At 58.6% G+C, this 115,343-nt stretch carries 107 protein-coding genes (2 of these 107 cut by a window edge); 35 read left to right on the top strand and 72 right to left on the bottom strand.

The features are described 5' to 3' along the window. A protein-coding gene (locus tag KZO34_RS14505; protein WP_219477563.1) for a crotonase/enoyl-CoA hydratase family protein crosses the window boundary here: on the bottom strand, window positions 1–120 show its start. Its footprint begins 735 nt before the window's first position; the window shows 120 of its 855 coding nt (coding positions 1–120); its start codon is at window positions 118–120; its stop codon lies off the left edge, out of view. A 204-nt stretch (window positions 121–324) separates the two neighbouring features. Between KZO34_RS14505 and KZO34_RS14500 the strand changes: the two genes are divergently transcribed. After that, complete coding sequence (locus KZO34_RS14500) at window positions 325–1,197, top strand: pirin family protein (protein WP_219477562.1); 873 nt, start codon at window positions 325–327, stop codon at window positions 1,195–1,197. On the opposite strand, the gene KZO34_RS14495 is transcribed toward KZO34_RS14500, so the two are convergent. From KZO34_RS14495 to KZO34_RS14485, 3 genes are all read right to left on the bottom strand, one after another. Next, window positions 1,180–2,262, bottom strand: a complete 1,083-nt coding sequence (locus KZO34_RS14495; RefSeq protein WP_219477561.1) for a mechanosensitive ion channel family protein — start codon at window positions 2,260–2,262, stop codon at window positions 1,180–1,182. The genes KZO34_RS14500 and KZO34_RS14495 overlap by 18 nt on opposite strands. A 110-nt stretch (window positions 2,263–2,372) precedes the next feature. Then, window positions 2,373–3,911 (bottom strand): hypothetical protein, encoded by a 1,539-nt coding sequence (locus KZO34_RS14490; RefSeq protein WP_219477560.1) that lies wholly within the window; start codon window positions 3,909–3,911, stop codon window positions 2,373–2,375. A 144-nt stretch (window positions 3,912–4,055) separates the two neighbouring features. Then, on the bottom strand, window positions 4,056–4,379 hold the full coding sequence (locus KZO34_RS14485) for an antibiotic biosynthesis monooxygenase family protein (RefSeq protein ID WP_219477559.1): 324 nt from the start codon (window positions 4,377–4,379) through the stop codon (window positions 4,056–4,058). A gap of 276 nt (window positions 4,380–4,655) precedes the next feature. Between KZO34_RS14485 and KZO34_RS14480 the strand changes: the two genes are divergently transcribed. Further along, complete coding sequence (locus tag KZO34_RS14480; protein WP_036130097.1) at window positions 4,656–4,862, top strand: cold-shock protein; 207 nt, start codon at window positions 4,656–4,658, stop codon at window positions 4,860–4,862. A gap of 73 nt (window positions 4,863–4,935) precedes the next feature. Here KZO34_RS14480 and KZO34_RS14475 read toward each other — a convergent pair whose 3' ends face one another. Further along, window positions 4,936–5,415 carry an Lrp/AsnC family transcriptional regulator gene (locus tag KZO34_RS14475; protein WP_219477558.1) on the bottom strand — a complete coding sequence of 160 codons (480 nt, stop codon included), beginning with the start codon at window positions 5,413–5,415 and terminating at the stop codon, window positions 4,936–4,938. A 157-nt stretch (window positions 5,416–5,572) separates the two neighbouring features. Between KZO34_RS14475 and KZO34_RS14470 the strand changes: the two genes are divergently transcribed. From KZO34_RS14470 to KZO34_RS14455, 4 genes are all read left to right on the top strand, one after another. Then, window positions 5,573–9,094 carry an indolepyruvate ferredoxin oxidoreductase family protein gene (locus tag KZO34_RS14470; protein ID WP_219477557.1) on the top strand — a complete coding sequence of 1,174 codons (3,522 nt, stop codon included), beginning with the start codon at window positions 5,573–5,575 and terminating at the stop codon, window positions 9,092–9,094. Then, the gene (locus KZO34_RS14465) at window positions 9,087–10,268 is read left to right on the top strand and encodes an amino acid aminotransferase (protein ID WP_219477556.1); all 1,182 of its coding nucleotides are present in this window, start codon (window positions 9,087–9,089) and stop codon (window positions 10,266–10,268) included. The genes KZO34_RS14470 and KZO34_RS14465 overlap by 8 nt, the downstream gene beginning before the upstream one ends. 71 nt (window positions 10,269–10,339) lie before the next feature. Continuing rightward, window positions 10,340–11,722 carry a sodium-dependent transporter gene (locus KZO34_RS14460; protein ID WP_219477555.1) on the top strand — a complete coding sequence of 461 codons (1,383 nt, stop codon included), beginning with the start codon at window positions 10,340–10,342 and terminating at the stop codon, window positions 11,720–11,722. Window positions 11,723–11,839: 117 nt separating this feature from the next. After that, the gene (locus KZO34_RS14455) at window positions 11,840–12,259 is read left to right on the top strand and encodes a universal stress protein (protein ID WP_219477554.1); all 420 of its coding nucleotides are present in this window, start codon (window positions 11,840–11,842) and stop codon (window positions 12,257–12,259) included. A 54-nt stretch (window positions 12,260–12,313) separates the two neighbouring features. Here KZO34_RS14455 and KZO34_RS14450 read toward each other — a convergent pair whose 3' ends face one another. Beyond that, entirely contained in the window at window positions 12,314–13,153 is an 840-nt protein-coding gene (locus KZO34_RS14450; RefSeq protein ID WP_219477553.1) for a DUF4381 domain-containing protein, read from the bottom strand. 106 nt (window positions 13,154–13,259) lie between these two features. Here KZO34_RS14450 and KZO34_RS14445 point away from each other — a divergent pair, with 106 nt between their 5' ends. Beyond that, window positions 13,260–14,114, top strand: coding sequence for a PA4780 family RIO1-like protein kinase (locus KZO34_RS14445; protein ID WP_219477552.1), 855 nt, complete (start codon window positions 13,260–13,262; stop codon window positions 14,112–14,114). Window positions 14,115–14,126: 12 nt separating this feature from the next. Here the strand turns inward: KZO34_RS14445 and KZO34_RS14440 are convergent, their stop codons facing one another. The 4 genes from KZO34_RS14440 to KZO34_RS14425 form a co-directional block, all read right to left on the bottom strand. Further along, window positions 14,127–14,801, bottom strand: a complete 675-nt coding sequence (locus tag KZO34_RS14440) for a spermidine synthase (RefSeq protein WP_219477551.1) — start codon at window positions 14,799–14,801, stop codon at window positions 14,127–14,129. A gap of 21 nt (window positions 14,802–14,822) precedes the next feature. Next, window positions 14,823–15,275 carry a MaoC/PaaZ C-terminal domain-containing protein gene (locus tag KZO34_RS14435; protein ID WP_219477550.1) on the bottom strand — a complete coding sequence of 151 codons (453 nt, stop codon included), beginning with the start codon at window positions 15,273–15,275 and terminating at the stop codon, window positions 14,823–14,825. A gap of 36 nt (window positions 15,276–15,311) precedes the next feature. Further along, complete coding sequence (locus KZO34_RS14430; RefSeq protein ID WP_219477549.1) at window positions 15,312–15,767, bottom strand: CopD family protein; 456 nt, start codon at window positions 15,765–15,767, stop codon at window positions 15,312–15,314. Between the two features lie 101 nt (window positions 15,768–15,868). After that, window positions 15,869–16,540: an SDR family oxidoreductase gene (locus tag KZO34_RS14425; protein WP_219477548.1), complete on the bottom strand. Its 672-nt coding sequence runs from the start codon at window positions 16,538–16,540 to the stop codon at window positions 15,869–15,871. 66 nt (window positions 16,541–16,606) lie between these two features. On the opposite strand from KZO34_RS14425, the gene KZO34_RS14420 reads away from it, so the two are divergent. Together KZO34_RS14420 and KZO34_RS14415 are read left to right on the top strand one after the other, a co-directional pair. Next, on the top strand, window positions 16,607–17,428 hold the full coding sequence (locus KZO34_RS14420; RefSeq protein ID WP_219477547.1) for a M90 family metallopeptidase: 822 nt from the start codon (window positions 16,607–16,609) through the stop codon (window positions 17,426–17,428). A gap of 75 nt (window positions 17,429–17,503) precedes the next feature. After that, window positions 17,504–19,264, top strand: a complete 1,761-nt coding sequence (locus tag KZO34_RS14415) for a diguanylate cyclase (protein WP_308318825.1) — start codon at window positions 17,504–17,506, stop codon at window positions 19,262–19,264. 13 nt (window positions 19,265–19,277) lie between these two features. Here the strand turns inward: KZO34_RS14415 and KZO34_RS14410 are convergent, their stop codons facing one another. The 8 genes from KZO34_RS14410 to KZO34_RS14375 form a co-directional block, all read right to left on the bottom strand. Then, on the bottom strand, window positions 19,278–19,670 hold the full coding sequence (locus tag KZO34_RS14410) for a DUF2784 domain-containing protein (protein WP_219477546.1): 393 nt from the start codon (window positions 19,668–19,670) through the stop codon (window positions 19,278–19,280). Between the two features lie 42 nt (window positions 19,671–19,712). Beyond that, window positions 19,713–20,015, bottom strand: a complete 303-nt coding sequence (locus KZO34_RS14405) for a hypothetical protein (RefSeq protein WP_219477545.1) — start codon at window positions 20,013–20,015, stop codon at window positions 19,713–19,715. 143 nt (window positions 20,016–20,158) lie between these two features. Beyond that, the gene (locus tag KZO34_RS14400; protein ID WP_219477544.1) at window positions 20,159–20,527 is read right to left on the bottom strand and encodes a SpoIIAA family protein; all 369 of its coding nucleotides are present in this window, start codon (window positions 20,525–20,527) and stop codon (window positions 20,159–20,161) included. 223 nt (window positions 20,528–20,750) lie between these two features. After that, entirely contained in the window at window positions 20,751–21,110 is a 360-nt protein-coding gene (locus KZO34_RS14395; protein ID WP_219477543.1) for a nuclear transport factor 2 family protein, read from the bottom strand. 194 nt (window positions 21,111–21,304) lie between these two features. Continuing rightward, the gene (locus KZO34_RS14390; RefSeq protein ID WP_219477542.1) at window positions 21,305–21,631 is read right to left on the bottom strand and encodes a DUF2834 domain-containing protein; all 327 of its coding nucleotides are present in this window, start codon (window positions 21,629–21,631) and stop codon (window positions 21,305–21,307) included. Window positions 21,632–21,735: 104 nt separating this feature from the next. Next, on the bottom strand, window positions 21,736–22,281 hold the full coding sequence (locus KZO34_RS14385) for a hypothetical protein (RefSeq protein WP_219477541.1): 546 nt from the start codon (window positions 22,279–22,281) through the stop codon (window positions 21,736–21,738). 303 nt (window positions 22,282–22,584) lie between these two features. Further along, window positions 22,585–23,079 (bottom strand): copper chaperone PCu(A)C, encoded by a 495-nt coding sequence (locus KZO34_RS14380; RefSeq protein WP_219477540.1) that lies wholly within the window; start codon window positions 23,077–23,079, stop codon window positions 22,585–22,587. A 97-nt stretch (window positions 23,080–23,176) separates the two neighbouring features. Further along, complete coding sequence (locus KZO34_RS14375) at window positions 23,177–25,444, bottom strand: putative bifunctional diguanylate cyclase/phosphodiesterase (RefSeq protein ID WP_219477539.1); 2,268 nt, start codon at window positions 25,442–25,444, stop codon at window positions 23,177–23,179. A gap of 204 nt (window positions 25,445–25,648) precedes the next feature. On the opposite strand from KZO34_RS14375, the gene KZO34_RS14370 reads away from it, so the two are divergent. Further along, window positions 25,649–26,416: a tellurite resistance TerB family protein gene (locus tag KZO34_RS14370; protein WP_257900433.1), complete on the top strand. Its 768-nt coding sequence runs from the start codon at window positions 25,649–25,651 to the stop codon at window positions 26,414–26,416. A 28-nt stretch (window positions 26,417–26,444) separates the two neighbouring features. On the opposite strand, the gene KZO34_RS14365 is transcribed toward KZO34_RS14370, so the two are convergent. The 3 genes from KZO34_RS14365 to KZO34_RS14355 form a co-directional block, all read right to left on the bottom strand. Then, the gene (locus KZO34_RS14365) at window positions 26,445–26,963 is read right to left on the bottom strand and encodes a phosphate-starvation-inducible PsiE family protein (RefSeq protein ID WP_219477538.1); all 519 of its coding nucleotides are present in this window, start codon (window positions 26,961–26,963) and stop codon (window positions 26,445–26,447) included. A 37-nt stretch (window positions 26,964–27,000) separates the two neighbouring features. Then, on the bottom strand, window positions 27,001–27,339 hold the full coding sequence (locus KZO34_RS14360; protein WP_219477537.1) for a zinc ribbon domain-containing protein YjdM: 339 nt from the start codon (window positions 27,337–27,339) through the stop codon (window positions 27,001–27,003). A gap of 69 nt (window positions 27,340–27,408) precedes the next feature. After that, window positions 27,409–27,981, bottom strand: coding sequence for a histidine phosphatase family protein (locus KZO34_RS14355; RefSeq protein WP_219477536.1), 573 nt, complete (start codon window positions 27,979–27,981; stop codon window positions 27,409–27,411). Between the two features lie 122 nt (window positions 27,982–28,103). Here KZO34_RS14355 and KZO34_RS14350 point away from each other — a divergent pair, with 122 nt between their 5' ends. The 6 genes from KZO34_RS14350 (at window position 28,104) to KZO34_RS14325 (ending at window position 35,050) form a co-directional block, all read left to right on the top strand. Next, complete coding sequence (locus tag KZO34_RS14350) at window positions 28,104–28,556, top strand: YaiI/YqxD family protein (RefSeq protein ID WP_219477535.1); 453 nt, start codon at window positions 28,104–28,106, stop codon at window positions 28,554–28,556. A 109-nt stretch (window positions 28,557–28,665) separates the two neighbouring features. After that, window positions 28,666–30,456, top strand: coding sequence for an ABC transporter ATP-binding protein (locus KZO34_RS14345; RefSeq protein WP_219477534.1), 1,791 nt, complete (start codon window positions 28,666–28,668; stop codon window positions 30,454–30,456). An 85-nt stretch (window positions 30,457–30,541) separates the two neighbouring features. After that, complete coding sequence (locus tag KZO34_RS14340) at window positions 30,542–31,315, top strand: ABC transporter ATP-binding protein (RefSeq protein WP_219477533.1); 774 nt, start codon at window positions 30,542–30,544, stop codon at window positions 31,313–31,315. After that, the gene (locus tag KZO34_RS14335; protein ID WP_219477532.1) at window positions 31,305–32,234 is read left to right on the top strand and encodes an ABC transporter substrate-binding protein; all 930 of its coding nucleotides are present in this window, start codon (window positions 31,305–31,307) and stop codon (window positions 32,232–32,234) included. Before KZO34_RS14340 ends, KZO34_RS14335 begins: the two co-directional genes overlap by 11 nt. Further along, the gene (gene fhuB, locus KZO34_RS14330; protein ID WP_219477531.1) at window positions 32,224–34,251 is read left to right on the top strand and encodes a Fe(3+)-hydroxamate ABC transporter permease FhuB; all 2,028 of its coding nucleotides are present in this window, start codon (window positions 32,224–32,226) and stop codon (window positions 34,249–34,251) included. The genes KZO34_RS14335 and fhuB overlap by 11 nt, the downstream gene beginning before the upstream one ends. After that, window positions 34,238–35,050, top strand: coding sequence for a (2Fe-2S)-binding protein (locus KZO34_RS14325; RefSeq protein ID WP_219477530.1), 813 nt, complete (start codon window positions 34,238–34,240; stop codon window positions 35,048–35,050). The genes fhuB and KZO34_RS14325 overlap by 14 nt, the downstream gene beginning before the upstream one ends. Before the next feature lie 130 nt (window positions 35,051–35,180). Here the strand turns inward: KZO34_RS14325 and KZO34_RS14320 are convergent, their stop codons facing one another. Beyond that, window positions 35,181–37,358, bottom strand: coding sequence for a TonB-dependent siderophore receptor (locus KZO34_RS14320; protein ID WP_219477529.1), 2,178 nt, complete (start codon window positions 37,356–37,358; stop codon window positions 35,181–35,183). Window positions 37,359–37,568: 210 nt separating this feature from the next. On the opposite strand from KZO34_RS14320, the gene KZO34_RS14315 reads away from it, so the two are divergent. Beyond that, entirely contained in the window at window positions 37,569–38,690 is a 1,122-nt protein-coding gene (locus KZO34_RS14315; protein ID WP_219477528.1) for a PQQ-dependent sugar dehydrogenase, read from the top strand. On the opposite strand, the gene KZO34_RS14310 is transcribed toward KZO34_RS14315, so the two are convergent. Then, entirely contained in the window at window positions 38,684–39,097 is a 414-nt protein-coding gene (locus KZO34_RS14310) for a GFA family protein (RefSeq protein ID WP_219477527.1), read from the bottom strand. The two genes, KZO34_RS14315 and KZO34_RS14310, sit on opposite strands and share 7 nt — an antisense overlap. 120 nt (window positions 39,098–39,217) lie before the next feature. Here KZO34_RS14310 and dkgB point away from each other — a divergent pair, with 120 nt between their 5' ends. After that, entirely contained in the window at window positions 39,218–40,027 is an 810-nt protein-coding gene (dkgB, locus tag KZO34_RS14305) for a 2,5-didehydrogluconate reductase DkgB (protein ID WP_219477526.1), read from the top strand. On the opposite strand, the gene KZO34_RS14300 is transcribed toward dkgB, so the two are convergent. The 3 genes from KZO34_RS14300 to KZO34_RS14290 all read right to left on the bottom strand — a co-directional run bounded on the left by KZO34_RS14300 (window position 39,963) and on the right by KZO34_RS14290 (window position 42,445). Beyond that, on the bottom strand, window positions 39,963–40,631 hold the full coding sequence (locus KZO34_RS14300) for a DUF6064 family protein (RefSeq protein WP_219477525.1): 669 nt from the start codon (window positions 40,629–40,631) through the stop codon (window positions 39,963–39,965). The two genes, dkgB and KZO34_RS14300, sit on opposite strands and share 65 nt — an antisense overlap. Window positions 40,632–40,672: 41 nt before the next feature. Continuing rightward, the gene (locus tag KZO34_RS14295) at window positions 40,673–41,608 is read right to left on the bottom strand and encodes an aldo/keto reductase (RefSeq protein WP_219477524.1); all 936 of its coding nucleotides are present in this window, start codon (window positions 41,606–41,608) and stop codon (window positions 40,673–40,675) included. A 66-nt stretch (window positions 41,609–41,674) separates the two neighbouring features. Next, window positions 41,675–42,445 (bottom strand): glutathione S-transferase N-terminal domain-containing protein, encoded by a 771-nt coding sequence (locus tag KZO34_RS14290; RefSeq protein WP_219477523.1) that lies wholly within the window; start codon window positions 42,443–42,445, stop codon window positions 41,675–41,677. A gap of 488 nt (window positions 42,446–42,933) precedes the next feature. Here KZO34_RS14290 and dacB point away from each other — a divergent pair, with 488 nt between their 5' ends. After that, a complete protein-coding gene (gene dacB, locus KZO34_RS14285; protein ID WP_374706535.1) occupies window positions 42,934–44,439 on the top strand; it encodes a D-alanyl-D-alanine carboxypeptidase/D-alanyl-D-alanine endopeptidase in 1,506 nt (501 codons plus the stop codon). Between the two features lie 59 nt (window positions 44,440–44,498). On the opposite strand, the gene KZO34_RS14280 is transcribed toward dacB, so the two are convergent. Together KZO34_RS14280 and KZO34_RS14275 are read right to left on the bottom strand one after the other, a co-directional pair. Continuing rightward, the gene (locus KZO34_RS14280) at window positions 44,499–45,899 is read right to left on the bottom strand and encodes a DUF4397 domain-containing protein (protein WP_219477522.1); all 1,401 of its coding nucleotides are present in this window, start codon (window positions 45,897–45,899) and stop codon (window positions 44,499–44,501) included. 159 nt (window positions 45,900–46,058) lie between these two features. Continuing rightward, entirely contained in the window at window positions 46,059–46,301 is a 243-nt protein-coding gene (locus KZO34_RS14275) for a DUF2798 domain-containing protein (RefSeq protein WP_219477521.1), read from the bottom strand. A gap of 142 nt (window positions 46,302–46,443) precedes the next feature. On the opposite strand from KZO34_RS14275, the gene KZO34_RS14270 reads away from it, so the two are divergent. Further along, window positions 46,444–47,340, top strand: coding sequence for a DUF6279 family lipoprotein (locus tag KZO34_RS14270; RefSeq protein ID WP_219477520.1), 897 nt, complete (start codon window positions 46,444–46,446; stop codon window positions 47,338–47,340). A gap of 5 nt (window positions 47,341–47,345) precedes the next feature. Here KZO34_RS14270 and KZO34_RS14265 read toward each other — a convergent pair whose 3' ends face one another. The 5 genes from KZO34_RS14265 to KZO34_RS14245 all read right to left on the bottom strand — a co-directional run bounded on the left by KZO34_RS14265 (window position 47,346) and on the right by KZO34_RS14245 (window position 52,133). Then, on the bottom strand, window positions 47,346–48,116 hold the full coding sequence (locus KZO34_RS14265; RefSeq protein WP_219477519.1) for an SDR family oxidoreductase: 771 nt from the start codon (window positions 48,114–48,116) through the stop codon (window positions 47,346–47,348). A 16-nt stretch (window positions 48,117–48,132) separates the two neighbouring features. Next, window positions 48,133–48,822, bottom strand: a complete 690-nt coding sequence (locus KZO34_RS14260; RefSeq protein ID WP_219477518.1) for a histidine phosphatase family protein — start codon at window positions 48,820–48,822, stop codon at window positions 48,133–48,135. Then, entirely contained in the window at window positions 48,822–49,886 is a 1,065-nt protein-coding gene (locus tag KZO34_RS14255; RefSeq protein ID WP_219477517.1) for a phosphotransferase family protein, read from the bottom strand. Before KZO34_RS14255 ends, KZO34_RS14260 begins: the two co-directional genes overlap by 1 nt. 14 nt (window positions 49,887–49,900) lie before the next feature. After that, on the bottom strand, window positions 49,901–50,737 hold the full coding sequence (locus tag KZO34_RS14250; RefSeq protein ID WP_219477516.1) for an SDR family oxidoreductase: 837 nt from the start codon (window positions 50,735–50,737) through the stop codon (window positions 49,901–49,903). Between the two features lie 175 nt (window positions 50,738–50,912). Further along, complete coding sequence (locus KZO34_RS14245) at window positions 50,913–52,133, bottom strand: acyl-CoA dehydrogenase family protein (protein WP_219477515.1); 1,221 nt, start codon at window positions 52,131–52,133, stop codon at window positions 50,913–50,915. 146 nt (window positions 52,134–52,279) lie between these two features. On the opposite strand from KZO34_RS14245, the gene KZO34_RS14240 reads away from it, so the two are divergent. Next, window positions 52,280–53,173 carry a LysR family transcriptional regulator gene (locus tag KZO34_RS14240; protein ID WP_219477514.1) on the top strand — a complete coding sequence of 298 codons (894 nt, stop codon included), beginning with the start codon at window positions 52,280–52,282 and terminating at the stop codon, window positions 53,171–53,173. A gap of 9 nt (window positions 53,174–53,182) precedes the next feature. Here KZO34_RS14240 and KZO34_RS14235 read toward each other — a convergent pair whose 3' ends face one another. Then, window positions 53,183–53,539, bottom strand: coding sequence for a hypothetical protein (locus KZO34_RS14235; protein ID WP_219477513.1), 357 nt, complete (start codon window positions 53,537–53,539; stop codon window positions 53,183–53,185). 28 nt (window positions 53,540–53,567) lie between these two features. Beyond that, on the bottom strand, window positions 53,568–54,332 hold the full coding sequence (locus KZO34_RS14230; protein WP_219477512.1) for an EAL domain-containing protein: 765 nt from the start codon (window positions 54,330–54,332) through the stop codon (window positions 53,568–53,570). Between the two features lie 195 nt (window positions 54,333–54,527). Here KZO34_RS14230 and KZO34_RS14225 point away from each other — a divergent pair, with 195 nt between their 5' ends. Next, window positions 54,528–55,682, top strand: coding sequence for an isocitrate/isopropylmalate dehydrogenase family protein (locus KZO34_RS14225; protein WP_219477511.1), 1,155 nt, complete (start codon window positions 54,528–54,530; stop codon window positions 55,680–55,682). Between the two features lie 73 nt (window positions 55,683–55,755). Here KZO34_RS14225 and KZO34_RS14220 read toward each other — a convergent pair whose 3' ends face one another. The 3 genes from KZO34_RS14220 to KZO34_RS14210 form a co-directional block, all read right to left on the bottom strand. Beyond that, window positions 55,756–56,328, bottom strand: a complete 573-nt coding sequence (locus KZO34_RS14220; protein ID WP_219477510.1) for a DUF1439 domain-containing protein — start codon at window positions 56,326–56,328, stop codon at window positions 55,756–55,758. Window positions 56,329–56,425: 97 nt separating this feature from the next. Beyond that, complete coding sequence (locus KZO34_RS14215; protein ID WP_219477509.1) at window positions 56,426–56,617, bottom strand: CPXCG motif-containing cysteine-rich protein; 192 nt, start codon at window positions 56,615–56,617, stop codon at window positions 56,426–56,428. A 9-nt stretch (window positions 56,618–56,626) separates the two neighbouring features. After that, a complete protein-coding gene (locus tag KZO34_RS14210; protein ID WP_219477508.1) occupies window positions 56,627–57,853 on the bottom strand; it encodes a pyridoxal phosphate-dependent aminotransferase in 1,227 nt (408 codons plus the stop codon). Between the two features lie 227 nt (window positions 57,854–58,080). On the opposite strand from KZO34_RS14210, the gene KZO34_RS14205 reads away from it, so the two are divergent. Continuing rightward, window positions 58,081–59,064: a D-2-hydroxyacid dehydrogenase gene (locus KZO34_RS14205; protein WP_219477507.1), complete on the top strand. Its 984-nt coding sequence runs from the start codon at window positions 58,081–58,083 to the stop codon at window positions 59,062–59,064. Window positions 59,065–59,145: 81 nt separating this feature from the next. Here the strand turns inward: KZO34_RS14205 and KZO34_RS14200 are convergent, their stop codons facing one another. The 4 genes from KZO34_RS14200 to KZO34_RS14185 all read right to left on the bottom strand — a co-directional run bounded on the left by KZO34_RS14200 (window position 59,146) and on the right by KZO34_RS14185 (window position 65,200). Continuing rightward, complete coding sequence (locus tag KZO34_RS14200) at window positions 59,146–59,811, bottom strand: response regulator transcription factor (RefSeq protein WP_219477506.1); 666 nt, start codon at window positions 59,809–59,811, stop codon at window positions 59,146–59,148. 40 nt (window positions 59,812–59,851) lie between these two features. Beyond that, complete coding sequence (acs, locus tag KZO34_RS14195) at window positions 59,852–61,801, bottom strand: acetate--CoA ligase (protein WP_219477505.1); 1,950 nt, start codon at window positions 61,799–61,801, stop codon at window positions 59,852–59,854. 320 nt (window positions 61,802–62,121) lie between these two features. Beyond that, window positions 62,122–63,660, bottom strand: a complete 1,539-nt coding sequence (locus KZO34_RS14190; RefSeq protein ID WP_219477504.1) for a fatty acyl-CoA reductase — start codon at window positions 63,658–63,660, stop codon at window positions 62,122–62,124. Between the two features lie 238 nt (window positions 63,661–63,898). Continuing rightward, the gene (locus tag KZO34_RS14185) at window positions 63,899–65,200 is read right to left on the bottom strand and encodes an AAA family ATPase (protein ID WP_219477503.1); all 1,302 of its coding nucleotides are present in this window, start codon (window positions 65,198–65,200) and stop codon (window positions 63,899–63,901) included. Window positions 65,201–65,423: 223 nt separating this feature from the next. Between KZO34_RS14185 and KZO34_RS14180 the strand changes: the two genes are divergently transcribed. The 4 genes from KZO34_RS14180 to KZO34_RS14165 all read left to right on the top strand — a co-directional run bounded on the left by KZO34_RS14180 (window position 65,424) and on the right by KZO34_RS14165 (window position 71,545). Further along, window positions 65,424–67,406, top strand: coding sequence for an HDOD domain-containing protein (locus tag KZO34_RS14180; protein ID WP_219477502.1), 1,983 nt, complete (start codon window positions 65,424–65,426; stop codon window positions 67,404–67,406). 24 nt (window positions 67,407–67,430) lie between these two features. Next, window positions 67,431–69,608, top strand: coding sequence for a putative bifunctional diguanylate cyclase/phosphodiesterase (locus KZO34_RS14175; protein WP_219477501.1), 2,178 nt, complete (start codon window positions 67,431–67,433; stop codon window positions 69,606–69,608). Between the two features lie 232 nt (window positions 69,609–69,840). Then, the gene (locus KZO34_RS14170) at window positions 69,841–70,494 is read left to right on the top strand and encodes a class I SAM-dependent methyltransferase (RefSeq protein ID WP_219477500.1); all 654 of its coding nucleotides are present in this window, start codon (window positions 69,841–69,843) and stop codon (window positions 70,492–70,494) included. A 43-nt stretch (window positions 70,495–70,537) separates the two neighbouring features. Next, window positions 70,538–71,545 carry a DUF2156 domain-containing protein gene (locus KZO34_RS14165; RefSeq protein WP_219477499.1) on the top strand — a complete coding sequence of 336 codons (1,008 nt, stop codon included), beginning with the start codon at window positions 70,538–70,540 and terminating at the stop codon, window positions 71,543–71,545. On the opposite strand, the gene murI is transcribed toward KZO34_RS14165, so the two are convergent. Continuing rightward, window positions 71,523–72,383 carry a glutamate racemase gene (murI, locus tag KZO34_RS14160; RefSeq protein WP_219477498.1) on the bottom strand — a complete coding sequence of 287 codons (861 nt, stop codon included), beginning with the start codon at window positions 72,381–72,383 and terminating at the stop codon, window positions 71,523–71,525. The genes KZO34_RS14165 and murI overlap by 23 nt on opposite strands. Then, window positions 72,380–73,207 carry an NAD(+) diphosphatase gene (gene nudC / locus KZO34_RS14155; RefSeq protein WP_219477497.1) on the bottom strand — a complete coding sequence of 276 codons (828 nt, stop codon included), beginning with the start codon at window positions 73,205–73,207 and terminating at the stop codon, window positions 72,380–72,382. Before nudC ends, murI begins: the two co-directional genes overlap by 4 nt. Window positions 73,208–73,348: 141 nt before the next feature. Here nudC and plsB point away from each other — a divergent pair, with 141 nt between their 5' ends. After that, window positions 73,349–75,817: a glycerol-3-phosphate 1-O-acyltransferase PlsB gene (plsB, locus tag KZO34_RS14150; protein WP_219477496.1), complete on the top strand. Its 2,469-nt coding sequence runs from the start codon at window positions 73,349–73,351 to the stop codon at window positions 75,815–75,817. 6 nt (window positions 75,818–75,823) lie between these two features. On the opposite strand, the gene KZO34_RS14145 is transcribed toward plsB, so the two are convergent. The 6 genes from KZO34_RS14145 to ppc all read right to left on the bottom strand — a co-directional run bounded on the left by KZO34_RS14145 (window position 75,824) and on the right by ppc (window position 82,765). Next, entirely contained in the window at window positions 75,824–76,657 is an 834-nt protein-coding gene (locus KZO34_RS14145; RefSeq protein WP_219477495.1) for a class I SAM-dependent methyltransferase, read from the bottom strand. Next, window positions 76,657–77,019, bottom strand: a complete 363-nt coding sequence (locus KZO34_RS14140; protein WP_219477494.1) for a UDP pyrophosphate phosphatase — start codon at window positions 77,017–77,019, stop codon at window positions 76,657–76,659. The genes KZO34_RS14145 and KZO34_RS14140 overlap by 1 nt, the downstream gene beginning before the upstream one ends. A gap of 79 nt (window positions 77,020–77,098) precedes the next feature. Then, complete coding sequence (gene tsaB / locus KZO34_RS14135) at window positions 77,099–77,797, bottom strand: tRNA (adenosine(37)-N6)-threonylcarbamoyltransferase complex dimerization subunit type 1 TsaB (protein WP_219477493.1); 699 nt, start codon at window positions 77,795–77,797, stop codon at window positions 77,099–77,101. Window positions 77,798–77,832: 35 nt separating this feature from the next. After that, window positions 77,833–78,486, bottom strand: coding sequence for an adenylate kinase (gene adk, locus KZO34_RS14130; RefSeq protein ID WP_219477492.1), 654 nt, complete (start codon window positions 78,484–78,486; stop codon window positions 77,833–77,835). Window positions 78,487–78,686: 200 nt separating this feature from the next. Further along, window positions 78,687–80,057, bottom strand: coding sequence for an HDOD domain-containing protein (locus KZO34_RS14125; protein ID WP_219477491.1), 1,371 nt, complete (start codon window positions 80,055–80,057; stop codon window positions 78,687–78,689). A gap of 62 nt (window positions 80,058–80,119) precedes the next feature. Next, entirely contained in the window at window positions 80,120–82,765 is a 2,646-nt protein-coding gene (gene ppc, locus KZO34_RS14120) for a phosphoenolpyruvate carboxylase (protein WP_219477490.1), read from the bottom strand. 104 nt (window positions 82,766–82,869) lie between these two features. Between ppc and KZO34_RS14115 the strand changes: the two genes are divergently transcribed. Further along, window positions 82,870–83,103 carry a hypothetical protein gene (locus KZO34_RS14115; RefSeq protein ID WP_219477489.1) on the top strand — a complete coding sequence of 78 codons (234 nt, stop codon included), beginning with the start codon at window positions 82,870–82,872 and terminating at the stop codon, window positions 83,101–83,103. A gap of 110 nt (window positions 83,104–83,213) precedes the next feature. Here KZO34_RS14115 and KZO34_RS14110 read toward each other — a convergent pair whose 3' ends face one another. From KZO34_RS14110 to cysM, 5 genes are all read right to left on the bottom strand, one after another. Further along, window positions 83,214–83,558 carry a pilin assembly protein gene (locus KZO34_RS14110; RefSeq protein WP_219477488.1) on the bottom strand — a complete coding sequence of 115 codons (345 nt, stop codon included), beginning with the start codon at window positions 83,556–83,558 and terminating at the stop codon, window positions 83,214–83,216. Window positions 83,559–83,694: 136 nt separating this feature from the next. Continuing rightward, window positions 83,695–84,546, bottom strand: a complete 852-nt coding sequence (gene mazG / locus KZO34_RS14105; protein ID WP_219477487.1) for a nucleoside triphosphate pyrophosphohydrolase — start codon at window positions 84,544–84,546, stop codon at window positions 83,695–83,697. After that, a complete protein-coding gene (gene relA, locus KZO34_RS14100) occupies window positions 84,543–86,780 on the bottom strand; it encodes a GTP diphosphokinase (RefSeq protein ID WP_219477486.1) in 2,238 nt (745 codons plus the stop codon). Before relA ends, mazG begins: the two co-directional genes overlap by 4 nt. Window positions 86,781–86,837: 57 nt before the next feature. Then, complete coding sequence (gene rlmD, locus KZO34_RS14095) at window positions 86,838–88,187, bottom strand: 23S rRNA (uracil(1939)-C(5))-methyltransferase RlmD (RefSeq protein ID WP_219477485.1); 1,350 nt, start codon at window positions 88,185–88,187, stop codon at window positions 86,838–86,840. A 29-nt stretch (window positions 88,188–88,216) separates the two neighbouring features. Continuing rightward, window positions 88,217–89,110 (bottom strand): cysteine synthase CysM, encoded by an 894-nt coding sequence (gene cysM / locus KZO34_RS14090; RefSeq protein WP_219477484.1) that lies wholly within the window; start codon window positions 89,108–89,110, stop codon window positions 88,217–88,219. Between the two features lie 225 nt (window positions 89,111–89,335). Here cysM and KZO34_RS14085 point away from each other — a divergent pair, with 225 nt between their 5' ends. After that, the gene (locus KZO34_RS14085) at window positions 89,336–92,212 is read left to right on the top strand and encodes an ATP-binding protein (RefSeq protein WP_219477483.1); all 2,877 of its coding nucleotides are present in this window, start codon (window positions 89,336–89,338) and stop codon (window positions 92,210–92,212) included. A 23-nt stretch (window positions 92,213–92,235) separates the two neighbouring features. Here the strand turns inward: KZO34_RS14085 and pdxJ are convergent, their stop codons facing one another. The 13 genes from pdxJ to rpoE form a co-directional block, all read right to left on the bottom strand. Further along, window positions 92,236–92,976 (bottom strand): pyridoxine 5'-phosphate synthase, encoded by a 741-nt coding sequence (gene pdxJ / locus KZO34_RS14080; protein ID WP_219477482.1) that lies wholly within the window; start codon window positions 92,974–92,976, stop codon window positions 92,236–92,238. Beyond that, window positions 92,966–93,694: a DNA repair protein RecO gene (recO, locus tag KZO34_RS14075; RefSeq protein WP_219477481.1), complete on the bottom strand. Its 729-nt coding sequence runs from the start codon at window positions 93,692–93,694 to the stop codon at window positions 92,966–92,968. The genes pdxJ and recO overlap by 11 nt, the downstream gene beginning before the upstream one ends. Window positions 93,695–93,701: 7 nt before the next feature. Beyond that, a complete protein-coding gene (gene era / locus KZO34_RS14070; protein ID WP_219477480.1) occupies window positions 93,702–94,619 on the bottom strand; it encodes a GTPase Era in 918 nt (305 codons plus the stop codon). Continuing rightward, complete coding sequence (gene rnc / locus KZO34_RS14065) at window positions 94,619–95,308, bottom strand: ribonuclease III (protein ID WP_219477479.1); 690 nt, start codon at window positions 95,306–95,308, stop codon at window positions 94,619–94,621. Before rnc ends, era begins: the two co-directional genes overlap by 1 nt. Then, window positions 95,305–95,694, bottom strand: a complete 390-nt coding sequence (locus KZO34_RS14060; RefSeq protein WP_219477478.1) for a DUF4845 domain-containing protein — start codon at window positions 95,692–95,694, stop codon at window positions 95,305–95,307. Before KZO34_RS14060 ends, rnc begins: the two co-directional genes overlap by 4 nt. A 27-nt stretch (window positions 95,695–95,721) precedes the next feature. Next, window positions 95,722–96,528 carry a signal peptidase I gene (gene lepB / locus KZO34_RS14055; RefSeq protein ID WP_219477477.1) on the bottom strand — a complete coding sequence of 269 codons (807 nt, stop codon included), beginning with the start codon at window positions 96,526–96,528 and terminating at the stop codon, window positions 95,722–95,724. 11 nt (window positions 96,529–96,539) lie between these two features. Next, window positions 96,540–98,342 carry a translation elongation factor 4 gene (lepA, locus tag KZO34_RS14050; protein WP_219477476.1) on the bottom strand — a complete coding sequence of 601 codons (1,803 nt, stop codon included), beginning with the start codon at window positions 98,340–98,342 and terminating at the stop codon, window positions 96,540–96,542. A gap of 104 nt (window positions 98,343–98,446) precedes the next feature. After that, window positions 98,447–101,173 (bottom strand): bifunctional diguanylate cyclase/phosphodiesterase, encoded by a 2,727-nt coding sequence (locus tag KZO34_RS14045; RefSeq protein ID WP_219477475.1) that lies wholly within the window; start codon window positions 101,171–101,173, stop codon window positions 98,447–98,449. Window positions 101,174–101,303: 130 nt separating this feature from the next. Further along, window positions 101,304–102,779: a DegQ family serine endoprotease gene (locus KZO34_RS14040; protein WP_219477474.1), complete on the bottom strand. Its 1,476-nt coding sequence runs from the start codon at window positions 102,777–102,779 to the stop codon at window positions 101,304–101,306. Between the two features lie 90 nt (window positions 102,780–102,869). Beyond that, entirely contained in the window at window positions 102,870–103,319 is a 450-nt protein-coding gene (locus KZO34_RS14035) for a SoxR reducing system RseC family protein (RefSeq protein ID WP_219477473.1), read from the bottom strand. Continuing rightward, entirely contained in the window at window positions 103,316–104,356 is a 1,041-nt protein-coding gene (locus KZO34_RS14030) for a MucB/RseB C-terminal domain-containing protein (RefSeq protein WP_219477472.1), read from the bottom strand. Before KZO34_RS14030 ends, KZO34_RS14035 begins: the two co-directional genes overlap by 4 nt. Window positions 104,357–104,358: 2 nt before the next feature. Continuing rightward, window positions 104,359–104,916 carry a sigma-E factor negative regulatory protein gene (locus KZO34_RS14025; protein ID WP_219477471.1) on the bottom strand — a complete coding sequence of 186 codons (558 nt, stop codon included), beginning with the start codon at window positions 104,914–104,916 and terminating at the stop codon, window positions 104,359–104,361. Window positions 104,917–104,931: 15 nt separating this feature from the next. Further along, window positions 104,932–105,618: an RNA polymerase sigma factor RpoE gene (rpoE, locus tag KZO34_RS14020; protein WP_308318824.1), complete on the bottom strand. Its 687-nt coding sequence runs from the start codon at window positions 105,616–105,618 to the stop codon at window positions 104,932–104,934. A 134-nt stretch (window positions 105,619–105,752) separates the two neighbouring features. Here rpoE and nadB point away from each other — a divergent pair, with 134 nt between their 5' ends. From nadB to KZO34_RS13995, 5 genes are all read left to right on the top strand, one after another. Next, window positions 105,753–107,357, top strand: coding sequence for an L-aspartate oxidase (gene nadB, locus KZO34_RS14015; protein ID WP_219477470.1), 1,605 nt, complete (start codon window positions 105,753–105,755; stop codon window positions 107,355–107,357). Between the two features lie 50 nt (window positions 107,358–107,407). Next, entirely contained in the window at window positions 107,408–107,680 is a 273-nt protein-coding gene (locus KZO34_RS14010; protein ID WP_219477469.1) for an FAD assembly factor SdhE, read from the top strand. Then, window positions 107,664–108,146 carry a hypothetical protein gene (locus KZO34_RS14005; RefSeq protein WP_219477468.1) on the top strand — a complete coding sequence of 161 codons (483 nt, stop codon included), beginning with the start codon at window positions 107,664–107,666 and terminating at the stop codon, window positions 108,144–108,146. The genes KZO34_RS14010 and KZO34_RS14005 overlap by 17 nt, the downstream gene beginning before the upstream one ends. Before the next feature lie 3 nt (window positions 108,147–108,149). After that, complete coding sequence (ygfZ, locus tag KZO34_RS14000; RefSeq protein WP_219477467.1) at window positions 108,150–109,163, top strand: CAF17-like 4Fe-4S cluster assembly/insertion protein YgfZ; 1,014 nt, start codon at window positions 108,150–108,152, stop codon at window positions 109,161–109,163. 117 nt (window positions 109,164–109,280) lie between these two features. Further along, window positions 109,281–110,114: an HDOD domain-containing protein gene (locus KZO34_RS13995; RefSeq protein WP_219477466.1), complete on the top strand. Its 834-nt coding sequence runs from the start codon at window positions 109,281–109,283 to the stop codon at window positions 110,112–110,114. A gap of 3 nt (window positions 110,115–110,117) precedes the next feature. Here the strand turns inward: KZO34_RS13995 and ung are convergent, their stop codons facing one another. From ung to recJ, 4 genes are all read right to left on the bottom strand, one after another. Beyond that, window positions 110,118–110,849, bottom strand: a complete 732-nt coding sequence (gene ung, locus KZO34_RS13990) for a uracil-DNA glycosylase (protein ID WP_219477465.1) — start codon at window positions 110,847–110,849, stop codon at window positions 110,118–110,120. Between the two features lie 3 nt (window positions 110,850–110,852). Next, a complete protein-coding gene (gene lysS / locus KZO34_RS13985) occupies window positions 110,853–112,394 on the bottom strand; it encodes a lysine--tRNA ligase (protein ID WP_219477464.1) in 1,542 nt (513 codons plus the stop codon). 52 nt (window positions 112,395–112,446) lie between these two features. Further along, window positions 112,447–113,542 (bottom strand): peptide chain release factor 2 gene (gene prfB, locus KZO34_RS13980; RefSeq protein ID WP_219477463.1). Its coding sequence is split into 2 segments (ribosomal slippage): window positions 112,447–113,469 and window positions 113,471–113,542, totalling 1,095 coding nucleotides; the frame shifts between segments, so codons are not numbered across the junction. Window positions 113,543–113,708: 166 nt separating this feature from the next. After that, window positions 113,709–115,343, bottom strand: the 3' portion of a protein-coding gene (recJ, locus tag KZO34_RS13975) for a single-stranded-DNA-specific exonuclease RecJ (RefSeq protein ID WP_219477462.1). The gene runs 99 nt beyond the window's last position; only the last 1,635 of its 1,734 coding nucleotides appear in the window; its start codon lies off the right edge, out of view — the gene reads right to left on this strand; its stop codon occupies window positions 113,709–113,711.

The raw sequence follows: 115,343 nt of genomic DNA, 5'->3' as shown, positions 1-115,343 counted from the left end.
CAGCTCCAGCCAGAAAGCCTTGTTCATCGTGTTCAGCACGTCCGGGCGGCTGAACTGAACGTGGGCAATGTAATCCTTCACTTCGACATTGAAGCTTTCGTAGTTGGCAAGATCAGACAAGACAGGACTCCTTTATACACATTGTTTGTAAGACCAGGGCATTCCAGCCTGGTTGGCAACACCGCATAATTACCCAGCTAACCATATGCCGACAACCCGGGCCATAAAATTTCTGATACGTTCAGCCCGATTGCCTCTGATACAGAACTTGCCGTTTTATTCGGTCAAGACCATGCTGAAGACTCACTGTCAGAGGCGGTAAACATGACACAGCGCTTTCAGCCACGAACCGGAGAAGTGGGTGGCATCCCCGTCGCCCGTAATCTTCCCACCCGCGGCCGTCGCCAAATCGGCGCCTGGTGTTTCCTCGATCACATCGGGCCGGTCACGTTTGATGACACGAATCACGGCCTGCGTGTCGGTCCACACCCTCATATCGGGCTGCAAACGTTTACCTGGATGATCCAGGGCGAACTTCTGCACCGGGATAGCCTGGGAACCGCGCAGCCGATACGGCCGGGCGAGGTCAACCTGATGACCGCCGGCCACGGGATCAGCCACACCGAGGAATCGCTGTTCGGCGACCGGACGCTGCACGCCACGCAGCTCTGGATTGCCCTTCCCGAGGCCGATCGCAACCTACCACCACGCTTTGATCACTATTCCTCTCTGCCCTGCTGGCAGAATCAGGGGGCAACCTGGACACTGCTGACTGGACAGTACGAGAACCGAAAGGCGGATACCCTTCAGTACTCACCGCTGGTTGGCCTCGATATCGACTGCGAGTTGTCCCAGACCCTGGAACTGAATCTGAATTCGGCGTTTGAATACGGCATCCTGCCCCTGACCGGGGCCTTTGACATTAACGGCGAGCGTTTTGAGGCCGATGAGCTTGCCTACCTGGAAGCAGGCCAGACGACTCTGACTCTAACCTGTGATCCCGCAACCCGACTGCTCCTCATTGGCGGAAAACCGCTGGATAAGGAGGTTGTCATATGGTGGAACTACGTGGGCTATCACAAGGAGGAGATTGTCGAGGCCGAGCAGGATTGGGACGCCCAAAGCCTGCGTTTCGGCAATATTCCCGAATGGCCGGGTGAACGGCTGGAAGGGCCGCCCTCACCGTGGCGACGGTGAGAGTTCCTCTAGCTCTTCACCATCCACCAGGCGGGCACGGATACGCGGCAAATACTCCGGGTAATTCTCTTGGAGGAAGGTAATCAGGCCTTCCCGCAGGGCACACCGTAAATCCCAGGCCTGACTGGAATCCGGGGCACTCATCAGAAACCGGACCTGAATGGTGCGATCATCGGAATCGGTTACCTGAACCGTCTCCACCTTGCCGTCCCATTGCGGTGCCTGTCGCAACAGTCGGGCAAACTCTTCCCGCAGGGGAGAAATCGGCATACCGTAATCGAGCCGTATGAACACGGTACCCAAGAGATCGGCGTTATTTCTGGACCAGTTCTGGAACGGATGCTCGATGAACCATTGCAGGGGCACGATCAGGCGCCTCAGGTCCCAGACCCTTAGCACAACGTAGGTGGCCGTCACCTCTTCCACCCAGCACCACTCGCCCTGAACGTACAACACGTCATCAATCCGGAAGGGCTGAGTCAGCGCGATCTGCACTCCGGCCAACAGATTGCCCAATACCGGCCTGGCGGCAAAGCCCAGAATAATGCCACCGACACCGGCCGACGCCAGCAGGCTCCCCCCAACATGACGAACGGAATCGAAGGTCATCAGGGCAGCGCCAAGACCCAGAATGACAATCAGGATATTGAGACCGCGAACCAGGAAGCGGGTCTGGGTCTCCACTTTCCGCGCCCGTTTCCACTCACCTTCGAGGACCGGGTTCAGCGTAACGATGACGTCACCGATGGCGGAGGTGCATCGCACCAGCGTCCAGGTTCCGGCGAGGATCAGCAGCAGCGTCCCGATGTGCTGAAATTCGGCCAGAAACCACAACTCGGAAGGAGCCGCCTCAAGGACGCCATTGAGCGCCAGCAGGCAGACAAAGACACCCAAGGCCCTGGCCGATGCATCAAGGAAGAGCCGCAGCACCGCCTTGCGGCGCGTAAGACGACGGATGATGCCGAGAACCAGCCGGAACACGGCATAGGTCAGAATAACGGACACGAGGGCCGTCAGGCCCGGATACAACCACGAGCTCGTGCCCGCCTCAAGAGATTCCAACATTCCCTGCTCCGACTGCGCTAAATCACTGTGTCTAAAGATAGCAGGCAAATGAGGTTAAAGGCGCTAACCTTATGAAATAACACGAACGCTTCAAACGAAGGAGCCGGCTTTTACTCCTCGACCGTTCTGGTCAATGGTGTTTTCAGTTCGAAGACTTCAAACGCTGCCAAGTCGCCGCTATCCGGAGACAACACTTCAGACAGGACATGCCCATCGGGGTCTTCGGACTCGGAAGGCAGAATCGCCGTCAGCTTTCCGAACATCCCCGTATCGTCTCGATAAAACTCGAACCCCGCGCCCTCGACATCCCCCGTGGGCGCACCTTTCCGGATCGACCCCTGCACATCGAACGAACCGAGTGACGAGTGGGTGACCTTGGCACGCCCCTCCAAAATTGTGGTGCGGCCATAGTCAGCTCCCCTTCCTTCCAGATTTTCGTCGTATTTCAGGGGTTCCTCGGCTATCAGTCTTACAGCCCGGTCGGCGAACATTTCCCGAATGGTGGCATCCATGGTCCATCGACGGTAAACCGTGTAAGGATTCTCGACGGTCTGGACAATGCTCTGCCAGCCATGAAGGCCAATCGATCCGTCATTGCCCGACGCCCGGAAATTATAAAAATACAGCCCAAATTCGAAGGTTTCTATATTCACCGACGCCATGTCCGTTGAGTTTTCCGGAAGGTACTGAAGCTCGTGACCTTCACCCGGGAGGATTTCGGTTACGACAGAGCCGTTATACACCCGACCCTCGTGGTTATAGTCATCAAATGACACCACCAGACTCGCTGATTTAAAGATTGTCTCTTCGTCATCTTCGTATTCAATGCCACCGACCACTCGGATGCCAGGCGGCTGGGCCTGCCCTCCCTCAGAGCGTATGAATACATCCAGCAACATCTGGGGATCAAACAAACGAACGAGCCAGTAGAGGTCCGGGCCGGGCCTCGCGGGGTCGGCCCAGAAGACCTGGGCGGCCTTGCGAAGATTGTCCGGCGTGGCCGTCATTGGAGTCTGGCGACCAGAATAGTTGGGGCCTGTATCGAGCAAGGCAATGATATCCGCTTCCGAGGGTTCATCAGGCAATTGCTCGGCAACGGAATTCAGATGGTCTCGAGCGTAGGCAGCACTAACCAGGCCGACCCGGCCCGCATTTGCCAATGCTTCCTGCATCACGCTGGAATCGGTGAGTTGGGAGGGTGATTGTGATAGGTCAAACCCGAGGTCTGCAAAGGCCCCGTGGGCCCTGTCATCAATGACAATGCCATTGAGTGGATTCTGGTCTGCGTCCAGAGTAATCAACAACCGCGCTATGTTAATGGCCCGGGGGCCGTCCCAACGCCCGGTTTCATCGAGACTACCCGGCGTCATGAAGCCAGCGGCGCTGTTGGCTCCCAGATCCGTAGCACCAATACTGAATGTGATTGTTTCGCCAGGTTGGTAGCTAAACCGGCCCAACGCGTCTGTCGTCCCCTCCAGGGTCTCGGTGCGGTAAGCGAGGCCTTTGACCGGCGCATCGACGAAATAACCGGTGCTTGCCTGAACACTCTCACTTTTTGCTGCATCCGCATCCGAGGTGCTGCTCTCCGTGGGATTGCCCCAACTACTTCCATCACCCCCACAGCCGGCAAGTACCAAAGTGAACAGCAAACCGCTCATAACTCCCTTTAAAGCCACACCACAGCCCCCACTTGTTATTTTGAGGGCCCAGTGTAACGGGATGTAACCGTTATTTTCGTGACACACCGCCAGCTATAAACAGGTCGTTAAACCAAACGCCTGCCCAAAATATGCTTATTGATCAGTGGCTCCACGCGGCGTTACCACCCACTCCGGGTCCTCGAACTCTCCCAGCGGTGTAATCTCCACGAACGGCGCGGCGCTGCGGATGATCTCAGCCACCCTTGGATTGTGCTTCGATTCCATGGCGTCCCTGGCCTCCTTGCTGTCCCAGCTGGCGATGGCGATCAGGGTATCGGGGTCGCCAATCTTGCGATGCAGCTCCGTGCCACGGGCGCCGGGTGCCTGTTGAATCAGTTCGCTTGCCCGCACCCAGGCGTCGGCATACTCTTCGGCGGTGTGCCCCTCTTTCACTCGAACTTCGAAGATAAACTTCATTGGTTCTTCCTCCGTTGCCATGACAACCGACAGTCTCTGATGTTTGCACGGGTTTATGCCTATGAAAAATCCCTTTGCATCTGCAAACTTGTGGGGTACAGTGGTTGCCGTTGGAAAGATTTAGCAAAGCATTTCATCAATAAGACGCATTTAAGCTGTAACGGTTGTACGTCCTGTTTTTGATCCCGCCAGTTTTTTGTTTCCCGCACAACGTCGATCAGATATCACGATGATAGTCTGGCGGCACATTAAAGATTGAATTCAGGAAAGTTATCTATGTCTACTGTTACCGGCAACGTTAAGTTCTTCAACGAAGCAAAAGGTTTTGGTTTTATCACTCGTGAAGGCGGCCCGGACGTATTCGTTCACTACAGCGCCATTCAGGGCGGTGGTTTCAAGACTCTGGCCGAAGGCCAAGAAGTCGAGTTCACCGTGACTCAGGGCCAGAAAGGTCCTCAGGCGGAGAACGTTGTTGCTCTGTAATCCTTGATGGATTAAGCAATGACCGCAAAAAGGCAGCTTCGGCTGCCTTTTTTTTGTTTCTGCCCCCTCTGGCCTACGGCTGCACGTCCACCGGAATCGTTTCCGTGTTCTTTATTTCCCGCAACGCAAAGTTCGAGTTAACCTGGGCAATGCCTTTCAAGGTGAAGATCTTTTCGTTCAGGAAGCGGTCGTAGCTGGCCATATCCGGCACAATGACTCGCAATACGAAATCTGCATTCCCGGTCACCGCGAAACACTGCAACACCTCGGGATAGCTGCTCACCTGTTGCTCGATTTCCCCTGTGCTATCAATGTTGTGCCTCTGTAGAGAAAGATTGACCAGAACACACAACCCCTGCCCTATCCGCTCCGGGTCCACCCGCGCACTGTACCCCTGAATCACGCCGGATTCCTCAAGGGTCCGTACCCGCCGCCAACAGGCCGCCGGAGATAATCCGACCTGCTCAGCCAGCAACTGGTTACTGATTCGCCCATCGTGTTGCAGAACCGAGAGTATGCGTCGGTCCAATTTATCCAGCTCAACCTGTTTCATTCAGTAACACCCGTTTTTTACAAAATATTCTTCGTTATTATTGTCATTTATCAAAGATTCTTTCGCAACTCCCCGTGCGGCACATCCAATAAGCAAGCACCTTTTGCCAACTTCCTTCTAAACTTTTGTCTATAAAATCGACAAAAAGGAGGGCGCCATGTCCGCCGATACCCCCGAACTCGACAATTACAAACTTGAAGACCGCTACCTGCGGGAATCTGGCCGGGTATTTCTGACCGGAACGCAGGCACTGGTCCGCATTCCCCTGATGCAGGCCGCCCTGGATCGCAAACAGGGTCTGAACACCGCCGGCATGGTCAGCGGCTACAGGGGCTCACCGCTCGGCGCCTACGACCAGGCTCTATGGCAGGCCAAGACGCTGCTGGACGACAACAGCATCGACTTCGTACCGGCGATAAACGAAGACCTGGCGGCAACCATCATGCTGGGCACCCAGCAAGTGGAAACCGATGACGACAAGCAAGTGGATGGCGTGTTCGGCCTCTGGTATGGCAAAGGCCCCGGCGTAGACCGTGCCGGTGATGCCCTGAAGCACGGCACCACTTATGGCAGCTCCCCTCATGGCGGGGTCCTCGTCGTCGCCGGCGATGACCACGGGTGCGTGTCCTCCTCCATGCCGCACCAGTCCGATGTGGCGTTCATGAGCTTTTTCATGCCCACGATTAATCCGGCCAACATCGCGGAGTACCTCGAGTTTGGCCTCTGGGGCTATGCCCTGTCCCGCTACAGCGGTTGCTGGGTTGGCTTCAAAGCCATATCCGAGACGGTGGAAAGCGCCGCGTCGGTTGATCTCCCGCCGCTGCCGGAGTACTCAACCCCGGACGATTTCACGGCGCCGGAGGGCGGCCTTCATTACCGCTGGCCGGATCTGCCCGGCCCCCAGTTGGAAACCCGTATAGAGCACAAGCTGGCGGCCGTCCAGGCGTTTGCCCGAGCCAACCCCATCGACCGCTGCCTGTACAACAACTCACAGGCGCGTTTCGGAATTGTCACCACGGGCAAGGGTCATCTGGACTTACTGGAAGCCCTGGACCTTCTGGGTATCAGCGAAGACGGTGCCCGGGAAATGGGCCTGGATATCTACAAGATCGGCATGGTGTGGCCATTGGAGCGGCGCGGCATTCTGAACTTCGTTCACGGCAAGGAAGAGGTGCTGGTGATCGAAGAGAAACGCGGCATCATCGAAAGCCAGATCAAGGAATACATGTCTGAACCGGACCGGCCCGGTGAGGTTCTGATTACCGGCAAGCAGGACGAATTGGGCCGGCCGCTGATTCCGTATGTGGGCGAGCTCAGCCCCAAGCTGGTTGCAGGCTTCCTGGCCGCGCGTCTGGGCAGGTTCTTCGGTACTGACTTCAGTGCGCAGCTGGAAACCATCAATACCATGACCAACGCGCAGGATCCGGGCGGCGTCAGACGCCTGCCCTATTTCTGTTCCGGCTGCCCCCACAACACCTCCACCAAAGTGCCGGAAGGCAGCAAGGCACTGGCCGGCATCGGCTGCCACTTCATGGCATCCTGGATGGGGCGCAACACCGAATCCTTGATCCAGATGGGTGGTGAAGGGGTCAACTGGATTGGCAAGAGTCGCTACACCGGCAACCCTCACGTATTCCAGAACCTGGGCGAAGGGACCTATTTCCACTCAGGCTCCATGGCCATCCGCCAGGCCGTGGCCGCCGGTATCAACATCACCTACAAGATTCTGTTCAACGACGCGGTCGCCATGACCGGTGGCCAGCCTGTGGACGGCCAGATCACTGTGCCCATGATCGCCCAGCAAGTTGCCTCCGAAGGCGTCCGCCGGGTCGTGGTGCTAAGCGACGAGCCAGAGAAGTACGAGGGACACGAGGACCAATTCCCGACCGGTGTCACCTTCCACGACCGCACTGAGCTGGATTCTGTCCAGAGGGAGTTGCGGGAGATCCCCGGCTGCACCGTCCTGATTTACGATCAGACCTGCGCGGCTGAGAAGCGCCGTCGCCGCAAACGCAAGCAGTTCCCGGACCCGGCCAAGCGCGCCTTTATCAACCACCATGTCTGCGAAGGCTGTGGCGACTGCTCCGTACAGTCCAACTGTCTGTCAGTCGTGCCCCGCAAGACCGAGCTGGGCCGGAAGCGCAAGATCGACCAGTCTTCGTGCAACAAGGACTTTTCCTGCGTTAACGGTTTCTGCCCCAGCTTTGTCACGATTGAGGGCGGCCAGCTTCGCAAATCCCGGGGCATGGACACCGGTTCCGTGCTGACCCGCAAACTGGCCGACATTCCAGAGCCTGACCTGCCCGCAATGACCGGCTCCTACGACCTTCTGGTTGGCGGCGTTGGCGGCACCGGCGTGGTCACCGTGGGCCAGCTCATCACCATGGCTGCGCACCTGGAGTCCCGTGGCGCTTCAGTGCTGGACTTCATGGGCTTTGCCCAAAAAGGCGGCACCGTACTCAGCTATGTGCGGATGGCACCCTCCCCGGACAAGCTTCATCAGGTTCGTATCAGCAATGGCCAGGCTGATGCTGTCATCGCCTGCGATCTGGTGGTGGCGTCTTCCCAGAAAGCCCTGAGTGTACTGCGCCCGAACCACACCCAAGTGGTGGCCAATGAGGCCGAACTGCCCACGGCGGATTATGTGCTTTACCGCGATGCCGACATGCAGGCCGACAAACGCCTGGACCTGATTCGTGACGCCGTCGGCGACGATCATTTCTCCCGCCTCGATGCCAACGGCATTGCCGAGAAACTGATGGGCGACACTGTGTTCTCCAACGTCATGATGCTGGGCTTTGCATGGCAGAAAGGCTTGCTCCCCCTGTCCCAGGCGGCACTGATGAAGGCGATTGAACTGAACGGCGTGGCCATTGAGCGCAACAAGGAAGCTTTCGGTTGGGGCCGGGTTGCGGCGGTCACCCCGGGCGCCATTGCCGATCTGCTGGACGCCGATAAAACGCAGGTCATCGACGTTCAACCGGAGCCGACCCTGGACCAGCTGATCGAAACCCGCCACCAGCACTTGGTCAAGTATCAAAGCAAACGCTGGGCGGACCGCTATTCCGATCTGGTGGGTCAGGTGCGTAAGGCGGAGGAAAGCCTTGGCCAGACCAACCTCCTGCTGACCCAAACCATCGCCCAACAGCTGTATCGCTTCATGGCCTACAAGGACGAATACGAAGTGGCCCGCCTGTTCGCGGAAACCGACTTTATGAAGGAAGTGAACGACACGTTTGAAGGGGACTTCAAGGTCCACTTCCACCTCGCGCCACCGGTCATGAACCGGGGGACCGACGCCCAGGGACGGCCGAAGAAGCGCCAGTTTGGCCCCTGGATGTTCCGGGCCTTCAAGCTTCTTGCCAAATTGCGGGGACTTCGTGGCACGGCACTCGACCCGTTCCGATACTCCGCCGACCGGAAGCTGGACCGAACCCTGCTGGACAACTACCAGCAACTGATTACGCGCCTGACCCGTGAACTGGACGCCAGCAACTACGACACCTTCCTGCAACTGGCAGAATTGCCCTCGGATGTCCGCGGTTACGGCCCGGTTCGGGAGCAGGCTGCCGAGGCCATTCAGGAGAAACAGTCGCAACTGATCAAGGCACTGGATACGGGGCGACCGACACTGATTCGTACCCAACAGGCCGGTGATAAGGAGGCAAATCATGTTTGAGGCTCTCAAGCCCCTGCCGCAGGATCCGATTCTGCAACTGATGCAAACTTTCCGGGACGACCCTCGCCCGGACAAGGTGGACCTTGGTATCGGCGTCTATAAGAACGACGCCGGGGCCACCCCGATCATGGCAGCCGTACACGAAGCCGAACGGCGCCTGCTTGAGGGGGAGACCACCAAGAGCTACGTGGGACCGGCCGGGTCACAGGGTTTTAACGACGCGATGGCCCGCCTGATCCTCGGTAACGAAAGCTCACTGATCCGGGACGGCCGCACCTCCGTGGTCCAGACCCCGGGCGGCTGTGGCGCCCTGCGCATGGCGGCAGAGTTCCTGCGACTATGCCAGCCAGACACCACGGTCTGGGTCAGCACCCCAACCTGGGCCAACCACCTTCCGCTGCTCGGTGGCGCCGGCCTGACCATTCGCGAATATCCCTACCTGAATCAGAACACATTGCAGGTAGACTTCGACGCCATGCTGGAAGCCCTGGAGGGTGCGCGTGCAGGCGACGTGGTACTTCTCCACGGCTGCTGCCATAACCCCTCCGGCGCAGACCTGACCTTCGACCAGTGGCAGGCTGTCACCGCTCTGATCCAGCGCAAGGGCCTCCTGCCCTTTGTGGATATGGCGTATCAGGGACTGGGTGACGGGCTCGATCAGGACGCTGCCGGCCTTCGGCATCTGGCCAGCCAGGTACCGGAAATGCTGGTTGCAGCCTCCTGCTCGAAGAACTTTGGCCTGTACCGGGAGCGCACCGGCGCCCTGATGCTGATCTCCGCTACGGCGACGATCAACGCGGCGGCGACCAGCCAGCTACTGAGCGTCATTCGCTCCCACTATTCCATGCCCCCCGCCCACGGTGCCGCGATTGTGGAAACCATTATGGGAGACGAGGGATTACGCACGCTGTGGACGGACGAGCTGGATGGCATGTGCAAACGCATTTTGCACCTTCGCCACGCTTTCGCGGACGCCCTGGCCCCGGCCGGTGACTTCGGCTTTATTGCCCGGCAAAGAGGCATGTTCTCGTTTCTGGGCATTACCCCGGAACAGGTTCGCCGGTTGCGGGAAGAGAACGGCATCTACTTGCTGGAAAGCAGCCGGGTCAACGTAGCAGGACTGAACGACCGGGTCCTTCCAGGCGTCGCCAAAGCCATACGCAACATCCTGTGACGGTCCGGCGCACAGGAACAACCGACTAAACCTGAAAACGATCCGACAAAAACAACTATTCGGAGAAGCCAATGAGTCAGAATACTCAACCCCACCAGCAGGCCAACAACCTCTGGTCTTCAAAGCTCGCCTTCACTCTGGCGGCCGCCGGCTCCGCCGTAGGGCTCGGCAATATCTGGAAATTTCCCTACATCACCGGCGAAAATGGCGGCGGTGCCTTTGTCCTGATTTACCTCGCATGCATCTTTCTCATTGGTGTGCCCGTTCTCGTGGCTGAGACCATGATCGGCCGCAAGGGCGGGCAAAGCCCTGTCGCAACCATGCGTACCCTGACCCGGTCCGAGGGCACCTCCCGGGGCTGGCAGGCCATCGGCTGGAACGGCGTTATCGCGTCTTTCCTGGTGCTTTCCTTTTACGCCGTGATCGGTGGCTGGGCCCTGGTGTACATCGGCAAGGCCGCACTCGGCCTGTTTACCGGTGCCGATGCAGAGGTGATTGGCGGGCAATTTGGCAACCTCCTGGCCAACCCGTGGGAACTGCTGCTCTGGCACTCCGTGTTCATGGCCATCGTGGTATTCATTGTGAGCCGTGGCATCCGTTCCGGCCTGGAAAAAGCGGTCAACCTGCTGATGCCTTTGCTGTTCCTGCTGCTCATCGCCATGGTTTTCTACGCCATGACCAGCGGCAGCTTCGGCCAAGCCGTCAGCTTCATGTTCTCACCGGACTTCAGCAAGCTCACGACCGCCGGCGTGCTCACTGCCCTCGGCCATGCTGCCTTCACACTCAGTATCGGCATCGGCGTTCTGATGGCCTACGGCTCTTACCTGCCTAAAAGCGTGAACATCGCCAAAACCGCCATGACCATCGCCGTACTGGACACCGGTGTCGCCCTTCTGGCCGGCCTGGCAATCTTCCCGCTGGTGTTTGCCAACAACCTCGAGCCCGGCGCCGGCCCCGGCCTGATCTTCGTTACCCTGCCCCTGGCGTTCGGCCAAATGAGCGGCGGAGCACTCTTTGGCACCGTCTTCTTTGCCTTGCTTCTGGTCGCGGCCATCACGTCCGCCATCTCCATGCTGGAACCGGTGGTGGAATGGCTGGAAGAACACAAAGGCATCAGCCGGGTGAAGAGTGCCATTGGCGGCGGCTTTGCTATCTGGTTTATCGGCATTGGCACGGTATTGTCTTTCAACATCTGGGGCGATGTGCATCCGCTCGGCTTTATCAGCTTCCTCGAAGGCAAGACCGTCTTCGACCTGCTCGACTTCCTGGTGTCGAACCTGATGATGCCGCTGGGCGGTCTGGCCATTGCACTGTTTGCCGGCTGGGCCATGAAACGGGAGGGTCTGGCCTCCGATATCGGCCTGAAAGGCGGAAGCTTCAGGGCCTTCATGTTTGTGCTCCGGTTCGTTACACCGGCGGGCATAGGCATTGTGTTTCTGTATAACCTGGTCTGATCCGGTTATTGCCTGAAATCAAACATAGCGCTCTCTTTTTGGCAAAAACCCCGGATCACTGCCACGCTTAAATCAAGGACAGGATGCAACATCCCAAGCGAGATAAGGAGAAGCGCTATGTATCACAAATTACTCGTGCCGGTAGACCTGGCACACACCGAAAAAATGCCCAAGGCATTGAACACAGCGATTGATATTGCCAAGCATTACGATGCCTCGGTTTGCTACGTCACCGTGACCAACACCGCTCCGGGCGCAGCAGCGCACAACCCCGAGGAGCTGGCCGAAAAGCTTGAGGCCTTCGCCGAGGAACAGGGCAAGGCGCATGGAATCCGGGCCACAAGCAAAGTGCTGTCCACCGCAGACACCGCGGTAGAGCTGGATGACAAGCTTCTGGAAGCTATCAGGGACACCGGGGCGGATCTGGTTGTCATGGCATCTCACACGCCCGGCATTGGCGATAAACTGCATATCCTGCATTCCAATGCCGCCAATATCGTCAAGGAAAGCGATATTTCCGTATTTGTCGTGCGCTGAAGAAAGCCTTCAGGTAGGTCCAGGATCAGTGATGCTGATCCTGGCATAGCCTGATCAGGCTCCCGGAAAGGTTATATCCGTTACGGAAACGACAAAGAACGGGAAATAATCCTCGGTGCCAAAAAAATTGCCGGCCGCCACCCGAGTGGGCAGCCGAAACCCTCCGAAGTCCCGAAATTCCGACAAGTAGCCACCGAACGGCTGGAGTCGGTGAACCTTTTCCGGGTTGGCGTTACTCCAGCGAAAAAAACTGACCTCCTCCGGCTGCCCGTTCTTGGCGACCGTCACATCAACCGCCTGTTCCAAGCCGTTACTGCGAACCGTCACTCTCGCGGTGTTTTCGTCCACCAGCTCCCAACGAATTCCCGGCCCGGGCAACACCGACGCCGGGCTCCAGAAAACCGCTTCAGCCACGTACCGGCCGAATGCAGACCGGGTATGATCCGGATCGCCACCAGCCCGCGCCACCGGAAGAAGCTCCATCAGCCAGAATCGGGTCCAGCCTTCCGTATCGGAACCAGACAAACGCATCAGGCCCCGACTGGCGTTCATCTTCCAGACAAACCCGGCGGGCATTGCCAGAACTTGCGAAGCCCTCATCTCAAGGTAATCCGGCTTATCTCTGTTACCCATGCCGAACCGTCCCGCCATACTGATACAGGCAACGGTATAAAGCGGCGTGTCCGGGGCGATGGTGTACAGGAAATAACGGCGCGCGGGTTCGGGCAAGCCGGCCACCATCGCCGGCTCAAAACGCCCGGGGTTCGAAGGCTGCAGAGCCGTTAAACGATCCACCGCGGCCTGATCCAGGCGATGGTCCCACTGACGCCATAGCCAGAGGGCCAGCACACCGCCAGCGAGCACAATCAACAGGATGACAACAAGGGTTTTCATGTAAGCTATGCTCCGTACCCGTCATTCTCCTTGCCCAGCCCACGCACGGCCTTTTTCCAGATCAACGAATACGGCCGGCAACCATACGGTGAACCAGAAAGGTTTTATGAAAGTTCCGAAGCGATTACAACCCCTTGTCGACGACGGCATGGTAGACGAAGTGCTGTACCAGCTCATGAGCGGCAAGGAGGCACAGGTGTATGTGGTGCGCTGTGGCGAGGAGCTGCGGTGCGCCAAGGTGTTCAAGGAAGCACAGAAGCGCAGCTTCAAACAGGCCGTGGAATACCAGGAAGGACGAAAAGTCCGGAACAGTCGACGAGCCAGGGCCATGAGCAAGAAAACCCGTTACGGCCAGAAAGAACAGGAAGACGCCTGGCTCAACGCCGAGGTTGATGCCCTGTACCGGCTGCAATCGGCTGGCGTCCGGGTACCCCAGCCACTGGGATTTGTGGACGGCGTGCTGTTGATGGAACTGATTGCCGATGAGGACGGCAAAGCGGCGCCACGGCTTGATGATGTCACGCTGACGGCGGAAGTGGCGCGGGAGTACCACGCCCAGGTTATCGCGGACATCGTTCGTATGCTCGACGCCGGCCTGATCCACGGCGACCTCTCGGAGTTCAACGTGCTGGTGGACGCCCGGGGCCCGGTTATCATCGACCTTCCCCAGGCTGTCAACGCAGCAGGCAACAACAATGCCGAGCGAATGCTGGAGCGGGATGTCGATAACATGCGTCGCCACTTTGGCCAGTACGCACCGGACCTGCTCGTCACCGATTACGGCAAGGAAATCTGGGCCCTATATGAGAGCGGCGACCTGCATCCTGAGAGCAGACTGACCGGCTGCTTCGAGCACGATACCCACAGCGCCAATGTGGACGACCTGATGGCGGTAATCGATGCCGCCAGACTGGAAGAAATGGAGCGGCAAGAACGCCTGCAGATGGAGGACGACGACTGAAGGCTTACAACGTTACCAGGCCAACCAGATGACATGCCTTGCGCCCTTTCCCGGACGGTGGGCGCGCACGGTAACCGGCTCCACCGACAACCCTGCTCGCTTGAGGCGTTCGGTAAAGGCCGGATCCTGCCCCGCCGACCAGTAGGCCAATACCCCGTCGGGCCGAAGTGCGGCCTGGGCCGCTGCAATGCCCGCAGTGGTGTAAAGCCAGTCGTTTTCCTTTCGCGTCAGCCCCTCGGGGCCATTGTCGATGTCCAGCAGAATGGCGTCGTAACTGGCAGGAGACTCCTTGATCAGTTGCACCACGTCCCCGAGGTGAACCCGGGCCCTGGGGTCTTTCAACGGATAACCGGCGGCCCCGCCCAGGGGCCCCAGATTCCAGTCTTTCACTTCCGGCACCAGCTCCGCCACGGTCACCTCCGCGGTCTCGCCCAATGCCTCCAGCGCTGCTGCCAGGGTAAACCCCATGCCAAGGCCGCCAATCAGCACCCGCGGCGCGGGATGATCCGAAATCCGCTCGCAGGCCAGCGTTGCCAGCGCATCCTCCGACCCATGCAGACGGCTGTTCATCAGCTCACCGGTACTGTCGGCAATCTTGATGGAGAATTCATCATTCCGCTGCAGCAAACGCAGCTGGGTTCCCTTTCCGGGAATCATCGCTGTGCCTAGCAGCTCGAAACGGGCCATACAAACCTCAACAGACGTGATTTAGTCGCCAGCCAGCAGGCTGGCCAGAATATTCCGTTCCACGGGGCCCGGCAAAACGCCGGTCAGCCACGCCTCAATCACCACGTCTCCATGCTGATTGGAGAGCACCGCTTCCGCTCTGGCCCTGTTCTTGTCGTCCACCTCGGTGATCGTGAACACACAGGTGACGGTGTCACCAAAATACACTGGCCGTCGGAACCGGAAGTTCATTCCGGACGCGAGCCAGCCGATCTGCCCACCCACCTCGGTGATCATGCCGCCGACCAGCAGGCCGTGGCAGATGCGACCCTGAAGGCCCTTGGCCCTGACAAAACGCTCATCATAGTGAATCGGGTTATGGTCGCGGCTGATCTCGCCGAAGGTCATCGTTTCAGTTTCAGTGAAGGTTCGGGTCAGCGTGAATTGGTCGCCAACCTCCAGCCCTTCCAGGGTCTTTTGCCGAATGTCAGACATGTTGTGTTTCCCCGGTTGCCCGCCCTCAGAAGGGAATTACAGATACCGGCCACCCGCGCCGACCGCAACCACAATCAACCCAAGAATCAGATTAACGCCGACCAGCTTTCGGATCTGGCCGACCCGGCGACCACCCTCCTGGGGATCCTTCTCGGCCACCGCCTGCTTCAGCCGACGGAAGGGGGCAAAGTACACGTGGAAGAACAACAGCATCATGATCAGCCCCAGAGTCTGCATCACGTGAATGTGCCAGCCCGCACCGGCCATACCGCCGAAGACACTGAAAACCATCCAATACCCGGTCACCAGCAAGAGCACAGCCGCCAGCCATACCCAGCGAAAAAAACGGGACAGGGTACGGCACCAGAGTGCGCCGCGCTGGCTCACTTCAATCACTTCGACCACAGCCGGGCGCATGGCCATGTAGGCGAAGAACATCCCCCCTACCCAGACCACCGCAGACAACACATGCAAGGCAATCGCCAGACTCATCAGCAAACTCCTGTTGATACGACCTGTTCCGGATTGCCCCGAGGACACCCCGCTTTCGCCCGATGCACAATACAACCGGCGACTTGAAATCCCGGGCTACCTTACCACGGCAGCTCATCACCGTTGCTATGCCAGAATGAGCCCGTGTTCTCAAGATTGAGCCCGTCAATCCTGGCTGCCAGTCCCTCGGCGGACTCCTCGGGCGTGATCAACCCACCAAAATTCACCATGCGCGTCTGCACATACCCCGGGTGTAATTGGGCCACCGCAATGCCTTTTGATTTCAGATCCATAGCCAGCGACTTGCCAAAGGCATTGAGCGCCGCTTTCGAGGCCCGGTAACCATAGCGACCGCCTGAATCGTTATCGGCAATGGACCCCATACGGCTGGTGATGTTGGCAATCTTGCCGCCAAAGGGGATGTGCGATACCAGCGCCTCGGTAACCCGGAGCGGCGCGTAGGCATTAACCTCCATCTGAGTGCGGATGGAATCGAAATCGATGCTGCCGAGCTTTTCGTCCTGCAACAGGCCAGCGTTGTTGATCAGCAGATCAATCCGCTGAGCGTCGACGGCACTGGTCAGGCGCTGGATGCCGGCCTCAGTGGTCACGTCCACGCCGTCAATGACCCGGGCCGCGATGTCGGACAGCTCGCCGGATGCCTCCCGACAGACACCGATTACGTGACAGCCCCTGGCGGCATATTGCCGGGCGAGTTCAAGACCGATACCACGATTGGCCCCTGTGATCACTACGGTTTGTTTCTCTGACATGGCAGCCTCCTGGAGATGGTTTAAGGTAAGATGGCGAGAGCCCCATCCAGAGTGGAATCATACGGAATGTCAGCCCTGTTTGTATTTGCGCTGTTTGCAGTGACCTTCATAGCACTGGCGGTATTCTATCTGTTTTTTTACCAGGACTGGCGCCGGAAGCGACAACTGAAGCAGCCGTTTCCGGAGGCCTGGCGACGGGAAATGACTGCCTCGGTGCCCCTCTACCGCAAACTGCCCGCAGATCTGAAAAGTCGCCTTGAACAGCACGTTCAACTGTTCCTTGCGGAGAAAACATTCTACGGCTGCGACGGCTTCGAGGTGAACGATCGGGTAAGAATCACCGTTGCCGGACATGCCTGCCTGCTCATCCTCGCCCGCCCGTTCAGGGAGTACGATGAGATCCGCAGCATACTGGTGTATCCGGATGTGTACCGGGTTCAGGCTCCGGAGCGGGACGGTATGGTGGTGAGCGTCAGCGAGCAGATTCGCGCCGGCGAAGCGTCTTCTAGAGGTCAGGTCGTATTGGCGTGGTCCGAATGTGAGGAGGGAGCCATGAATCCGGAAGGGCCCCACAACGTCATACTCCATGAGTTTGCCCACCAGCTGGACTACCTCGACGGCACCGCCGATGGTGCTCCACCGCTCAGCGGGAAACAGGCTGAAGAATGGCAGCACACCATGACCAAAGCCTACGAAAACCTCCGGTATTCCCTAAGGCATCACCATCAGGGGTGGCTGGATCCCTACGGAGCCACCCAGCCAGCGGAATTCTTCGCGGTACTGACCGAAGCCTTCTACCAGCAACCCCTCCACCTGAAGAACACACAACCGGCCGTGTATTCGGTACTTTGCGATTATTACCGCGTGGACCCACTGGACCTGTCCTAAACCTGTCCTGAACCATGACATACACCACGTTTGCATATAATCTATGAAGACAGTTTTAAACGGATGTAAAACCACGTGCGACGGTATTGGACGCTACTCAACCTGCTGCTCCTGCTCATCCTTGCCACTGGTGCGTTCGGTGCCTCAACCGACAATGACCAGCCAGTGCCCGTGCTGGATGCCCGAATGGGCTATCACGGCGCCATCGCGCATCGAATGGCGTTTATCGAGGAGCAAGGTGAGGAGCTCTCAGTTGGTGATATCCAGTTCCTGATTCGCGAGATGCCGGGGCGTGTGCAACGTACTGACGAACGCGTCATGGCCAACGGCATCGATTCCGGTGCAGTCTGGTTGGTGGCCGACGTAGTAAACCGGAACGGCGAGGCCATTACCCGACGCATGTCCGTGCGTATCGGCTGGCTTGATCGGGTCGACTTCTACGTCATGGCCGAGGGGCGCTCGCCCCGGCGCTTTATCAGTGGCGACAGCATTCCCGTTCACAAGCGCTCCTCTCCCACTCGCGTTCCCACAATCAACTACGCATTCCCGCCCGGGACAACGCGCCTGTTTTTACGAGTTGAAACCGCCGACCCGGTGGTCGTCCCCTTCTATTTCTCCAGCGTTGGGGCGGGTCACAATCAGGAACAGTTCGAAACCGCTTTCTACAGCTTCGTCTACGGCGTCATGTTTTCACTTGCTGCCTACAACCTGATGCTGTTCACCGGTCTCCGACGCAGACGATACCTGCTCTACAGCATTTATATGGTCATGTTCATCTTCATGACAGCCTCCTACGGGGGCATCGGTATGCTGCTGATCTGGCCGTCAGCCGTGGTCTGGCAACAGTGGGCACCGCCGTTGTTAATGCTCTGCTTCGCCTTTTCCGGCCTGGCCTTCGCCACCAGTTTCCTGAAGGTGAAACTCCGGCGGCGCCAGTTATTCAGGGCCATCCAGACGGTCTGCGCGATCTACTTTGCACTGTTTGTAGCCTGCTATTATCTGGGCGAGCGGGGCTGGGCACTGACACTTGCCTTCTCCCTCGTTCCGGTGTTCACCGGATTGATGCTGTACCTTGGCGTGTCCAGCTGGCTGAACGGCATAAGATCCGCACGCTACTACCTGCTTGGCACACTCGCCTCCGCGATTGGCGCCTCCATTACCGCACTCACCGTATACGGCGTTCTACCGTACAGTCAGATTGGCTTTTACGCCGTGGACATCGGCATGGTGCTGGACGCCATGCTGCTGGCCCTGGCACTGGCGGATCTGGTCCGGCAAACCCAGCACGCCCGGATGGCGGCGGAACGGAAAGCACAGGTGGACCACCTGACGGGCCTCGAGAACCGGCGGGGGTTCCTGCCGGTGGCGGAATCGCTTTGGAGCCTGGTCAAACGGAACAATCGGGATATGTGCGTGGCCATGATCGACATAGACCACTTCAAAATGATCAACGACCAATACGGCCACGCCGCCGGGGACCGGATACTGCGCAAGATCGCCAAGGTACTCGATAACTCCCGACGTCAGGAGGATTTGCTGGCCCGATGGGGTGGAGAGGAGTTCGTTTTACTGTTACCGGAGACCGACCTTCCGGAAGCGTGCAACGTTGCCGAACGGCTCCGCCAGAACGTTGAAGCACTCACCATCCACGAAGACGCGGACATCATTCACTGCACCATCAGCGTTGGCGTCGCCAACCGCGACTCGGAAGAGGTAAGCCTCGATAAAACCATCATGATCGCCGATCAGGCGCTCTACCAGGCCAAACTTGAGGGCCGCAACCTGGTTTGCGCTGGTAACGCCTCGGACGCCTCGGCTCCGGCCGTGGCGGTCTGAACCTGGCCGACGCTCAGCGGGGCCGAATCAGAAACCAGCTGAGCAGAACCAGACCAGCAAACAGGCTATAGCTGAGGATGAACACCCACTCCGGGGCACTGTAGTAGAGAATGGCGTGCAGCCAGTGCTGAATGAACGAGCCGTCGTAACTGGCCTCGCCTGCCTTGTCCCTGAGCGTCATTTCCCAGGTTGTCAGCGGGCAGATCACCCCGAGCCAGGATTGCACGACCACTATGCCGATCGCGATCAGGTGACACATCCGGAACCAGAAGCTCCGAACCCACTCCCAATTCAGGAAATGGCCCATGTAAATGGCCAGCAGACCCAGAACCACAAATGCCACGAATACCACATGCAAAACGAGCAGTGAGTCTGCCAGCACTATATAAACCGAGCCTGAAAACATGGATTCACCAGACACTATGCCTCGGCCCGGCTTGGCACTTTCTCAGCAATGGGCAATAAACATAAAGTCCGTTTCTGCAGCCGCAAGCTGACTTGTCCAGGCCGATACCCTGAACGAATTGGCGTCGACACTTTCAACCACCACACTAACCCCCGGCGTCATGGAGGTAGCAACGACCTGCATGTCGAGCGCAGGATCATTCAGGTTGAGATTGTGAGTAATCTCATAGATCTCAGTTTGTTGCTGTTTGAAGACCGTCCATCCCGGCAGGCCGGCCAGAGCGGCCGGGGCAGCAAAGCCATCACCCGCCTCAACCTTTGCTGAATAGATTGCTGATGTAGGCATTCCAAAGCTCCTTTTTAGTTTCCAGTTCAATATTGTTCCCGGGTCTATCCCGTAAACAAACCGCACCAGATGCCTCCTCATATACGCAATGACTACATATTAAAGATAATACGCATCTATTTTAGACTCTTAATATAACCGGTCTAACCGTTACCCATCACCCACTGTTCCGCGGCTTTGAGTTCCCCCACGGCAAAGTGCTTGATATCTGCAGACAGGAAATGTGACGCCAGATGTTCCCCTATGTCGCCAAGGGAGGAATCCGTTACCAGGGCAACTTTCCTGATGAATTTGTGATGGTCTCTTACAAAGCGAAAATGGGTAACCATCGCACCAATGCTTTTCCATCCAGGAAAGGACGGGCTACTGATAATGAGACCTTCCAGCGATCCCGTTTTCTCAATGAAGGGATCCGCCGTTTCCGCAAGCTGCTCGAAATCGCCCTTCTCCAGCGAGGACGTTGGCCGGACATAAAGAATGGAGTGGGCAGTATCCAGAGTGTGCTCGATCATGCTTTTACCCTCCCTTGGCCAAGGGACCTCAACACGATCACCGTCAGCCAAGCCCCTTTCGGTATTGCTCTCTGCCGCATCCTCAACCTGAGATGCGCGAACAATGTCCACAGTATAGGTTAGTCGGGCTGAGTTACCATGAACGCCTGAGCCCCCAAATACCCTTCAGATACATACGGCGCCCTCAGAATCAGAGGCCGTTGAAGGTCAAGTCATCTGGCGCCTAGAACGCGTTATTCCACTGTTCAGTATCAATAAACCAACGTTCTTCATGGATTTTTTCGCCGTCAAATTTGAAGAGCACTGCAAGTTGGGAGGCATCAATTTTTTCTGATTTCCATTCAACTATTGAAACAACTTCACTGTTTCCTTCAATGTGACGTAAGCCGTTGATTTCGAATCCGGGAGGGAGTAGTTCACCCAGGCCATCAAGCGCCGCACGAAAAGAACTTCTGCCACTCAGCACGTTGGTCTGCCCCGGCATGATGAATTTCATATCATCAACATAATCAGATACCAACGCGTCGAAATTGCCTGAACCTACCGCCTCCCAACCTCTTTGCACAATATCCGACAAACTCATCCTCGCCACCCTCCTGTAATGGGTTAGCGTCAAAAAAACTCGCCCTACTGCGCTTAAAATATAGTTCCTGTATGCCGAATATCTATTGTCTTTTACAGGATCAACAATCGACGAACCTGATGTGGGGTATAGCCCAGCCACCCGCGTCCGGGGAAACGCGCCCGATAGCCATCGCCGCGTATTGCTGCGGTTGGTTATATTTTGCTGACTTCGACTTCAGGCTCTCGCCCACCACGCAACACCAAATATAGTAGCGGACCTGCAGATACGAACACCGCTGTCAGAACGAAAAACGGGATGAGATAGCCCAACCCTTTGCCGCGGCTTTTGGCGTCTTGATACATCCAAACACAGGCCAACGCGGCGAGAATGTAGAGATCTATGACAACCTGGGCGGTGTCCGGGCTAGACATCAGTTGGACACCGAAAGCCAGAAGCGACTGTTCTGCGCCTGCCATAACCCAAAAGGTGAAGCCCATGAATAGGCAGAGAACGATTAGGGGTAATGTCGATATTCTCATGATCTTCCTTGATTGAGGTTTAAGAAATATAACGCCCGCAGCATGCGCGGCTTTGTAATGGAGGCGGAGCCGCAATGGAAAAGACGTCGCCATGCCTGCGATTGTTATGTTTTTTTGTGAAAAAGTGACATTTTATTCTTGCAATCTTCAATCATATAAAGTCGCCCCTGAATGTCTTCTACATAAACCATTTCGCCTTCATAGAACTCCCCGTCTATAAAGGCAATCATGTCATTGTAAGAGTTTTCCTCTGATAGTTCGTTTTCAAAAAAATCGCCTTCCTTTAAAGCAACGCAAGTATTCTTTTTGGAAAAATCATGCCTTATCGAGTCCAGAACTTTTTTATTATCCCCATCTGGACCGATCTCGTAAACTACATCAAAATCTGGATCCTTTGCTGGAATATCAAAGCTCAAACCCTTTGCCTGAATTTTAAAACCTTTAATTATAATTGGTCTTCTACCGACATTAGCCACGGTCACCTTAAATACGTTGAACCTTGTGCCGCTTTCGTCAAAGTTTGAGTGTGATACAACTTCCGCCCAAGCTTTTACTTTGGCCTTATCTCTCTCAATATTGTATGCGGAATATATAAACCCGCATGTCGCGATCAATAGAGAAAACAAAGATAAAATTAACGATGCTTCCATATGCCACCTAAAAAATAACAGCTAATTCAACGACAAATGACGCCTATCCCCAACGCGCCTATGTCCGCGCCACGAAAGCCCAAAAAATATTTGTTATTTAAATTCATAAAGATAGGCAGACTTTAAAGTAAACCTTCCGGAGATAAGCGTCAATTGTCGTTTTTTTACCGAGAACTTCAGTTCGCTTATTTCCACCGCACCCATTCCACTATTTCATACTTTTCAGTAGGTTGAAAAAGAAAAACCCCATTTTCATGGGGTTTTGCGACAACTGTCGTATATCTCCGCCCTTCGGCGTGCGCGTCATTCCATCCGATGCCCGGAATGATCCATCGTCTGCTTCATTCCGCCGCCATCCAGGGGCTCCACGCTCAGCTCAACCTGAACCGTTTCTCCACTGTCGAATTTCAGTGTGAGCGGGATGCGCTCACCCTCTACTAAGGGTTCTGGCAGTTTTTCCAGCATTAGGTGATAGCCGTGGGGTTTCAGCTCCACGGTTTCACCGGCCGGAATGGTGAGCCCCTGTTTCATTGGCTTCATGCTCATCACGCCATCGCGCATGCTGGATTCGTGAATCGAGACGTGGCCGGCCCGCGGTGTTTTTGCGTCGGTGAGGGTAAGGTCCACGTCGCTGGTGTTGGTGATAGCCAGGTAGCCAACTCCCATGGGCGTTCCCGGCGGGGTTGGGCGGCTCCAGGGGTGGTCGATGTTCAGATTGCCCTTGGTGTAGTCATGGGCGCTAGCCAGCACTGGCATCAGGGCAAGCAACAAGGCAACAAAGAGGGCTTTCACTTTCATGGTTCAGGGGGTCCTTCGGCAATGAGGTCTCTAGCCAGAGCTTAATGAAGGCGCGAGCAGGAACAAGCGTTTTTGTGCGGCGAATCGTCGCAGCGAGTCATTCAACGGCAGCGGTGAGAAGTTCCCTCACCTCGTCGATAGGCACGGGCCGGCTGAAGTAAAAGCCCTGGAATCGTTGGCATCCTATGGCAATAAGCGTATCCGCCTGCTCCTTGTGCTCCACACCTTCGGCCACCAGTTCCATCTCGTGGTTGCGGGCGATGGCGATGATGCTCTCCACCATTTTACGGGCCTGTTTATCCTCATTGATGTTATCCACAAAAATCTTGTCGACCTTCAGCTCATCAATCGGCAATGAGCGCAACAGGCTCAGGGACGAGTAGCCAGTGCCGAAATCGTCCATGGACAGCCGAATGCCGGACTCCCGCAACTGATTCAGCACCGGCAGGATTTTGCTTTGCCGGGACATGAACATGGTTTCGGTAATCTCAAGGGTCAACTCGTTTGGGGCCACATGATGATGGTGCAGTTTTTCGAGAACCGTTTCCGCAAACCCGGGCTGCATGAATTGCAGCACTGAAATATTGACGGAGAGCTCCAGCGGAAAGGCCTTGTGCCGTGGCAGGCCGCTGAAATCCTCCAGGCTGCGATCAAGAACATAGTTGCCGAGCTGAACCATCAGGCCGGAGGCTTCGGCCACCGATACAAACTCGTCCGGCGGCACGTAGCCCAGTTCATCGTCATACCAACGCGCCAGAGCTTCCATACCCACAACCCGGCCCTCGGCATCAACCTGGGCCTGATACGCCATGGTGATCAGATGTGGCTCGAGCGCACCTCGCAGGCGTTGCTCAATGTGAACCCGGCGCAGGTATCGCGTCTCAATGTCGCTCTGGAACAGGCACACGTCGTTGCGGTTCTTTTTCGCCTTGTGCAGCGCCAGGTGGGCACTGCGCACGATGCTGCTGAACGAATCGCCATTGGCCGGGAAAATCGCCGCGCCGATGCTGGCCCCGATCTGCATGCCGAGCGCTCCGTTCAGGACACGCTGCCCCGTCTCGCTCAACAGGCTCTGGCAATACTCGTAAACCTGCTGTTCATCGGATATCCCCGTAACCACCGCAAACTCATCTCCGCCAAGACTCGCCACAACAGCTTCCTCACCGGCTGCCTGCCATAGGCATCGGGACCAGTCTGCCAGCACTCTGTCACCGAAATCCTGTCCAAACCGATCGTTGATACCACGGAAGTTATCAATGTCCACGAGTACGATGCAGAAGGGCGTTCGAGCATCAATCCGCGCGTGAATCTCGTCGATCAAGCCTACCCGGTTCATCAGGCCGGTCAGGTCGTCATGTCTGGACTGATGGAACAACTCGTCCCGCCGCTTCTTTTCGACACGGTCAATCAGGCTAAACAGGTAGTAGAGCAGGCCGGATACCAAGAGGAACAGCCCGACGAAAATCGCCAGTTGTTTGAAGAACTCCCGAAGGACGGCCGCCATGCCGGATTCCGAGATCACCCACAGTTCAAACCGTGAATCGTAGACAGCCGCGCCAAGATAACTGCCACTGTCACGCTCTGAGTAATAGATAACGGTGTTGCCATCTCTTTTAATGGCTTCGATGCTCTTCCCCGACTCTCGCTCCAGGCGCTCGGTGTCTGACCTGATTTGCTCATCAGGGCGCCGAATCGTGGAATAGACTTCCGGGCCGACATCCTCACGGGAAAGAAACTGGAGATAGCCATCCCGTTCACGAAAGAGCATCAGGCTTTCGTCATCGGGACGATCGCTACTGAAAATACCTTTCTTGCCCTCAATCCGGATTCCGGCCGTCATTACCGCGAGCACGTCGCCGGCGTCGTTCCGCAAGGCCTTGCGGACGGGAATGATCCACTCACCGAGAGGCTCGAAAAAGTAGGTACGCCCCAGGACCATCTTGTCTTCGGTCAGCGCGAGCTGAAAACTCGGGCGCGTGTACTCCGACTCCATCAGATTGGGCAGCTGGTCCAAAATGATGTTAGAGCTGAGCGCAATCAATTGGCCGTTAGGCCGGGCCAGCCCCAGACCCGCGAGCGACGGGCTGGACTCCATGGCACTGTCCAGCAGCGGCAGTGCCAGGGGTTCTACCGGGAACTCACTCCGGCGCAGCAGCTCACGTCCGATCACATCCAGCACCAGCTCCTGGGTGCCAAGGATACTGGCTACCGACTGGGCAAAAAACTCCACCCGGGTTTCGTGGTGCCGTTCATACTGTTCAACCGTGGCATGCCAGGAAGACGAAACGAGAACAATCAACAGGACGAGGCCGCCGCCATAAACCAGCCAGAAGAGCGTCCAGATATTACGCTTGAGTGCTGTCAAATTTCCTCCCGGGCGTCCCCGCGAGATGTCGAGGGCATCCAGCCAATGAACAGAGTATAGGCCGAGTATCTTCCCTCGTATGCCCTGAGACTTTCTGGTCAATATTTAAACGACTGAAAACCGATGATAACGGAACCTTTGGCACGATTGCGTGACAACAGAGTAACCCTGGCTTAATGAATACATCAGGACAGCCGACCTAGAATGAATCTGAAACCTAAGAAACGGACCCAGCAGCAGGAGCGCACCATGAACGTCATGTCAGTTCTCAATCAGGTAATGAAACAAGCCCAGAGCGGTCAATCTGGAGCTGGCGGGTCGATGGATGTTGGCCAGATGGTTGACAAGGTCAGCTCGCAATTCCGAGGTGGACAGGGCTCTGGCAGCAGTATGGTCGACATGAAGAGTCTGCTGGGCGGCGGTGCCCTGGGGCTGATGCTGGGCTCCAAGCGTGGCCGAAAGATGGGGGGGACAGCCTTGAAGTATGGGGCTCTGGCAGGTGTGGGTGTACTGGCCTGGAAAGCCTATCAGAACTACCAATCCAATACCCAGGGCGGCGGACGGCCAGCCGGCTCGCAACAGGGTGAGCCGCTGGAACAGTTACAGGGTCAGGAACAGGAACAGCGAGGGCTGGAAATTCTGCAGGCCATGATTATGGCCGCCCGGGCAGATGGGCATATCGATGCCAATGAGCGCGCCCTGCTCACCCGGGAGATCGAGAAACTCGGGCCGGATGACGAACTGCATGCCTGGATACAGCAGCAGTTTGACGCGCCGCTGGATGCCGACGCACTGGCCGGCAACGCTGACTCTCCCCAGGCAAGCCGGGAAATCTACGTTGTCAGCGCAGCGATGATTGATGAGCAGAATCCGATGGAGCGGGCCTGGCTGGATCAGCTGGCCAGCGCCCTGAACCTTGAGGCCGGCATGGCCAGAGAACTTGAGCAACAGGTCCTGTCAGCGACGGCGTAGTGCAGCGAATGGTTAACCGGTAAGGCCTTCAGTCGTCCCACCTGTCGTACTGCTGGCCCTGCCGTAACAACCAGTAGGTAACACCTAACGCCAGGGTTGTGGCCGCAATGCCGAGCAAGTACATCGGGGTCAGCTCATCGAAGTCCAGCACAATCACCTTCCTCGCAATCGCCATCAAAGCAGTGGCAACCACCAACTGGACGGGGAAGATATTGGTTCCCAGATAAAGCCGGATGTTGATAAAAATCTCGACAGCAATGAGCACGGCCATGAAGCCGCCAAACGTGTAAAAGATATCGTTGATGGTAAGAAGAAAAAACGGCGGTTCGACCAGCCGTTCATAAATAATGTAAATGACGTCGCCAACGCTCCAAAGGATGACGGCGACCATCAGCAGGGCCAGCACCCGAATCGCAAAGCGAATGATATGGTGCAGCGCCCGGAAGAACGGATCGGGGAAATCAACCGGGAGTTCCTGATGCAACTCGTGCTTCTTTTCTATAACTGGCGCAGTTGCCTTCAGATCATCACTACCGTCTTCAGCCATAGACGCTCTCCGCAGAGCCTGTAAAAGCCTTTTAAAATCAGACTTTTTTTACGAATTCCGATTTCAGTTTCATCGCACCAATCCCATCAATCTTGCAGTCAATGTCGTGGTCGCCGTCCACGAGACGAATGTTCTTCACCTTGGTTCCAACCTTCACAACCGAGCTGGACCCTTTGACCTTCAGATCCTTGATCACGGTGACCGTATCGCCGTCCTGCAGTTCGTTGCCGTTGGCATCACGGACCACCGCACCTGCCTCGGCTGCGGCGGTTTCGGCTTCCGACCATTCATGACCACACTCGGGACACACGAGCTGAACGCCGTCTTCGTAGGTGTATTCAGAGCTGCATTGCGGGCAGGGAGGAAGCTGGGCCATGAGTGGTTTCCTTAAAGAGTAAAGAACGCGCATGATACCAGAAAGCGCCCTGCTGCGTTCCGCCTGTCCCTACTTTCCCGGTGCCACCCGAGCCAGAATCTCCGGTGAGTCCGACAGCGGAAGCGCGATAATGACACCCTCGTTGGACGCCGGATAGATCCCCGTCAGCGCCGTGGTGTTCACTTGGTGGGACACCAGAATGATGGGTTCGCCCTCGCCCATGGCATTTACACCTTCGATGGTTTCCCGGGTTTGTTGAGGCCCATCACCACGATTCTGAAAGAACGAATTCAGCTGCGGCCAGCCGGTGACCTCGCCCATGTCCATCTCGGTAGCGGTGTCCATGCACCGGCACCACTGGCTGGAATACACCCGCGCTCCGGTGATGCCGTGCTCCGCCAGGAACGGTTTCCAGGCTCGGGCCTGCTCCCGGCCAGTCTCATTAAGATTCCGCTGGGTGCTGCAGTCATCCAGCTTGAAGTTCGCCGGGTCCCCAGTGCCGGGCGCGAGGGCATGGCGCATCATCAATACCGCATTGCCCTCGCGAAGCGCCTGCCAGGCGTCGGTCTGATCGTCGCTGGCGGCGGCCGGTAACGACAGAATCAGTGCCAGTAATCCTGAAGCCAAAGCCTTCAATGTCATGTCAGAGCCTCCCTATGCCGAGTACGAGTCGCCATAGGGTTTGATACGCCAGAACCACCTATCAGGCTCACACCAACAGAAGGTACACTTGCCGCCAGAGCCAATTAATGAAGGAATCCGCCATGCCAATCTGGGTCGATGCCGACGCCTGCCCCGTGCCCATCCGGGAAATCCTCTGCCGGGCCGCCACCCGTTGGCAGGTCCAGACCACCTTCATTGCCAACCACAGCATCACCCTGCCGCCAAGCCCCTACATCCAGCGCCGTCAGGTGCCCCAGGGATTCGATGTGGCGGACAACGAGATCATGGACCAGATGAGCCCGGGTGACCTGGTGATCACCCAGGACATTCCCCTCGCGGCAGAAGCCATTGAAAAAGGTGCAGACGTGTTCAACCCCCGGGGCCAGGCCTTCACCAAAGAGAACATCCGCCAGCGCCTGGCCATGCGCAACTTCATGGAAGAAATGCGCAGTGCCGGGCAGGTGACCGGTGGCCCTGCACCGTTCAGCCAGACTGATCGCAAAGAGTTCGCCGACAAACTGGACCGCTGGCTGCAACGGAATATCAAGCGATAACGACCCGCACCTCTTAACGTTCACTTCGCACTTGTTGGTAATGATTCTCTTTTATTTTTGAGACGTACCCGCTACCCTTTGCGCTTTTCCACCCTTGCGGAGTGTTTTCATGTCCGGCCATGCCAGCCAAGCCACCAGCAGTTTTGGAGCCCTCGCCCGCCTCTTGCGCTACGCCCGGGGCTACCGGCGCCAGATTATCGCGGCCAGTACCTGCTCCATCATCAACAAGTTGTTCGATATTGCGCCGGAGATTCTGATTGGTGTCGCCATCGACGTGGTGGTTAATCAGGAACAGAGTTTCGTGGCAGGGCTGGGGTTCGAAACCGCGCGGGAGCAGATCACCATCCTGGCGATCCTGACGTTCTTCATCTGGGCCGGAGAATCCCTCTTTGAATACCTGTTCCAGATTCTCTGGCGCAACCTCGCCCAGCGTCTGCAGTCGGATTTACGGCAGGATGCCTACGAACATGCCCAGCGACTGGACATGAGCTTTTTCGAGGCCCGGAGTTCCGGTCAGTTAGTGGCCACGATGAACGACGACGTGAACCAGCTTGAACGCTTCCTGGACGGGGGCGCCAACGCCATGATCCAGGTGCTGGTCACGGTGGTGGCCGTGGGCGCCGTGTTCTTTGTACTGTCGCCGCTGATTGCCCTGCTGGCGTTTACGCCCATTCCGCTGATTGTCTGGGGCGCGTTTTATTTCCAGCGTAAAGCTGGGCCCCTATACGCCGATGTTCGGGAAAAAGTCGGCGATCTGTCCAGCCGGCTGGCCAACAACCTGGGCGGTATTGCGACGATCAAGAGCTTCACCGCAGAACAGCGGGAAGCGTCTCGCCTGAAGGAAAGCAGCGAAGCCTACGTGGAGGCCAATCGCCGGGCTATCCGGATCAGCTCCGCCTTCATCCCGGTGATTCGCATGGCCATTCTTGCCGGTTTCCTGGCCACCTTTACCGTGGGCGGCATGATGGCCCTCGAGGGTACCCTGAACGTGGGTGCCTACGGCGTTCTGGTATTCCTGACCCAACGTCTGCTCTGGCCCCTGACCGGCCTGGCGGAAGTCATCGATCTGTTTGAACGGGCCATGGCCAGCACCCGACGCATCCTTGATCTGCTGGCAGAGCCGGTCTACGTGCACGACCAGGCCGGGCAGCCGCTGGAAGGACCGGTCAAAGGCGAGGTCCGCTTTGAAAAAGTAAGCTTTCACTACCCTTCCAGCGGCGCCGGTATCCGGGATATCGATCTGAACGTACCAGCAGGCCATACCCTCGCACTGGTCGGCGCGACCGGTTCCGGCAAGTCCACACTGATCAAGCTGCTATTACGCTTTTACGACCCGGGCCACGGCCGCATTCTGATCGACAACCAGCCCATTCAGTCGGTCAGCCTCAAGTCCCTGCGTGAGGCCATTGGCCTGGTGAGCCAGGACGTCTATCTGTTTGAAGGCAGCATTCGGGAAAACCTCTCCTACGGCAAGCCTGACGCCACCGACGAGGAAATCATCGAGGCGGCGAAAACCGCCGAAGCCTGGTCCTTCATCGAAGCCCTTCCCGAAGGGCTGGCAACCCCCGTGGGTGAGCGGGGCATTCGGCTCTCGGGTGGTCAGCGCCAGCGCCTGTCACTGGCCCGGGCTTTGCTGAAAAATCCTCCGATTCTGGTTCTGGACGAAGCCACCAGTGCCGTGGACAACGAAACGGAAGCGGCAATCCAGCGCTCTCTCAAGCGCATTGGCCACAACCGGACCGTGATCATGATCGCCCACCGCCTGTCCACCATTGTCGACGCGGATACCATTGCTGTCGTGGAGGCGGGCCAGGTAGTGGAAGCCGGAACCCATCAGCAACTGCTCGACCAACAGGGGGCCTACAACGCCCAGTGGCGGGTGCAGACGGGGCAGGCCTGAGGGCCTCTGCCTGTCCGCACAATCAATATTGATAGTAATTCGCATTTAGATTATCCTGCAGGCCTTCAGCTAGCCGGGAGCCTGCATGTCTGCCTTTTTCGAAGTGTCCAACCTCGGTGTCTGCATCGGCGACACCACCATCGTCAGCAATCTCAACATCGGCTTTGAGGAAGGTGAAGTAACCGCCCTCCTCGGCCATAACGGCTCCGGCAAATCGACCCTGCTGAAGGTCCTGGCCCGCCAGCTTTCTCCCTCCGCCGGGTTCGCCAGTTTGCTGGGCAACTCCTTTCGCGATACCGGCACCCGGGAGTTTGCCCGGACCGTTGGCTACCTGCCCCAACATCCCCCCGGAACCGACGGCCTCACCGTACGTGAACTGGTGGCGTTGGGTCGCTACCCCTGGCGCGGGCCTCTGGGGCGTTATACCGATGAAGACCACCAACTGATTGACCGGGCCATTGCGGACACCGGCCTGAACCGATTCGCGAATCGTTCGGTAGACACCCTGTCCGGCGGCGAGCGCCAGCGCGCCTGGATTGCCATGCTGCTGGCCCAGAAAACCCGCTGCCTACTACTCGACGAGCCGATTTCAGCCCTGGACGTGAAACATCAGGTGGAAACCCTGCGGCTTGTTCATCGCCTTGCCGAGCAAAGGGACCTTACGGTGATTGTGGTCCTGCACGATGTGGATCTGGCCGCCCGGTTCTGCGACCGTCTGGTAGCATTGCGTGGCGGCCAGCTTATTGCAGACGGAACGCCAGAGGACGTCATGACGAGCGGCACACTGGAGACCATCTACGGGGTGCCGATGGGTGTGATGGAACGGGCGCCTGGCCAATGGGTGTCCTATGTCCATTGACCACCTGCCCCGAATCACGGCCGTTCTTTGCCTGTGTCTTTTCACCACCGTGACCGGCGCGAAAACCTGGCAGCACGAACAGGGCACCCTTACCCTGGGCGAGACGCCCAAACGTGTTGTCGCCTTGAACTGGGCGGCGACCGAAGCCCTGCTCCTTCTGGGCGTGACGCCGGTGGGTGTGGCGGATAAAGCCGGTTATTCGGTGTGGGTTCGGGAACCAGAATTGCCGGAGTCGGTCCCCAATATCGGCACCCGGGTCGCCCCCAGTCTGGAGGCCATTGCCGAGCTGGAGCCCGACTTGATCGTTACCAGTTCCGAGATGGCGCCTGCTACCGACCTGCTGGAGCGCATCGCCCCCACCTACGTGATCAGCGTTTACAAAAAGGGTTCCAAGCCGTTTGCAAAGGCCCGGGAAATGCTCCTGACGCTGGGCGAAATCCTGGACCGGGAGAAACGCGCCCAGGCCATCCTCGCGGATATCGACGACACCCTTGCCACCCAGCGCCAGCGCCTCCAGCGACACGGAGTCGCTGACCAGCCGGTAGCGCTGGTGAACTTCCTGGACGACCGACACGTGCGAATCTATGCCCCGAACGGCCTGTATCAAACTGCCCTGAACGCACTCGGGTTAACCAATGCCTGGCCACACGCCGGCAACTACTGGGGATTTTCAGTGGTCGGCCTCGAAGCCATCGCTGCCTACCCGGACAGCCGGATTGTGGTTATTGAGCCCACCCGTCCCGGCCTTTCGCAACATCTCGAAGACAGCCCGTTCTGGACCTACCTGCCGGCCGTTCAGAAGGACCAGGTGTATCAGATCGATGCTGTGTGGCCATTCGGTGGGGTGTTTCCGGTGAAGCGGTTGGCGGTAAACCTGACCAATTCTCTGATTGATGGGGGCACCAATAATGTACGCTGAAACCCGGCTTGCCCCCCGTACGCCCCGACTTCCAGGCAAGCTTCCTCTGGCCGCGGCCCTGCTGTGGCTCGGCGCCTTGTTTGCCAGTGCGTCGCCATGGCTCGCCGAACTGGATCCGACGGCCCTGATAGCCGCCTTCTGGACGTACAACAGCAACGACTACACCTCGATACTCGCCCATTTCAGCTGGGCACCCCGGGTATCTGTGGCCGTCCTGATCGGCTGCGGCCTGGGACTTGCCGGTGCGGTCACCCAGCAGGTGCTGGGTAATCCCCTTGCCTCCCCGACCACTCTGGGTGTCGAAGCCGGCGGCCAGTTTGGCGTCACCATTGCCACCCTGTTCGCCCCGGCGGTACTGGCGTTCAGCCCGGACCTTGCGGCCATCGCCGGCGGTCTGCTGGCCATCGGGCTGGTTATCGCGCTGACCTGGCGCCTGGGTTTTTCACCGGTTACGGTGATCCTCGCCGGCCTGGTGATCACCTTCTTCATGGGCGCCCTGAACATGGCCTTCCTGCTCCTCAAAGGCGAATGGCTGGGCAACCTCTTTATCTGGGGCGCGGGTTCACTGGTTCAGAACAACTGGGCCCCGTTCATGGAGCTTTGGCCTCGCGTTCTGATCCTGGCGCTGGCGCTGGTATTGCTGATGCGACCGCTGCAGCTTCTGCAACTGGGCCAGGCCTCTGCCAGCTCGCTGGGTGCCCGTGTCGGGATGATTCGCATGCTGGCATTGTTTCTCGTGGTCCTGATGAGCGCCACAGTTGTTAGCCGGGTTGGAGTGGTGGCCTTCGTCGGCCTGGCGGCTCCGGTCCTGGCGCGCTTGCTTGGCGCCCGGACCCTGGTGGAACGCCTGCTATGGAGTTCGCTATTTGGCGGTGGCCTGCTGCTTCTGGCGGATACCCTGGCGCACCGGGCGTCCACCTGGGGCGATGGTTCGCTGGTGCCCACCGGCACAACGACGGCGCTGATCGGCGGGCCCATCATCCTGCTGGCCCTTCAGAGTTTCCGGAACACTCACCACATGCCCGGCCAGAGCTCCAGCCCCACCGGGTTTGTTCCCATACGACGCCCGGCTGCTGTTATCGGCTCCGTGCTGCTTGTGCTTCTGTTCGCAACCTTTGTTGTCTCTATGGGCTGGTCGCCGGGGCTGCAGGATTGGAGCTGGACTCCCCTGAACCAATGGAACGATGCCTGGGTCTGGCGCGGCCCCCGAATGCTCGCGGCCATCCTCGCCGGTGTTTCCCTTGGCCTGGCCGGCACCCTCATTCAACGCATGACGGGCAACGTGATGGCCAGCCCGGAAATGCTCGGTATCAGTGGCGGTGCGGCACTGGTGATGGTGCTGATTATTCTGAGCGGCGCTGATGTCGGTCGTGCCGGCCAGCTGACCGCTGCCACGGTGGGCGCTGCCGGCGCCCTCGGACTGTTGATCCTGCTGGCGCGGAGACACCGCTTTGCCGGCAATCAGTTGCTGCTCGGCGGGCTGGCACTTTACGTCTTCATGGATTCCGGACTGCGGCTGGTCATGGCCTCCGGAGGCACCGTGGCGTCCAAATTGCTGAACTGGATGTATGGCTCCACCTGGCTGATCTCTGAATCCGAGGCGCTGACATTGCTGAGCCTGATCCTGCTCATCAGTCTGTGCCTTGTTACCGTCATCCGTCCGCTGACCATCCTGCCCCTGGGCGACACGTCGGCGTCATCCCTGGGACTGCCCGTCGGCCGAGCCCGCCTGGCCCTGCTCCTGCTGGCCGCGCTGTTGACCGCCGCCGCTACCGTGGTCATCGGCCCCCTGAGTTTCGTGGGTCTGATCGCACCGCACCTGGCCCGCGTGCTCGGCCAACAAACGGTCGGCCGACAGATGATTGTGGCCGCCCTCGCCGGCGGCCTGTTGCTGGCCGTCGCCGATTACCTGTCCCGAATTGTGGTCTACCCCGCGCAGTTGCCGGCCGGTTTGCTGGCGGCTCTTGTCGGTGGTCTCTATTTCCTGTGGGGGCTGAGCCGCCATGGTCGTAGCTGACATAACCAGTGCTGACTGGCCACGGCGGTATCGGCAACTGCTGGCCACCGCCGGCCTGGATGCTGAATCCGTCATCGACCAGGCGTTACAGCCTCCCAATCTTGAGCGCCCTGCACTCCTTTCACTGGCCCAGTGTCTGGAACAGCCGGCACTGCTGCACCAACAGCTTGCCGAAGACTACTCCGTCCCCCCTGACACCCGCTCATTGCGGGCGTATGCCTCCGTCATTCAACAGGATCTCGCGCTGTCGGTGATTGCACCGCTGACACTGAGACTGTTTCGCGATGGCGCGGCGACCCTCCCCGACACAAGCAGGATTTTCCTTGGCCCTACCTCCGACGCAGCAGCAACGGGGAGATGGTTTCATGCGCCGTCACAGCCTGCGGTGGGTGTGAAAGAGTTTATTCCGCAATTGAGCGAGCTCGTAACGTCCTGGTATCCGATTTTCCGGCAAGGCCTCGGAGTCAGCCCGGGGGCCTACTGGAGCAGTACTGGACTGGGTCTGGGAGCGCCTTTCTCGGCGGTGTGGAACCTTGCAGATGCAAAAACCGTATGCGGCCTGGCACAGGTCTGGCTGGAGGAGTTTGCCTGTGATGCCAATCGGTTCATCGACTGGATACCGGCAGAGTTTAATGGCCACCCATGCGCCATTCCGCAACGAAAAGGATGCTGTCTGAAATATCTGCTGCCGGAAGGTGGGTACTGCGGTACGTGTGGCGTTTATCGTAAAGCACGCCTGGCCGAGGTTAGCCCCCAATCCCGGAGCCAAGCACCAGGCCAGTGGCTGCCAGCGCAATAAGCAGACCGGCGCCCGCGGCGATTTTCAGTCCTTCGATCATTTCCTGTTCTGGTGTCATGGGCTCTGCTCCGTGCATCCATCGCCATGTGAGAAAATTCCGGAGCGGGAATCACCCGCTCCGGAACCGGTTTCAGTAAACCCAGGAAATGGTCAGGCTGGCGTTAGCCGGCTCGCCGTAAAAGCCCTGGGCCGAGGCGCCAAACTTCTTCAGGCTCTCGATGTACTTTTCATCCGTCACATTGTTCACGTTCAGGGTGGCGTTCCAGTGCCGGGCAAAATCATAGCTGGCCATCAGGTCCAGAACCGCGTAGCTGTCCTGTTCGGTGATGATGGTACTACCCGCATTCGGACCAGTCGTCGCCACGCCTTGCTCCTGGCTGATCTCGGACTGCCAACGGACCTGACTGCCGACCTTCAGGCCTTCAATACCAGGCACTCTCCAGGTACCACGCAGTTGCGCCAGATGCTCCGGCACGAAGGATTTCGCGGCATTGCCATCAGCGTCTTCGATGTCCACGAAGGTGTAGCCGGCGAAGAGCTGGATACGCTCTGTCACATCACCGACAAACTCCAGCTCGACCCCCTGACTCTCGAGACCGTCGATGCCCCGGTAGTAGACGTCAGGCGAGTTCGGGTAGGTACCGGCGGCTTCGGCCACATTCTTCTGCTCCGTCTGGAACAAAGCCACGGTGGTGTTAACCCGGTCATCAACAAATTCACTTTTCAGTCCCAGCTCGTAGTTCACGCCGTCGATCGGATCGAGGCGATCACGATTGATGTCCAGCTCGGTCTGCGGCGCAAATATTTCGGTGTAGCTGGCGTAAATGGAATGGTTGTCGTTGACGTCATAGATCAAGCCCGCATAGGGCGTTTCCACGGCGTCATAGCTCGTGCTCTTGGTGGCCCCGTAACTGACCCCGTCACTGTCCAGCCAGGTCAGACGCAACCCCGTGATGGCGGTAAGCCGGTCGGTGAGGGTCCAGCGGGCCGCCGCGTAGGTGGCCACTTCCTTATCCGTCCAGTCCGACCCCTGGGTGCCATTGTCATAGGTCGGTCGAGGAAACGAACCATCGAACTGATCCAACGGCGGCATATCGTCGCCGGTGCTGCTGTCGTAGCGGGACAGATCCACGGTTTCGGAGCGGGACCAGCTCGCCCCGACCACCAGTTCATGAGTCCGGTTGGCGAGGTCAAACGGGCCAGTGGCGTAGGTGTCCACCACCCATTGCTCGACATTCAAATCGTACTGGCTGGGGTAGGCCAAGAGGCCCTCGCCGGTCTGCGGATCCGGCGTACCGTACTGGTAAAAGAGTTCCGAGGTGCTGTCATTTTCCAGCCTGAATACCGCGCCCTGGGCACGCCAGCCACCGGCCAGTTCCTGCTGCAGTTCAATGAAGCTGTTGTTCTGGGTGTTGTCCCAGTAGGACCAGTCGGATGCCGTGCTGGTTGAACGAGCGTAGTCGGTCGCCGTGCCGTCGGTGTAGAAGAGCGGCAAGGCACCCCAAAGCGGGCTGTCGGTGTCCGACGTCTGGATCGAGTGCCCGAGTGTCAGCAGCGTGGTGTCGGTAAGATCCGCTTCAATGACGCCGTAGAACATCTGTTTTTCGTTGCTGTAGCGATCAAGGTACGAGTCCTTGTCTTCGTATCCAGTCACCACCCGGCCACGGACGGCACCGGATTCAGAGACAGCGCCGGAGACATCGCCCACGATGCGTTTCTGATCCCAGGACCCACCCGTAACAGCAACGGAACCGTTGGTCTCTGCTGTCGGCCGCTTGCGGATGAAGTTCACCGTCGCCGCCGGATTGCCGGAGCCGGTCATCAGACCGTTGGCGCCGCGAACGACTTCTATACGGTCAAAAAACGCCGTGTCCAACTCACCCTGCACGTTGTCGTAGACTGCCGGCAGGCCAACACCGTCGTACTGGAAGTTGTTGATGTCGAAACCGCGCGCGGTGTAATAGGTTCTGTCGGATTCCACCGATTCCACGGTGACGCCTGTGGTGCCCTCAAGGACATCGTTGATGTCGTTCTGGGCGAAGTCGTCCATCTGCTCACGGGTAACGACCGTGACCGCCTGGGGGGTTTCACGGTGGGTCAGCCCCATTTTCATGGTTGTGGTGGTGGATTCCGCAACATAGCTGCGGGTCTCTTCCGACGTTACCGGGCCCCGGTCGGCAGACACCTCCAGCGCATCAAGAACCATCGGCTTCTGATCCTGCGCCCAGGCCATGCCTGGGAGAGTGGCTGCCATCATGGCTGAAATCAGCGCCTTGCGGCGGAAGGCGGTTTCGGGAATTCGGGACATCTTCTTCTCCGTTTTTGGGGTCAATCAAACTTGAGACGCACATCTTAATGCGAATCATTCTGATTTAAAATAATTAATTTGAAATAACCCCCGAAAACTGCCCCTCTCACCCCCTCCAGGATCGGCGGCCTCATGCAGCAGGTGCTATTCTGATTACTCCGCTGGCAAGTAAATCGAGTGCCACTGAATCAATCAGACCGGGAGGTTCCGATGCGCCCCCTCAGACAGATTGCGATGGCAGGCAGCCTTTTCCTGGCAGGGCTGCCCATGGTGTCCGCCCAGACTTTTTCCTCTGACGCCGGGCAGTTCCGGCTCGAAACCGTCGCCACGGGCCTGGAACATCCCTGGAGCCTGGCCTTTCTTCCGGACGGGGCCATGCTGGTGACCGAGCGAGCGGGACGGCTCCGGATTCTCCGCGATGGGGTTCTTGATCCCGATGCCATCCCCGGCGTCCCTGAGCTCGTCGTATCCGGCCAGGGCGGGCTGCTGGATGTGCTGCTTCACCCGGACTTCGAGAAAAACCGGACACTGTTCCTGAGCTACGCACACCGTGGGGACGAAGGTATGACCACGAGGGTGGCGAAGGCGAAATTTGATCAGGACCGTCTTGAGGACGTTGAGGTGATCTTTGAAGCACGGCCCCGCTCCAGCAAGTCCCGGCATTTCGCCGGGCGCATGGAATTCGACAGCGACGGGTACCTGTACGTGGCGGTTGGCGACCGGGGTGAAATGGACCGGGCACAGGACACGTCTGACGATGCCGGGGGCGTGCACCGCATCACCGTGAACGGCGAGCCGGCACCTGGTAACCCGGGACTGGACAACCCGAGAGTCAACGATACCTTCTTCACCTGGGGCAACCGGAACATTCAGGGCATGACCATCCATCCTGACACGGGTGCCATCTGGACCCACGAACATGGTCCTCGGGGTGGAGACGAAATCAACATCCTGCGGGCCGGAACCAACTATGGCTGGCCCGAGATCACCTACGGTATCGACTACTCCGGCATTCCAATCACCCTGGACACGGAAAAAGAAGGGATGGCTCAGCCCCTGCACTACTGGGACCCGTCAATAGCACCATCAGGCATGGCGTTCTATACCGGACCAGGGAGGCCGGAATGGCAGGGTGACTTGTTTGTGGGAGCACTCAAGCTCCAGAAGCTCGTTCGCCTGAGCATCAGCGATGGAGTCGTCCGTGAGGAGGAAGACCTGCTGACGGATCTGGGAGCGCGGATACGGGATGTTCGAATGGGCCCCGACGGGGCCCTGTGGCTGCTGACTGACGATTCCGAGGGTAAGGTCTACCGCCTGTTGCCCGGTCAGTGAGGGTCGTTGGTTCGCTCGGTTTTTTCGAACTGGGGAATGTCGTCGGTAATCTCGAACCAGTCCGATTTTGACCCTGTGTAGACATGCTGGGACGGGCCCTTGCCGAGGGGCTCGTTGATGGCACCAACCCGCAGGCGAAGAATGCCCGGAATGGCGTCAACCCGGCTGTAAAGCTGGCTGCCGCAGCGACTGCAGAAGGCCCGGTACTTACCGGGGCGGGATTCGAACTCGGTCACCAGTGCTTCACCGCTCAGGAACCGGAACCGGATTTTCTGGACCGGCGCACTGGCCGAGAACGCACTGCCGTGTGCCCGGCGGCACTGGCTGCAATGGCACAAGGCTACCGGTCCCAGGGGGCCATCGTATTCATAGGTAATGTCGCCGCACAGGCACTGGCCGGTATACATAGCTATTTCTCTCGGTCGGGCGGGTCGGGTCAATTCAGCGACGATGATACCCGCCGGCCACTTGAAGAACCAGAGCGCCGGCACCATCTTAGGAACACACAGATCGAACAGGAGGAACGTATGTCATTCAGCACACTTCCGAACATCGGCATGGGGACTTTCCGGTTGAAGGGCAACGACGCAAGGGACGCGGTGAAAAGTGCTCTGTCCCTGGGTTATCGCCACATTGATACCGCCCAGATGTACGGGAACGAGGCGGAAGTTGGCGATGGCATCACGTCCAGCGGCATTCCACGCCGCCAGATTTTCCTGACCACTAAAATCTGGCACGATCAGCTGCACGCAAGTGATCTGATCAACAGCCTGCACGACAGCCTCGCCCGGCTGAAAACCGACCATGTGGATCTGACACTCATTCACTGGCCTTCCCCGGATGACGAGGTGCCCATGGAAGAGTATCTGGGTGCCCTGCGGGACGCACAGCGCGAAGGCCTGACCGATCACATCGGCATCTCGAATTTCACCTGTGCCCAGATGGACAAGGCGGTGGATATCCTGGGAGATGGCGCCATCTTCACCAATCAGGTGGAAGTACATCCCTTCCTGGCTAACCGGAAGGTCGTGGAGCATGCCCGGAAGCTGGGTATTACGGTAACCGGTTACATGCCCCTGGCCGTCGGCAAGGTCATGGAAGATGAAACGCTTCAGCGTATTGCGCGGGCCCACAATGCCTCGCCGGCGCAGATAGCGATTGCCTGGGTGGCTTCCCGTGGCGTGGTACCGATCCCGTCGTCAACGCGGCCGACGCATCAGAAAGCCAACCTCGATGCTCTGAACATCGAATTGAGCGCGGATGAGATTCGTCTTATTGACGAGCTGGATCGTGGCGAGCGCATTGCCGATCCGGGCTTTGCACCGGCCTGGGACTGAGCCAGAAACCGGCACCCCCGAAGACCAGCGAGGCCAACGGGATGAGCAGCAGCCAATAAGTCTGCAAGGTCCAGGAGGTGGCCGCGCTGAACAGCATCCAGAACGCTGGCACCGGAAGTAGCAGCCAGAAAGCCGTGCGGCCTGGTAGCCGCACCAACAGGGCACTGGCGGCAACTGTTACGCCCGGTGTCAGCCCGAACAACGCCAGCGCCCTCAACTGCCCGGACTCGAGAACCGCCAGCCAGGGCAAAAGCAACACCGACACCAGCCAGAACACGGTAAACCAGCCGGCTCTGACGCTCGAAAACCGGGTCATGTCACCCGTGAAGGCCAGAACCGCGAGCAGAATGCCCTGCCCTGTAAAGGCCCAGCCCATCCAGGCCGCCGGCCAGTTAATCTCGCCGAAGTAACTCACCAGAAACCCGAACCCGCTGGCAATCCACGCAGCCGCAACCACTACTAGCGCCAGACGACGCCAGGCGATTTCCGGTCGACACACCATCCAGGGCACCGCCAGACCCAGGGGCACGATCAGGAACTGCCAGGGCCAGATGTCCTGATTGATTCGCACGAACAGGCGCAAGAACACCTCTGGCCCGAACATCAGAAAATCCTGCAGGGAGTAACTCAGCCAGGCCGCCCCACTCACAGCGACCTCACATAAGCCGCCATCTGCTGTCGCTGCCGTTCATCCGCTAGCTCGCCATACATGGCCGCCATATTCTCCTGCATGTGCTGCACGCTTGAGGTCGCCGGAATGGCGCAGGTCACCGCGGGATGGGCAATGATGTACTTCAGGAAAAACTCGGCCCAGGTGCTTACCCCTATCTCACCCGCCCAGTCCGGCAGGGGTTCCGACTGAAACCGGCGAAACAGGGAGCCTCCCTGGAATGGCCGGTTCACCATCACCGCAATACCCCGCTCCTGCGCCAACGGCAACAGCCGCTCCTCGGCTTCTCGGTCCAGGACGTTGTAGGTCAGCTGTACGAAATCAAGCGGTTGGGTTTCCATGATGCGGGCAAAGTCACGGTGACGCCGCCCGTGGGATGTGGTGATGCCAACGTACCGGACGTCGCCAGCGGCCTTCATTTCTCTCAGGGTTTCCAGGTGCCCCTGCCAGCCCAGAAGATTGTGCACCTGCAACAGGTCAAAGCGTTCAACACCCCACTTGCGCCGGGAAGACTCAGCCTCTTCCCGGGTTGCCGATTCGTCACCGGTCCAGATCTTGGTGGCCGCGAAGAGCCGATCACGCCCCTTCAGGGCATCGAGCGCCTGCCCCAGGACATTGGCGGAAGAGCCATACATAGGCGAGCAGTCAACAACACTCCCGCCGTTATCAAAAAAGGTTTTGAGCACTTTCGTGCGCTGCTCAATCAGGTACGGATCGTTGCCGACATTGAAGGTAATCCAGGTTCCCATACCGATGGCGGGGATGCGTTCACCGGTGGAGGGAATCGCCCGGCTGATCAGAGCCGAATCCGGAGCGTTTTCTGCATCCGCAAGCAAACCGGGCGCGTGAAGAGCCAGCCCGGAAAGGCCGGCACCAATAAGGAATTGCCTGCGCGTTAGCGGTTTCGACATGTCCACCCCCCCCACTGTCGCGAATCAGTGTGAATGGTACGCTCCCCAACAGGAACTGGACGCCACTCAGGCGGCGTAATGGGCCTCCAGGTACTTCAGGATTCTGGCCGACTCGAACATGCCCTCACCGGTGTTCGGGTCCTCAAGGTAGGGTACCTGAACCCGCTTGTGCACCTGAAAGAAGGCGTCGCGCTTACCGCCCGGGATGGGCGTGTAGGGCCCCGGCTTCAGGCGTTGGCTGGCCGGGCCGACTTCCGTCCAGTGCTCCTTCCCGAGATTATGGAGCCTGTAGGGAATTTCCAGTTCACACAGTTTTTCCCGGACCAGCCGGGAGAACGGACTGCCCTCGAAACTCCACAAGCGCAGAGGTTCTTCCGGCTGCGTACCGGGTTTGGCCCGCAACCCCCGCAAGGCACTGGCGGCCGACGCGACCGATCCGACTGCCGGTTGCCAGGCCTTGCCGCGGTAGAACTTCGGAACCGGCCTGCCAGCATACTCCTTGAACAGATAGGCCACGATATCATTCGATTCATACATCACCGTGCCGGTATTTTTGTCCACCAGCAACGGAAACTGCTGTTTGCCGCCGAGGGCGGCAGCTTCCTCCCGGAAGACCCGGCCGCCCTTGGGGCAGGGACGGATGTCCACATCCAGGTGCAGTGCAGTCAGCGCTTCGCGCACACGGCGGCAGAACGGGCAGGCCTCCATGTCGTAGAGAATGATGGGTTGTTCCGGCTGCACGCTTTTCTTCACGACCATACAGCCACGCCAGGCCGTCAGTGATGACGTCGTCACGGAACCAAGTACATTGACGTTATGTGCAAGCCTGTTGTTCATAGCAAAACCCTGTTCTGGAATTTTCCCTATTATCACGCAATCACCCGATTTTCCATTGGCTCACGGGCTCCCATGATGCGATCAAACCCGGCGGTATACCAATCAGGGTGGCCTCCGGGAGTTTTATCTTAAGTCATGGTGACGCACCCAACATCAGACCCTTTTCTAGCGGCAGATTCCCTGACCCAATTGCCGGAAAAACCCCGGATAAAAAGAATTACAAAGTCATTGGCATGGCTTATGTAAAACGGCCAACCGCTAACTCTATGATTCACAAGGAGGACTTACAGGAAGTCACAAAAAACCAATACAAACAACGACTCTACTGCCATTTTTTAACGTCATGTAGAACTTCTCTGCATAGTACGCACCCCAAAGATGGGCTATTGTTGAAGGATAAGAATTCACGGATGGTTAGCAGGGTGATTCCGGGTATGCGATGCGCTCACACGACAGGTTACATGGGGTCGATCTTCAAGCGGACGGTCTTGACGACAAGCGCTGCGCTGGCTTTGGCCGCGAGCCCGGGTCTTCAGGCTCTGGACAACGATGACAACGGTTTCTCCTCGGTTCGCGTCTGGAGCAACCAGGTTCGTGACTATGCCGTCAAATCGCTCAATGACGAGAACGCCCTTAGTATGGCGGCGATCCCTCTTAACGGTCCCGGGATTGACCAGTACATCAACGCTGATGAAGTGATGAGCCCTGGCTCCATCATGAAACTGGTGACGACCTACGCGGCACTGGAAATCCTCGGGCCCACCCATCATTGGGATACCGACTTCCTGACCGATGGTGAACTGATCGGCGATACCCTGAAAGGCAACCTGTACGTTCGCTTCGGCGGCGACCCCAAGCTCACCATTGAGCGACTCTGGGGTACCCTGCGCGAACTCCGCAGCATGGGCATCACCACCATCGATGGCAATCTGGTACTGGACGGTACCTATTTTGAGATCGACGGCGGTTTCCCTGCATTCGAAGACAACGGCGACAACCCTCACGCACCGTTTCTGGTTGAACCTTCAGCCTACCTGACCAATCTCAACCTGCTGCACCTCCAGGTTCGCGCGGATGAGCGAGGCACCCAGGCGTGGAGCACACCGTCTATCGGTGACGTGGTTATCGATAACCGCGTGACCGCCACAGCCGAAGGTCCCTGCCCACGGCGTCGCAACTTTGAGTGGGAACCGATTTTTCACGACGACAACAAAGTCACTGTGCGGGTGACCGGACAGTTACCGCAGGGGTGCCGAACCACCCGTTACTTGTCCCTGCTGCCTCACGAACAGTACAGCGCGGCACTGATTCGTTCCCTGCTCGCGGAAACTGGAGTCACCGTAAGCGGCAACGACACCATGGGCGCCACCCCGGAAGATGCCCGTCTGGTGTTGAAAACCACGTCGCCGGATCTGGTAACCATGGTTCGCGACATCAACAAGTGGAGCAGCAACGTGATGGCGCGGCAGATGCTGCTGACCATTGGTGCCGAGAATCGACAGGATGGCGAGGACGATGACCGGGTAGCAGGCATCCGGGTAATCTACGACTGGCTTGAGAAGAAAGGCATCAATACCGCCGGCATGGTGATTGACAACGGAGCCGGCCTCAGCCGCCATGGCCGGATCACCGCCCGCCAGGGTGCTGAATTGCTGCAACACGCCTGGAATAGCCCCTTTGCCGCCGATCTGATGGCGTCCATGCCGATCATCGCCATGGACGGAACCATGGCCCGCCGACTTCGCAACACCGGCATGGACGGCAGCGGCCGGATCAAGACCGGATACCTGGAGAACGTGCGCTCCATTGCCGGCTTCACCCGCGATGAACACAACACCACCTGGGCTGTTGTCGGCATGGTGAACAATGATCCGGCCTGGAACGGTCAGGCGGTGCTTGACCGGATTCTGTATTCGCTGCACTTCCGGCCACCAACCGGCACAGCCATTTCACGGGCCGATTCCGGGTCCTCGTCGAAAACCACGATTCAATAGAAAAGCCCCGGCAGTGCCGGGGCTTTGTCATTCCTTTTCTTCTAAATAACTAACCGTGATCATTCGATGACGAAGTCATCCAGAAGCGTAAGCCCTGCAACATTGTCTCCATCCTCAGGAGCTACGCGTGCAATAGCGGTATACACGCCTCCCGCGCTTAACGTGATGCTACCGGTCTTGAGCAATTCGCTACCGTCCGTGGTGGTGATAAAGACAACATAATCACCCTCCGGAACTTGCAGATACCCGGATGAATCGCCGAACTCAAAGTTGTCCAATGCAGGCTCTGCGTTGTTGATCTCCGTTGCAGCCGCACCGCCTTCCGCAGTTGGCAGCAAATAGACATCAACCACTTGCGCCTCAAAGGCGCCATGTATCACGCGCAGTTTTGCTGCGGTGGCAATACTCCGATTGTCGTCCGGGACAACGATTGCCTGAATACTGCTATCTGCGGCCGTTCCGGCTGCAATTACCGTCGAAATATCACCCAAGGCCAGGCTGAGCGTTTCATCAATGGCAGCAGCGGTTCCGCCACTAGCAGTCACAACGATCTGGTTTTCACCGGCTTCAAGCACCACATACTGTCCTGTGGCTGGCGCAGCCGGGACGGTCTCCGGGAACTCCAGGCCGACAACTGCTGCGGTGTCGACTCCTGGCGTGCCATTAACATAAATATCGACCGGCCCTACATCAGCAGAGTTATGAACCGCCCGTATACCCGCGCCGGTATTGGCGTCGAGGATCTCGGTTACGGCGTCACCATCAATCGCAAGCAGGCTCACCGGAGATTCACCTGAGACGGTATTATCCACCGCACCAATCAGCAGATCAGCACCCGCTGGCAAGGGCACGTTCCCGCTGTCATAGACAACAGTCTCCGCGCCCGCAGGCGTTACCCGAATCTGGTACTCGCCCGCTGGGACTTCAAGTGGCCCGACACTCTCCTTGAACGAGAATGTAAAGGTCGCCTCGGCCGGCAACTCCTCCCCGAACGCGGTCACATACACATCCACCGGTCCGGCCGCCGCCGCTTGTGCATCCGGTGACAGGTGAGCCACGCGAAGCCGAACAGAATCAGAGGACTCCCGACTGCCATCGTCCGTCAGGATAAGCGGTTCGATGGTCTCATCACCCACCTTTCCGACGGCAATCACGTCGTAGCTGGTATCAAAACGCAGGGCCGCATCCGCCTCGATCACGGTGGCGGTATCACCACCGGGGAGGATGCCATCGACAGCGATAGTCGAACTCCCGGCTGCCGGTGTCAGAACTGCGGCCTGCTTGAAGTCGGCGCCCGAGACCACGGTGTCATCGTTCAAGCGCACATTAACGGCAGGAGCATCAGAGGAGGCATGCACCACCCTGACACTGGTATTTGTTGGATCGTCGTCATCGTCAAAACAACCGGAGAGCAGAACGCTACCGGCGACCACTAACGGCAAGGCAAGTTTTGTATTCATTGTTACTGTTCCTCGATTGCTGAGGTTAGTTACCAGGGTTGAGTGGTTCGAACCTGCACTAATTCATTCCCTGAACTGTGCCTACCAGCAATCTACGGGAGCTCAAACGAAACGGATTAACATGATTTTACGTTTGGGCGAACAGGCGTTCCGGATTTCTCACTGATCAAACAGGCGGAGCGTGAAGTCCGTGAGCCGACCCGCGAGCGGTGCGATGAATGTAACCAATGGAAACGCAACGGCCCAAGCGACCAGCCAGGCGGCCAGCCAACGGCCAGGGAAGCCGCCATTAATGCCAGTGTTAAGGAGCGTAATGACACCGGACATCAGAAACGACATGATGCCGGACATGTAAACCCCGAACACCAGCTGGCGTATACGTGCGGGCTTTATTCTGGCCATACTATCTCCCGTTGAGACACCGGACTTCGACAAGTACATCTGTCTGAAGCGAAATGTCGTACACTGAATCGGAACAGGGTACGCATGATAATAAGCTTGCGATCTTTTTACGAGGGTGCTGTTTTTTCGCTCCGGGGACATTATGAACAGGCCAGACTTTCTCCCGACTGTATGCTTCCGCTGGATCAGCCTGTTCTGCATCAGCCTGCTGATTCTGTCTGGTTGTAGCTCGACTCGCACAGCCTACCGATACGCCGACTGGGGAATCGTCTGGTGGGTTGAGGATTATGTCACTCTCACCGACGCCCAGAAAGAGCAGCTCAGTCGCGATATTGATGAGCTACGGCAGTGGCACTGTTCCTACGAATTGCCACGATATCGGCGCTGGCTCGGCACCTTGGAAACCGATGTCCGGCAACGCAATCTCGACCCAGACGCCGTCGCCTACCACCAGGAACAGCTGTTCGAGTTCTTCCCGCCCCTCCTGAACCGAGCCATCCCGATTGCCACAGACCTGCTTGCCAGCCTGACAGACGAGCAGGTAAGGGAACTGGCTGAAAACATGAACGAGAGTCAACGGGAGCGAAGAGAGGAGTATCTTGCCGAAGACCTCGAGGCGACCGCGTCCGCCCGGGCTGAACGCACCGAAGAACGGGTGAAACGCTGGCTGGGCGCCTTGAATGAGGAACAGCGGGCGATCATAGCACGCTGGTCGGAGAAACGCGGGCGACAAACCGAAATCTGGTTACAGGGACGTCGGAACTGGCAACTGGCCCTGCTTACAGCACTGGATCGGCGACATGAAGCCGTGTTCGCCAGTGACGTCGAACGACTCATGCGGGACTCGGAACAGGTGCGGGGGGAGGAATACGCGGCCATGATGGCGGAGAGTCGAGCAGCATTGAAAACCCTGATGCACGATGTCATTGCGGCGGGCAACTCAACCCACCTGGCCCACCTGCAGAACGAAGCGACCGAGTTGAAGGGCGACTTCGAAGCCCTGACCTGCTCACCAGGCTCCGAAGTCGCAGAACGCTGAGCGGATTAAACCGTCAGGTAACCACCGTCCGCGTTAATGCAGGCGCCGGTGGTATAGCTCGACGCCCCGGACACCAGGTAAAGAACGGTACCCGCCATTTCATCAGGATCCGCCACGCGCTTCATGGGAATATGCGCCATTGCCTGTTTCTTGATGGCATCGTTGGTGGTCAGTGCACTGGCGAACTTGGTGTCGGTCAGACCCGGCAAAAGCGCGTTTACGCGAATGTTCTGCTGGCCCAGTTCCATGGCAAACGACTTGGTCATGGAGATAACCGCCGCCTTGGTAATGGAATAGATGCCCTGGAAGTGGCCGGGATTAACGCCATTCACCGACGCCACGTTCACGATGGCACCGCCACCGGCTTTCTTCATCATCTGGGCACCGCGGGCGCACATGAAGAAATAGCCGCGGATGTTCACGTCGACCGTCTTGTTGAACGCACCAAGATCGGTATCTTCAACGGGCCCGAAGTAAGGGTTTGAGGCGGCGTTGTTCACCAGGATGTCGAGCTTGCCGTGCGCTTTCTCGATGTGTGCCCAGATGCCCTCGATCTGATCCATGTCGCCAATATGGCACGCGTGTGCTTCGGCACTGCCGCCGGCCTCACGGATGCTGCCGGCGACCGCCTCACAACCGTCGATCTTGCGGCTGCTGACAATCACGTGAGCCCCGTAATTCGCCAGTGTGCGGGCGATGCTCTCCCCGATACCACGGCTGGCGCCGGTAATCAGGGCGACCTTACCGGTCAGATCAAACAGGTCTGTATTGCTCATTCACTCACCTCAATCGTTAGCGGAAGGTCACCAGGGCGGGATCTTCCGCTTCCAGGTGACTGTAATTATTAAATACGGACAGGCTGCGGCGGGGGCCGGAATACAGCACCCGGCTGACACTGGTGTTGGCGATGACCTCGTTCAGCGCCAGCGCGCGCGTGTCGTCCAGGCCGAGCAGCTGCTGGCAAATGACTGAGATCGGACCGCCCGAGGTGGCCACCAGAACGTCGCCGCCATCGGCGAATTCAATCATCTCGTCAAACGCCCGCAGGACCCTGGTCTTGAAATCCGGCCAGGTCTCCCCGTACTCATGATCATGCTCACCCGAAGCCCAGCGACGGACCGCCTGGACAAAGGCCTCCTGGAAGGCCCTGGCCGGTTTCGGAAACGCCTGAAGGTCTCTTGCCATCACTGCCCGGTCACTCCACGCCGGGCGAAAACGGGTCACCACCTCGGTGTGGTCGAACTCATTGAACCCGGGAGCCACCTGCATATCCGGAAGCCGGGCACCAAAACCGGTGGCGATGGCCTCGACGGTTTCCCGATGCCGTTCCAGATTGCCGCCAAAAATGGCATCCGGCACCACTTTGCCTGCCAGCCAACGCCCCAACGACCGTCCCTGCTCCCAGCCGGTGGGCGACAGCTGATCGTAGTTGGCCTTGCCGAAACTGGCCTGTCCGTGACGTACCAGGTAAACCGTGGCCATTACAGCGAACTCTCGGCGATCAGCCGCTGGCAGCGCTTCTCCAGGTAGTTGGCAGCGTGGCCGAACGCAGCAAACCGCTTGTCTTTGGTCTGACCGTGGTAATACCGGTAGTAGATCTGTTGAATGATCACCGCCAGCCGGAAAAGACCATAGATTTCATAGAAATCAAAGTTATCGACCCGGAAGCCCGACTTCTCCATGTAGTACTCCACCACTTCCTCGCGGCTCAACATGCCCGGCCGGTGCGTTGGCTGGCGCCGCAGCATCTGGAATGGTCCCTCATCGTCGGCCTCGATCCAGTAGGCGAGACTGTTACCGAGGTCCATCAGCGGGTCGCCAATGGTTGCCATTTCCCAATCCAGCACGCCAATTACTTCGAACGGGTTATCCGGATTGAGCACCACGTTGTCGAAGCGGAAATCGTTATGGATAACGACCTGGGCAAGGTCATCGGGCATCTTCTCGTTGAGCCAGGCCATGACCGCCTCGAAATCACCAACATCGTCGGTGCGGGCCTTGCGGAACCGGTCACTCCAACCACCGATCTGACGCTGGACATACCCCTCGCCCTTGCCAAGCTTATCGAGGCCCGCGGCCTTGGCGTCCACGCGATGCAAGTCCACCAGTTTGTCGACCACATTCAGGCACAGCTTGCGGGTGTCGGCTTCGCTCAGTTCGAAGCCCTTCGGGAAGTCCTGGCGCAGGATGATGCCTTTGAGGCGCTCCATCACATAGAAATCGCACCCCAGCACATCGTGGTCGTCGCAGATGGCGATGATGTTCGGGACATAGGGGTATACGGGCTTCAGGGCCTTCATCACCTTCGCTTCGCGAAGCATGTCATGGGCGGACTTGGCAATCTTGCCAAACGGCGGGCGGCGCAGCACGAACGAGCGGTCACCATAATCCACCTGATAGGTCAGGTTGGAGGCGCCGCCCGGGTACTGACGAATCTCCGGTGCGCCGTCCAGTTCCGGCATGGCCTGCTTCATGAACCGGTCCACCGCAGCAACATCCAGCTCCTCGCCTTCGCGAACATCCATCGCCTGATCAATCTGGGTCATTCAGGGCTCTCCTCTTATGTTTCCGACCGGTAGGCTAAGGCCTTGCCGCCCATCTTGCTCATCCAGCGCTTGCTTTCCTGGTGCATCAACCAGTCAAACGCCTTGGGCGCGTGCCGCTTGAGCATCCACATGCGACGTTCCTTGGCGTGAGGCAGCACCCAGAAGCTCTTGTCCTTGATCGACCGTACAATGTCCTCAGCCACATTTTCCGCAGTAATATTGGAACGCTTCATCAGCTTGTTCACGTTCTGCTGAACACCGGGCAGATCCGACCGCATGCTGCTGGCGAGGTTGGTCTGGAAAAACGCCGGACAGACACAACTCACGTGAATGCCGTCGCTGCGCAACTCCTGGCTCAGAGTTTCGGACAGTGCAATAACCCCTGCCTTGGATACATTGTAGCTATCCATCAGCGGTGCCAGCATCAGGCCGGCCATGGAGGCAATATTCACAAACGTGCCGGAACCCTGTTTCTTGAACTGGGGGGTGAATGCCTTGCAACCGCGCACAACACCCAGAACATTGATGTCCAGGATCCACTCCCAATCTGCCATCGTGGTATCTTCGATGGACCCGGCAGAAGCAACGCCGGCGTTGTTCACCACAACATCCACCCCACCCCACTTGGAGGTCAGATCGTCACAGATTTTCTCCAGATCGGTCAGTCGGCGAACATCGCATTCGACGAAATAGCCCTCGCCGCCGGCGTTGTTGATCTCCTGCTCGACACTGACGCCCTGCTCCGGGTTGATGTCACCAATGCAGACCTTTGCGCCCTCTTTTGCGTAACGCAACGCAATGGCACGACCGAGCCCGCTTGCGCCGCCTGTTATGAATACTCTCTGTGTCATAGTTATTTCCGTCACCTGCTATAAATAAGCGAAGCCAACTCCGATGCTGAACGGAGCTGGCGGCATGGGGCCTCTGAAACTGTGCGAAGCCATGGATGGCGAAGCTCAAGCGCCACATGGATGTGCCGACGGAGCGGGTTTCAGAGGCCTCATGCCGCCGGCTCCCTCCCCAAAATCAGGCAGACCGATTCTTGTACTTGGCCAACTCAAGACGAGCCACCATAGCCCGATGCACCTCATCCGGCCCATCCGCCAGCCGCAATACCCGAGCATAGGCAAACAACTGGGTCAGCGGGAAGTCATCATCACTGACACCGGCCCCACCATGAATCTGAATGGCCTGATCAACAATGGTCTGGAGCATGGACGGAATTACCGCCTTGATCATGGAAACGTCCTGCAACGCGCCGGCAATGCCCTTGGTATCCAGCGCCCAGGCACACTTCAGCGTCAGCAGACGGGCCTGCTCGATAGCCATACGGGCATTGGCAATGATGTCCGGATTGCCACCGAGTTTGGCAATGGGACGACCGAAGGCTTCGCGAGTTGTCGCCCGCTTGATCAGCAGTTCGAGTGTACGTTCTGCAGCGCCGATAGCCCGCATGCAATGGTGTACGCGGCCTGGCCCCAATCGGCCCTGTGCAATCTCAAACCCGCGCCCTGGGCCGGCGATAAAGGCAGTTTTCGGAAGACGGACGTTCTCGAACACCACCTCGCCATGACCATAGGGCTCATCGTATTCACCAAATACCGGAAGCATCCGCTCAATCCGCACGCCCGGCGTATCCAGCGGCACCAGAACCATTGAGTGCCGGCGGTGTTTCTGCGCATCCGGATCCGTCAGGCCCATGAAAATCGCAACCTTGCAATCCGGGTGGCCGATACCGGTGCTCCACCATTTGCGGCCGTTCAGAACCACCTCGTCACCATCAACAATCGCCGTCGCTTCCATGTTGGTTGCATCGGAAGAGGCCACACCCGGTTCGGTCATACAGAATGCGGACCGGATCTCGCCGCTCATTAGCCTGGGCAGCCATTCGGCCTTCTGCTCCTCGGAACCATAGTGAATCAACACTTCCATGTTGCCGGTATCCGGCGCGTTGCAGTTGAAGATCTCCGGGGCAATGAAGCTGCGACCGGTTTCCTCGGCAATCAGGGCGTAGTCGGAATTCAGCAGGCCGCAGCCATGCTTTTCATCCGGAAAGAACATGTTCCACAGGCCCTGCGCCTTTGCCTTCTGCTTCAGTTCCTTGATCACGGGCAACACGACCCAGCGATTGTCCAGGGACGCCAGCTCTTTGTGGTATTGCGCCTCAATGGGAAAAATCTCGTCCGCCATGAACGCCTTCACGCGGTTGAGATAATCCTGACCTTTTTCGGAAATATTGAAATCCATCGACGTATCCTCGCTGAAATTGCACAGGCAGGTGCACTGAAAACATCACAATAACTCCAGTCTAGGGACGGCCAAACTATTACGCGACTGAATTATTCTTATCGTTTATCATTATCGCCACTTATTCTCAAAACCGGATCTCCGACATGGCCCTGAATCGTCTGGACCTGAACCTGCTGCATGTTTTTGACACGATCTATCGGGAGGGGAGCCTTACCCGCGCGGCCAGAGCCCTGCACCTGACACAGCCGGCCGTCAGCCACTCTCTATCTCGGCTTCGCGATCACTTTGACGACCCCCTGTTCACCCGACAGGGCAACCAGATGGTGCCGACGCCACTGGCCCGTCGTTTCCTCGAATCCATGCGTCCCGGCCTCACCCAGATCCAGAGCGCGGTTAACCAGTTCCACGCCTTTGACCCGGCTAATCAACGCAAGACCTACTCGCTGGGACTCCGGGATATCCTGGAATCCACGTTCCTGCCCCAACTGATGAAGCGGCTGGATCCGTACCCAAATCTCGAAATTTTCAGTCAGCGTATTGCCCGGCGGGAAATGGAAACCCAACTGGCGGCCGGAAAGCTGGATTTTGCCGTCGACGTACTGCTTCCGGTGAGCAACCAGACTTCCCACGAGCTGCTCCGGCGGGACCGGCTGGTCGTTCTGGCAAGGACGGGGCATCCAATGGCGGGCGGCGGGCTGTCGATGGAGGATTACCTGACCGCCCGCCACGTATTGGTGTCTTCACGGACGGAAGGCCCGGGGATTGAGGATTTTGAACTTTCCCGGCTCGGGGTTCAGCGCAGCATCCGGCTTCGTTGCCAGCATTACTACGCAGCATGCCGGGTGGTGGAGAAAACCGACCTGCTACTGACCATGCCGGAAGCCTATGCCCGCATCATTGCCCAGAGAGCCGACATTACCATTATGGACCCGCCGGCGGACCTGCCGTCTATTGATGTGCATCTATACTGGCACAAGGCTTATGAACGGGAGCCGGCGCTGATCTGGTTCCGGGAGCAGTTGCGGGAGATCAGCTGAGACGCTGACTTAGTAAGCGCCCACTGCCATCAGGAAACCAAAGAAGCCGATGGCGGTGATACCCAGGGCGGCCACCACGATACCGAAGCCCCACCAGATGGCCGCACCGTCGGAAACGTCAACGTCATGTCCGCGGAGCGTGCGATAGAAGGCCCACGGCCCGAGAACGAAGGCTCCCACCACAGCAAAGATAAGCCCGACACTGATACCCGCGAACGTCCAGGTAGCTAGCACCGTTGCGCGATCAGACGCTTGATCGGTGACGCCGTGATGCTCAAGAAACTTCTTGCAGAAGAACCACAGCAGCGCAAACAGGGCGACAACAAAAACCAGCCCGCCAATGACGGTGATGATGCGATAGAGCAAAGGAATGTCCTGTCAGTTCAAATTGGCCTTACACCGGAAAAACCGGCTCCGGCAGGCATTCAAAACCGGGTTTCGCGAAAAGATAACCTTGATATAGCTGAATCCCCTGGGAGCGCAACCAGAAATACTCCTCTTTGGTCTCCACGCCCTCCGCGACGATGCGTCCGCCCAACTGCTTCATCATGGTAATGATGCCAGTGACGACGGCCTGCTTGTTAGGCTCGTCGTGAATATTTCGAATCAGTCCCATGTCCAGTTTCAGGAGTTCGGGCGGGCTCGCCATCATGATGTCGTAACGGGAGTAGCCGGCACCGAAATCGTCAATGGCGGTACTGAACCCCATCTCCTGGTAGGCCGCAATAATGGAGGACAAATGCTCCACCGACGTCAGCTTTTCATTTTCCGTCAATTCGAAGATGATTTTGCTGGTATCGAAGCCGTATTTTTTTGCCGCCGCCAGCGTTGTCCGAATACAGTATTCCGCCTGATACACCGCGTTGGGCATGAAATTAATACTGAGCATGGTGTCCATGCCCAGTCGGGACGCAAGCTTAACCGCTTTGACCCGGCAAATCTGATCGAACGAATACTGGTTGGTCCCGTTCACCTGCGACAGGACATGCATCGCCCCTTCGCCGTCGGGACCGCGGACCAGCGCTTCGTAGGCGAAAACGGACTGGTTGACGACGTCGACGACTGGCTGAAAGGCAAAGGTGAAGGAGAAGTCCACTCCCTCACCGCAGGCACACTGTTCACAATGGGACTCATCAAAAAGGACGGCGGGCTGATTCACTTCTACTCCTAAACAACGTAAGAGGGCGTCCGCTTCCCTTACAAAACACGATTTCGCTGACACTATAGCGTCCTATGTTTACGCAGTAAAACGCCCGCACGGGTTTTACTTCACGCGAAGTGGCATCCCCTCACCAGGCGACTAAACTGGTGGACTGGTGCCTAAACGAGCCAATTCAAAAAAGGAGTCTCCCGAATGGCTGAAACTACCCGCATCGCAGTCACCCCCGGCGACGGCATTGGCCCGGAAGTGGTGGGTGAAGCCGTACGCTGCCTGGAAACCCTGCGCGCCAAACACGGCCTGTCCGTGGAATGGACCCGATTTCCCTGGCCGTCCCATGCCTGGCACGAGGAGCATGGCGTTTCCATGCCGGAAGACGCGCTGACGCAGCTTCAAGCCTACGATGCGATTCTCCTCGGCGCCCTGGGGGACCCCGGCCCGATGGACGACCCGGCCCGATACCTGCTCCCTGACAGCATTTCCCTGGCGCCCCTGCTCGACATGCGCAAGGGGTTTGACCAATGGGTATGCGAGCGCCCCGCCCGCCTGTTGCCGGGCGCCCGCCAGTACCTTGCCGACGAGCGGGCGAAAGACATAGACATGCTGGTCATTCGTGAAAACTCTGAAGGCGAGTACGTGAGCCAGGGCGGCCGCTTGCGCAAAGGCACTGCCGATGAGGTGGCCACACAAATGGAGGTGTTCACTCGCAAGGCGACCGACCGGATCATCCGATATGGCTTTGAACAGGCCCGAATCCGCGCAGCGGAACGAGTAAAAGAGGGTCGTACACGAAGTTTTCGTACTCTCGATGGCCGTACCTGCGAAAGCCAGGTGTGCCTTGTAACTAAGCGCAATGCGCTCCGCTACTGGGGCGATATGTACACCGAGGCGTTTGAGGAAATCAGTCAGGAGTTTCCGGACGTGGCGACCCACCACGAGCTGGTCGATGCCGCCTGCATGAAATTCGTGCAGAGCCCCTGGGCTTTTGACGTCGTGGTTGCCAGCAACCTGCAGGGCGATATCCTGACCGACCTTGCCGCGGTCTTGTCCGGGGGCATGGGGGTCGCGCCGTCCTGCAACCTGAACCCGACCGATCCGAAGATGCCGTCGATGTTCGAACCCACCCACGGCAGTGCGCCGGACATTGCGGGACAGGGATTGGCCGATCCGACCGCCATGCTGTTCACCACGGCACGGATGCTGGAATGGCTGGGTCGAAAAGACCCGACCCTGGCGGCGGCGGGCAAGGAGCTGTTTGACGCCGTTGCTGCGGACCTGGCCGAAAATTCCGGAAGCCAGCGCGGTACGCACGAGATCGGAGCAGCTATTTGCAAGCGGTTGAACGCCTGACTCAACTCCTCAGCGGCGCGCCATTCCGGCAATGGCGCGCCGCTGTCTGGAATAGGGTTTCGAGCCGGACGGCTTACTGGTCCGACATGACAAATTCGAGACGTCCCGGTGCAACGCGAACATCCACCGGCATCGCGCCAAACATGCGCTGGGCGAAATCGGCTTCATCCAGACGGTAGACCGGCATGGTCTCCAGCATCTGAGCCACGGCACGCATAACGGTGTCTGTCACCGGTTTCAGATCGCCCTTGAAATAGGGAGACTCGATGCTGCTTTCCAGTAACTCGAGCCGCCGAATGAAGATCGCTTTTTCCGTGCTGTCATACACCGGCGCGCCCTCAACCTTCAAGGCAATATCGACCGGCAGTCTGGCCAGAAGCGCATTCACAGCGATCTGCCCTTTGACGTCGATAACAGCGACGTCCCGGCCATCGGGGCCCAGGGTGATATCGGCATCATTCAGGCTCAGGCTGAGCGGTGAACCGCTCTGCAGCTGCTGGCGATCAAAGTCGCTCACCACATCCTGGAGGTGGCGTTCGAGTTCCCCCTCGGAAATGGAATAAGGCGAGAAACTGGCGCACCCGCTGGTCAATCCGACGATCAGTAAAACCAGCGCCCAAAGGCCGGTATTGGGTAATTTCAGCATTGGCTTGTCTCCGTGAAGTCGGCTTATATCCTGCGGCAGGGGCGCAGCGGGGGCAAGACGGGCAGATTAAGGATTGGTCAGAATGGTTCCGGGCCGGTTAGTCATTCTCGGCCCGCACGTCCACATGAGGGGTCAGATCATCATCGATGGTCACGTGAACCAGAATAGGCTGACAGCAGACCTGGCAGTCTTCAACGTATTCCTGCTCCGACACCGAGGGGTCGACGCTGATATCCAGCGCCTCCCAACAGTAGGGGCATTGTACGAGGACCGACTCCAGGGCTGACATGTTCTCACCTCAGAACTGTTGTTTCGCCATCCAGGGAATGATGCGATCAAACGCTTCCTCCAGCTTCTCGCAGGTTGTCGAGAAGCTGATTCGAACGGCATTGGTGGACTCCTCGCCAAAGGCGTCCCCCGGCACAACACAAACTCCGGTTTCCTTGAGCATTCGCAGAGCCAGATCCGACCCGTCCACGTGGGGCGGCAGAGCCGGGAAAGCGAAGAAGGCACCGCCGGGTTTGTAGCCGGTCATATGCGGCGTCTGCTCGATCAGCTCCACCACCTTGTCACGGCGCTCACGATAAATATTCACCATATCCTGGACACACTGCTGATCGCCGGTGAGTGCAGCCACCCCGGCAAACTGGGACGGTGTATTGGCCACCGAGGTCGTGAACATATGATAGCGCCGCAGGGATTTGATCGCGGCCTGGCTCGATATCACCCAGCCAACCCTCAGGCCTGCCATGCTGTAGGTTTTGGAGAAACTGCTGATGCACATGATGTTGTCCAGATCCATCGAACAATTCAGGACACTGGCAAAATCGTCGTCATCGAAAATCAGGTGATCATAGACTTCGTCCGCGTACACCTGGATGCCCCGGTAGGCGCACTCTTCCAGAATGGTCTCCACCGTACTGCGGGGATAAACCGCGCCGGTCGGATTGTTGGGATTATTGAGAATCAACGCAAAGGTGCGCGGCCCCATGGCCCGGATGACTTCATCCGGATCCAGCTGGTGGTCATTCTCCGCTCGCGTCGGCACAAACTTCACCTCACCGCCATTCATCCGAATCAGCGGGGCGTAGAGCAGGAACGACGGATCGGTCACGATAAACTGTCGCCCCGGTGCCGAGGTTGCCGAGATGGCCAGGTACATGGCCTCGGTCGCGCCACTGGTGATCAGAATGTTGTCCCGGGTGAGTTTCCGGTTATAGCGCTTGCCATAGTAGTCTCTGAGCGCAACCAGCAACTCGGGGAGACCGGCATCCATCGTGTAACCGGTCTGCCCGGCATTCAGCGCATCAATGTAGGCATCAATGATGTGCTTGGGCGTCGGCAGGTCCGGCTGACCAATGGAAAGATGGATAACATCTTTCATGGTGGCCGCCATATTCACCATGCGACGAATGCCCGGCACTGGAATCGCCTGCATGGCAGGGTTCCAACTGGCCTTGTTTTTCCGGTACTTCACTTTACGCGGTCTGGACTGGCCGGTCTCGTGATTGGCGGCTTCTGCCATAAACACCTCCTGCAAACGGGGCAAAAAAACCTACCCCTGCAGGTTAGCCAGTAACATCGGGCCACACAAGACAAAAACTGAGAAAGATACAGTGCGTGGAACCATCGCCTTCATCGCCTTCCCGGAAGCTCAGGAGGAACAGCAAGTTGACCCCACTGCACCGGCATACCAGACTGTCTTGAGGCCCACACAGACGATCGTCACTCAGACAAACAGGCGGAGGTTCAATGACACAGCCAAGCAAACCCGTTGTAACCGTTCTCACAGCGCCCGGCGAGCCGGAGCCACCGGGAATGGATGCCCTCAGGACACGCGCGGAAGTGAGGTTTGCCTGTGATGAACAGACACTGAGAGATACCCTCCCCGGTACCGATATCATGATGGTGACCGACTTCCGGACCGAAGCCCTGGAAGCCGCCTGGCCTTCGGCAGACAAACTGCAGTGGATTCACGCCACCAGCGCCGGCGTGGATGCCCTGATGTTCCCGGCACTGATCAATGGCGATGTGGTGGTGACCAACGCCCGCGGCATCTTTGACCGCACCATTGCCGAGTATGTGCTCTGCACCATCCTGATGTTCGCCAAGGATTTTCCTGGCTCAATCCGACTTCAGTTGAAGCACCAGTGGAAACATCGGGATACCGAGCGGGCCGAAGGCAAACAGGTACTGGTCGTGGGCGCCGGCTCCATCGGTCGCCAGATTGGCCGACTGGTTGCCGCGGCCGGCCTGAAGCCTCACGGCATTGCCCGCACCCCTCGCCATGACGATCCGGATTTCGTAAAAGTCCACGGCAATGACGAGCTGTTTGAACAGCTGGGCCACGCCGACTACGTGGTGATCGCCGCACCACTGACGCCGCAAACCGAGGGTCTGTTTGATGAGCAGGCGTTCAAGGCGATGAAAAGCACGGCGCGCCTGATCAACATTGGCCGCGGCCCGATCGTGAAGACCGACGATCTCATCACCGCACTGCGGAACGGCGACATCGCCGGTGCCGGCCTGGATGTTTTCGAGGAAGAACCTCTACCGGAGGACCACCCTTTGTGGGACATGGAGAACGTCACCATGACTGCCCACATGGCCGGCGACTTTATCGGCTGGAAGCGGGCTCTCACTGACCAGTTCCTGGAGAACTTCGACCGCTGGCACAAAGGCGATGACCTGTTCAATTTCGTGGACAAGGAACTCGGCTACGCCGGCAGCAAATAAAATTGGAGAAAAGCTGGTAGCCGCGCAAAAAAACGGGAGCCCAAAGGCTCCCGTTTCCTGTTCACTGAATCAGGCCCGTAGTCAGCTTCCCGACAGGGACTGATCCGAGGGATCGATCTCCATCTGCTGAATCGCAATCACCGCCTGGGTGCGGTTGCGAACCCCAAGCTTCCGGAAAACGGCCGTAATATGCGCCTTGATGGTCGCCTCGGAAACGTCCAGATCGTACGCAATCTGTTTGTTCAGAAGCCCCTCGGCCAACATACCCAGTACCCGGAACTGCTGAGGCGTCAGCGACGCCAGCTTTTCCGAGAAATCGGTCGCGTCCGAATGCATTCGCTCAATCTTGTCCGCCACCCCATCGGGCAGCCACACGTCCCCTTCCAGAACCGCCTGGATCGCCTCGGTAATGGTCGGCAGCGGCGCCGACTTCGGTATGAAGCCGGAGCCGCCATAGTCGATCGAACGACGCATCACCTGCAACTCCTCGGAGCCTGACACAACCACCACGGGAAGCCCCGGATACTGCCCGCGCATGAACACGAGTCCGGAGAAGCCATGGGCACCCGGCATATTCAGATCCAGAAGAACCAGATCCGCGTCCGGGTGCGACTCTACCGCCGCCTGCAACGCCTTGATGCTGTCGACCTCGACCGTCTCGGCATCCGGCACCGCCTGACTGACCGCCTGCTTCAGTGCTGCCCGAAACAGCGGGTGATCATCGGCGACGATAATTGTTTGTGCCATTCAACAGATTCCTCACAGGTTGACGTTGGGTACTCAGACCTTACTTGAATTCACGACTGCTGATCAGTTCATCGACCACACCCGGATCGGCCAGAGTGGAGGTATCTCCCAGCTGGTCGTGTTCGTTGGCAGCGATTTTACGCAAAATCCGGCGCATAATCTTGCCCGACCGGGTCTTTGGCAGTCCCGGTGCCCACTGGATCACATCCGGCGAGGCAATCGGACCAATCTCCTTGCGCACCCACTGTACCAGCTCTTTCTTCAGCTCGTCAGACGGCTCCTCACCCTGCACCAGGGTGACATAGACATAGATGCCCTGCCCCTTGATCTCATGGGGATAACCGACCACAGCGGCCTCAGCGACCTTGTCGTGGGCCACCAGGGCACTCTCCACCTCGGCAGTACCCAGGCGGTGACCGGAGACGTTCAGAACGTCATCAACACGACCGGTAATCCAGTAGTAACCGTCTTCATCACGACGGGCGCCGTCGCCGGTGAAGTAGCGTCCTTTGTAGGTGCTGAAGTAGGTCTGCTTGAAACGCTCATGGTCGCCGTAAATGGTGCGCATCTGGCCCGGCCAGCTGTCCAGGATAACGAGATTACCCTCGGTCTTGCCCTCCAGGATGTTGCCATCGTTATCAACCAGCGCCGGTTTGACACCGAAGAATGGCACTGTTGCCGAGCCAGGCTTGAGATCTATCGCACCGGGAAGCGGCGAGATCAGAATGCCACCGGTCTCGGTCTGCCACCAGGTATCCACGATCGGGCACTTGCTGTTACCAATGACCCGGTGGAACCACTCCCACGCTTCCGGGTTGATCGGCTCACCCACTGAGCCCAGCAGCCGCAAGCTGTCGCGGGTGGTGCCATCCATGCAGGAGGCGCCTTCTGCCATCAATGCACGGATTGCGGTCGGCGCAGTATACAGGATGTTGACCTTGTGCTTGTCGACCACCTGCCCCATCCGGGAGCTGTCCGGGTAGTTTGGCACGCCCTCGAAAAGCACGGTGATTGCGCCGTTGCAGAGCGGTCCGTAAAGAATGTAGCTGTGCCCCGTCACCCAGCCGAAGTCTGCCGTGCACCAGTATACGTCGCCGTCATGGTAGTCGAACACATACTCATGGGTCATCGAGGCGTAGACCATGTAACCGCCAGTGGTGTGCAGGACCCCCTTCGGAGCGCCGGTTGAGCCGGAGGTGTACAGCATGAACAGCGGGTCCTCGGCGTTCATGGGCTCCGGCGGGCAATCTGCGGACGCAGACTGCATCAGGTCCTCGTAACGCTCATCACGACCGTCGTTCCAGGGCACGTCCTTGTTTCCGGTGCGGGTCACGACAACCACTTTTGCAACACCCGCTGCATCTTCGTTCTTCAGGGCCGCATCCACGTTCTTCTTGAGCGGAATCTTGCGACCGCCACGAATCCCCTCATCGGCGGTGATCACATACCGGGATTTACCATTAACAATCCGGGCGCCCAGGGCCTCCGGAGAGAAACCACCGAATACCACCGAGTGAATCGCGCCAATGCGGGCACAAGCCAGCATGGCCACAGCGGTCTCAACGATCATGGGCATGTAGATGGTGACGACGTCACCTTTCTTGACGCCCAGACCTTTCAGCACGTTGGCAAACTTGCTGGTTTCCTCGTGCAGTTCACGATAGGTCACGTGACGGGAGTCGGCCGGATCGTCGCCTTCAAAGATGATAGCGGTCTGATCGCCCTTGTCGGCCAGATGGCGATCAAGACAGTTCGCGGACGCATTGAGCTCGCCGTCTTCAAACCATTTGATGGAGAGGTTGTCGTAGTCGTAGGTGGTGTTTTTAACCTTGCTGTACGGTTTGATCCATTCCAGGCGTTTGCCGTGCTCACCCCAGAACGTATCCGGGTCCTCGACTGACTGACGATACATGTCGTCGTATTGTTCTCGGTTTAGCAAGGCCCGTTTGGCCACGTCCGGACTAACCGGATAAACCTGTTTATCAGTCATTGTGCTCCCCCTTTAGTCAGAGTCTGTTGTCATTGTCGGTTTTTGGAATACAGATCGATGAGGCCTTTGTTGGCCTTTAAGACGGATAGCTGTAGTTCAACATGTGTGCGACTGAACAATGAATTAGACTAACGTCCTAATGTGACTGAACTTTTAGCCGAAACCATTCGGCAACCTGCGAGCAATCAACAGCTAATTGCATCAGATGAGAAGCTTTTTTAAGGATAGACCGAAAGGGCCTGTTCGCAACCGGGGCAGAGAAAACAGAGGAACACTACCAAGGAGGCCCGATCCAGGGGACCGGGCCTCACAGGTCTGGCTTATGCAGCTTGTTTGCGGGCCTTCGCCGAACGCAGGCTATAGAGCTTGCGCTCCTTGAGGGCATAGCGGTTCAGACCGGCCAGATGAATCTTGCGCAGGTAAACGCTCCAGTCGATCTGGCGGGCATCGACCGGAAACAACCCACTGTCGACATCACCCATCCGGGACGACAAGGACAACAGCTCATCGTTGCGGAAGATGTAGTCCGGCGCGGTGTAAAAACCAAAAATGGTGGCCAGTGATCGGGTGGTATCGAGATTCCTCAGGGCTTTCAGTTCGCGACTGTGCCCGAGCATTTTCAGGACCCGGCCAGTGATGCTGAGCGGGATACGGACTCCACCAACCACGGTGTCAAACAGCTTCCGATTCACCGCCACAAACGGTTTGGTCGGCTGGCGATAGAACAGCTGGTCGTATTCCGCGTAGCTGGCCTTGGCCTCAACCATCAGGTGATCAATGAACTCACCAAGGGAAATCGGGTTCGAACTGCCGCTGCAGCACTGGTAGATACGCTGTCCCACTGGCTCGGCCAGTGCCTCGGCGAGGGACAGAATAATGGCATTGGCCACCAGATCCACCGGAATAACATCAATGATCCCGGAGCGTTTGCCCGGGAACAGGGTCACCTTTTCGCGGGCATAGGCAAGGATGATGGCATCGGCAACTTTTACGCCTTCAATCCAGCCCGGCGCCGGTTCTTCCAGCGCACTCTCTATAATGGACGGACGAACAATCGTCAGAGACCGACCGGAAAGGGCTTTCATCAGTAACTGCTCACCCAGCCACTTGGTGAAAGTGTAGGTATCGCTCCAGCCGTAACGGTTGGCTTCCCGAATGCCAAGATCCACCAGCTTCTTCTCCAGCATCTTGCCGGAATAACGGGAACGAACATCGGCGATCTTGTCTTCCAGCAGGCGGACCAGCTCATCAATCTCGTAGTAACCTTCTGAGCTGCGGGGAATGGCCTCACCGGCCGGCTTAATCACGGATTCCGTAACCTGGCCAGAGTTCATGCCGTTGACGTAACAGGTAGAAACCTGAATAACGGACAGCTCGCTGTTCTGGCGCGCCAGCTCGGCAACGTTGTCGAGGCAGCGGGTGTTGATGGCCAACGCCTTGTCCAGCTCCTCCCGGAAATTCACACTGGCCGCAGAGTTGATTACGACATCAATACCACTGGCCAGTTTACCGAACTGATCCCGGGACAGGCCGAACAACGGCTCGGTCACTTCGCCAGTCACACAGTGAATCCGCTCTTCCACGAAATTTTCGAAGGCTTCATTGTCGTCGTGCCGCAGTCGCTCAAAAACCGAAGACGTTGCGATTTCATCGAGAAAGCGCCCCCTGGCGTCAGGGTGTCGCTTGTTCCCCCGAACCAACAGATGAATTCCGCCAATATCCGGAACCGCCCGGATCAGTTTTTCAAGTACAACCTTGCCCAGGAATCCGGTCGTGCCGGTGATCAGGACATGTTTGCCTCGGAGCTGTTCGAGAACTTTCGACGACGACTCTCCGGTTTTCAACTGCTGTGTTGCCATTGGTGGAACTCCTTCTCAACATTCTAAACGATGACCGGTCGAACACCTTGCCGGTGGGGAAAACGTGCTTGTGAATCATTCACAGCAAAGCCGTTGCATTATATGGGCCACCAGCGAAACCAATGATTAATATTTGCACACTATTCGTGACAGTGTGGTGACACACAGCAAACTTACGATACAAAAAGCGCTAATAAAATGACGGTAAACAGGGCAGGTTTTTAGCGAAGACTCGGGCTCATTTATCGTCGTTGCCCGCCAGGGAGCGCAGCAGCTGGTCCAGTGAAATTTCCGCAGGCTGCTCCCTGAGCGCCCGTACCAGGCGATCCTGCTCACCGAAGCTGACACGATCATAGACGGCATCCGTCAGTTCTGACTCTGCCGGTGCGGTAGCTGCCTCGGGGCCTTGTTCCGGAGCGATCTGATCGGCCAGATGTCTGAGATGCATGGCCAGGTGACACTTTCTCTCGTCACTCAGTTTTTCCCATTCGAGGGAGCCAAGCCCGGTCTGGATAATCTCAATCGTGTCACTGTCCGGCGTGCTCCCCAGAAGTGCAAAAAGACGGGTAAATGCCTCATAACGCAGCATCGCATTGTCCGGCGTTTGCACCAATGTGTCTTCAAGCTCACCGACCGCCTGCAAGCAGCGCTCACGCGGACTGACCGGCGCCACCGATCGGATCTGGGCCGGTTTGTTTTCCACCTGCTGGCGCGAAACATGATGCCAATAAGCGGCAATGCCGGTCTTCCTCGGGGGCACCTGGGATAGGCGCACATTGAGCATGTCTGCAAGAGTATGGAACTGGCGACAGGAAGGGTCGGCTACCGGCAGCAGAGCAACCGGTTTCTGATTAAGCACCGACTGCCGCAGAGTTTCGTCTCTCCAGATACCGCCCATGTAGTGAAGGGTCAGATTGAGGTGGCGCTGGGCGGCCGAATCCAGGCGCTGGAACACGGATCGGGCCTGGCTGGCGCCCTGGGCCATGTTTACGAGGACGCTCGGAACCCGCTTGTAGCCCCGACGCCGAATGACCTTGATGAGCGAAAAGGCGTCGGTCAACGAGGCCGGATCCGGGGTCACGATAATGCAGGCCAGTTCCGCCGCCGCAATCATGTGTAGGCTCGGTGCCTGGAGCCCGGCCGCGGTATCCGTTATCACGTAGTCGTACTGGCTCTCCAACTGGGAAAGCGCCCTCAGGATACGCAGACTGTCGGACGGACTCATGTCCATGCACTCCTGCACGCCGGACGCGCCAGGGACAATGTGCAGGCCATAGTCCGTTTCAAGCAGGGTGTCCTGCAGGCGGCACTGGCCCGCAATCACGTTGGCCATGGTTTTCTCCGGATAGAGGCCGACCATGATGCTGACGTTGGCAAGATCGGTGTCGCCATCCAGTAACAAAACCCGCTTATCCTGACGTGCCAACGTGAGCGCCAGGTTGAGAGCAACCGACGTTTTACCGACCCCGCCCTTACCGCCGGTAATGGCGATCGTTCGAGGTTGGTTTGAATTGTGCTTATCAGGCTCTCTAACGGTCATGACCGGAATTCCATGTCCCTGATTGTAAGGAGTCAGTCACTACAACCTGTAAAAATTCTACACATATCACAAGTCAGATAATATACTGCTTAAAAATACATCAATAAGTATTTAATAACGACGGATTATTGTCTAAGCTCCAACGCAACAACAACAATGAACTCTCCGTCATGCGTGAATTTTCTACAACATGACATTGAATTAGGCGCGACAGGTAAGCTCTATGGATTTAGCTCCTGACCTACAGTTACCGAGTCTCCCGGAGGTTACCCTGCGGGCACTCGAGGCCTGTCATCAGGATGAGAGCTACCGAACCATCAGTGAAATCGTGTCCGTGGACACGGCCCTTGTCGCACGGATACTGGCCCTCGCCAATTCCGCACTCTATCGCCCGGCCACACGCATCACCTCGGTGGACCAGGCCTTGCTCAGGCTCGGCACACGTCGCTTCCATACACTGGTATTGACCGCCGCCCTGCGCCAACTGTTGTTCGAACTGGGCGGCGACGAATGGCAACAGCTGCGGGATTTCTGGCGGCACTCCCTGACCACAGCCCTGACAGCCCGGGCCCTGGCGACACTGACCCGCTACCACGAACCCGACGAAGCCTTCATGCTGGGCATGCTCCACAACATTGGTGAGTTGATCGCGATCAAGACGCCCGCACCCGACGCGAAACAGTACTTCGTCAGCCACCAGTCCGACATTGCCGCAGAGCTGGTTACGGCCTGGGGCCTCGGCCCGATGGCCGCCGACGCCATGCGCTACCAGCAGGCTCTCCCGAACGAACTCCGGGACGCCGGGCATCTGGTCAAACTGATCAGTCTCGCCACGCGGCTGGCACTGTCCGATGCTGCCGGCATCGCCGCCGCAGCCACAGTTTTCGGACTGAGCGAAGAGCTTACCAGGGAAATTAATCGTCGAATCTCGCATGAAGTTTCAGGCATGGCGGCCTCCCTGGGCATCCCGCTGGATGAAGAGTACAACGGTGACAACGCCACCCGAAAACTGAAACAGACGATCCTCCGGCAAGCCATGGCAAATCAGTCGCTTGACCTTGCCAACCTGCATGGCCCGATGGATGACATTCTGTCGGAAACCGTGAACAGCCTGACTCTGGTTACTGGACTGCCAGCACTTTGCTTTGGCCACAGCGACGACAATCTTGTGCTCCTGTCCGGTACCACCGGGACCGTTCCCGAGCTTGCCATCTCGGCCAAGCCTGGCGGCAGCGTTCTTACCGATGCCTTCCGTTCGGGTCAGCCAACCAGCCTGGCGGACCGTTCGGCCACCGTTCTCGATCGCCAACTCCTGTCCCTGCTACGCACCCCCTCACTGCTGGCTGTGCCAGTGGTCACCGGCAACGACTGCCCCGGCGTGTTTGCCCTGGGTACCGATAACGAAGACCCGACCGCCACGACCGAGCTCGCCGCCCTCTTTACCCGGCAATTGTCAGTGGTCCTCAATGACCGGCCAGCTATTTCCGACGCCGGGGGCCAGCAAGACGACATCCAACAAGAGGTCGCGCGCGAACTGGTCCGCAGACAGATCCACGAAGTCAGCAACCCTCTGACCATCATCCGCCAGTACATCTACCAGCTCCGAAACCGGCTTGATGATGCAGACGTTCAACAGGAACTCGACGTTATCCGGGATGAGCTCGATCGAGCCGGCAACCTCCTGCTCCAGATGAGCCATACCACCAGCACCGTCGAGGATGACGAAGGCATTGAACTCAATGCCGAACTGAAAAGTCTGTCACGCATTCTGGAAGACAGCCTGTTCACGGACAGCAAACGTCAACTCAGCGTGGTAATGTGCAAACAGCCGACAATGCTGGCGACAGGGGCAGCACCCATTCGCCAGATTGTCATCAATCTTGTCCGCAATGCGGCGGAAAGCCTGCCTGAACCGGGCGGCAAGGTTGAAATCCGAACATCAGCCCCGGTCTGGCAGAACAACCGGACCTGGGTGGAACTGGAGATCACGGATACCGGGACAGGAATCCCCGACGACATCCGACGCTCTCTGTTTACGCCGGTGAAAACCACAAAAGGGGAAGGCCACAGCGGATTGGGCCTGAGTATCGTGAAGCAGCTTATTGATGACATGGAGGGCATCATTGCTTGTCGCACGGGGCAGGAAGGTACAGCCTTCAGGATTTTGCTGCCGGCGGCCAGCCATAAAAAGAACGAAGCCGACTGACGAAGAAACGACGGACATAGAGCGATGGCACCTGAACTCACTGATCAGCATTTCAGTAAAGGGTTAACGGCACGCATTCTGGTGGTGGACGACGAACCGCGCCTGCTGCAGACACTCGCCACGCTACTGCGTGAGAACGGCTATGAAGTCACCGAGGCCCACGGCGGCAACCGCGCCTGCGAGCTCGTTGATTCGCAATCGTTTGACCTGGCCTTGCTTGACCTCAGAATGCCGGAGGTGGACGGCTTCGACGTCATGGCCCATCTGGCCGACGTGCAGCCGGACTGTGGAGCCATCGTGGTCAGTGGCGAAAGCTCGTTCAGCGCCGTCAGTCGCGCCCTGCGCCGAGGTGCGCTGGACTACATCCGGAAACCGTTTGACCCGGAAGAACTGCTGGCGACCGTTGCCAGCGTGACCAACAAGCAGTCCCTGCTCAAAGCCCACGAGCACATTCAACTGCGCCTGGAAAAATCCGAGGCATTGCACCGCTACATCGTGAACAGCTCACCGGACATCGTCTTCATGCTCGACGATGACGGCCACTTCTGTTTTGTAAACAGCAAAGTGGAAAGCCTGCTGGGCTACCAGCCATCCGAACTGTGCGGGCACCACTTCCGCCATATTCTGGACGACCGGGATGTCACCCGGGGCCTGTACGCCCTGAATGGCCCCAACATTACCGCGGACAATCCGAGGACCCTGGAAGTCCGACTGAAGACCCGGGGCAGCCGGCGTGCTACACGGCATTTCGAGATCACCGCGTTTCCAATCGATCCCCAGACCTGGCCACACTCCCATGCCACCCATGGCGGAGGAAATGGCCAGACTGCCCGCTATTACGGTAGTGCCCGCGATGTCACCGAACGTAAGGAAGCCGAGGCGTTCATCAATTTCCAGGCCTATCACGATCTGCTGACGCGACTTCCCAACCGGGCCCTGTTCAAGGACCGCCTGGAACTTGCCATCACTCACGCCCGCCGTGGCGACCAGAAACTGGCCGTGATGTTCCTGGACCTGGACCGGTTCAAGGTCGTGAACGATACCCTCGGGCATGCCATGGGCGACCGCCTGCTGCAGGCTGTAACCCACCGCCTGGAAAAATGCCTCCGAAAAGGTGACACCCTGTCCCGCTTTGGCGGTGATGAGTTCACGCTCCTGCTGCCATCCATCCACAGCCCCGAGGATGCGAGACAGATCGCCAAGAAGCTGATCAAGGCGCTTCGGGCGCCCTTCCAGCTCGGCGACCACGAAGTGTTCGTGGGTGTCAGTATTGGCATTTCGATCTTCCCCGAAGCTGGCGATAGCATGGACCAGCTGATCCAGAATGCCGACATTGCCATGTACCACGTCAAGGCCCGGGGCAAAGACGGCTACCGTTTCTTTTCCGAGAGCATGAGTATCGATTCTGCCAACCGTCTCAATCTGGAGCGGGATCTTCGCCTGGCGCTTGAGCGGGATGAACTGCGCGTGTTCTATCAGCCCCAGGTCTGCTCCACCAGCAATCGTATTGTCGGGCTCGAGGCACTCGTCCGCTGGCAGCATCCTGAGCGCGGACTGCTCTACCCCCGGGATTTCCTGCCACTGGCCGAGGAAACCCGGCTGATTGGACAGCTCAGTGAACGGGTTCTCGATCAGGCCTGCCAGGATGTTGGTCGATGGATTCGCGCGGGACACCCGGATCTGCGCCTGGCGGTGAATCTGTCGCCGGTCCAGGTCGAACATCCCAGGTTTGTCGAAACCCTCATCGAGCGGGTACGGGCCCACCGGTTTCCGGCGAGTAACCTGGAAATCGAGATTACCGAAAACGTGATCATGAATGACCTTGAGCAGATCAGCCAGAAGTTGCGCGAACTTGCGTCCATGGGCGTGCGCATCGCCATCGACGATTTCGGCACCGGCTACTCTTCCCTCAACTACCTGCACCGACTCCCTATTCACACCCTCAAGGTCGACCAGTCCTTTGTGAAAGCGATCCGCAGCGGCGACGACGGCGCCTGTATCGTGAACGCCATCGTTGCCATGGCCCACGGGCTCAAACTGGAGATCGTTGCGGAAGGCGTAGAAACCGACGAACAGCTCGAATACCTGCGAAAGCTGGGCTGCCACCAGGTTCAGGGCTTCTTCTACGGCCCTGCCAGACCGGCGGCACACATTTCCAGAACCCTGGGCGAGGCACCCGCCAAGGCCGCCTCGTTCTCATAACCAATTATTGATTGTCCTACACTCCGATATAAAACCTTGAAGCGGTTTGCAAACTATTGCAGAGCGTTATTTTTTGTATCCCGAAATGCGTATTGCTGCACATAAATCCCCCACCCTGTTCTCTAAGCTCGAAATCGTTAGGCGTTGATCACCGGAATCCCGACAGGCAGTCGGGCAACAACGACAAAAACGGTGGCGACATCCAGAGGAACAATAACAGGCAGCCGTCATCATGCGCGACAAGTACAAATATATTGGCCCGGTTTACGATTTTCTGAGCAACCTCTACAGCGGCAAAAACATACACCGCTGCAAAACCGCCATGCTGGATGTGGAAACCGTGCAACCCGGCGACCGCATTCTGTTTGCCGGCGTTGGTCATGGCAGAGATGCCATCCGTGCCGCCGAACTGGGCGCGGACGTAACCGTCGTCGATCTGTCCGAAACCATGCTGCGCAAGTTCGCGGAGGCCCAGGAAAAGGAAGCCCCTCATCTCACCATCCGTCGTATCCACAGCGACATCATGAAGGTGGAAGAATTCGAGCAGTACGACATGGTCGTCGCCAATTTCTTCCTGAACGTGTTCGGTGAAGACATGATGGTCCGGGTACTGGAACACCTGATTCGCCTGGGCAAGGCCGACGCGCGGGTCGTGGTCGGCGACTTCTGCTACCCCACGGGTAACGTGGTGGCTCGCATGTTCAAGAAGCTTTACTGGTACATGGCGGTCTTTACCTTCTGGCTGTTTGCCAACAACGCCTTCCACAAAATCTACAACTACCCCGAGCACATGCAGCGCCTGGGCCTGAAGGTCACCGAAAAGAAGCATTTCAAGCTTCTGAACATGGACTGCTACTGGTCCATCCTCGGCCGCAAACAGGCCTGATTGCCGCAGCCATCCACCCAACAATAAATCGGGGAGCAGAGACATGTCGGATCAGATTCTTGCACTGGACGGACTCCGTGAACTGGCAGGCAACTCGTTTTCCTTCACGGAACGGGTTGGTTACCTGAAAAAGTACGGAACCCATTCCCAGTCCTTCTCAACCCTGCAGCCGGGCATGCAGTATTTCGACGTGCCCGGGGTTGGCTATCTTGCCTACATGCGCAAGTGGGGGGGAACCTTCGTGTTATCTGATCCGGTCTGTGCCCCGGAGAATTTTGCGGTCATTCTCGAACATTTTCACAACCGCTTCCCGAACGCCAGCTACATCCAGGTATCCAAACCGGTGGTGGATTTCATGCACCTTCGATTCGGTCTCTATGGCACCCAGTTCGGCAGCGAATCCCGCATTGATCTGCGCAAGTGGTCCCTGACCGGCAAGAAAAAACAGATCCTTCGCACCGCCCTGAACCAGGCTGAGAAAAATAACATCACGGTCAAGGAGCGGTTCAGCGATGACCATACCCGGGAAATTTCGGAGGCCTGGATCCGGACCCGGAAGTGCAAGAGCAACGAGATCCGTTTCCTGATTCGCCCGATGGAGATGGAATACCGGGAGAATGAACGTCACTTCTACGCCTATGAGGGTGACAGGGCCGTAGGCTTTATCTATTTCGACCCGATCTACCGCAACAATGAGATCATCAGCTACGTGCCGAACATCTCCCGGGCCAATGCCGATTTCCGTCAAGGCATTTTTTATACCCTGATGGCTCATGCCATGGACGTATTCAAGGCCGAGGGCGTCCCCTACCTTGATCTTGGCCTGATTCCGCTGTCACTGGATGCCGCCACCGAGCATCAGGAAAGCCGGTCGCTGAAACGACTTCTGCACCTGGTCTACGAGAAGGGGAATTTCCTCTATAACTTCAAAGGCCTGGAATTCACCAAGTCACGCTTCAGGGGCGACAGCTTCAAAACCTACTGCTGCCACAAGCGGGCCATTCCTGCCCTTGAGTTTCTGGCCATGTTCAAACTGACGCGACTGTTGTAACTGGCTTGGCCTGAACCGGCCAGTGGGCAATTACCGTCCGTGGACGCAGCCCCAGGTTGGTCATGAAGCCGGCCAAGCCCTCGGGTGCCGGACCGGAAAACAGTGCGGCCCGCACCGGCGACTCGCCAGGAACCGCCTCCGGGACCGCATCACCAGCCTTACCCAGCTCGCCCAGCAAAAAGGCAACCCGCCGAGCAATGGCTTCTCCGGAATCCACCCAGAACGCCACTCCGGGCAGGACGTCCCGAAGCGCTTCCAGTAACAACGGATAATGGGTGCATCCCAATACCACCGTGTCCACGCCCGCCTCGTGAAAACCGGCGACCGCTTCGGAAAGCTCACGGCGGGGCACGTCCACACCGCTCACCGACTCTTCCACCCAGCGCACCAGATCAGGATGGCCGATACGTTCAACCTGGCAGTGTCCGGCAAATTCGTCGACCAGATTATCCAGGTAGGGTCGGCGCACCGTGGCCGGAGTTGCGAGCAGACCAATGCGACCATTCCGGGTTCTGGCCGCGGCCGGCTTGATCGCAGGCACCACGCCGACCACCGGTGTCGACGTTATGGCACGGAGGTGGGGCAGAACCACGGTGCTGGCCGTATTACAGGCCACGATGATGATGTCGCACGGGTACTGGGCCAGAGCCTCGCCCGTCAATCGACAACACCGCTCGATGACCACCGACTCGGGCTGGTCGCCGTAAGGAAACCCGGCATTATCGGCAAGGTAGACCAGTTCCGTTCCCGGCAAGTGCCGGACGACACTGGCGGCTATGCTCAGGCCGCCAACTCCGGAATCAAACACCAGAACCCTGGGGACAGAATCCGTCTTCAAAGGGCTATTCCTCCACGGGAAATCTCGCTCTCCATGGCCCGGATCAGGCGACCGGCAATGGTGGTTTGTGGCGGCACCGGCGGGGTGTCCCCGGGCAAATACCAGTCAGCATCCGCCAACTCATCCTCCTGAAGGACAAGATCCCCACCGGCATAGTCGGCGAAAAAACCCACCATCAGCTGGTGTGGAAACGGCCAGGGCTGGGACGATTGATACCGGACGTTGGTTATGTCGAGGCCAGTTTCCTCTTTCACCTCTCGGGCGACAGCGCCTTCCAGGCTTTCACCGGGCTCGACGAAGCCGGCAATCAGACTGTAAAAGTGATGCCGGGCCCGGGTTGACCTCGCAAGCAGCAGCCGGTCATCCCGTCGAATAACGACTATCACGCACGGCGCGAGTCTCGGGTACCAGGGAATGCCGCAGGGATCGCACCATTTTGCCCGTTCCTGAGGGTGAAACCCGGTTTCCAGTCCACAACGGCCGCAATACCGGTGGTCACGCCACCATTGCCAGACCTGAAATCCGGTGCTCAACAGTTCTGCGGGGGCCTCCTCCATCATTAACAGGGCATCTCTGAGCGCCACGGGGTCAAGCCCGGATCCGGCATCGTCCTCCAGTTCCGTGACATAGACACGCTTGCCGTCCACGGAGCCAAGCGACACGGCCTCGCCGATGGCGTCGGAGTGCCCGACGGCTTCCCAGGAAAGGAGCCAGCCGTCGTCCGGCTTGAGGATGTTTGAACCTGAAATAGCCAGCAGCCGGTCTCCTGCCTGCGGCGGGGTCGTGGTCCAGCCCGGAGTCCAGTCTGCGTTCGAGATCGCCATCGTCTGTTCACACCTGCGTGATGAATGGGCCAAGCTGAAATGTACCACACTGCGTGACAGGTCCAGTAAGATCAGTGGCTTTCCGCACCGTACTCAACCAAGTAAACTTGGCCCCTGTCTGATTCACCGGAGCAACACTTTATGCGACTTTACCAGGGCATTCGCAGCCTGATCCTGACCATTCTCCGCAAGATATTGTTCCTGTGGGTCAGGACGGACGTCAGCGGCAATAGCCTGGAAGCCCTGGGTCTGGATCCGGACAGGCCGGTCTGCTACGTGCTCCAGTACAGCTCACTGTCCAACCGTTTGGTCCTCGAGCAGGAGGTCATACGCGCCGGCCTGCCGGGCGCCACCGATGCACTGCCCGTGAAAAACGGGCCGTCCCACTCGTTCTTTTTCCTGTATCGCCGCACAGGCGGCCTGTTTCGTCGGCGGCAGACGCCGGTGCTGACTACCGAATTCGAGGCACTGATCCGATACGGTCTTGAGCATCCGGACGAGGACGTCCAGATCGTTCCGGTTTCCCTGTTCTGGGGCCGCTCGCCGGATAAAGAAAAATCGCTGGTGAAACTGCTGCTGTCCGACACCTGGTCGGTGGCGGGCCGGTTACAGAAACTGCTGATTATCATGGTCCACGGCCGCAACACCTACGTGCAGTTTAACCAGCCCCTGTCACTGAAACAGGTTATTGATGAATACCGCCACTCCGAGGAGCGCGCCAAACGGAAACTCGCGCGCATTCTGCGCACCCACTTCCGGCGCGTTCGCCAGGCGGTACTCGGACCGGACCTGTCTCATCGGCGCACCTTGGTGGGTGGACTGGTGCGCACCCAGGCCGTCAAGGAAGCCATTCGCGAAACCGCAGCGAAAGACGACATTCCACCGGAAAAGGTACGCGCCAAGGCCTGGAAATATGCCGACGAAATTGCCGCCAGCATGTCCATCGTTACCATCCGCTTCCTGGAAGTGGTGCTGGCCTGGCTCTGGAACCGTATCTATAACGGTATCGCCATCAACAACATTCGCGTGGTTAAGGAGGTGGCCCAGGAAAATGCGGTGGTCTATGTCCCCTGTCACCGGTCACACATCGATTACCTGCTGCTGTCCTACGTGCTCTACAAGAATGGTCTGATGCCCCCCCACATTGCCGCGGGAATCAACCTGAACATGCCGGTTGTGGGCCCTATCCTGCGCCGGGGCGGTGCCTTCTTCATGCGCCGGAGCTTCAAGGATAATCCGCTGTACGCCACCGTGTTCAACGAGTACATGCACGTGATGTTTTCCCGTGGCTACTCGGTGGAGTACTTCGTCGAGGGTGGACGCAGTCGCACCGGACGTATGCTGCAGCCGAGGCCGGGCATGCTGTCGATGACCGTTCGCAGTTTCCTGCGCGATCACCGCAAGCCAATCGTCTTTGTGCCGGTCTACATCGGCTACGAGAAAGTGATGGAAGGCCGCTCCTATCTGGGCGAGCTTCGGGGCAAGAAAAAGCAGAAGGAAAATGTGTTCGCGCTTGCCAAAACCGTTCGCAAGCTCAGCAACTCATTCGGTCGGGTCGCCGTCAACTTTGGCGAAGCTATTCCGCTGGCCGATGTTCTCGACGAGGTTCACGACAGCTGGCGCCAGGAAGCCTACGACTCGGAATACCGTCCACCCTGGCTCAACAGGGCAGTGGATGAACTGGCACTGCGAGTGGCCTCCAATATCAACGCCTCCGTTGCCGTAAACCCCATCGGGATGACCGCTACGGTACTCCTCGGGACCGATCGCATGGCCATGGATGAAGGCCAGCTGATTCGCCTGATGGATCAGTACGCTGGCCTGCTCAAAGCCTACCCCTACGCCGAAACGGTTACCCTTCCAGAGGGATCAGGCAAAGACTGGGTTGCCTACTGTGAAAACATGGGGCTGGTAACTCGACAGCCGCAAAAGCTGGGCGACATCATCGCCCTGGAAGGCAGCAATGCCATCCTCATGACCTATTACCGCAACAACATACAGCACCTGTTCGCGTTGCCGTCACTGGTCGCCAGCCTGTTCGAGAACAAGGATTCACTGCGCCGCGACAAAGTCGTGTTTTTGGCCAGCGTGGCCTATCCGTACCTTCAGTCCGAGCTGTTCCTCAGGCATCAGGCCGACGAAGTGGAGTCGGTCATCAATCGCTGGATCGATGTGCTGATCGACCAGGGGCTGCTGGAAAAGCTGGACGACGATCGCATCGGCCGTCCCGAGGAAGGCACGGAGGCCATGCTTCGGCTGAGGGTGCTGTCGCACTTCATCATTCAGACCCTTGAGCGTTATCACATTGCCCTGGGCATCCTGCGCAAATACGGCTCGGGCAAACTCAGCGCGGCCGAGCTTGAGGAACAGAGCACGATGCTGGCAGAGCGCATGTCGATTCTCTTCGGCCTGAATGCACCGGAGTTCTTTGACAAGAGCCTGTTCCGGAATTTCATTGCCAATCTGCAGAAAAACGGTGTCATTACCACCGACGACAACGGACTGATTTGCTACGGTGAGGGGCTGGACGACGTCGCCGAAGACGCGCGTCTGGTGCTTAGCGTTGAAAAACGTCAGGCCATCCAACAGGTCACAATGCTCGGGGCCTGATGGACATTACCGGGCAGGAAGCGCCTTGACGGGATAGATGTCATAGCGACTGCTCTTGCCCTCGATTCGCGTTGCCGGCTCGGTGCCAGCAATGGCCGGGGCCTTGCGGGGCCGCTTTACGACCACCCGGTAAGTCGCACATCCAAGCGCTGCTTCCAGCAGCGCTTCGGAATCGTCGTCGTCGCCGACCACCATTCGGAACACCTGCATTTCTTTCTTGACCAGGGCCGACTTGTCACGGTGCGGGAACATGGGATCAAGGTAGATCACATCAGCCGATTCCGGGCCCGCAGACTCCAGCCACGGGAGACTGCTGCCTTCCTTCAGGCTCATACGCGCAACGATGGGCGCACAGTCGACATTGAGTGACGCCCGAGCCAGACCGTCCGCCAACAGGGCATGAATGACCGGGTTACGCTCAAACAGGGTAACCCTGCACCCGAGACTGGCGAGAACGAATGCATCCTGGCCCAAGCCGGCGGTGGCATCCAACACATGCAAGGCGGCATGGGTTTTCTGCAAGCCCACCGCTTTTGCGACCAATTGGCCGGCTCCGCCGCCGTGCTCTCGGCGATAGCCCATTTTTCCAGTTACAAATTCCGCGCGCACCGGCCCCGGTGCGCCTTTACCCGTCACCTGCAGCCCCAGACCGCTTTCGTCCAGATACAAGACCATGGCGAACGTCCGAATATCCTTCGGGCGAACAACTCCGAGGTTTTCAATGGCCAGGGACTGGCTCAGCTCGGCAGCGTGTCCGGCATCACCCAGCGGGCTGCGACCGACCGCCAATGTCCGGGCGAGCTGAGGATCGGGAGAAGTGAAGGAGGGGGAATCCGTCATCAAACCAGAATATCAATGCCGGCAAGCGAGCTGTCGCCGCCGGAATCCTGCCCCGCGGCTGCAACAACCGCAAAGGTAGACAGGGCCCGGGCCGTTGGCAATGGCAGTTCGTCAGCCCGAAAGCGCTCCAGACGGGCATCTTCGGCGGCACGCCGGGCCTCGACCCGACGTTCCAGACTGGTATCGGGTACGCGCTCAATGGTGGTTAGCGAGCGACCGTCGGCGAGATCACGGCGGGCAGCGTCTGCGGACTTCTCCGGGGAGGATGCCGGCGCACTGGCAGCATCGCCCCGTTCCCGGACCGGGCTGTTGTTCCCGGTCTGGTAGCCGTAGTTGTTTCCTGGATTGATACCACCGATCATGACCGGATCCCGCTGGCTCAGTGACAAATAGGGAAAGGAAATTATGGAAGAATCCGTCCGGGATTAAAAGCGTCCTGCGTTACTCACGACCCGGCAGCTTTTTCCAGGCAACCTCGTCCCGGATATACACCGGCTGAGCCTGGTCAGCAGGAACCGCCAAGCCCTGGCGATATCCGGTTTCCGCCAATCTGGCCACCCAGGCCGCTCGCGGAACCAGAGTGTCATCGACAGACGCCATCCGGGCAACGACCTCTGCCGGCATCTGGTCCTGGAAGCGCCAGCCCTGACCCGCTCCCAACCATTTTTCGGACCGACCTTCGAGGGCAACCAGAGAGGGCGGACAAACCCGTTCGTTGCCCTGCACTTCCGGCAGTCCGTCGCGGCGAATAAAACAACCCCAGTAAACCTCCCCCATGCGGGCATCGAACGCCACGGCAACCGCGTCGTCGTCCTGTAACGCCATGGAGTTCATCGCCCCGAGCGCAACGGTCGCGAGGGAGGACACCGGCACCACCGGTACATCCAGCCCCCAGGCCAGCCCCTGAACCACCCCCGTCGCTATTCGAAGACCGGTGAAGGAACCCGGGCCACAGGCGAAGGCCAGCGCATCCAGGTCCGCCGGTACCAGGCTCTTTTCAGCCAGCAGCTCCCGCACCATTGGCATCAGCAGCCGGGTGTGGCCGCGCGGAGCAATCTCGAAACGTTCGGATATCTCGCCATCAACAAGAAGGGCTGCCGAGCAGCCCTCCGATGACGTATCCAGTGCCAGCAGTTTCACGGACGTGAAAACCCTCGGGTCAGGATATCGTTGATTTACTGAAGCTTGGACAGAATCTGGTCACGAATGCTGTCAAGGCTGCCAACCCCTTCCACGCGCACGTACTTCGGCGCTGCATCCGGTGCTTTGTCGGCCCAGTCCTGGTAATACCCCACCAGCGGTGCGGTCTGATCGTGGTAGATCTTCAGGCGCTTGCGAACGGTCTCTTCCTTGTCGTCTTCACGCTGGACCAGTGTTTCGCCAGTTTCGTCGTCCTTGCCCTCAACCTTGGGCGGATCATATTTTACGTGATAGATACGGCCACTGCCCTCGTGGACACGACGGCCGGAGAGGCGGCTGACAATTTCCTCATCATCCACCGCAATCTCCACCACGAAATCAATTGCGATGCCCTGGTCCTTCAGCGCTTCGGCCTGGGGGATGGTGCGTGGGAAACCGTCCAGCAGGAAGCCGTTCTTGCAGTCCGGCTGCTGAATACGCTCCTCGATCAGTGCGATGATGATGTCATCAGACACCAGACCGCCGGTCGCCATAACCTCCTTGACCTGTTTGCCAAGCTCGGATTCGGCCTTGACCGCGGCACGCAACATGTCACCGGTGGAAATCTGGGGGATATCGAAGCGTTCAGTGATGAACTGGGCCTGCGTCCCCTTGCCCGCGCCCGGCGCGCCTAACATGATGATTCGCATAACGTTGTGCTCCCGTTTTAGTCATTATCGTTTGAAAAGTTGTGGCAAAAACCTGTGCCTTTGCGACAACCTCTCGACACCGGACGACGTGAGCCGGAATCGGCGAAGGCGCATTATACGAAGTCAGCCTGCTCAGAGAAAGTCGACCTCCGTATCATGCACCGCGAACGGGCATCTCGGGCCAGGAACGGACAGCGAAATCAGGATGACAGGGATGTGGCCAGTGCGTCCAGATCCGGGGCAACACGGTCCATCTCAAGCTCGAGAGCGTCCACCACACCGGGAGAAAGCCCAAGCCCTTCAAGAAGTGAGGGAACGTCGTCGGGGTTGAATTCATCGCCAATCCCACGCGCCTTGAGCAGGGCATTGGCCAGCTGAACCATCAGCACATAGCGTTCATGGTCACCGTGATAGCCCGCATACTGGTGCATTCCGGCCGACTTGATCACCGGGTCAGGCAGTTGCCAGAGACGGTGCAGGATGCCACCAATGGCGCCATGACCGACGGCGAGAACCTGTTCATTTTGGGAGTGGCCGAATACCTGCTGCTCAAGGGACTGCATGCTGGCCTCCGGGTTAGCCTCGCGCAGGGCGTTCAGCTCCTCGAATTCCGCAGGAAACAGATGTCCCACCAGCAACAGCCCGAAGTTGTGCAGCAAACCGCACAGGTACGCCAGGCCTTTGTCGACGCCACAATGGGGCGCCAGACTCTGACACAGGAAGGCGCAATACAGGGAATGGCGCCAGAAACTGTCCATGCCCAGCATACCCTTGCGGGGCACATCGAATGCCCGCACCGAGGCGATCCCCAGGGCAATATGGGCTACCCGATCGAAACCGAGCACCCGCGTTACCGCTTCCTGGACCGAGTTGATCTGGCCTGGATAGTTGAACAGTGCTGAACGGGCATAGCGCATGATCTGGGCGGTCAGGCTGGGATCGAATTCGATCAGCTCCGCAAGCTCCCGGGCGGTGGCCTCGGTGTTGGCTGTCAGGCGCAGGATCCGCAGGGCAAGGGCCGGCATGGGCGGCAGCCGATACAACTGCTGGAGTTTGTCGGCGACTTCGTCCAGGGTGAGCGCCGTCCGACCACCATTGCCCTGCCCCCGGATCACCAGGTGTCCAGCTCTGCTCCCGGCCAGGGCCAGCCTCAGGTGACGACCCTCCATTTCCAGCAACCCGTGGTCGGTTCCGCCGGCAAGCAGAACCCGCTCGGCCCGGGACACATCCTCGTCCACCAGGACTTGCAGATCATAGGCCGCACCAATGGGTGGGATGAAGCCGGGATCACAATCACTGAACAATCTCATGGTCTGGCGGGCGGTGAGCGGCTGCAGGTTGCGACCGGTGAGCTGACGGACGGCATCGAGATCCAGCGAACTGTCGAATTTGTGGACGGCCAACACGGCACCACTGATGTCGATCAGCAAAGTAGCCTGAATGAAGTCCGACTGTGGCTGCCCGGAGGCAATCACCGCTGCACCAAGATTGGTCGCCTGGTCGATCCGAAGATCGGTGTAGGGTATGCCCTTCCGGGCCAGAAATCGTTCCAGTCGCGCAGCGAGAGCCACAGCTTACTCCTATTGTTCTTTATTCTCGGCGGCCGCGGGGCCCCTGTTTAGTCGCGCCCAGCTTAACCGGTGTTGCGCATGCCTGCAGCAATACCTGCCATAGTCACCTTTAGAGCCCGCTCTACCAGTTCCGGGACTTCGCCTTTGCCCTCGCTCTCACGATTGCGCCGGAGCAGCTCGGCCTGCAGGTAATGCAGAGGGTCCGTGTAAGGATTACGAACTCGCATGGAGTGGGCAAAGACCGGCTCGCCTTCCAGCAGATCCGTCTGTTCTTTCAACTCCAGCAGGCGCTGAATGCAACGCTGCAGACGCTCCCGGAGGTCCTCGCCGAGTGCCCGCAATTTATCGTCGTCCAGCAGGGTCTGCTCGTAGTAGCTGGCAATTCGCAGGTCGGACTTGGCCAACACCATTTCCAGCATATCCACGTAGGTCCGGAAGAAAGGCCACCCCTTCATCATCTCGCGCAGCACCGGCAGTCGATTGTCCCTGGCCGCCGCCTCCAGCGCCACGTCACTGCCCAGCCAGCTGGGCAGCATCAGCCGCATCTGGGTCCAGGCGAAAATCCAGGGAATGGCGCGCAGGCTTTCGACGCCACCCGTCGCCTTGCGCCGGGCCGGCCGGCTGCCCAGAGCAAGCTTGCCCAACGCCTGCTCGGGTGTGACCTGACGGAAATAAGGCACAAAGTCCGGGTTCTCACGGACCACCTCACGGTAGGCCTTCAGGGACCGCTCGGTCAGCCAGTCCATGGTTTCGCGCCACTCCGGCTCGGGAGCTGGCGGCGGCGCCAGCGTCGCCTCAATTACCGCCGTGGTATAGAGGGTCAGGCTCTGCACCGCCAGATGCGGCAAACCGAACTTGAAGCGGATCATTTCACCCTGCTCGGTAATTCGGAAACTTCCATTTACCGACCCTGGTGGCTGGGAAAGGATCGCCCGATTGGCAGGGCCGCCACCACGACCGACGGTGCCGCCGCGACCATGGAACAGCGTCAGGTGTACCCCGTACCGATTGGCAACCTCGGTGAGTTTTTCCTGGGCCTGGTACTGTGCCCACGCGGCCATGAGCTGGCCGGCATCCTTGGACGAATCGGAGTAACCGATCATCACTTCCTGACGCCCCTGGCAGTACTCACGGTACCAGTCCACCTCATAGAGCGACGCCATGCTGTCGGGGGCGCCCTGAAGGTCATCCAGAGTCTCGAACAGGGGAACCACGCGCATGGGATACTTCATTCCCGCTTCCCGCAGCAGCAGGATGACACTGAGCACGTCCGACGGCTTGCTCGCCATGGAGATCACATAGGATCCCAGTGCCTGCGGCGTCTGCTGAGCCACGACTTCGCAGGTTGCGAGCACTTCACGGACCTGCTCTGAAGGTTCCCAGTTTCGGGGCACCAATGGCCGCCGACCCTGAAGCTCCTCTACCAAAAACGCCTGACGGTCGGCTTCCGACCAGGACAGGTAATCGCCAAGGCCAAGATAATCTACCATCTCGGCCACCGCCTCGGCATGGCGGGATGCCTCCTGGCGGATGTCGAGGCGTATCAGCGGCAGACCAAAGGTGTGGGCGCGACGGATGGTATCCAGCAGTGGGCCATTGGCGATGGATTCCAGACCGCAGTCCACCAGCGAGCGATAGCATAATTCCAGGGGGGCAGTGAAATCTTCGTTCTCGAACAGGATATCGGTGGCATCGGCTGTCTCGCCTTTAACACCGGCCTCTGCCCAGTCGCGGGTTTTTACCAGCCGTTCGCGCAGTTCCGCCAGCACCTGCCGATACGGTTCCCGGGCATCGCCGACGCGCTCCCGGAGTTCGTCATTGGCCCGCCACATGGACAGCTCGGCACGCAGTGCCTGGATATCCCGCAAATAAAGGTCAGCCGCCATCCATCGACCGAGCAGGAAAACCTTCCGGGTAACCTGATGGGTCACGTTGGGATTCCCGTCCCGGTCCCCGCCCATCCATGACGCAATACGGATGGGGGATGCCTGCAGCGGCAACCCCCGTCCTGTCGATTCGGACAGGGCGGCATCAAGGCTGCTCAGAAAACGCGGCAGAGCCTGCCACAGACTGTTCTCTATAACCGCAAAGCCCCACTTGGCCTCGTCCACCGCCGTTGGCCGCTCATGGCGAATCTCGTCGGTATGCCAGGCCTCGGTCACGAGGCGGGAGAGCCGCTCGACCACTTCCTCACGCTCGGCCGCCATCAGATCATCGTGATCCAGTTGCGACAGACACTCGGACATCTCGTCGTACTTCATAATCAGAGTCCGGCGCGCAACCTCCGTCGGGTGCGCCGTCAGCACGAACTCAATGCGCAGGTTTGCCACTCGTTCGTGGAGTTCATCCGGACTGACGCCGCCTGATTTCAGGCGTTCGAAAACCTCACTCAGGGACTCCACCATCAGGTCCGACTGATGCCCCCGCTTACGCCGGATACCGTGGTACTGTTCGGCCAGGTTGACGAGGTTGAGAAACTGGTTGAACGCCCGGGTCACCGGCAGCAGTTCGTCATCGCTCAGTTTGCCCAGCAGGCTGACCAGGCGTTGCCCGGAACCACTCTCCTGACACCGGTCGCCCTTGGCCGCCGCGCGGATCTCCTCAATCAGTTCGTAACACTCCTGCCCGGGGTATCGCTGGATGCTCTGACCCAGCAGGTCCCCCAGCATACGTACATTCTCTCGGAGATCGGGATGTAGCTCAGTCACATTGACGTCCTTTTGAATTGACGGAGGCAAAGTAAACTTACGATACTAAGGAATAGTCGAGAAAGTCTATTGGCGTTTCAAGCCTCTGGCCGCAAGGAGTACCCATGAAAGTGACTGATTTACCCAAGCATTGGGAAAAGCAAAAAGAACCCGTAGAGCGGACCCACGATTACAACCTGCGATTGCCGCTGGAAGATGCCGCCAGGATTGCTGCCCTCGCAGAACTCTATCCGGACCGCAGTGAAAGCGACATTCTCAATGACATGATCGGCGCGGCCCTGGACGACCTGGTTCGCCAAAGCCCGCTGAAGGACAGACTGGAAAGCAAGGACAAGTAATTACCCGGAGAGGCACCGGGGCAGAAAATACAGAGCGAGAGGCATGGATCCGGAGTGGCGAACGCCACTCCGTTCAACGAGGGCTGAGCAAGCGTTGCCCTGTCAGCGGGTCAGGCCACCGATTCCAGTTGGCGGGCTTTGAGGCGCTGGATGTGCTTCTGGCTCAGACTCACAAACTTCGGGGTCAGGCCCTGATCTTCATAGAGTTCGAAACCATCCTCATCATAGGCCACCACCTTGGTACCCTGAACATAGGGAAAACTGGTTTCCATTTCATCCAGCGCCGCTGAAATCAGGTCCCGCATAAGGTCCTGCGGCGATTTCATGGGGTAGAGCGCCGCCAGTTTTTCCAGACGCTTGTGATGCTGGTCGGACAACGCCATAAAGTAGGCGTCGCGGGTCAACCGTCCGCGAGCATGCTTGTCCCAGTAATTGACCAGATCCTTGATTTTCATGGTGCCTTCACTCCTGCATCTTATTGATGGCGCACGGCGCACGAAATCGGTGCGACCGTTTCCCGAAGTGTAGACGAAGCCGCTTCGCCGGGAACCTGCTAATTGGTAACGGATTGTACTTACCGCCCCACCTGTTTCAGCCCCCTGAGCTCTCCTTTTCCACGCCCTTGACCGCCTGCCACACGGCGTCCAGCGCTTCCAGGGATTCCTCGTCCATGTCGCGGCCTTCACGCGTAAGCACCTGCTCAATCGCCCGGAACCGGGCATCAAATTTGTGATTGGTGCGTTTGAGGGCCTGCTCGGGATTTACCTTCATGAACCGTGCCAGATTCACGCACACAAACAACAGGTCACCCAACTCATCCTCCACCGCATCCGCATCACCGGTTCCGGCCTGAGCGGCCTGCCAGGCCTCCTTGAGTTCGTCAATTTCCTCGTGGAGCTTGTCGAACACCGGACCAATCTCCGGCCAGTCGAAACCATGCCTGGCCGCCCGCTTTTGCAGCTTTTCGGCCCGCGCCATGGCAGGCAGGGTGCGGGCAATGCCATCCAGGCGGCTGACCGGCGCTTCCGAGGGTGGAACCAGGGCTCTTTCCTCGGCCTTGATACGCTCCCAGCTTTCCTTGATCCAGGCCTCATCCGGCCGGTTATCCGGATCTATCCGGCTATCCAGTGTTCCCTCTGGAAACACATGTGGATGGCGGCGGACCAGCTTGCGAACAAGGTTGTCGACCACACCATCGAAATCGAAATGGCCATCCTCTTGCCCCATCTGGGCATAGAAAATCACCTGAAACAGCAGATCACCCAGCTCATCCTTGAGATGCGGATAGTCCTTCCGCTCAATGGCGTCCGCAACTTCATACGCCTCTTCGATGGTATGGGGAACGATGGTTCCGTAGGTCTGTTTCGTGTCCCAGGGGCAACCGATCTCCGGATCCCGGAGCCGTGCCATCAAGGTTTTCAGGTCGTCTATGGAGTAGCTCATCCGCGCTTGCGCCTCACATCGATGATATTGGGCAGGTTGCGTATCTGTGCCAACAGCCGGGCCAATTGTTCAAGGCTGGAGATTTCCACCGTCACCGTCATGGTGGCGGTATTCTCGTCCTGATTGGTCAGGGTATTCAGTGCCAGTACGTCACTCTTCGAGTGCGAGAGTACCTGGGTAATATCACGCAGCAGGCCAGAGCGGTCGTAGGCCTCGATCTGAATATCCACCGGGTAAACCGCCGCTGGCTGGCCGCCCCAGCTGACTTCAATGATCCGATTGGGCTCAAACTCGCGCAAGTTCAGGAACGTCAGGCAATCCTGCCGGTGCACGGTGACACCCCGGCCAACCGTTATGTAACCACCGATCGGATCACCGGGCAGCGGCTTGCAGCACTTGGCGACCTGGGTCTTGAGCTTGCCCACACCCTGAATCTGGATGTCGGTGGCCGTGTCATAGGGCTTGTGGCGCTGGCTACTGAGTTTCAGGTCCAGTTGTTCGGACCTGGGCTCCAGCATTTGCTGGGCAACATTGGCGACGTGCGCAGGTCGAAGATCACCGGCACCAATGGCGGCAAACATGTCCTCGGAGCCGTGATAGTTCACCTTTTCCGCCAGCTCATTCAGGTTGACGTCGTACAGCGACAGCCGCTTGAATTCGTCCTCCAGAATGGCCCGTCCATCGATGACATTCCGGCCCCGGTCCTGCTGCTTGAACCAGTGGGTTACCTTGGCCCGGGCCCGGGACGTCTGAACGTAGCCCAGGCTCGGATTCAGCCAGTCACGGCTGGGTGCCGGATTGTTCGAGGTCAGGATGAAAATCTGATCGCCGGTTTTCAGCGGATAGGTCAGCGGCACGATCCGGTTATTCACCCGGGCGCCTCGACAGGCATGACCGATCTCAGTGTGAACCCGATACGCGAAGTCCACCGGCGTGGCACCCTGGGGAAGATCCACCACATGCCCTTCCGGGGTGAACACGTAAACCCGGTCCGACGCCACATCCGACTTGAGGTGGTCAGCCAGGCCGGAAAGATCGCCCAGATCCTCCTGCCATTCCAGCACCTGACGCAGCCAGTTGATCTTGGCGTCGTAGCCGGTGGATTTGTTGCCCCGGTCGGTTCCCTTGTAAAGCCAGTGGGCGCAGACGCCCAGTTCCGCTTCCTCGTGCATCTTGTGGGTGCGGATCTGGACTTCCATCACCTTGCCCTCGGGGCCAATCACCGCCGTGTGCAGTGACTGATAGCCGTTCTCCTTGGGATTGGCGATGTAGTCGTCAAACTCGTTGGGAATATGGCGCCACAGGCTGTGAACGATCCCCAACGCCGCGTAGCAGTCTCGGACCTCGGGCACCAGAATCCGGACGGCCCGAACATCGTAGACCTGGGAGAAGTCGATGCCCTTGCGCCGCATCTTCCGCCAGATGCTGTAGATGTGCTTGGCCCGGCCCGACAGGTCCCCGACGATGCCGGAGTCGTCCAGCTCCTTGTGCAGCGCGCCTATGACACGCTTGATGTAGCCGTCCCGGTCCAGCCGTTTTTCGTCCAGCAGCTTTGCGATTTTCTTGTAGGCGGTCTCGTGCAGGTACCGGAATGACAGGTCCTCGAGCTCCCACTTGATATGGCCGATACCCAGCCGGTGAGCCAGCGGGGCATAGATGTCGAACACCTCACGGGCGACCCGCATGCGCTTTTCTTCGGGCGCGTTCTTGACTGCCCGGATCGCGCAGGTACGCTCGGCGAGCTTGATCAGGGCGACGCGCACGTCGTCGATCATGGTAACCAGCATTTTCCGGACGTTATCGAGCTGGCCCTCGCTCTGCCCCAGGACATTGCCCTTGAGCGGATGATGGATCGAGGAAATCGCCGCCATCTGCTGAACGCCGGTGATCAGGCCCGCAATCTCGTCCCCGAACTGCTTTCGGACATCCTCCAGCGGCACCCGCTCTTCCCGGACGGCACGGTACAGGATGGCAGCAACCAGGCTGGCCTGATCCAGATGCAACTCCGCCAGCACCTGAGCCATCTCGATGCCGATCCGGAAGCTGCTTGATCCCGGCGCCCAGAGGCGGTCCTCGCGAAAGGCCTGGAGATCAATCTCCGCCGCCTTTTCACAGGCTTTGCGGAATTGGTCGACATCGTCCAGATGGGTCTGGGAGGCGATCTGCTGGACCCATCGTTCGATGTCCACCTCGCCATCACCGGTCAACGCATAATCTTCGCGAACTTTTACCATATCGGTTTTGCCATTTCTGATGGTTCCCGCACCCATCCCTGGGACGCATCTGCTCCGTCAGTCGGAATCCCGCTCAAACAGGGCGATGGATTCAACATGAGTGGTATGGGGAAACATGTCCATCACACCGGCACGCACCAGCCGATAACCGTTGCGCACCATAACGCCCGCATCCCGCGCCAATGTTGCCGGGTTGCACGATACATAGACGATCCGGTTGGCGCCAAACGCGGTCAGGTATTTACAGATTTCCTCGGCACCTGAACGTGGCGGATCAATCAGGATCTTGTCGAACCCCTCTTTGGCCCAGCTCTGGCCGGTGAAATCGCCATGCAAATCGGCACCATGAAAAGCGACGTTGTCCAGACCGTTCAGTTCCGCGTTCTCGCGGCCACGCACGACCATGGTCTCATCCCCTTCCACGCCGACAACCTGGCCACCTTTGCGCGCCAGTGGCAGCGTGAAATTACCCAGTCCGCAAAACAGATCGAGCACCCGCTCTCCCGGCCGGACATCAAGCCATTCGACAGCCCTATGTACCATGGTGCGGTTGATCCCTGCATTGACCTGGGTAAAGTCCATGGGATGGAATTTCATGGTCAGGTCGAATTCGTCCAGCCGGTAACTCAGTCGTTCGTCTGCCGGACCGTCAGACCCGGGCCAGATCCGGTGCACCGTGTCCGGTCCTTTGGGCTGCAGGTAGATATGCAAATCGTGGGCCTTGCCAAACTCGACCAGACGGGTCCGGTCATCCTCGCTCAGCTCATCCATGTTCCGGAACACCATGACCGCGTCGTCATCACCGCAGGCAACTTCCACCTGAGGAATCCGATTGTAGGCATCAAGGCCGTGGAGCATCTCACGCAGGGGGAGGATCCGCTCGCCAATCCTCGGGTCCATCACCACGCACTTGTCGATGTCGGTCAGAAAACTGTTCCGCTTCTCGCGAAAACCAACCAGCACTGACTCCCGCGCCGGAACGTAACGCACTCCGAGGCGGGCCTTCCGACGATAGCCCAGGCTGTTTTCCGAGCGCATCGGGGCCACCCATTCTTCCGGTTCTATGCCTCCGAAATGGGCAAAATGCTCCCTCAGCGTATCTTCCTTGAACCGGATCTGGGCATCGCCACTCATGTGCTGGAGGCTGCAACCACCACATAGATCGGCAAATTCACACGGGGGCGTCTGACGTTCCGGTACGCCCTCAAGCACCTCCAGGGTTCGCAGCTCATCAAACTTGCTGCGAGTGCTCACCATTTTGGCCATGACAGTTTCACCCGGCAGGGCACCATCAACAAACTGGGCCTTACCGTCCTGACGGGCAATACCCCGGCCGTCGTGGCTCAGTTTTTCAATATCACAGCGCACGGGCTCCTTGGGGAGAGCCTTCCGGCGTCGTCTACTCATACTGACTACTCTTGATGAAAGGGTCCGGTTCAGGCGCCGGGGAAGACGCCGGTGGACAGATAGCGGTCGCCGCGATCACAGATAATGGCAACGATGACAGCGTTTTCAACCTGCTCGGAAAGCTTCAGTGCAGCGGCAATGGAGCCTCCGGATGACACGCCGCAGAAAATCCCCTCCTCGGAGGCCAGGGCGCGCATGGTATTTTCCGCCTCTTCCTGGCCAATATCGAGAACCTGATCAACCCGCGTTGCGTCATAGATTTTCGGCAGGTACTCCTCGGGCCATCGACGGATGCCGGGGATGGCCGCACCTTCTTTGGGCTGTAGCCCGATTATCCGGATATCCGGGTTACGTTCTTTCAGGTAGCGGGAAACGCCCATGATCGTGCCCGTCGTTCCCATCGAGCTGACAAAGTGGGTCACCCGGCCTTCAGTCTGCCCCCAGATCTCCGGCCCCGTGGTGCGGTAATGCGCCAGGGGGTTGTCGGCATTGCTGAACTGGTCAAGAACCTTGCCCTTGCCTTCCGCTTCCATCTGCAGCGCCAGATCCCGCGCCGTCTCCATGCCTTCGTCCTTGGTCACGGTGACGATCTCCGCTCCATAGGCACGCATGGACGCCCGCCGCTCTTCGCTCATGTTGGCGGGCATGATCAGAACCATCCGGTAGCCCTTGATGGCGGCCGCCATCGCCAGCGCAATGCCGGTATTACCACTGGTCGCCTCGATCAGGGTGTCGCCCGGCCGGATCTCTCCGCGGCGCTCAGCCTCCTGAATCATGCTGATCGCGGGCCGGTCTTTCACCGAGCCGGCCGGATTGTTACCTTCAAGCTTGGCGAGAATCGTATTGGAGGTCTCACCCGGAAGACGCTGCAGGCGAACCAGAGGGGTATGCCCGACATAATCTTCAATCGTGGGGAAATTCATATCATTACCCTGTGGTACACTTTTGCGTTCGCATGATACGCGTTATGACCGCAGTCTCCCAATACAGCTTCTAGCTATATCCATGACCGGTGGCTATAACCAAATTAAAATATCGGGTGGCGCTGGGACTGATACCACAGTCATTGGCCTCCGGATCATCTATTCTGACAAGGACGTGACCCCGATTTTGCCTTCGGGGCCCAGGCATTAAATCAGGAACCGGGTATGCGACGCTGGGGCATTCGCAAAAAAGTACTGGTGGTGACTCTGATCCCCACCTTGCTCACCACGCTCATGCTGGGCATGTTTTTTACCTACAGCTGGGTAAACAACATTGAGAGCCTGCTCAAGGACCGTGGCGAATCGCTGTCACGGCAGCTGGCCGCCGGCTCCGAATACGGCCTGTTTACCGCCAACCGCAGTCTGCTGAGCAGCCTCTCCAATGCGCTTCTGGAAGAGCAGGACGTCCGTTCCATCACCTTTTTTGGCAGCGATGGCGCGAGACTTCTACATACCGGACCGGGCAGCTCCGACGCCATTTCGCCGGACGAACTGCCCGCCGAAGCGGCTACCAGGGTGCGTCGTGCAACCAGCACCCGATTTATTACACCGGTGACGCTGCAGGACCTGATGCTCGAAACCATGCTCGACCCCGATGCCCGGGATTCAATGGCGCAGCCCGACGCACCGTTGGGCTGGGTGGCGGTTGAGATGTCCCATGTCCGCACAGAAAAGGAAACCTACAAAGCCCTCCTGATTTCGCTCCTGCTGGTACTCGGGGGCGTTGTACTCAGCCTCGCCATCGCCCTGCGGCTGAGCCGAGCCTTTACCGACCCGGTGTTTGAACTGAACGAGGCCGTCGCCAAACTCAAGGAAGGCAAGCTCGAGACCCGGGTCTTTACCCGGGCGGGCCCCGAATTCGAGCAACTGGAATCCGGCCTGAACGCCATGGCAGAGGAGTTGAGCCAGGCCCAGGCGGAAATGCAGCAGAATATTGACCAGGCCACGGAGGATCTCCGAGAAACCCTCGAGACCATCGAGATCCAGAACATAGAGCTGGACTTTGCCCGCAAGGAAGCACTGGAAGCCAGTCGGATCAAGTCCGAGTTCCTGGCCAACATGTCCCATGAGATCCGAACGCCGTTGAATGGCATCATCGGTTTTACCGAGTTGCTGCTCAAGAGCCCCCTGCCCCGGCAGCAGAGGGACCACCTCAGTACCATCCGCAAGTCCTCCGAGATTCTGCTGACCATCATCAACGACATTCTCGACTTCTCCAAGATTGAGGCGGGGAAGCTGATCCTGGATCGCGTACCGTTCCAGCTTCGCGATATCGTCGAAGAGGTGATGGTAATGTTGGCGCCGGCAGCCCACTCCAAGAACCTGGATCTGGTGCCTCTGGTCTACAACGACGTGCCGGACAACATCATGGGTGATCCCTTGCGGGTGAAACAGGTGATTACCAACCTGGTCAACAACGCCATCAAGTTTACCCAGACCGGCGAGGTCGTGCTCAGGGCGAGCCTTGAAGAAGAGGAAAAGGACAGCAATCGGGTCACCCTGCGACTGAGCATTACCGATTCCGGCGTGGGCCTGTCTCGCGCCCAGCAACAGTCATTGTTCAACGCCTTCAGCCAGGCCGACGCATCCACGGCCCGCCAGTATGGCGGCACCGGGCTCGGTCTGGCGATTTCCAAGCGGCTGGTTGAGGAAATGGGCGGCAAAATCGGCCTGGAAAGCGAGCTCGGCAAGGGCTCTACATTCTGGTTTACACTGACATCCGAGCTTTCCACCACGGGCGAAGCCATTGCCCCGAGAGACGCACTTCGCGGCGAACGGGTCATCTATCTCGAGCAACAGAAAACCACCGGCCTGGCCGTGGAACACCTGCTCAGGGACTGGGGCATGACCGTAGACCGGGTAGCCTCGCCCGGCGCCATGCAGGAGCAAATCGAGGAAGCCCAGAAAAGTCAGACGGGGTACGCCCTGGCCATTATCGGGATTACCCGGCATCTGCTGAATTCCAGCCAGTATTGCGGACTGGTACGGACCCTTGAGATCGAGCGGGATTGCCGTACCCTGCTGCTGACACCTACGCTGGAAACCCACGACACGGCGCTGTCAGGCCTGGCCAGCGGCCATCTGACCAAACCGGTGTGCCGGGATGCCTTCTACGACGAACTGCTGCTGCTCGTGCACGGCATCAGCTCCGGCGGTCGAATGGCGCTGGACTACGACAGCCCGGTCGCCCGCCTTCCCGCAGGCAATGTACCCAGGGTATTGGCCGTGGACGACAACGAGGCCAACCTGAAACTGGTCATTACCCTGCTCAATGACTGCCAGATAGAGGCCCAGGGTGCATCCAGCGGATTCGAGGCGTTGAGCAAGGCCCGGCAGAAACCCTTTGACCTGGTATTCATGGACCTGCAAATGCCGGGAATGGACGGCGTGGAGACGACCTCCCGTCTCCGTGACATGGACCCCACCTCCCACCGGACCCCGATCATTGCCCTGACCGCCCACGCCCTGGCCGACGAGCAGGAGCGCCTTATCCAGCAGGGTTTCGACGGGTACATGCCGAAACCCATCAGTAGCGCCCAGCTGACGGACATCATCCGCGATTACACCGGCTACGTGTGCCGCAAGCCCGATCAAGATGAACAGATTCCGGTCCCCGAGGTGCGGGACACCCGTCGCGCCATGCGGCCGTCAACACGCAAGATGCAGCAGGACTGTGTCAGTATTCAGGAAAGCATTCAGCTTGCCGCCGGCAAGGCCGATCTTGCCGAGGAGCTGTTCAGCATGCTGCTTGAGCAGATGCGAAGCGATCAGTCGAGGGTGGACGGATTCTGGAATAACGGCGACCTGGACGGCCTGCTGGAGTGCGTGCACAAGTTGCATGGGGCAACCCGCTACTGTGGCGTTCCGGAGCTGCGGGCGGCCGCCAATCGCCTGGAGACGGCACTAAAATGTTCGGCGCCGGATATCAAGCACCAGAAGGACCAGCTGGTCTCGGCTATGGAGCGACTGCAGATCTGGAGCGATCAGACCGACTGGCAACAACTCTTCCGGGAGCAGCGCCAACAGGCGGAAACCACCTGACAGGCCCCCCTGCCTCGAACCGATCAGGTCCGACCGCGGGCCTGATCCAGAATCGCCTTCATATCGCGCACGGCCTCTTTCAGTCCGGTAAACACCGCCCGGGCGATGATGGCATGGCCAATGTTCAGCTCGTTGATTCCCGGGATGGCAGCCACCCGCTCGGTGTTGTGGTAGTGCAGCCCGTGACCGGCATTGACGATCAAACCCTTCTTGCGTGCGTAGCCCACGGCATCGGCAATAACCTTAAAAGCAGCCTCGGTTTCTTCCGCGGTCTTCGCTTCCGCGTATTCACCGGTATGCAGCTCGACAACGGGCGCGCCGCAACGCACCGCTGCGTCGATCTGGGTCGGGGCCGGGTCAATAAACAGCGACACTTCCGATCCGATCCGCGCCAGCCGCTCGCAGGCCTTTGCCACTCTGGCTTCCTGGCCGTCGACATCCAGACCACCTTCAGTCGTCAGCTCTTCGCGTTTCTCCGGGACCAGACACACGCACTCGGGGCGCACCTGCTCCGCAAACGCCAACATGGCGTCGGTCACTGCCATTTCGAGATTCATCTTGGTCTGCAGGGTTTCCCGGAGCAAAAGCACATCGCGATCCTGAATATGGCGTCGATCCTCCCGGGGATGGATGGTGATACCGTCGGCGCCGGCTTCCTCCGCCAACAATGCGGCCTGGACCGGATCTGGATACCGGGTCCCGCGGGCCTGGCGCAGGGTGGCCACGTGATCGATGTTAACGCCGAGCAAAACTCTAGGATTCATGCCGTTCTCCCCGAAGGTGACTGAATAAACTGCGACTGTGCAGGGGGCGGCCCTGCAAAAGAAAATCCGTAAGCACCCGCATCACCCGCTTGGCCATGCGCCGGGATAAATCCGATTCCAGGTCCCCTGCCGCCAGGGCCAGCAACACTTCACCGGAAAGATTCTGCAAGCGGACTCCGGGCCCCGGCGATGCCACGATCCCCTGCTCCGGATCGTAGCAGTACGACTGCGCCGGTTCGACAGTTTGCCCGGTGTCTGTTGCCAGGTCCCAGGCGAAGTCAAACCCGAGAGCGGCGGCAAAGGCACGCTCAAACCGACGCAACACGGGCTCAACATCATTCGCTTCGGCCAACTCCGCGAGGGCATCAATGTAGGCGGCAAACAGCGTCGGATGCGGATCCGCTGCTGGCAGAATCCGCTGAAGAAGCTCATTGAGATACAGACCGCTGTAGAGCGAGGCGGTGCGATGCAGCGAAGGCGCGCTGCGCACCTCAACATGGGTGAGTGTTTTGAGATCCCCTCGCCCGGTCCAATCCAGCATCAAGGGCTGAAACGGCTGCAACTGGGCTTTCAGGGGACTTTTCGCACTGTTGGCACCGCGGGCAATGACCGTCATGCGCCCGCGATTAAGAGCAAACACGTCCACCATGAGACTGGTTTCCCGCCAGGGACGGCGGTGGATCACGTAGGCGGGCTCCTGCTGCTCCGGCCCCCTCATAGACGCCTCAGAGGTCGTTCATTCCGAGGCTTTTCAGGGCCCGGTCGCTGTCAGCCCAGCCCCGTTTGACCTTGACCCACAGCCGCAGCATGATTTTGCTGTCAAACAGCCGCTCCATATCGGCCCGTGCTTCCTGGCCGATGCGGCGCATGCGCTCGCCCTTGTCACCGATCATGATTTTCTTCTGACCTTCCCGCTCGACCAGGATCAACGCTGAAACGTGCAGGGTCTTGCCCTCGCGTTTGAATTCCTCAATTTCCACGGCGACGGAATACGGCAGTTCGGCGCCCAATTGGCGGGTGATTTTCTCGCGGACGATTTCCGACGCCAGAAAACGCTCGCTGCGGTCGGTAATCTGATCGTCGGGATAAAAGTGGACGCTTTCCGGCAGGAATCGGCCAACGGCTTCTTCCAGCGGTTCCAGATTATTTTCCTTGAGAGCGGACAACGGGATGATTTCCGCAAAGTCGCGCTTCTTGGACAGCATGTCCAGATGGGGCAACAGGGTTTCCCGTTTTTCGATCTTGTCGACCTTGTTCACCGCCAGGATGACCGGGCACTTGAGCTTGCTGAGTTTCTCCAGAACCATTTCATCGGCGGTCGTCCAGGACAGCTGGTCGACCACAAACACCACCACATCGACATCAATCAGCGCAGACGTGGCGGCCTTGTTCATGTAGCGGTTCAGGGCCCGGGGCTCTTCCTCGTGCATGCCCGGCGTATCCACATAGATGGCCTGCACCGGCCCGAGGCTCTTGATTCCCAGTACCTGGTGGCGGGTCGTCTGGGGCTTGCGGGAGGTGATGCTCAGCTTCTGGCCAAGAATGTGATTGAGCAGTGTGGATTTGCCCACATTGGGCCGACCGACGATCGCCACGAATCCACAGCGGCTGTCCGGGTTTTCCGGACGGGTAATATCGTTCATTACTGATTCTCCACGCCCAGCTCTTGCAGGGCGTTACGGGCTGCCTGTTGCTCGGCGACCCGACGACTGTTGCCGGTTCCGGTCGTCTTACGGTCCAGTGAAGGCAACGCACAGGATACATGGAATGTCTGGTTATGGGCTTCGCCATCGACGGATATCACGTCGTACCGCGGCAACGGGAACTGGCGGGACTGGAGGTATTCCTGCAGCCGGGTCTTCGGATCTTTCTGGGTATCCTGAAGATCCAGTTTCTCGAGCCGCTGCTCAAACCACTGAAGAACCTTCTCCCGACAGGTATGAAAATCACTGTCGAGGTAGATGGCGCCGATGATCGACTCCACCCCATCCGCCAGAATGGACTCCCGACGGAAACCGCCGCTTTTGAGCTCACCCGAACCCAGACGCAGGTAATTACCCAGCTGGAACTCCCGCCCGATTTCGGCCAGGGTCACCCCCTTGACCATACGGGCGCGCAACCGGCTCAACTGGCCTTCCCGAGCTTTTTCAAAGTGCAGGAACAGGTATTCGGCGATCACCATGTTCACGATTGAGTCACCCAGAAACTCCAGGCGCTCGTTATTCTGATTGCCGTAGCTGCGGTGGGTAAGCGCCAGCAAAAGCCGCTCGGGCGATTTGAACTGATAGCCTATGCGGCGCTGTAACTGATCCAGATCCGGTTGCGAACTCACTTGCCCTTCATCTCGTATTCATGCTTGAAGTGGACGACGGTATCCACGTTACGGAAAAGATTGTTGCGGACTTCGTAATCCACAACGATGACAACAAACTGCCCGTTCTTTTCGACTGAGATGTTCTTGGCGTCGAAACCACGCACGTTGTTCACACTCAGGCGCTTGTTAATCAGGGTGCGTACCTGGGCCGGCCCCATGCTGGACAGACCGTCCGTTCCGTCCAGACTTTCCAGCGCTTCCTGGATCGTGATGTCATCCAGGTAGACGGGACCCAGCTTGATGAGCAGCGTAAGCAGGCCACCGAAGAACAGCACCATGACCATTACCGTCAATGCTGAGGCGCCGCCCTGTCGCCCCATGGCGGAGAGTTTGTTTTTCTTCATTGTTACTGCACTCCAGACTAGTTCGAATTACTCAATACCGCCTACTCGATCAAAGGATGGCAGGCTGGTAAGTGATTTCCAGTGCATCCAGATGCCGAAGGCCTTGCCCACCACCAGCTCATCGGGAACCATGCCCCAGTAGCGGCTATCGTTGCTGTTATCGCGGTTATCGCCCATGACAAAGTAATGGTCCTCGGGCACGGCCCATTCACCCTCGCCGGCCGCACCGGGGCGCCCCATGGTCAGGAAGATATCGTGCTCTACGTCGCCAAGGTCTTCACGGCGCAACTCCACCGGTGGCAGACGCGCCACAAACCGGGTTTCGACCTTTTCGCCATTGATGAACAGCTGCTTGTCCCGGTAGCGAATCCGATCGCCGGGCATACCGATCACCCGCTTGATGTAGTTGGTCTCCCCGTCCTTCGGGTACCGGAAGACCATGACGTCGCCGCGCTCCGGGTCTCCCACTTCCAGAACCTTGGTTCCGGCAACGGGCAGACGCAGGCCATAGGCGTACTTATTAACGAGGATGAAATCACCGACTTCGAGTGTCGGCAACATCGAACCGGACGGGATCTGGAACGGCTCTACCAGGAAAGACCGAAGCACCAGCACGATAGCCAGCACCGGAAAAAACGATCGGCTGAGATCGACCAGATACGGTTCTTTGGGCTCCTCGACCTCATCCGCAACGGCACCAGCATCCTCTGCCGGCGTACCGCTGGCGCGGGCCGCCGCCAGTCGGCGCTCGCGCAAGAACAATTTGTCCGCCAGCCAGATCAGACCTGTGGCAAAGGTCAGAACTACCAGAACCAGGGGAAAATCAATATCCATCCAGGTGCCTTTTATTTATCCACTTGCAACACGGCCAGAAACGCTTCCTGAGGCACCTCGACATTACCCAGCTGCTTCATGCGTTTCTTGCCCTCTTTCTGCTTCTGAAGCAGCTTTTTCTTCCGGCTCACATCACCACCGTAACATTTGGCCGTGACGTTCTTGCGCAGTGCCTTGACGGTCACCCGGGCGACCACCTGTGTGCCGATCGCAGCCTGGATGGCGATATCAAACATTTGCCTCGGGATCAGTTCCTTCATCTTGTCGATCAACTGACGCCCTTTGTAGTGAGCCTGTTCCTTGTGAACGATCAGCGCCAGGGCATCCACCCGCTCGGCATTGATCAGGACATCCAGACGGACCAGGTTGGCGGGCTGGAAGCGGACGAAATGATAGTCCAGCGAGGCAAAACCCCGGCTCGCCGATTTGATGCGGTCGAAGAAATCCATCACCACTTCCGCCATCGGCAACTCGTAGGTGAGCTGCACCTGAGTGGACATGAAGTGCATGTTCTTCTGAACGCCCCGCTTTTCCTCGCACAATGCGATGACGTTGCCCAGGTGTTCCTGGGGTACCAGGATGCTGGCCTCGACAATCGGCTCGCGCATTTCCTCAATGGAACCAATATCCGGAAGCCGGGACGGATTGTCTACCGAGAGCGTCTCACCCTGCTTGGTAACCACCTCATAGATTACCGTCGGTGCCGTGGTAATGAGGTCGATGTCGTACTCACGCTCCAGTCGCTCCTGGATGATTTCCATGTGCAGCATGCCGAGGAAACCGCAACGGAAACCGAAACCCAGGGCGTCCGAGTTTTCGGGCTCGAAAAACAGAGAGGCATCGTTCAGGGTCAGTTTTTCGAGGGCATCCCGAAAATCGTCGTAATCATCGGCACTGACCGGAAACAGGCCGGCGTAGACCTGGGGCTTAACTTTCTTGAACCCCGGCAACATTGGGGTCTCTTCGGAAAACTTCTGGTGCACGATGGTGTCACCCACCGGAGCGCCGTGGATATCCTTGATCCCGGCTACCACGAAGCCAACGTCCCCGGCTTCGAGAATATCGGTGTCTTTAGGCTTCGGATTGAAAATCCCGACCTTGTCCGCGTTCCAGCTTTTGCCGGTGGACTTGATGACGATTTTGTCGCCCTTTTTCATCGTGCCTTCGGTCACCCGGACCAAGGACACCACGCCCAGGTAGTTGTCGAACCACGAATCAATAATCAGCGCCTGCAAGGGAGCCGCCCGGTCACCCTTGGGCGGCGGAATCCGCTTGATCAGATCCTCCAGCACATCCTCAACGCCGAGACCACTCTTGGCGCTGCAGCGCACGGCTTCGGAGGCCTCAATGCCGATGATATCCTCAATCTCGGCCGCCACCCGCTCAGGCTCGGCCTGGGGCAAGTCCATCTTGTTCAGGACCGGAACCACCTCCAGCCCCTGTTCGATCGCGGTATAGCAGTTGGCCACAGACTGGGCTTCCACCCCTTGCCCTGCGTCCACTACCAGCAGGGCACCCTCGCAGGCATAAAGGGAGCGGGAAACCTCGTAGGAGAAATCCACGTGTCCGGGAGTGTCGATAAAGTTCAGTTTGTATTCGTGACCGTCCTTCGCGGTGTAATTGAGCGTCACGCTCTGGGCCTTGATGGTAATCCCACGCTCCCGCTCCAGATCCATGGAATCAAGGACCTGCTCGGCCATTTCCCGGTCCGTCAGGCCACCACAGATCTGGATAAAGCGATCTGCAAGGGTAGATTTACCATGGTCAATGTGGGCGATGATGGAGAAGTTACGGATTCGGCTCAGTTCAGTCACAGACAATGAATACTCGTGTAAGACGTAGGGTTGAGCCCGGAAGGGCCGCTACCGGGATCCGGGAACGGCGTGATTTTACCGGTTACCGGCTGTCATTGCCATGATCAGGAAATCAGCGGTTTCTCATACTGACGAATCAGGAAGCCGATCAGTGCGTCCTCATCCAGTGGATAGCTGAACAAATTGCCCTGACACTGGGCGCACCCGGCGGACTTGAGGAAGCTGAGCTGCTGCGGAGTCTCGACACCTTCCGCCACAACTGTCAGGTGCAGCTTGCGCGCCAGCGCGATCACCGCAGACGCCACATCGGTGGCACTGACGTTATAGGGGATATCGCGGATAAAACGGTGGTCAATCTTGATCACGTCCAGGGGCAGCTGCTGCAGCGACACCAGTGAACAGGATCCGGTCCCGAAATCGTCCAGGATCAGGCAGACACCGAGATCATGCAGGGCAACCAGCAGCTCCCGAAGCGTCCGGGGATCCTCATTTAGCAATTCCGCCGGCATTTCCAGTTCGAGCCGCTCCGGCGACACCCCGGTCTCGGTGATAACCTGCCGGATCATATCCAGAAAGCCGGAATCGGTGAGCTGCCTGACCGACAGGTTAACGGCCATCTTGAGGGACTCGAAGCCGGCACGCTCAAGGGCCTGAACCTGGATACACGCCTGGCGCAACGCCATCTCGCCCAGCCGAACAATCAGACCGGTTTCTTCGGCCAGGCCGATGAACTGCTGGGCGGATACCAGCCCCTTTTCAGGGTGATGCCAGCGCAGGAACGCCTCGACACCGATCACCCGTTCGGTGGCCAGGTCTACTTTGGGCTGGTAATGCAGCACAAAGCGATCACCTTCGAGCGCTGTCGCCAGCTCTTCCTGCTGAAGCAACCGGCGCGCGGCCTTGATGTTCATCGCGGGGGTGAAGAACTGGTAGGTATTACGACCCAACTCCTTGGCCCGGTACATCGCGAGGTCGGCATACTTCATCAGGGTTCCGGAATCCTCGCTGTCGTGAGGAATCATGGTGATACCGATGCTGACGGTGATTCCCACTTCGTGGTCATTGAGTCGAATGCGCTGGCACAAACGACGCAGAATGGTTTCCGCCACCTTGCCTGCGGCATCGGGTCCACTTATCCGGGACAGCAGAACCACGAATTCATCCCCTCCCAGACGGGCCACGGAGTCTTCCTCACGAACACAGCCCTCCAGCCACTCGGCCACCTGACACAGGAGCTCATCGCCGGAGTCGTGCCCAAGGGTATCGTTGATTCGCTTAAAGCCATCGAGATCAAGAAACATGAGGGCTGCCGGCTCGCCACTGCGACGGCTGCGACGCACCACATGATTGAGCCGGTCCCGAAACAGCTGGCGATTTGCCAGACCGGTCAGGGGGTCGTAAAACGCCAGCCGATGCAGCTCAGACTGGGCGGCCTTCAGCTGGGTCAGATCCCGCAGGCTGAGTACAACCCCATTAACCCCCGGCACGGTCAACATGGCGGTAAAGGTACCCTCCATGTCGCGCCACTGACCGCCGGCATCTCGGATGCGGGCGCGAATTACCGGCATCTGTTTGCCCGGAGCCGCGACTGACTCATCAAAGCCCTGCTGCAATTGAGGCCAGTCGTCCGAGTGTGCAAGGGTTTCAAGCGACAATGACTGCAATTTGCCCGGGTCAAACCCAAGGATGTCGAAACTCGACGGGCTGGCGTAGATCGCCTCTCCGTTCCGATCCATAACCAGGGTTACGTTGGCAGCGCCCTCGGTGATCGCGCGATAGCGGCCGGCACTGATTTGCGCCATCAGGCGCGAACGAATCAGCGCCAGCACAAACAGGAACAGCAATACGCTGATCACTATCCCGCTGCCCAGCACGATGGGTGGACGCGGGTCCGAAGCCAGATAATCGAAAGCCGGTGTGGAGCGCGTCTGCAGCAGCCAGTTTCGACCACCGGCGGTGAGCGTCTGGCTCATCTCGAAACTGAACTCGTTGTCCAGTGAGCCAAGGTTGGAGCCGTACATCAGCGTGTCGCGGTCAACCATTCCATTGTCATAGATGCGTACGTCGAGGAAAGGCGAGATCAAGCCGACAATGCCATCAATCAGGTTGTTCATCCGGAAGGCACTGAAGACATACCCTGCCAGCATCATCCGCCGTTCGGCGCGGATTTCCGGAACCTCTCCGCCCTGGTAGACCGGGTAGTACATCAGAAAACTGGCCTGATCTTCGGCAAGCTCTTCCTGGACCAGCACCACCTTGCCAGTCACCGTTGGCAACGCTTCATCCCGGGCCCGCTCCATGGCACGACGGTGGACCGGATCACTGAACGCGTCGTAACCCAGCGCCCGACGGTTACGGTCGGTGCCTGGCTCAAGGTAAACCATCGGGTAGTAATAGGGGCCGGTTCCCAGGGGGCTGACCAGGTAATTGTGGACGCCATCGGCTCGGACCGACGCAATGTGGTCCGCCATCTGTCTCACACCAATGCGCCGGACATAGCCAATACCCTGGATACCCGGGTAATAGCGGTTGATGTCGACTTTGTCGACGTATTCACGCCATTGTTCACGGGACACATCCCCGGCCACGGCAAACAGGCCGGCACTGCCCGCGAGCACCTGCTCATAGTTCAGCAGGCGTTCTTCAATAGCGGTTCTGAGCTGCAGGGACTGGGTCCGGAAACGGGCCTGGGTACGGTCTTCGACCAGGCGAATTGACACCTGCCAGAGTAACGTCGTTACCGCGATCACGACGGCAAAAACCAGCCACGCGACCCACGCGTTACGAAACTCCAACAGCTGTCGGAGGGGAAGATCCTTTTTGTTCATCATCTGATCCGGTCCGTTCCATGGCCATGCTAAATTTTCGAATCGGGCAAGTATAACAAAAGCCTCCGGACGTGTCGTTTTCGACAAGCACCGGAGGCTTTTCAGGCCCGATTGGTCCGATCAGGAATTCTGGTCAGGGTTTCATGACGAGATAAACGGCACGGCCCTGACGAACCACCCGGACAGACACAGCCCGGTCTTTCGGAAGCGATTCCACAACGTCCATGAATTCATCCACTGACGTCACCTCTTTCCGGTTGATCTCGGTAATGACGTCACGAGGGCGGATCCCGGCCTCGAACGCGGGGCCACGGGTTACGTTGGTAACGACCACACCGCCATCGACACTCAGGGAGTCGGCCAACTCGTCCGGAATGGGCTCAACGGTCATTCCCAGCGGGGCCGAGGAAGAGCTGTCACTCTCAGCGGGTTTGGCCTGCTGCTCGCCACCCTGCTGCGGGAGTTTGCCAATTTCAACGTCCAGCGTCATTTCCTCACCACCCCGAAGAACGGTCAGAGTGGCGGTTTCACCGATGGGAGTTCTGCCCACCATGGGCGGCAAGTCCGACGACAGCTGTATTTCCTCACCGTCGTACTCAAGCACAATGTCTCCGGACTGAAGTCCGGCTTCCTGCGCCGGCGATCCATCCATCACTTCTGCCACGAGCGCACCCCGGGGCCGCCGCAGCCCGAAAGACTCGGCCAGATCGCGATTGACTTCCTGAATCAGAACACCCAGCCAGCCGCGGGCCACCATGCCCGTATCCCGGATTTGACGAAACACGTTCATGGCATCGTCAATCGGAATGGCAAAGGAGACCCCCATGAAGCCACCGGAACGGGTATAAATCTGGGAATTGATCCCCACCACGTCGCCATCCAGATTGAACAGCGGACCACCGGAATTGCCCGGGTTAATAGCGACATCGGTCTGAATGAAGGGCACGTAGTTCTCGGTCGGCAGGGAACGGCCAAGGGCACTGACAATACCCGCGGTGACGGTGTAGTCGAACCCGAACGGTGAGCCGATGGCGAATACCCATTCCCCAACCTTCAGATCCCGGGAACGCCCGATTTCCACCACGGGCAGATCATCCCCGTCTTCAATCTTCAGCACCGCCATGTCCGAGCGGGGGTCGGTACCGACCAGCTTGGCCGGCAATTCCCGCCGATCGTTCAGCCGAACAATGATTTCATCGGCGCCTTCGACCACATGATTATTGGTCAGCACATAGCCATCACGGGAGACGATAAAGCCCGAGCCCATCGAGCGCCGGGGCTCGGCATTGCCCGGAGCACCGCCGAAGGGAGATTGGGGGCCGCGGAAAAAATCCTGGAAGAATTCGGGCAATTGTTCGAGTTGACGCTCGCTGAACGGCGAGCCATTCATGGCGCCACTACCGGCCTTTGGCGTGGTGGTGGTACTGATGTTCACCACTGCGCCCGCATTATCCTCCACCAGTTCGGTAAAATCCGGAAGACTTCTGGCGGAAACACCCTGACTCCAGAAAACCGACACCATGACGGACAGCATCAGCAGAGCACCCAGAACTTTCCATGCCCGCACGGCAGGTTCTGGCTGGGCAACCTCTGTCAGTATTCTCGGCATGTTATTCCCCTTTGCGTTCATGTCATTAACCACATTTAGAGATGATCAGGGCAATTTTCAACTTACAAAACAGTAGGATTTAAGTAGCGCTCAGATACAGGTTTCGGACGCAATACGATTCACCCGAAGCAGTCGCGGTTCATAACGGCCGTCCTGGCGGGACTGCAATCTTCGGCCCGCAAAAAAACCCGCACACAACCCCATCAGGGCACCGATGATTGCCCAGAGGTCGGCACCACCGGACCACCGGTGACCGGCAATACTGGCCAGCACCATCAGGAACAGAGGCAGGGCGTATACGATCAGCGACGCACCCAGCAGGGCCTGCTCATCAATGCCGATGGTGACCTCGTCACCGACCCGGGCCCTGACGGTGTTTGCAACCAGAACCTGGTTGGCACGACCGCTGGTGGCCGAGGCAAGCACCCGCTGCCCACAGCCACTGCGGGCCGAACAGCTTTCGCAGGCACTCTGGCGAATGGTCTGAACCCACGCCCGATCATCCTTCAGGGCAATGACGGTTCCGTTTTCCGTGATCATGAACCACCTGAATGATGCGCGAGGGCATCACCTACCTGGACGGATTCGGCAACCTGCCGGGCAGTCTTGGGCGGTATCTCCCCGACCACCGTGACCAGGAAACTGCCGGCACCGGCTTCCAGCTCCCGCATGTATATGGTGGTCGCACCAATTCTGGATGCGCCAACCGGCATCCGGACCTGCCCTTGCGGCTCGACGAAAATCGAAAAGGCGGCAACACCGTCGGAAAACGCCACCGCCTGGCCCTGACCAGAGCGCGGCGCTGCGGCCGGAACAAAACCCTCTGGTTGCCAGCCCAGATCCCAACCGTCCATGGACGTCTGGCTCGCAGGCTCGCCCGACGCGACGCCTTCCAGGCTGCGGGTGATTTCGCGTCCCTCTGTCTGGATTTCAAACTCGCTGTCAGGAATGTTGTCGGTTATCTCAAGACTGGTGAACTGGAAATGCTCAAGAACCCTACCGCCAGGTTCACCAACGTGCGATTTGACCAATAGCCCGGAACTTTTCTCCAGCCAGAGCCGGTGACTGTATCGGTGAGAGTCTTTGGCCGTAAGGGCAATAATAACCACGTCATAGCCGGCAATCCGGTCCTCACCAACCAGCTCTGCCCGATACCAGCGACTGATGGGCACAAGCTCATTGGCAAATGCCTCGGCAAAGGGGCCCGAGGGAATGACCTGATCCAGACTTACCCGACCCTGCTTGGGCAACACGCAAACCACGTCCATACCCTTTCGAACGATTTCGCCGTTGCCGCCATCCTGGAGTACGAGTCGCTCTTCAACCATGCCGTCGCGAAAACGGTGGGCAATGCGCATGGAATGCACCCGATCGCCACGGGCATAAACGAACACGCCCCGGTAGGTGGTCATATTGAGCGCCGGGCCCATTCGTTCGAGCCACCGGGTTGCCTCGGTATCGTCCGCCACCACCGGCCTGACTACCAGCAGCAGGCAAACGACCAGCAAAAGCGCCGCCGGCAAGCCGGATGTCAGAATGCCGGAATCTGCTCCGTGCCTGGAAATGCTACCGCACATAATCAGTAACCGTTACCCGAGGCACTCACCAGTCGTGCATAGCCGACGGAGCCGCGGCCCGCACCGACACTGTTATGCTGGGCATGTTCAAGGAGATATCGGCTCATGTGTTCCCATTGCTCCTGATCCAGACCCTGGAGTGCGATTTCATTGACCGGCTGTGACGTGGATTGATCAACCGGCTCCGACGCGGCAACCGAGGTCGCGGCAGTAACGTCAACCGACTCCCAGCCGGCTCCGGCGCCGAAGCCAATCAGCAGAGCCATGGTCACCATGGCGACCGCCGGCCATTGCCATCGGCCCGTCGGCTCAAGATCGGTCACGCCGTGGTCCCTGGCCTGCCTGGGCCGGCCATCCAACACCTCCCGAACCGCCACACTGACGTCGACACCGTCCGCCGGCGAATGGCTACTGTGCATCAGACCACGTACCTGCTGCCACCGCTGCCACTGTTCGCGCACTTCGTCCTGCTGGCCATGGGAAAGCAGGCGCCGAACCGCCAGTTCATCGGCCTCGTCGTCCATCATGGCTGAAAGTGTTTCTCTGAGACGGTCGTCCATAGGATGAACCCTCAACTACGTCACTGAATGATTGAGCAAAGGCCCGAGATGTCGGTCAACCGCATCCCGAGCCCTGAAAATCCGGGAACGCACGGTCCCGATCGGGCAATCAAGTATCCGGGCGATGTCCTCATAACTGAGGCCGTCATACTCCCGCAGCAGAAACGCCGAACGTAACTCTTCCGGCAACTGGGCAATCGCCTCCGACAGCGCTTTTTGAAGCTCTTCGCGCTGCAACAGCCGCTCAGGAGAAGCAACATCCCTGAGCCGCCCGCCATCGTCAAAGTTTTCGGCCTCGGCCACATCCGCACTACCCTGAGGCCGCCGCCCCCGGGATTCCAGGAAGTTCTTGGCGGTATTCACCGCGATCCGGTAGAGCCAGGTGTAAAAGGCACTGTCGCCACGGAACCGGTCCAGGGCCCGGAAGGCTTTAACAAAGGCTTCCTGGGTCAGATCCATGACTTCCTGACTGTCGTAGACGTACCGGCTGATGATCGAGGCGACCCTCGACTGATACTTGACGACCAGCAGATCAAAAGCCGAACGGTCACCATTCCGCACCTTGCGAACAAGCTGCAGATCGGTCTGACTGTCAGAGATTTCACCCTGTCTCTGGTCTTGATCAGGAGTCATGGACGGTGTGCCGGGCTTCCCTGTTTTCTCGGCCAGTGGAGCGGCCTTCGCTAGGTTTCGTTGGGTCATTATGCTGTCCGGCGTCCATTCATTAAACGGGTCAAGTCACCCTTATGGGCGGCTCACCCTGTCAGGCCAAATAGACAGCACGAGCAAAGTTTAGTTCAATAGACCTCCACATTATGGCCCGCGATCACGACCCAATGCCACAGTCCTACGAATTCGATGTTCTCATTATCGGCAGTGGTGCTGCCGGCCTGACCGTTGCACTCAACCTGCCAGAACACTTGCGCATCTGCGTGTTGAGCAAGGCCGACATTTCCAGCGGCGCCACGCTCTGGGCCCAGGGCGGCATCGCCGCGGTTCTGGACGACGACGACTCCATTGAAGACCATATTGAGGATACGCTTGCGGCGGGAGCTGGCCTTTGCCACGAGGAGGCCGTCCGCTTCACCGTCGAGCATGGTCGTGAAAGCATCGACTGGCTGATCAATTCCGGCGTCGATTTCACCAAGGACGAGAACGCCCACTACCACCTGACCCGGGAGGGCGGGCACAGCCACCGCCGCATCATTCATGCCGCCGATGCTACGGGCCACGCAGTTTCGACCACGCTCACCGAGCAGGCCCAGGCACGCCCGAACATCGAACTCATGTCCAGTCGGGTCGCCATTGACCTGATCACCAACCGCAAACTGTCTTTACCGGGCAATCGCTGTGTCGGTGCCTACATCCTCAATCTTGAGGACAACCACGTTGAGCTGTTCCGCGCCCGGTTTACCGTCATCGCCACCGGGGGCGCGTCCAAAGCTTATCGGTACACCACCAATCCGGACGGTGCCTCCGGCGACGGCATTGCCATGGCCTGGCGGGCGGGTTGCCGGGTCGCCAATATGGAATTCAACCAGTTCCACCCAACCTGCCTGTATCATCCGCACGCCAAATCGTTCCTGATTACCGAAGCGGTGCGCGGAGAAGGCGGCCTGCTGAAGCTGCCAGACGGCAGCCGATTTATGGACCGGTTCGACGAACGCGCCGAACTGGCGCCCCGGGACATCGTTGCTCGCGCCATTGACCATGAAATGAAACGCCTGGGTGCTGACCATCTGTATCTGGACATCAGCCACAAGCCCGCAGATTTCATCCGGCACCACTTCCCGACCATCTATGAGAAGTGCCTCGGTTTCGGTATCGATATCACCCGGGAGCCGCTCCCGGTGGTGCCCGCCGCTCACTATACCTGCGGCGGCATCATTACCGACGAGCGCGCCCGCTCGGACATTAACGGGCTCTACGTGGTGGGCGAAGCCGGTTTCACGGGCTTGCACGGTGCCAACCGCATGGCCAGCAACTCCCTGCTGGAGTGTCTGGTGTACGGCCGTTCGGCGGCGCAGGATATCGCCCGCCGGGAGGCGGACATACCGCCACCACCGGAAGCACCGGACTGGGACGAGAGCCAGGTCCGGGACTCCGACGAGGACGTGGTTATTTCCCACAACTGGGATGAGTTGCGGCACTTTATGTGGGACTATGTCGGTATTGTCCGGACCACCAAACGGCTCCAGCGGGCCAAGCATCGTGTTGACCTGCTGTCCCGGGAAATCGGTGAGTTCTACAGCAACTACCGGGTCTCCAATGACCTTCTGGAGTTGCGGAACCTGGTAACCGTGTCCGACCTGATCATCTGTTCCGCCCTCCAGCGGAAGGAAAGCCGGGGACTCCACTACACCCTGGACTACCCTGGTTTGACTGGTGAAGCGAAAGATACGGTGCTGGTTCCCACCACCTACCGTACCCTGTCACCCTGAATCGGGGCCGGTTTTCTCCATTGACCCACACTCAACCAACGGAATCTGCTATGTCCGAACATGCTGCCCCCTCCGACAATTCCGAGTTCAACCGTCTGTGGTGGCACAGCCGCCGCGGAATGCTTGAGCTGGACGTGCTGCTTATCCCCTTTGTCGAACAGGTCTACCGGGACCTGCCAGCCGAAGACAAGGCCCGTTATCAGAAGCTGTTGACCTGCGAGGACACCGATATGTTCGAGTGGTTCATGCAACGCAGCCGTCCCGAAGACCCGGATCTCCAGCGCATGGTTGATATGATTCTGAACCGTGTCCAACCGGATTGAACTGACACTCCATCCATCTGTCGCCACCGGTCTGCTGGCCACCGTTCCATGGCTGGCATTGCTGGGCTTCCTGGTGGCCGCAGCACACGGAGGCAAACCCTGGCTTCTGGCCGGCATCCCGGTCGCACTCGCGGGCGCCGGGCTGCAATACCGGCGCTCCGGCCTGCTCAGGGGCAACTCCGCCATCAACAGGCTGACAGTCGAGCGTGGCCAACTGAGCGCCCGCCTTGGCGACGGCCGGCAAATTGCCGTAAAGGCTGCCGGCACCAGCAGGCTTGGCTCTCGCCTCGCCCTCTTGAAACTTCGCCCCATCGGCACCACAGTCAAGGCGTATTCCGCGATTCTTCTGGCCAATACTGCCCACCTCCGTGGCAACGTGCCGGAAGATGAATTTCGTCGCCTGAGGGTATGGCTCAGACTGGGCAAGCCTCAGTCACCGCCCAAGCGACGCCCCGACCAGGAGTAATGCATGACCGACGCAGCCCCACCAGCCTCGGGCGATCCCCGTTCCACTCTCCCAAACGCCGCGTCGCCTTTGCCCGAGACCGGCTGGGCGAAGCTGGGCAATCGCGTTCTGGTGCGCATCAGCGGCCCCGGTACCGACAAGTTTCTGCAGGGCCAGTTCAGCCAGAATCTTGATGAGGTTGTCGCCGGTTACTCGCCCCGCGCGGCGGCGGCCACGCCCAAGGGACGAGCCTACTGCTTGACGCGCGTGGTCCGCGACGGGGACGACATCGTGATGGATCTGGACTCGGCACTGGCGGAATCGACTCTCGGCCAGTTGCGCAAATATCTGATGCTGTTCCGGGGCACATCCGCCGACCCGGTCACCGATGGCTGCATTTTTGGCCTGTTTGGTGATTCAGACGCACAACGGCTTGCAGGCCAGGCGCTCTCAGAACTGAAAAAACCGGGGGATTCTCTGGCACTCGACAGCGGATACCTGATTCGCGTGGAACCGACTGCCGAAGGTCTGTCACGATTCGAGCTCTGGCACACGGCCGGTAAGGCCCCCGCCCTGGACGCCAGCGAAGAACGCAGCCTGGCTGACTGGCAGGCGTCCGAGATTGCCGCCGGCATCGCAGCGCTTACAGCACAGACATTGGAGGCCTTCGTACCCCAGATGCTGAACTGGCAACATGTCGGTGGCATACACTTCAAAAAGGGCTGTTACACCGGCCAGGAAGTAATCGCCCGCATGCATTTTCTCGGTCAACTCAAAAAGAGCCTGTATCGGTTCCAGCTCGACACCGCCGATGCCCCTGAGCCAGGCCGGTCGATCCTCGCCGGTGATCGGTCCGTGGGTAGCGTGGTCAATTCTGTGCCCCTGAAAAACGGTACCTGCGAGCTGTTGGCGGTGGTCCGGCACGACGCAGCAGACGCTGACCTCACCGTTGACGGCCTTGCCGGCCAAACGCTGACCCCGCTGCCCCTTCCCTACGCCGTGCCGGAGCGGGAAAAAAGCCCACAGACAGATACATAAGTTGACAGGCAATTTGATCGTAATTTGCTATAAAGTAACTCACTTATATGATTTTTACGGTTGCTGGCGATGCCTTTATGCCAGCACCACACCCTGACAAGTGGACCGCTACTGACCATGTCGAATATCGTCGAAACCATAAAAACCGACCTGATTACCGCTATCGAGAATGACAAACTGGTACTGCCAACCCTGCCGGAAGTGGCCCTGCAGGTTCGGGAGATCGCCGAGTCCGAGGACTCCGCGATTGCCGATCTGGTCAAGGTGATCAGTAACGACACCGCCCTCTCGGCTCGCATCATCCGGGTCTGCAACAGCCCGCTGTTCCGGGGCAGCCGTGCCATTGAAAACCTGAACATGGCCGTGAGCCGCCTGGGCATGGCCTACACCAGTAACCTGGCGATGGGCCTGGCCATGGAACAGATGTTCCAGGCCACATCCGACATGGTCGACAAACGCCTACGGGCCACCTGGCAGACCAGCACCGAAGTGGCCGGCGTCTGCCACGTACTGGCTCAGCACTACACCCGGCTCAAACCGGACCAGGCCACGCTCGCCGGCCTGGTACACCAGATCGGTGTCCTGCCCATCCTGCGCTACGTTGAGGATCAGGATATCCAGATCAGCAGCATCATGCTCGATAACGTGATCGATGAGCTGCATCCGCGCCTGGGCGCCGCCATCCTGAAGAAGTGGGACTTTCCGAAAGAACTGCAGAACGTCCCGCTGGAATATGCGAACTTCCAGCGGCAAGTACCCGCTGCGGATTACGCAGATCTGGTCATGGTCGCTAACCTGCAACTGGTCGCCGGTAGTGACAACCCGTGGACCGAGATGGACTGGAACAGTATTTCCGCGTTCGACCGCCTGGGGCTCGACCCCAACATCGACATGAGCGAGGAAGAAGACCTGAATGCGGAGATGGAAGCGGCTATGGCGCTGCTGAAGTAAGGACTAGTTCTGGTAGCGGGCTAAAAGCTCGGCCTTGGAGGGCAGCGTCCAGTCGATGGATCGCTGCCCTTTTTGTTGCAGCCAATCGTTGGCGCGTGAGAAATGCCTGCAGCCGAAGAAACCGCGGTAGGCACTCAGTGGTGAGGGGTGCGGGCCTTCCAGCACCAGATGCCGGTTTCGGTCGATGTGCCGGCCTTTCTTCTTCGCGTAACTGCCCCAGAGCAGGAAAACCACCCCGTCCCTTTCCCGGTTGATGGTTTCGATCACCTTGTCGGTGAACGTTTCCCAGCCCTTGCCCTGGTGTGCCCCGGCCTGCCCCTGAACCACCGTGAGCACACTGTTAAGCAGCAGCACGCCGTCCTCTGCCCAGGGCTGTAGGCAGCCGTGATCGGGCGCCTCGATATTCAGGTCGCTGTGGATTTCCTTGAAGATGTTGACCAGTGATGGCGGCGGCGGCACATCCGGCCGGACCGAAAAACACAGACCGTGGGCCTGACCCGGGCCATGGTAGGGGTCCTGCCCCAGAATCACCACGGAGACCTTATCCAGGGGGGTGCTGTTCAGGGCATTGAAACAGTGCTGGCTGGCAGGAAACAGCACCTTGCCGGCCTGTTCCTCGGCAGCGAGAAATTCCGCCAGCTCACGCATGTAGGGCTGGCGGAATTCGTGGGCAAGATGATCGGACCAGCCCCGGTCGGGCCTCAGCTGACTCGCCAGCACCTCAACCGGATGCATGGTTTACGCCCCGTCGTCCGATTCGTGATGATCAACCCTGTGTTCCGGACGCATGTGCGGGAACAGAATCACGTCGCGGATCGACGGCGAATCGGTCAACAGCATGGCCAGGCGATCAATGCCGATGCCTTCACCGGCGGTGGGCGGCAGGCCATACTCCAGCGCCATGACGTAATCTTCGTCATAGAACATGGCCTCGTCGTCGCCGGCATCCTTCTCTGCCACCTGGGCCCGGAAGCGCTCAGCCTGGTCCTCGGCATCATTCAGCTCCGAGAAGCCATTGGCGAGCTCGCGACCACCGACGAAGAACTCGAATCGCTCGGTGACGAACGGATCGTTGTCCTTGCAGCGAGCCAGCGGAGACACCTCCTTGGGGTAGTCGGTGATGAAGGTGGGCTGGACCAGCAGGTGTTCTGCGGTTGCCTCGAAAATCTCGATCTGAACTTTGCCGAGGCCCCAGGTCTCCTTAAGCTGAATACCAAGGTTGTCTGCCACGCGGCGGGCACTGGCTTCGTCACCAAGCTGGCCAGCCTGGATATCCGGGTTGTGCTCAAGGATGGCCTCAACCACCGTCATCCGCCGGAACGGCTTGCCGAAATCGTATTCGACGGTTTCTTCCTCACCATTGGACAGTTCGCGGGTATTCACCACCGTCGTGGTGCCCAGCACTTCCCGGGTGACCTGGCGCAACATGTCCTCGGTGAGATCCATCAGATCGTTGTAGTCGGCATACGCCTGATAGAATTCGACCATGGTGAATTCCGGGTTGTGCCGAGTTGAGAGGCCTTCGTTCCGGAAGTTGCGGTTGATCTCGAACACCCGCTCGAACCCGCCGACCACCAGCCGCTTGAGGAACAACTCCGGGGCAATCCGCAGATACATGTCGATGTCCAGCGCATTATGGTGCGTCACGAACGGACGTGCCGTCGCGCCACCCGGGATCACCTGCAGCATCGGCGTCTCGACTTCCATGAACCCACGGGCATTGAAGTAGTTCCGCATACTACTGATCAGGCGGGTTCGAGCCATGAACACCTTGCGGGTGTCTTCATTCACCATCAGATCAACGTAGCGGTGACGGTAGCGAGCCTCCATGTCGGTCAGGCCCTTGTGCTTCTCCGGCAACGGGCGCAGCGACTTGGTCAGCAGCACGTACTCGTCCATGGTCACATACAGGTCGCCCTTACCCGACTTGGTCAGGGTGCCCCGGACACCAACGATATCGCCGAGGTCCCAGTGTTTGGTGTCCTTCTGGACATGCTTGGTGGCATAGATCTGGATCCGCCCCGTCATATCCTGAACAACCTTGAACGCTTTACGATCAAGCATCATGCGACCGGCGATGGCCACCTTGATGTCCAGCTTTTCCAGCTCTTCCTTGCTCTTCTCACCGTATTTTTCCTGCAGCTCAGCAGCGGTGCTGTCGCGGCGAAAATCGTTGGGGAAAGGATTGCCTTCGGTGCGCAGCTCGGCCAGTTTGGCACGGCGCTCGGCAATCAGCTTGTTATCCTCGTGCTGGGTGGCGCTGTGGCTTTGTTCAGTCATGTTGGCTCACTAAAGATCGGGAATTATCCGGTTTTTGGGTTGATGGCGCTGATTAAAGCGCCATCTTCAGGCTGGCTTCGATGAACTTGTCGATGTCACCATCCAGCACCGACTGGGTATTGCTGGTTTCCACCTTGGTGCGCAGGTCCTTGATGCGGCTGTCGTCCAACACGTAGGAACGGATCTGACTGCCCCAGCCGATGTCGGCCTTGGCATCTTCGGCTTTCTGCTTCTCGGCGTTGCGCTCCTGCATCTCGCGCTCGAACAGCTTGGCCTTCAGCTGTTTCATGGCCTGGTCCTTGTTCTGGTGCTGGCTTCGGCCAGCCTGACAGGCCACCACAATACCCGTGGGATTGTGGGTCAGACGAACGGCGGATTCGGTCCGGTTAACGTGCTGACCACCGGCACCGGAAGCCCGATACACATCCACACGCAGATCGGCCGGATTGATTTCAATCTCGAAGCTGTCATCCACTTCCGGTGAAATGAAGACCGAAGAGAACGAGGTGTGACGACGATTGCCGGAATCGAACGGAGACTTCCGGACCAGGCGGTGAACACCGGTCTCGGTGCGCAGCCAGCCGTAGGCATAGTCACCTTGAATGTGGATGGTAGCGCTCTTGATCCCCGCTACTTCACCTTCCTGAAGCTCGACAATCTCAGCCTTGAATCCCCGACGCTCGGCCCAGCGCAGGTACATGCGAAGCAACATATTGGCCCAGTCCTGGGCCTCGGTGCCACCGGAGCCGGCCTGGATATCCAGATAGGCGTTGTTGGCATCCATCTCACCGGAGAACATCCGGCGGAACTCCAGCTTCTCAAGCTCCTTATCGAGCCCCTCAAGATCCGCCTCGATCTCGGCGACCGTGGCCTCGTCGTCTTCCTCGACCGCCATATCCAGCAGACTTTCGGCGTCGCCGAGGCCACTGGTAAGGTTGTCGATGGTTTTTACGATCAGCTCAAGATCCGCGCGCTCTTTGCCCAGACCCTGGGCGCGCTCAGGATCTTCCCACACAGTGGGCAGCTCAAGTTCACGCTCTACTTCGACCAGTCTTTCACTTCGCTGGTCGTAGTCAAAGATACCCCCTGAGCGCTTCAGTGCGCTCACGAAGCTCTTTTATCTTCGTCACAATGGGATTGATTTCCATGAAACCCTTACTCGCTCTTGAAAATGGTGAGTAAAACAGTGGCGGGATTCTACCGGAATTCTGTAGCTAAATCAGCCGGGGTAAACCGATACGTCAAACAGTCAAACCGGACGAGCGCAGAAGTGCCAGCCGGTCTCGGGGTGCGGGGACCCGCCACCTGAGCCAACTAGGAAAGCGGCTCGAGATAATCCACGAGGAGCTGCAGATTAGTGCGCCCACGAAAAGTATTGGCATCCGGCTTGTACACGACCCGGGCCCCGGTGCGGGTATAGTCAGGCACTTCCGAACCGGTGTTGAAGGCTATGCCATCAATGATGCCGCCACCCTCCAAGGGCTGCAGCACCAGCTTCAGATGGTTTTCGCCAACGATGCGCTGACTGACCACCCGGAACTCGCCATCAAAAACCGGCTCCGGGAAATGCTGCCCCCACGGCCCCGCGCGTTTCAGCAAAGCGGCCGTATCCAGGCTCAGCTCATCGGCGCTCAGGGGTCCGTCGGTGGTAATCGCCGCCTCCAGGTCTTCGGCCTTCAGAGTGTCCCGGACGGCCTTGTCGAAGGCGTCGGAAAACGCATCGAGGTCGTCCCGCGCCAGAGTCATGCCGGCGGCCATGGCATGACCGCCGTATTTTTTCATGATGCCCGGATGGCGGGCGTCCACGGCTGCCAGAACATCACGAATGTGCAGGCCGGGGATTGAGCGGGCGGACCCCTTAATGTCCTGGCCATTGTCGTCACTGGCAAAGGCAATGGTGGGACGATGAGTCTGCTCCCGGATCCGGGCAGCCAGGATACCGATAACGCCCTGATGCCACTCCGGGTCAAACAGCGCCAGCCCCCAGGGCAAGCCCTCGACATCCAGGGACATTGACGCAAGCAGATCCTGGGCCTGGGCTTTCATATCCTTTTCGATGGTGCGGCGCTCACGATTGAAGCTGTCCAGCTCCTGAGCAAGGCGACGGGCTTCATCCGGGCTGTCGGCCAGCAGGCAGGCAATACCGATACTCATATCGTCAAGGCGCCCGGCCGCATTCAGGCGGGGGCCTACCACAAAGCCGAGATCGGTCGAACTGATCGCAGAATGGTCACGGCCTGCAATCTCAAGCAGAGCCAGGATTCCCGGGCGGGCTTCGCCCTTGCGAATCCGACGCAAGCCTTGCTCCACGAAAATGCGGTTATTGTGATCCAGCGGTACAACGTCTGCCACGGTGCCAAGAGCAACCAGATCAAGCAGTACCCCGAGATTGGGTTCGGGCTGAGGAAGGCGCCCAGCTTCGCGGAGATGTTTACGCAGCGCAGTGAGCACGTAGAACATGACACCGACCCCGGCCGCATTCTTACTCAGGAAGGGGCAGCCGGGCTGGTTAGGGTTCACAATGGCATCCGCATCCGGCAGGGCCTCACCCGCGAGGTGGTGATCAGTCACAATCACCTTCATGCCCATCTCCCGAGCGGCCCTGACGCCGTCAATGGCGGAGATCCCGTTATCCACGGTGACCAGGAGGTCCGGTAAATCGCCCTCTTCTGCAAGTCGCTCGATGATACCCGGCGTCAGGCCATAGCCATCGGAAAAACGACTCGGCACGCGGAAATCGAGCCCCTGAAGCCCGAGCATGGACAGACCCAGCATGGCCACCGACGTGCTGGTGGCTCCATCAGCATCGAAATCCCCGAGAATCAGGACACGCTGCTGCTGCCCAATGGCCTCCGCCAACAGGGTGACAGCGCGGTCAATTCCACGAAGCTCCATCGGTGAGGCAAGCGACTTGAGGGTATAGCTCAACTGCTCATCGGAGGTAACCCC

It is taken from the genome of Marinobacter sp. F4206 (genome assembly GCF_019392195.1).
GTDB lineage: Bacteria > Pseudomonadota > Gammaproteobacteria > Pseudomonadales > Oleiphilaceae > Marinobacter.
Note: the sequence above shows the minus strand (reverse complement) of the source record. Positions and strands in the feature narration are given on the sequence as shown.

Coding starts and splice junctions, on each gene's coding strand:
- KZO34_RS14040 (WP_219477474.1), bottom strand. CDS start 102,779: ATGCCGAGAATACTGACAGAGGTTGCCCAGCCAGAACCTGCCGTGCGG.
- KZO34_RS14190 (WP_219477504.1), bottom strand. CDS start 63,660: ATGGCAACACAGCAGTTGAAAACCGGAGAGTCGTCGTCGAAAGTTCTC.
- KZO34_RS14365 (WP_219477538.1), bottom strand. CDS start 26,963: ATGGCTGAAGACGGTAGTGATGATCTGAAGGCAACTGCGCCAGTTATA.
- lepB (WP_219477477.1), bottom strand. CDS start 96,528: ATGGATATTGATTTTCCCCTGGTTCTGGTAGTTCTGACCTTTGCCACA.
- KZO34_RS14260 (WP_219477518.1), bottom strand. CDS start 48,822: ATGGCCACGGTTTACCTGGTACGTCACGGACAGGCCAGTTTCGGCAAG.
- KZO34_RS14010 (WP_219477469.1), top strand. CDS start 107,408: ATGTCCGAACATGCTGCCCCCTCCGACAATTCCGAGTTCAACCGTCTG.
- KZO34_RS14215 (WP_219477509.1), bottom strand. CDS start 56,617: ATGTCAGCCCTGGAGTCGGTCCTCGTACAATGCCCCTACTGTTGGGAG.
- KZO34_RS14425 (WP_219477548.1), bottom strand. CDS start 16,540: ATGTCAGAGAAACAAACCGTAGTGATCACAGGGGCCAATCGTGGTATC.
- ung (WP_219477465.1), bottom strand. CDS start 110,849: ATGCATCCGGTTGAGGTGCTGGCGAGTCAGCTGAGGCCCGACCGGGGC.
- KZO34_RS14180 (WP_219477502.1), top strand. CDS start 65,424: ATGGATTTAGCTCCTGACCTACAGTTACCGAGTCTCCCGGAGGTTACC.
- adk (WP_219477492.1), bottom strand. CDS start 78,486: ATGCGAATCATCATGTTAGGCGCGCCGGGCGCGGGCAAGGGGACGCAG.
- plsB (WP_219477496.1), top strand. CDS start 73,349: ATGCGACTTTACCAGGGCATTCGCAGCCTGATCCTGACCATTCTCCGC.
- KZO34_RS14270 (WP_219477520.1), top strand. CDS start 46,444: ATGAACAGGCCAGACTTTCTCCCGACTGTATGCTTCCGCTGGATCAGC.
- KZO34_RS14495 (WP_219477561.1), bottom strand. CDS start 2,262: ATGTTGGAATCTCTTGAGGCGGGCACGAGCTCGTGGTTGTATCCGGGC.
- KZO34_RS14430 (WP_219477549.1), bottom strand. CDS start 15,767: ATGAGTCTGGCGATTGCCTTGCATGTGTTGTCTGCGGTGGTCTGGGTA.
- KZO34_RS14420 (WP_219477547.1), top strand. CDS start 16,607: ATGTCAGCCCTGTTTGTATTTGCGCTGTTTGCAGTGACCTTCATAGCA.
- KZO34_RS14280 (WP_219477522.1), bottom strand. CDS start 45,899: ATGAATACAAAACTTGCCTTGCCGTTAGTGGTCGCCGGTAGCGTTCTG.
- nudC (WP_219477497.1), bottom strand. CDS start 73,207: ATGGCGATCTCGAACGCAGACTGGACTCCGGGCTGGACCACGACCCCG.
- dkgB (WP_219477526.1), top strand. CDS start 39,218: ATGTCATTCAGCACACTTCCGAACATCGGCATGGGGACTTTCCGGTTG.
- KZO34_RS14410 (WP_219477546.1), bottom strand. CDS start 19,670: ATGTTTTCAGGCTCGGTTTATATAGTGCTGGCAGACTCACTGCTCGTT.
- KZO34_RS14145 (WP_219477495.1), bottom strand. CDS start 76,657: ATGACGGATTCCCCCTCCTTCACTTCTCCCGATCCTCAGCTCGCCCGG.
- KZO34_RS14435 (WP_219477550.1), bottom strand. CDS start 15,275: ATGTCTGACATTCGGCAAAAGACCCTGGAAGGGCTGGAGGTTGGCGAC.
- KZO34_RS14335 (WP_219477532.1), top strand. CDS start 31,305: ATGTCCATTGACCACCTGCCCCGAATCACGGCCGTTCTTTGCCTGTGT.
- ygfZ (WP_219477467.1), top strand. CDS start 108,150: ATGACCGACGCAGCCCCACCAGCCTCGGGCGATCCCCGTTCCACTCTC.
- KZO34_RS14165 (WP_219477499.1), top strand. CDS start 70,538: ATGTCGGATCAGATTCTTGCACTGGACGGACTCCGTGAACTGGCAGGC.
- KZO34_RS14340 (WP_219477533.1), top strand. CDS start 30,542: ATGTCTGCCTTTTTCGAAGTGTCCAACCTCGGTGTCTGCATCGGCGAC.
- KZO34_RS14240 (WP_219477514.1), top strand. CDS start 52,280: ATGGCCCTGAATCGTCTGGACCTGAACCTGCTGCATGTTTTTGACACG.
- KZO34_RS14225 (WP_219477511.1), top strand. CDS start 54,528: ATGGCTGAAACTACCCGCATCGCAGTCACCCCCGGCGACGGCATTGGC.
- KZO34_RS14045 (WP_219477475.1), bottom strand. CDS start 101,173: ATGATGAACAAAAAGGATCTTCCCCTCCGACAGCTGTTGGAGTTTCGT.
- KZO34_RS14175 (WP_219477501.1), top strand. CDS start 67,431: ATGGCACCTGAACTCACTGATCAGCATTTCAGTAAAGGGTTAACGGCA.
- KZO34_RS14390 (WP_219477542.1), bottom strand. CDS start 21,631: ATGAGAATATCGACATTACCCCTAATCGTTCTCTGCCTATTCATGGGC.
- KZO34_RS14205 (WP_219477507.1), top strand. CDS start 58,081: ATGACACAGCCAAGCAAACCCGTTGTAACCGTTCTCACAGCGCCCGGC.
- KZO34_RS14500 (WP_219477562.1), top strand. CDS start 325: ATGACACAGCGCTTTCAGCCACGAACCGGAGAAGTGGGTGGCATCCCC.
- KZO34_RS14295 (WP_219477524.1), bottom strand. CDS start 41,608: ATGTCGAAACCGCTAACGCGCAGGCAATTCCTTATTGGTGCCGGCCTT.
- KZO34_RS14030 (WP_219477472.1), bottom strand. CDS start 104,356: ATGTGCGGTAGCATTTCCAGGCACGGAGCAGATTCCGGCATTCTGACA.
- pdxJ (WP_219477482.1), bottom strand. CDS start 92,976: ATGAATCCTAGAGTTTTGCTCGGCGTTAACATCGATCACGTGGCCACC.
- recO (WP_219477481.1), bottom strand. CDS start 93,694: ATGAGGGGGCCGGAGCAGCAGGAGCCCGCCTACGTGATCCACCGCCGT.
- KZO34_RS14400 (WP_219477544.1), bottom strand. CDS start 20,527: ATGATCGAGCACACTCTGGATACTGCCCACTCCATTCTTTATGTCCGG.
- fhuB (WP_219477531.1), top strand. CDS start 32,224: ATGTACGCTGAAACCCGGCTTGCCCCCCGTACGCCCCGACTTCCAGGC.
- nadB (WP_219477470.1), top strand. CDS start 105,753: ATGCCACAGTCCTACGAATTCGATGTTCTCATTATCGGCAGTGGTGCT.
- KZO34_RS14460 (WP_219477555.1), top strand. CDS start 10,340: ATGAGTCAGAATACTCAACCCCACCAGCAGGCCAACAACCTCTGGTCT.
- KZO34_RS14255 (WP_219477517.1), bottom strand. CDS start 49,886: ATGACCCAGATTGATCAGGCGATGGATGTTCGCGAAGGCGAGGAGCTG.
- acs (WP_219477505.1), bottom strand. CDS start 61,801: ATGACTGATAAACAGGTTTATCCGGTTAGTCCGGACGTGGCCAAACGG.
- KZO34_RS14395 (WP_219477543.1), bottom strand. CDS start 21,110: ATGAGTTTGTCGGATATTGTGCAAAGAGGTTGGGAGGCGGTAGGTTCA.
- KZO34_RS14465 (WP_219477556.1), top strand. CDS start 9,087: ATGTTTGAGGCTCTCAAGCCCCTGCCGCAGGATCCGATTCTGCAACTG.
- KZO34_RS14200 (WP_219477506.1), bottom strand. CDS start 59,811: ATGGCACAAACAATTATCGTCGCCGATGATCACCCGCTGTTTCGGGCA.
- KZO34_RS14210 (WP_219477508.1), bottom strand. CDS start 57,853: ATGGCAGAAGCCGCCAATCACGAGACCGGCCAGTCCAGACCGCGTAAA.
- KZO34_RS14140 (WP_219477494.1), bottom strand. CDS start 77,019: ATGATCGGTGGTATCAATCCAGGAAACAACTACGGCTACCAGACCGGG.
- KZO34_RS14485 (WP_219477559.1), bottom strand. CDS start 4,379: ATGAAGTTTATCTTCGAAGTTCGAGTGAAAGAGGGGCACACCGCCGAA.
- KZO34_RS14085 (WP_219477483.1), top strand. CDS start 89,336: ATGCGACGCTGGGGCATTCGCAAAAAAGTACTGGTGGTGACTCTGATC.
- KZO34_RS14355 (WP_219477536.1), bottom strand. CDS start 27,981: ATGACATTGAAGGCTTTGGCTTCAGGATTACTGGCACTGATTCTGTCG.
- KZO34_RS14110 (WP_219477488.1), bottom strand. CDS start 83,558: ATGAAAATCAAGGATCTGGTCAATTACTGGGACAAGCATGCTCGCGGA.
- mazG (WP_219477487.1), bottom strand. CDS start 84,546: ATGAGCTACTCCATAGACGACCTGAAAACCTTGATGGCACGGCTCCGG.
- lysS (WP_219477464.1), bottom strand. CDS start 112,394: ATGACTGAACAAAGCCACAGCGCCACCCAGCACGAGGATAACAAGCTG.
- KZO34_RS14440 (WP_219477551.1), bottom strand. CDS start 14,801: ATGGCCCGTTTCGAGCTGCTAGGCACAGCGATGATTCCCGGAAAGGGA.
- KZO34_RS14475 (WP_219477558.1), bottom strand. CDS start 5,415: ATGAAACAGGTTGAGCTGGATAAATTGGACCGACGCATACTCTCGGTT.
- KZO34_RS14450 (WP_219477553.1), bottom strand. CDS start 13,153: ATGAAAACCCTTGTTGTCATCCTGTTGATTGTGCTCGCTGGCGGTGTG.
- KZO34_RS14265 (WP_219477519.1), bottom strand. CDS start 48,116: ATGAGCAATACAGACCTGTTTGATCTGACCGGTAAGGTCGCCCTGATT.
- cysM (WP_219477484.1), bottom strand. CDS start 89,110: ATGAATTTCCCCACGATTGAAGATTATGTCGGGCATACCCCTCTGGTT.
- KZO34_RS14380 (WP_219477540.1), bottom strand. CDS start 23,079: ATGAAAGTGAAAGCCCTCTTTGTTGCCTTGTTGCTTGCCCTGATGCCA.
- KZO34_RS14290 (WP_219477523.1), bottom strand. CDS start 42,445: ATGAACAACAGGCTTGCACATAACGTCAATGTACTTGGTTCCGTGACG.
- KZO34_RS14220 (WP_219477510.1), bottom strand. CDS start 56,328: ATGCTGAAATTACCCAATACCGGCCTTTGGGCGCTGGTTTTACTGATC.
- KZO34_RS14325 (WP_219477530.1), top strand. CDS start 34,238: ATGGTCGTAGCTGACATAACCAGTGCTGACTGGCCACGGCGGTATCGG.
- KZO34_RS14025 (WP_219477471.1), bottom strand. CDS start 104,916: ATGGACGACCGTCTCAGAGAAACACTTTCAGCCATGATGGACGACGAG.
- KZO34_RS14060 (WP_219477478.1), bottom strand. CDS start 95,694: ATGAAGAAAAACAAACTCTCCGCCATGGGGCGACAGGGCGGCGCCTCA.
- KZO34_RS14300 (WP_219477525.1), bottom strand. CDS start 40,631: ATGTTCGGGCCAGAGGTGTTCTTGCGCCTGTTCGTGCGAATCAATCAG.
- KZO34_RS14455 (WP_219477554.1), top strand. CDS start 11,840: ATGTATCACAAATTACTCGTGCCGGTAGACCTGGCACACACCGAAAAA.
- era (WP_219477480.1), bottom strand. CDS start 94,619: ATGAACGATATTACCCGTCCGGAAAACCCGGACAGCCGCTGTGGATTC.
- KZO34_RS14385 (WP_219477541.1), bottom strand. CDS start 22,281: ATGGAAGCATCGTTAATTTTATCTTTGTTTTCTCTATTGATCGCGACA.
- KZO34_RS14275 (WP_219477521.1), bottom strand. CDS start 46,301: ATGGCCAGAATAAAGCCCGCACGTATACGCCAGCTGGTGTTCGGGGTT.
- KZO34_RS14245 (WP_219477515.1), bottom strand. CDS start 52,133: ATGGATTTCAATATTTCCGAAAAAGGTCAGGATTATCTCAACCGCGTG.
- KZO34_RS14320 (WP_219477529.1), bottom strand. CDS start 37,358: ATGTCCCGAATTCCCGAAACCGCCTTCCGCCGCAAGGCGCTGATTTCA.
- KZO34_RS14350 (WP_219477535.1), top strand. CDS start 28,104: ATGCCAATCTGGGTCGATGCCGACGCCTGCCCCGTGCCCATCCGGGAA.
- KZO34_RS14370 (WP_257900433.1), top strand. CDS start 25,649: ATGAATCTGAAACCTAAGAAACGGACCCAGCAGCAGGAGCGCACCATG.
- KZO34_RS14185 (WP_219477503.1), bottom strand. CDS start 65,200: ATGACCGTTAGAGAGCCTGATAAGCACAATTCAAACCAACCTCGAACG.
- KZO34_RS14360 (WP_219477537.1), bottom strand. CDS start 27,339: ATGGCCCAGCTTCCTCCCTGCCCGCAATGCAGCTCTGAATACACCTAC.
- KZO34_RS14315 (WP_219477528.1), top strand. CDS start 37,569: ATGCGCCCCCTCAGACAGATTGCGATGGCAGGCAGCCTTTTCCTGGCA.
- KZO34_RS13995 (WP_219477466.1), top strand. CDS start 109,281: ATGTCGAATATCGTCGAAACCATAAAAACCGACCTGATTACCGCTATC.
- KZO34_RS14445 (WP_219477552.1), top strand. CDS start 13,260: ATGAAAGTTCCGAAGCGATTACAACCCCTTGTCGACGACGGCATGGTA.
- KZO34_RS14470 (WP_219477557.1), top strand. CDS start 5,573: ATGTCCGCCGATACCCCCGAACTCGACAATTACAAACTTGAAGACCGC.
- KZO34_RS14310 (WP_219477527.1), bottom strand. CDS start 39,097: ATGTATACCGGCCAGTGCCTGTGCGGCGACATTACCTATGAATACGAT.
- KZO34_RS14405 (WP_219477545.1), bottom strand. CDS start 20,015: ATGCCTACATCAGCAATCTATTCAGCAAAGGTTGAGGCGGGTGATGGC.
- KZO34_RS14035 (WP_219477473.1), bottom strand. CDS start 103,319: ATGATCACGGAAAACGGAACCGTCATTGCCCTGAAGGATGATCGGGCG.
- KZO34_RS14115 (WP_219477489.1), top strand. CDS start 82,870: ATGAAAGTGACTGATTTACCCAAGCATTGGGAAAAGCAAAAAGAACCC.
- KZO34_RS14170 (WP_219477500.1), top strand. CDS start 69,841: ATGCGCGACAAGTACAAATATATTGGCCCGGTTTACGATTTTCTGAGC.
- KZO34_RS14250 (WP_219477516.1), bottom strand. CDS start 50,737: ATGACACAGAGAGTATTCATAACAGGCGGCGCAAGCGGGCTCGGTCGT.
- rlmD (WP_219477485.1), bottom strand. CDS start 88,187: ATGAGTAGACGACGCCGGAAGGCTCTCCCCAAGGAGCCCGTGCGCTGT.
- relA (WP_219477486.1), bottom strand. CDS start 86,780: ATGGTAAAAGTTCGCGAAGATTATGCGTTGACCGGTGATGGCGAGGTG.
- KZO34_RS14345 (WP_219477534.1), top strand. CDS start 28,666: ATGTCCGGCCATGCCAGCCAAGCCACCAGCAGTTTTGGAGCCCTCGCC.
- rpoE (WP_308318824.1), bottom strand. CDS start 105,618: ATGACCCAACGAAACCTAGCGAAGGCCGCTCCACTGGCCGAGAAAACA.
- KZO34_RS14480 (WP_036130097.1), top strand. CDS start 4,656: ATGTCTACTGTTACCGGCAACGTTAAGTTCTTCAACGAAGCAAAAGGT.